The 115,343-nt window shown below is 54.9% G+C and carries 98 protein-coding genes, 1 tRNA gene and 2 pseudogenes (2 of these 101 only partly in view); 57 read left to right on the top strand and 44 right to left on the bottom strand.

The window, feature by feature from the left end:
- From nuoF to ABLU96_RS24165, 16 genes are all read left to right on the top strand, one after another.
- Positions 1-795 carry the 3' portion of an NADH-quinone oxidoreductase subunit NuoF gene (nuoF, locus tag ABLU96_RS24240; protein ID WP_064404426.1) on the top strand. It extends 543 nt beyond the left edge of the window, so 795 of the gene's 1,338 nt are visible here — the last part of the coding sequence; its start codon lies off the left edge, out of view; it ends in the stop codon at positions 793-795.
- 32 nt (positions 796-827) lie between these two features.
- Complete coding sequence (nuoG, locus tag ABLU96_RS24235; protein WP_025106677.1) at positions 828-3,554, top strand: NADH-quinone oxidoreductase subunit NuoG; 2,727 nt, start codon at positions 828-830, stop codon at positions 3,552-3,554.
- Positions 3,551-4,528, top strand: coding sequence for an NADH-quinone oxidoreductase subunit NuoH (gene nuoH / locus ABLU96_RS24230; protein WP_004104068.1), 978 nt, complete (start codon positions 3,551-3,553; stop codon positions 4,526-4,528). Before nuoG ends, nuoH begins: the two co-directional genes overlap by 4 nt.
- Before the next feature lie 14 nt (positions 4,529-4,542).
- Positions 4,543-5,085 (top strand): NADH-quinone oxidoreductase subunit NuoI, encoded by a 543-nt coding sequence (nuoI, locus tag ABLU96_RS24225; RefSeq protein ID WP_004104066.1) that lies wholly within the window; start codon positions 4,543-4,545, stop codon positions 5,083-5,085.
- A 10-nt stretch (positions 5,086-5,095) separates the two neighbouring features.
- Entirely contained in the window at positions 5,096-5,650 is a 555-nt protein-coding gene (gene nuoJ / locus ABLU96_RS24220) for an NADH-quinone oxidoreductase subunit J (RefSeq protein ID WP_014230252.1), read from the top strand.
- Positions 5,647-5,949 (top strand): NADH-quinone oxidoreductase subunit NuoK, encoded by a 303-nt coding sequence (gene nuoK, locus ABLU96_RS24215; RefSeq protein ID WP_004104062.1) that lies wholly within the window; start codon positions 5,647-5,649, stop codon positions 5,947-5,949. Before nuoJ ends, nuoK begins: the two co-directional genes overlap by 4 nt.
- Positions 5,946-7,787 carry an NADH-quinone oxidoreductase subunit L gene (gene nuoL / locus ABLU96_RS24210; RefSeq protein ID WP_014230251.1) on the top strand — a complete coding sequence of 614 codons (1,842 nt, stop codon included), beginning with the start codon at positions 5,946-5,948 and terminating at the stop codon, positions 7,785-7,787. Before nuoK ends, nuoL begins: the two co-directional genes overlap by 4 nt.
- 163 nt (positions 7,788-7,950) lie before the next feature.
- On the top strand, positions 7,951-9,480 hold the full coding sequence (gene nuoM / locus ABLU96_RS24205; RefSeq protein WP_004104059.1) for an NADH-quinone oxidoreductase subunit M: 1,530 nt from the start codon (positions 7,951-7,953) through the stop codon (positions 9,478-9,480).
- A 6-nt stretch (positions 9,481-9,486) separates the two neighbouring features.
- A complete protein-coding gene (nuoN, locus tag ABLU96_RS24200; protein ID WP_004852828.1) occupies positions 9,487-10,944 on the top strand; it encodes an NADH-quinone oxidoreductase subunit NuoN in 1,458 nt (485 codons plus the stop codon).
- A gap of 201 nt (positions 10,945-11,145) precedes the next feature.
- Positions 11,146-11,697, top strand: a complete 552-nt coding sequence (locus tag ABLU96_RS24195; protein WP_025106679.1) for a tyrosine-type DNA invertase — start codon at positions 11,146-11,148, stop codon at positions 11,695-11,697.
- A gap of 425 nt (positions 11,698-12,122) precedes the next feature.
- Positions 12,123-12,659: a fimbrial protein gene (locus tag ABLU96_RS24190; protein WP_014230249.1), complete on the top strand. Its 537-nt coding sequence runs from the start codon at positions 12,123-12,125 to the stop codon at positions 12,657-12,659.
- Between the two features lie 62 nt (positions 12,660-12,721).
- Positions 12,722-13,384 carry a molecular chaperone gene (locus ABLU96_RS24185; RefSeq protein WP_064404429.1) on the top strand — a complete coding sequence of 221 codons (663 nt, stop codon included), beginning with the start codon at positions 12,722-12,724 and terminating at the stop codon, positions 13,382-13,384.
- A gap of 30 nt (positions 13,385-13,414) precedes the next feature.
- Positions 13,415-15,964: a fimbria/pilus outer membrane usher protein gene (locus ABLU96_RS24180; RefSeq protein ID WP_064404431.1), complete on the top strand. Its 2,550-nt coding sequence runs from the start codon at positions 13,415-13,417 to the stop codon at positions 15,962-15,964.
- Positions 15,965-15,983: 19 nt separating this feature from the next.
- Positions 15,984-17,024: a fimbrial protein gene (locus tag ABLU96_RS24175; RefSeq protein ID WP_049083351.1), complete on the top strand. Its 1,041-nt coding sequence runs from the start codon at positions 15,984-15,986 to the stop codon at positions 17,022-17,024.
- Positions 17,025-17,036: 12 nt separating this feature from the next.
- Positions 17,037-17,546 carry a fimbrial protein gene (locus ABLU96_RS24170; protein WP_025106683.1) on the top strand — a complete coding sequence of 170 codons (510 nt, stop codon included), beginning with the start codon at positions 17,037-17,039 and terminating at the stop codon, positions 17,544-17,546.
- A gap of 33 nt (positions 17,547-17,579) precedes the next feature.
- Positions 17,580-18,110, top strand: coding sequence for a tyrosine-type recombinase/integrase (locus ABLU96_RS24165; RefSeq protein WP_025106684.1), 531 nt, complete (start codon positions 17,580-17,582; stop codon positions 18,108-18,110).
- Positions 18,111-18,156: 46 nt separating this feature from the next.
- Here ABLU96_RS24165 and rnz read toward each other — a convergent pair whose 3' ends face one another.
- Entirely contained in the window at positions 18,157-19,077 is a 921-nt protein-coding gene (gene rnz, locus ABLU96_RS24160) for a ribonuclease Z (RefSeq protein WP_049101585.1), read from the bottom strand.
- 184 nt (positions 19,078-19,261) lie between these two features.
- On the opposite strand from rnz, the gene ABLU96_RS24155 reads away from it, so the two are divergent.
- The 7 genes from ABLU96_RS24155 (at position 19,262) to menE (ending at position 26,844) form a co-directional block, all read left to right on the top strand.
- The gene (locus ABLU96_RS24155) at positions 19,262-19,723 is read left to right on the top strand and encodes a GNAT family N-acetyltransferase (RefSeq protein WP_004852808.1); all 462 of its coding nucleotides are present in this window, start codon (positions 19,262-19,264) and stop codon (positions 19,721-19,723) included.
- Positions 19,724-19,820: 97 nt separating this feature from the next.
- Positions 19,821-21,116 carry an isochorismate synthase MenF gene (gene menF, locus ABLU96_RS24150; protein ID WP_038423075.1) on the top strand — a complete coding sequence of 432 codons (1,296 nt, stop codon included), beginning with the start codon at positions 19,821-19,823 and terminating at the stop codon, positions 21,114-21,116.
- 77 nt (positions 21,117-21,193) lie between these two features.
- On the top strand, positions 21,194-22,864 hold the full coding sequence (menD, locus tag ABLU96_RS24145) for a 2-succinyl-5-enolpyruvyl-6-hydroxy-3-cyclohexene-1-carboxylic-acid synthase (RefSeq protein WP_025106686.1): 1,671 nt from the start codon (positions 21,194-21,196) through the stop codon (positions 22,862-22,864).
- Positions 22,861-23,619 (top strand): 2-succinyl-6-hydroxy-2,4-cyclohexadiene-1-carboxylate synthase, encoded by a 759-nt coding sequence (gene menH, locus ABLU96_RS24140; protein ID WP_032750726.1) that lies wholly within the window; start codon positions 22,861-22,863, stop codon positions 23,617-23,619. The genes menD and menH overlap by 4 nt, the downstream gene beginning before the upstream one ends.
- Before the next feature lie 14 nt (positions 23,620-23,633).
- Positions 23,634-24,491 carry a 1,4-dihydroxy-2-naphthoyl-CoA synthase gene (gene menB / locus ABLU96_RS24135; protein ID WP_004123101.1) on the top strand — a complete coding sequence of 286 codons (858 nt, stop codon included), beginning with the start codon at positions 23,634-23,636 and terminating at the stop codon, positions 24,489-24,491.
- Positions 24,491-25,456 carry an o-succinylbenzoate synthase gene (gene menC, locus ABLU96_RS24130; RefSeq protein WP_064404435.1) on the top strand — a complete coding sequence of 322 codons (966 nt, stop codon included), beginning with the start codon at positions 24,491-24,493 and terminating at the stop codon, positions 25,454-25,456. The genes menB and menC overlap by 1 nt, the downstream gene beginning before the upstream one ends.
- Positions 25,453-26,844, top strand: a complete 1,392-nt coding sequence (gene menE / locus ABLU96_RS24125; protein ID WP_064374512.1) for an o-succinylbenzoate--CoA ligase — start codon at positions 25,453-25,455, stop codon at positions 26,842-26,844. Before menC ends, menE begins: the two co-directional genes overlap by 4 nt.
- On the opposite strand, the gene ABLU96_RS24120 is transcribed toward menE, so the two are convergent.
- From ABLU96_RS24120 to ABLU96_RS24105, 4 genes are all read right to left on the bottom strand, one after another.
- Positions 26,821-27,444 carry a DUF2238 domain-containing protein gene (locus ABLU96_RS24120; protein WP_014839104.1) on the bottom strand — a complete coding sequence of 208 codons (624 nt, stop codon included), beginning with the start codon at positions 27,442-27,444 and terminating at the stop codon, positions 26,821-26,823. The two genes, menE and ABLU96_RS24120, sit on opposite strands and share 24 nt — an antisense overlap.
- Positions 27,445-27,549: 105 nt before the next feature.
- Positions 27,550-29,070: a tripartite tricarboxylate transporter permease gene (locus tag ABLU96_RS24115; RefSeq protein WP_014230236.1), complete on the bottom strand. Its 1,521-nt coding sequence runs from the start codon at positions 29,068-29,070 to the stop codon at positions 27,550-27,552.
- Between the two features lie 11 nt (positions 29,071-29,081).
- Entirely contained in the window at positions 29,082-29,513 is a 432-nt protein-coding gene (locus ABLU96_RS24110) for a tripartite tricarboxylate transporter TctB family protein (protein WP_064404437.1), read from the bottom strand.
- 15 nt (positions 29,514-29,528) lie between these two features.
- Entirely contained in the window at positions 29,529-30,503 is a 975-nt protein-coding gene (locus tag ABLU96_RS24105; protein WP_170873299.1) for a tripartite tricarboxylate transporter substrate binding protein, read from the bottom strand.
- A gap of 140 nt (positions 30,504-30,643) precedes the next feature.
- On the opposite strand from ABLU96_RS24105, the gene tctD reads away from it, so the two are divergent.
- Entirely contained in the window at positions 30,644-31,318 is a 675-nt protein-coding gene (tctD, locus tag ABLU96_RS24100) for a transcriptional regulator TctD (RefSeq protein ID WP_014230233.1), read from the top strand.
- Complete coding sequence (locus ABLU96_RS24095; protein ID WP_064404440.1) at positions 31,305-32,720, top strand: sensor histidine kinase; 1,416 nt, start codon at positions 31,305-31,307, stop codon at positions 32,718-32,720. The genes tctD and ABLU96_RS24095 overlap by 14 nt, the downstream gene beginning before the upstream one ends.
- On the opposite strand, the gene nudI is transcribed toward ABLU96_RS24095, so the two are convergent.
- Positions 32,712-33,137 carry a nucleoside triphosphatase NudI gene (gene nudI / locus ABLU96_RS24090; RefSeq protein ID WP_064404442.1) on the bottom strand — a complete coding sequence of 142 codons (426 nt, stop codon included), beginning with the start codon at positions 33,135-33,137 and terminating at the stop codon, positions 32,712-32,714. The two genes, ABLU96_RS24095 and nudI, sit on opposite strands and share 9 nt — an antisense overlap.
- Positions 33,138-33,274: 137 nt before the next feature.
- Between nudI and ABLU96_RS24085 the strand changes: the two genes are divergently transcribed.
- Positions 33,275-34,267 carry an Rpn family recombination-promoting nuclease/putative transposase gene (locus ABLU96_RS24085; RefSeq protein WP_348862868.1) on the top strand — a complete coding sequence of 331 codons (993 nt, stop codon included), beginning with the start codon at positions 33,275-33,277 and terminating at the stop codon, positions 34,265-34,267.
- Between the two features lie 48 nt (positions 34,268-34,315).
- On the opposite strand, the gene ABLU96_RS24080 is transcribed toward ABLU96_RS24085, so the two are convergent.
- Positions 34,316-35,764, bottom strand: a complete 1,449-nt coding sequence (locus ABLU96_RS24080; RefSeq protein WP_064407112.1) for a catalase — start codon at positions 35,762-35,764, stop codon at positions 34,316-34,318.
- 269 nt (positions 35,765-36,033) lie between these two features.
- On the opposite strand from ABLU96_RS24080, the gene ABLU96_RS24075 reads away from it, so the two are divergent.
- From ABLU96_RS24075 to yfaU, 6 genes are all read left to right on the top strand, one after another.
- Positions 36,034-36,576, top strand: coding sequence for a YfaZ family outer membrane protein (locus ABLU96_RS24075; RefSeq protein WP_004123076.1), 543 nt, complete (start codon positions 36,034-36,036; stop codon positions 36,574-36,576).
- 96 nt (positions 36,577-36,672) lie between these two features.
- A complete protein-coding gene (locus ABLU96_RS24070; RefSeq protein WP_348862866.1) occupies positions 36,673-37,869 on the top strand; it encodes a nicotinamide mononucleotide deamidase-related protein YfaY in 1,197 nt (398 codons plus the stop codon).
- A 204-nt stretch (positions 37,870-38,073) separates the two neighbouring features.
- Complete coding sequence (locus ABLU96_RS24065; RefSeq protein ID WP_004852774.1) at positions 38,074-38,856, top strand: IclR family transcriptional regulator; 783 nt, start codon at positions 38,074-38,076, stop codon at positions 38,854-38,856.
- A 13-nt stretch (positions 38,857-38,869) separates the two neighbouring features.
- The gene (gene rhmD, locus ABLU96_RS24060) at positions 38,870-40,075 is read left to right on the top strand and encodes an L-rhamnonate dehydratase (RefSeq protein ID WP_014839100.1); all 1,206 of its coding nucleotides are present in this window, start codon (positions 38,870-38,872) and stop codon (positions 40,073-40,075) included.
- A 52-nt stretch (positions 40,076-40,127) separates the two neighbouring features.
- Complete coding sequence (locus ABLU96_RS24055) at positions 40,128-41,417, top strand: MFS transporter (protein WP_004852770.1); 1,290 nt, start codon at positions 40,128-40,130, stop codon at positions 41,415-41,417.
- A gap of 14 nt (positions 41,418-41,431) precedes the next feature.
- Positions 41,432-42,235, top strand: coding sequence for a 2-keto-3-deoxy-L-rhamnonate aldolase (yfaU, locus tag ABLU96_RS24050; protein WP_025106698.1), 804 nt, complete (start codon positions 41,432-41,434; stop codon positions 42,233-42,235).
- Positions 42,236-42,257: 22 nt separating this feature from the next.
- Here the strand turns inward: yfaU and glpC are convergent, their stop codons facing one another.
- The 3 genes from glpC to glpA are packed head-to-tail and all read right to left on the bottom strand — an operon-like array spanning position 42,258 to position 46,304.
- On the bottom strand, positions 42,258-43,436 hold the full coding sequence (gene glpC / locus ABLU96_RS24045) for an anaerobic glycerol-3-phosphate dehydrogenase subunit GlpC (protein WP_049069292.1): 1,179 nt from the start codon (positions 43,434-43,436) through the stop codon (positions 42,258-42,260).
- On the bottom strand, positions 43,433-44,692 hold the full coding sequence (gene glpB, locus ABLU96_RS24040) for a glycerol-3-phosphate dehydrogenase subunit GlpB (RefSeq protein ID WP_064404447.1): 1,260 nt from the start codon (positions 44,690-44,692) through the stop codon (positions 43,433-43,435). The genes glpC and glpB overlap by 4 nt, the downstream gene beginning before the upstream one ends.
- On the bottom strand, positions 44,682-46,304 hold the full coding sequence (gene glpA, locus ABLU96_RS24035; protein ID WP_064404449.1) for an anaerobic glycerol-3-phosphate dehydrogenase subunit A: 1,623 nt from the start codon (positions 46,302-46,304) through the stop codon (positions 44,682-44,684). The genes glpB and glpA overlap by 11 nt, the downstream gene beginning before the upstream one ends.
- Positions 46,305-46,575: 271 nt before the next feature.
- Here glpA and glpT point away from each other — a divergent pair, with 271 nt between their 5' ends.
- Complete coding sequence (gene glpT, locus ABLU96_RS24030; RefSeq protein ID WP_004852762.1) at positions 46,576-47,922, top strand: glycerol-3-phosphate transporter; 1,347 nt, start codon at positions 46,576-46,578, stop codon at positions 47,920-47,922.
- Between the two features lie 9 nt (positions 47,923-47,931).
- Positions 47,932-49,002, top strand: coding sequence for a glycerophosphodiester phosphodiesterase (glpQ, locus tag ABLU96_RS24025; RefSeq protein ID WP_032750694.1), 1,071 nt, complete (start codon positions 47,932-47,934; stop codon positions 49,000-49,002).
- Positions 49,003-49,073: 71 nt separating this feature from the next.
- Here glpQ and yfaE read toward each other — a convergent pair whose 3' ends face one another.
- The 4 genes from yfaE to ubiG all read right to left on the bottom strand — a co-directional run bounded on the left by yfaE (position 49,074) and on the right by ubiG (position 53,920).
- Positions 49,074-49,328 carry a class I ribonucleotide reductase maintenance protein YfaE gene (gene yfaE, locus ABLU96_RS24020; RefSeq protein ID WP_004104002.1) on the bottom strand — a complete coding sequence of 85 codons (255 nt, stop codon included), beginning with the start codon at positions 49,326-49,328 and terminating at the stop codon, positions 49,074-49,076.
- Complete coding sequence (nrdB, locus tag ABLU96_RS24015) at positions 49,328-50,458, bottom strand: class Ia ribonucleoside-diphosphate reductase subunit beta (RefSeq protein WP_004852757.1); 1,131 nt, start codon at positions 50,456-50,458, stop codon at positions 49,328-49,330. Before nrdB ends, yfaE begins: the two co-directional genes overlap by 1 nt.
- A gap of 103 nt (positions 50,459-50,561) precedes the next feature.
- The gene (gene nrdA / locus ABLU96_RS24010; protein ID WP_048260699.1) at positions 50,562-52,847 is read right to left on the bottom strand and encodes a class 1a ribonucleoside-diphosphate reductase subunit alpha; all 2,286 of its coding nucleotides are present in this window, start codon (positions 52,845-52,847) and stop codon (positions 50,562-50,564) included.
- Between the two features lie 344 nt (positions 52,848-53,191).
- The gene (gene ubiG, locus ABLU96_RS24005; RefSeq protein ID WP_014230217.1) at positions 53,192-53,920 is read right to left on the bottom strand and encodes a bifunctional 2-polyprenyl-6-hydroxyphenol methylase/3-demethylubiquinol 3-O-methyltransferase UbiG; all 729 of its coding nucleotides are present in this window, start codon (positions 53,918-53,920) and stop codon (positions 53,192-53,194) included.
- Positions 53,921-54,105: 185 nt separating this feature from the next.
- On the opposite strand from ubiG, the gene gyrA reads away from it, so the two are divergent.
- Complete coding sequence (gene gyrA, locus ABLU96_RS24000) at positions 54,106-56,739, top strand: DNA topoisomerase (ATP-hydrolyzing) subunit A (RefSeq protein WP_004852752.1); 2,634 nt, start codon at positions 54,106-54,108, stop codon at positions 56,737-56,739.
- A gap of 130 nt (positions 56,740-56,869) precedes the next feature.
- Positions 56,870-59,716 (top strand): two-component system sensor histidine kinase RcsC, encoded by a 2,847-nt coding sequence (gene rcsC, locus ABLU96_RS23995; RefSeq protein ID WP_064404451.1) that lies wholly within the window; start codon positions 56,870-56,872, stop codon positions 59,714-59,716.
- 44 nt (positions 59,717-59,760) lie between these two features.
- Here rcsC and rcsB read toward each other — a convergent pair whose 3' ends face one another.
- Both rcsB and rcsD read right to left on the bottom strand, forming a co-directional pair.
- Positions 59,761-60,411, bottom strand: coding sequence for a response regulator transcription factor RcsB (gene rcsB / locus ABLU96_RS23990; protein ID WP_004103995.1), 651 nt, complete (start codon positions 60,409-60,411; stop codon positions 59,761-59,763).
- Positions 60,412-60,427: 16 nt separating this feature from the next.
- Positions 60,428-63,088, bottom strand: a complete 2,661-nt coding sequence (gene rcsD, locus ABLU96_RS23985; RefSeq protein ID WP_064391605.1) for a phosphotransferase RcsD — start codon at positions 63,086-63,088, stop codon at positions 60,428-60,430.
- A gap of 771 nt (positions 63,089-63,859) precedes the next feature.
- Between rcsD and ABLU96_RS23980 the strand changes: the two genes are divergently transcribed.
- From ABLU96_RS23980 to mgtE, 6 genes are all read left to right on the top strand, one after another.
- Positions 63,860-64,954 (top strand): porin OmpC, encoded by a 1,095-nt coding sequence (locus ABLU96_RS23980; RefSeq protein WP_064404453.1) that lies wholly within the window; start codon positions 63,860-63,862, stop codon positions 64,952-64,954.
- A gap of 102 nt (positions 64,955-65,056) precedes the next feature.
- On the top strand, positions 65,057-66,109 hold the full coding sequence (gene apbE, locus ABLU96_RS23975; RefSeq protein WP_025106709.1) for an FAD:protein FMN transferase ApbE: 1,053 nt from the start codon (positions 65,057-65,059) through the stop codon (positions 66,107-66,109).
- Between the two features lie 72 nt (positions 66,110-66,181).
- Positions 66,182-67,246, top strand: coding sequence for a bifunctional DNA-binding transcriptional regulator/O6-methylguanine-DNA methyltransferase Ada (ada, locus tag ABLU96_RS23970; RefSeq protein ID WP_064404455.1), 1,065 nt, complete (start codon positions 66,182-66,184; stop codon positions 67,244-67,246).
- Positions 67,246-67,896, top strand: a complete 651-nt coding sequence (gene alkB, locus ABLU96_RS23965) for a DNA oxidative demethylase AlkB (protein WP_064404457.1) — start codon at positions 67,246-67,248, stop codon at positions 67,894-67,896. The genes ada and alkB overlap by 1 nt, the downstream gene beginning before the upstream one ends.
- Before the next feature lie 76 nt (positions 67,897-67,972).
- Positions 67,973-69,616: a multidrug ABC transporter permease/ATP-binding protein gene (locus ABLU96_RS23960; protein WP_064404459.1), complete on the top strand. Its 1,644-nt coding sequence runs from the start codon at positions 67,973-67,975 to the stop codon at positions 69,614-69,616.
- Between the two features lie 168 nt (positions 69,617-69,784).
- Positions 69,785-71,221, top strand: a complete 1,437-nt coding sequence (gene mgtE / locus ABLU96_RS23955) for a magnesium transporter (protein WP_014230209.1) — start codon at positions 69,785-69,787, stop codon at positions 71,219-71,221.
- On the opposite strand, the gene ABLU96_RS23950 is transcribed toward mgtE, so the two are convergent.
- Positions 71,184-72,431: a SulP family inorganic anion transporter gene (locus ABLU96_RS23950; RefSeq protein WP_049101612.1), complete on the bottom strand. Its 1,248-nt coding sequence runs from the start codon at positions 72,429-72,431 to the stop codon at positions 71,184-71,186. The two genes, mgtE and ABLU96_RS23950, sit on opposite strands and share 38 nt — an antisense overlap.
- Before the next feature lie 279 nt (positions 72,432-72,710).
- Between ABLU96_RS23950 and mqo the strand changes: the two genes are divergently transcribed.
- Positions 72,711-74,345, top strand: coding sequence for a malate dehydrogenase (quinone) (gene mqo / locus ABLU96_RS23945; protein WP_064404461.1), 1,635 nt, complete (start codon positions 72,711-72,713; stop codon positions 74,343-74,345).
- 44 nt (positions 74,346-74,389) lie between these two features.
- Here the strand turns inward: mqo and eco are convergent, their stop codons facing one another.
- The 5 genes from eco to ABLU96_RS23920 all read right to left on the bottom strand — a co-directional run bounded on the left by eco (position 74,390) and on the right by ABLU96_RS23920 (position 78,599).
- On the bottom strand, positions 74,390-74,881 hold the full coding sequence (gene eco / locus ABLU96_RS23940; RefSeq protein ID WP_014230206.1) for a serine protease inhibitor ecotin: 492 nt from the start codon (positions 74,879-74,881) through the stop codon (positions 74,390-74,392).
- A 271-nt stretch (positions 74,882-75,152) separates the two neighbouring features.
- Positions 75,153-76,259, bottom strand: a complete 1,107-nt coding sequence (locus ABLU96_RS23935; RefSeq protein WP_009653963.1) for an AI-2E family transporter — start codon at positions 76,257-76,259, stop codon at positions 75,153-75,155.
- 178 nt (positions 76,260-76,437) lie between these two features.
- Positions 76,438-76,514: transfer RNA gene (locus tag ABLU96_RS23930), tRNA-Pro, on the bottom strand.
- A gap of 77 nt (positions 76,515-76,591) precedes the next feature.
- Entirely contained in the window at positions 76,592-78,352 is a 1,761-nt protein-coding gene (yejM, locus tag ABLU96_RS23925; protein ID WP_014230182.1) for an LPS biosynthesis-modulating metalloenzyme YejM, read from the bottom strand.
- A 19-nt stretch (positions 78,353-78,371) separates the two neighbouring features.
- Complete coding sequence (locus ABLU96_RS23920) at positions 78,372-78,599, bottom strand: YejL family protein (protein WP_004133900.1); 228 nt, start codon at positions 78,597-78,599, stop codon at positions 78,372-78,374.
- Positions 78,600-78,777: 178 nt separating this feature from the next.
- On the opposite strand from ABLU96_RS23920, the gene yejK reads away from it, so the two are divergent.
- A complete protein-coding gene (gene yejK, locus ABLU96_RS23915; RefSeq protein WP_348862862.1) occupies positions 78,778-79,785 on the top strand; it encodes a nucleoid-associated protein YejK in 1,008 nt (335 codons plus the stop codon).
- A gap of 49 nt (positions 79,786-79,834) precedes the next feature.
- Here yejK and ABLU96_RS23910 read toward each other — a convergent pair whose 3' ends face one another.
- Positions 79,835-80,593: a DeoR/GlpR family DNA-binding transcription regulator gene (locus ABLU96_RS23910; protein ID WP_064404463.1), complete on the bottom strand. Its 759-nt coding sequence runs from the start codon at positions 80,591-80,593 to the stop codon at positions 79,835-79,837.
- An 80-nt stretch (positions 80,594-80,673) separates the two neighbouring features.
- On the opposite strand from ABLU96_RS23910, the gene ABLU96_RS23905 reads away from it, so the two are divergent.
- The gene (locus ABLU96_RS23905; RefSeq protein WP_009654037.1) at positions 80,674-81,267 is read left to right on the top strand and encodes an NUDIX domain-containing protein; all 594 of its coding nucleotides are present in this window, start codon (positions 80,674-80,676) and stop codon (positions 81,265-81,267) included.
- A gap of 61 nt (positions 81,268-81,328) precedes the next feature.
- Here the strand turns inward: ABLU96_RS23905 and rplY are convergent, their stop codons facing one another.
- Both rplY and ABLU96_RS23895 read right to left on the bottom strand, forming a co-directional pair.
- Positions 81,329-81,613, bottom strand: a complete 285-nt coding sequence (gene rplY, locus ABLU96_RS23900; protein ID WP_004103955.1) for a 50S ribosomal protein L25 — start codon at positions 81,611-81,613, stop codon at positions 81,329-81,331.
- A 137-nt stretch (positions 81,614-81,750) separates the two neighbouring features.
- Positions 81,751-83,508 (bottom strand): DEAD/DEAH box helicase, encoded by a 1,758-nt coding sequence (locus ABLU96_RS23895; RefSeq protein WP_064391615.1) that lies wholly within the window; start codon positions 83,506-83,508, stop codon positions 81,751-81,753.
- 148 nt (positions 83,509-83,656) lie between these two features.
- On the opposite strand from ABLU96_RS23895, the gene rsuA reads away from it, so the two are divergent.
- From rsuA to ABLU96_RS23880, 3 genes are all read left to right on the top strand, one after another.
- Positions 83,657-84,376 carry a 16S rRNA pseudouridine(516) synthase RsuA gene (rsuA, locus tag ABLU96_RS23890; RefSeq protein WP_064391617.1) on the top strand — a complete coding sequence of 240 codons (720 nt, stop codon included), beginning with the start codon at positions 83,657-83,659 and terminating at the stop codon, positions 84,374-84,376.
- Positions 84,373-85,569 carry a Bcr/CflA family multidrug efflux MFS transporter gene (locus ABLU96_RS23885; RefSeq protein ID WP_014230177.1) on the top strand — a complete coding sequence of 399 codons (1,197 nt, stop codon included), beginning with the start codon at positions 84,373-84,375 and terminating at the stop codon, positions 85,567-85,569. The genes rsuA and ABLU96_RS23885 overlap by 4 nt, the downstream gene beginning before the upstream one ends.
- A gap of 330 nt (positions 85,570-85,899) precedes the next feature.
- Positions 85,900-86,244, top strand: coding sequence for a YejG family protein (locus tag ABLU96_RS23880; RefSeq protein WP_004122937.1), 345 nt, complete (start codon positions 85,900-85,902; stop codon positions 86,242-86,244).
- Positions 86,245-86,247: 3 nt separating this feature from the next.
- On the opposite strand, the gene yejF is transcribed toward ABLU96_RS23880, so the two are convergent.
- The 10 genes from yejF to yeiP all read right to left on the bottom strand — a co-directional run bounded on the left by yejF (position 86,248) and on the right by yeiP (position 98,758).
- On the bottom strand, positions 86,248-87,837 hold the full coding sequence (gene yejF / locus ABLU96_RS23875) for a microcin C ABC transporter ATP-binding protein YejF (protein ID WP_064404466.1): 1,590 nt from the start codon (positions 87,835-87,837) through the stop codon (positions 86,248-86,250).
- Position 87,838: 1 nt separating this feature from the next.
- A complete protein-coding gene (locus tag ABLU96_RS23870) occupies positions 87,839-88,864 on the bottom strand; it encodes an ABC transporter permease (RefSeq protein WP_047723213.1) in 1,026 nt (341 codons plus the stop codon).
- Positions 88,864-89,958: a microcin C ABC transporter permease YejB gene (locus tag ABLU96_RS23865; RefSeq protein WP_004122930.1), complete on the bottom strand. Its 1,095-nt coding sequence runs from the start codon at positions 89,956-89,958 to the stop codon at positions 88,864-88,866. Before ABLU96_RS23865 ends, ABLU96_RS23870 begins: the two co-directional genes overlap by 1 nt.
- A 9-nt stretch (positions 89,959-89,967) precedes the next feature.
- Complete coding sequence (locus ABLU96_RS23860; RefSeq protein ID WP_025106741.1) at positions 89,968-91,773, bottom strand: extracellular solute-binding protein; 1,806 nt, start codon at positions 91,771-91,773, stop codon at positions 89,968-89,970.
- Positions 91,774-91,843: 70 nt separating this feature from the next.
- Positions 91,844-93,406, bottom strand: a complete 1,563-nt coding sequence (locus ABLU96_RS23855; protein WP_064404469.1) for a cyclic di-GMP phosphodiesterase — start codon at positions 93,404-93,406, stop codon at positions 91,844-91,846.
- Between the two features lie 189 nt (positions 93,407-93,595).
- On the bottom strand, positions 93,596-94,165 hold the full coding sequence (mepS, locus tag ABLU96_RS23850; protein WP_004122922.1) for a bifunctional murein DD-endopeptidase/murein LD-carboxypeptidase: 570 nt from the start codon (positions 94,163-94,165) through the stop codon (positions 93,596-93,598).
- A gap of 426 nt (positions 94,166-94,591) precedes the next feature.
- Entirely contained in the window at positions 94,592-95,305 is a 714-nt protein-coding gene (locus ABLU96_RS23845; RefSeq protein ID WP_025106743.1) for a phosphatase PAP2 family protein, read from the bottom strand.
- Between the two features lie 35 nt (positions 95,306-95,340).
- Positions 95,341-96,318, bottom strand: coding sequence for a GTP-binding protein (locus ABLU96_RS23840; RefSeq protein WP_064404472.1), 978 nt, complete (start codon positions 96,316-96,318; stop codon positions 95,341-95,343).
- A 118-nt stretch (positions 96,319-96,436) separates the two neighbouring features.
- Entirely contained in the window at positions 96,437-97,903 is a 1,467-nt protein-coding gene (locus ABLU96_RS23835; protein ID WP_064404475.1) for a fructuronate reductase, read from the bottom strand.
- A 282-nt stretch (positions 97,904-98,185) separates the two neighbouring features.
- Positions 98,186-98,758 (bottom strand): elongation factor P-like protein YeiP, encoded by a 573-nt coding sequence (gene yeiP, locus ABLU96_RS23830; protein ID WP_004122911.1) that lies wholly within the window; start codon positions 98,756-98,758, stop codon positions 98,186-98,188.
- 148 nt (positions 98,759-98,906) lie between these two features.
- On the opposite strand from yeiP, the pseudogene ABLU96_RS23825 reads away from it, so the two are divergent.
- Positions 98,907-98,990 (top strand): annotated as a pseudogene (locus ABLU96_RS23825) (YkgJ family cysteine cluster protein); the annotation flags it as partial.
- 108 nt (positions 98,991-99,098) lie between these two features.
- Complete coding sequence (locus ABLU96_RS23820) at positions 99,099-99,353, top strand: YkgJ family cysteine cluster protein (protein WP_074154678.1); 255 nt, start codon at positions 99,099-99,101, stop codon at positions 99,351-99,353.
- Between the two features lie 105 nt (positions 99,354-99,458).
- Here ABLU96_RS23820 and ABLU96_RS23815 read toward each other — a convergent pair whose 3' ends face one another.
- Entirely contained in the window at positions 99,459-100,850 is a 1,392-nt protein-coding gene (locus ABLU96_RS23815) for a hypothetical protein (RefSeq protein WP_348862860.1), read from the bottom strand.
- A 758-nt stretch (positions 100,851-101,608) separates the two neighbouring features.
- On the opposite strand from ABLU96_RS23815, the gene ABLU96_RS23810 reads away from it, so the two are divergent.
- The 3 genes from ABLU96_RS23810 to ABLU96_RS23800 all read left to right on the top strand — a co-directional run bounded on the left by ABLU96_RS23810 (position 101,609) and on the right by ABLU96_RS23800 (position 104,923).
- Positions 101,609-102,295: a hypothetical protein gene (locus ABLU96_RS23810; protein ID WP_213192160.1), complete on the top strand. Its 687-nt coding sequence runs from the start codon at positions 101,609-101,611 to the stop codon at positions 102,293-102,295.
- A gap of 859 nt (positions 102,296-103,154) precedes the next feature.
- Positions 103,155-103,772 (top strand): hypothetical protein, encoded by a 618-nt coding sequence (locus ABLU96_RS23805; RefSeq protein WP_097423261.1) that lies wholly within the window; start codon positions 103,155-103,157, stop codon positions 103,770-103,772.
- A gap of 2 nt (positions 103,773-103,774) precedes the next feature.
- Positions 103,775-104,923, top strand: coding sequence for a hypothetical protein (locus tag ABLU96_RS23800; protein ID WP_213192148.1), 1,149 nt, complete (start codon positions 103,775-103,777; stop codon positions 104,921-104,923).
- A 72-nt stretch (positions 104,924-104,995) separates the two neighbouring features.
- Here ABLU96_RS23800 and ABLU96_RS23795 read toward each other — a convergent pair whose 3' ends face one another.
- From ABLU96_RS23795 to ABLU96_RS23760, 8 genes are all read right to left on the bottom strand, one after another.
- On the bottom strand, positions 104,996-105,652 hold the full coding sequence (locus tag ABLU96_RS23795) for a hypothetical protein (RefSeq protein ID WP_157919247.1): 657 nt from the start codon (positions 105,650-105,652) through the stop codon (positions 104,996-104,998).
- A complete protein-coding gene (locus tag ABLU96_RS23790; protein ID WP_097423263.1) occupies positions 105,649-105,897 on the bottom strand; it encodes a hypothetical protein in 249 nt (82 codons plus the stop codon). The genes ABLU96_RS23795 and ABLU96_RS23790 overlap by 4 nt, the downstream gene beginning before the upstream one ends.
- Positions 105,898-106,370: 473 nt before the next feature.
- Positions 106,371-106,985, bottom strand: coding sequence for a recombinase family protein (locus ABLU96_RS23785; RefSeq protein ID WP_348862857.1), 615 nt, complete (start codon positions 106,983-106,985; stop codon positions 106,371-106,373).
- A gap of 149 nt (positions 106,986-107,134) precedes the next feature.
- Positions 107,135-108,124 (bottom strand): DUF4238 domain-containing protein, encoded by a 990-nt coding sequence (locus ABLU96_RS23780; protein ID WP_213192149.1) that lies wholly within the window; start codon positions 108,122-108,124, stop codon positions 107,135-107,137.
- Between the two features lie 440 nt (positions 108,125-108,564).
- Positions 108,565-109,173, bottom strand: a complete 609-nt coding sequence (locus ABLU96_RS23775; protein WP_213192150.1) for a hypothetical protein — start codon at positions 109,171-109,173, stop codon at positions 108,565-108,567.
- A gap of 1 nt (position 109,174) precedes the next feature.
- Positions 109,175-109,525 (bottom strand): hypothetical protein, encoded by a 351-nt coding sequence (locus ABLU96_RS23770; RefSeq protein ID WP_348862856.1) that lies wholly within the window; start codon positions 109,523-109,525, stop codon positions 109,175-109,177.
- Positions 109,515-110,378 carry a lysozyme inhibitor LprI family protein gene (locus tag ABLU96_RS23765; RefSeq protein ID WP_097423578.1) on the bottom strand — a complete coding sequence of 288 codons (864 nt, stop codon included), beginning with the start codon at positions 110,376-110,378 and terminating at the stop codon, positions 109,515-109,517. Before ABLU96_RS23765 ends, ABLU96_RS23770 begins: the two co-directional genes overlap by 11 nt.
- Positions 110,379-110,706: 328 nt before the next feature.
- Entirely contained in the window at positions 110,707-112,623 is a 1,917-nt protein-coding gene (locus ABLU96_RS23760; RefSeq protein ID WP_224232414.1) for a recombinase family protein, read from the bottom strand.
- Between the two features lie 91 nt (positions 112,624-112,714).
- On the opposite strand from ABLU96_RS23760, the pseudogene ABLU96_RS23755 reads away from it, so the two are divergent.
- The 4 genes and pseudogenes from ABLU96_RS23755 to ABLU96_RS23740 all read left to right on the top strand — a co-directional run.
- Positions 112,715-112,894 (top strand): annotated as a pseudogene (locus tag ABLU96_RS23755) (YkgJ family cysteine cluster protein); the annotation flags it as partial.
- Positions 112,895-113,176: 282 nt separating this feature from the next.
- Positions 113,177-113,596, top strand: coding sequence for an inovirus-type Gp2 protein (locus tag ABLU96_RS23750; RefSeq protein ID WP_279945904.1), 420 nt, complete (start codon positions 113,177-113,179; stop codon positions 113,594-113,596).
- Positions 113,597-113,959: 363 nt separating this feature from the next.
- Positions 113,960-115,306 carry a protein kinase gene (locus ABLU96_RS23745; RefSeq protein ID WP_229295873.1) on the top strand — a complete coding sequence of 449 codons (1,347 nt, stop codon included), beginning with the start codon at positions 113,960-113,962 and terminating at the stop codon, positions 115,304-115,306.
- 11 nt (positions 115,307-115,317) lie between these two features.
- Positions 115,318-115,343, top strand: the 5' portion of a protein-coding gene (locus ABLU96_RS23740; protein WP_063940526.1) for an ATP-binding domain-containing protein. Its footprint extends 1,129 nt past the window's final position; the window shows 26 of its 1,155 coding nt (coding positions 1-26); it begins with the start codon at positions 115,318-115,320; its stop codon lies off the right edge, out of view.

Raw genomic sequence — 115,343 nt, 5'->3', positions numbered from 1 at the left:
GAAGAAACCGCACTGATTAACTCCCTCGAAGGCCGCCGCGCCAACCCACGTTCGAAGCCGCCGTTCCCGGCCAGCTCGGGCGTCTGGGGCAAACCGACCTGCGTAAACAACGTTGAAACCCTGTGCAACGTCCCGGCGATTCTGGCCAACGGCGTCGAGTGGTATCAGAACATTTCGACCAGTAAAGACGCCGGCACCAAGCTGATGGGTTTCTCCGGCCGCGTGAAGAATCCGGGCGTCTGGGAGCTGCCGTTCGGCACCACCGCGCGCGAGATCCTCGAAGAGTACGCGGGCGGCATGCGCGATGGCCTGAAGTTCAAAGCCTGGCAGCCGGGCGGCGCGGGCACCGACTTCTTGACCGAAGCGCATCTCGACCTGCCGATGGAGTTCGAAAGCATTGGTAAAGCGGGCAGCCGTCTGGGCACCGCGCTGGCGATGGCGGTTGACCATGAGATTGGCATGGTGCCGCTGGTACGCAACCTGGAAGAGTTCTTTGCCCGTGAGTCCTGCGGCTGGTGTACGCCTTGCCGTGACGGTCTGCCGTGGAGCGTGAAAATTCTGCGCGCTCTCGAGCGCGGCGAAGGCCAGCCGGGTGATATCGAGACGCTTGAGCAACTGTGTCGATTCCTCGGTCCGGGTAAAACCTTCTGCGCACACGCGCCGGGTGCGGTTGAGCCGCTACAGAGCGCGATTAAATATTTCCGCGAAGAATTCGAAGCTGGCATTAAACAGCAGTTCAGCAATACCCATGCAATCAACGGGATTCAGCCGAACCTGCTTAAGACGCGCTGGTAATCTAAAGGTTTTTTTATTTTGGAAGCACGCTAATGGCTACGATTCATGTAGACGGCAAAGAGTACGAGGTCAACGGAGCGGACAACCTGTTAGAAGCTTGTCTCTCTCTGGGTCTTGATATTCCTTACTTTTGCTGGCATCCGGCGCTGGGAAGCGTTGGTGCTTGCCGCCAGTGTGCGGTGAAGCAATATCAGAACGCGGAAGACACGCGTGGCCGCCTGGTGATGTCCTGTATGACACCGGCATCCGACGGCACTTTTATTTCCATCGACGACGCAGAAGCGAAGCAGTTCCGCGAAAGCGTAGTTGAGTGGCTGATGACCAACCACCCGCACGACTGTCCGGTGTGCGAAGAGGGCGGCAACTGCCACTTACAGGATATGACCGTAATGACCGGTCATAGCTTCCGTCGCTACCGCTTTACCAAGCGTACCCACCGCAACCAGGATCTGGGGCCGTTCATCTCTCACGAAATGAACCGCTGCATCGCCTGCTACCGCTGCGTTCGCTACTACAAAGACTATGCCGACGGTACCGACCTGGGCGTTTACGGCGCTCACGACAACGTCTACTTTGGCCGTCCGGAAGACGGTACGCTGGAAAGCGAGTTCTCCGGTAACCTGGTGGAAGTCTGTCCGACCGGCGTCTTTACCGATAAAACGCACTCCGAGCGCTATAACCGTAAGTGGGACATGCAGTTTGCGCCAAGCATCTGCCAGCAGTGTTCCATCGGCTGTAACATCAGCCCCGGCGAGCGCTACGGCGAACTGCGTCGTATCGAAAACCGTTATAACGGTACCGTTAACCGCTACTTCCTCTGCGACCGCGGTCGTTTCGGCTATGGCTATGTCAATCTGAAAGATCGTCCGCGTCAGCCGGTTCAGCGCCGCGGCGACGATCTGATCACCCTCAACGCCGAACAGGCGATGCAGGGGGCGGCAGATATCCTGCGCCAGTCGAAGAAGGTGATTGGTATCGGCTCCCCGCGCGCCAGCATTGAAAGCAACTTTGCGCTGCGCGAGCTGGTCGGCGCCGAAAACTTCTATACCGGCATCGCGAAGGGCGAACAAGCGCGCCTGCAGATGATGCTGAAAGTGCTGCGCGAAGGCGGTATTCATACCCCGGCGCTGCGCGAGATCGAATCCTACGATGCGGTGCTGATCCTCGGTGAGGACATCACCCAGACCGGCGCGCGTATCGCGCTGGCGGTGCGTCAGGCGGTGAAAGGCAAAGCGCGTGAAATGGCGGCGGCGCAGAAAGTCGCCGACTGGCAGATCGCCGCGATCCTTAACATCGGCCAGCGCGCGAAGCATCCGCTGTTCGTGACCAATATCGACGACACGCGTCTTGATGATATCGCCGCATGGACCTACCGCGCGCCGGTGGAAGATCAGGCGCGTCTAGGCTTCGCCATCGCCCACGCGCTGGACGATAGCGCGCCGGCGGTCGAAGGGCTGAGCAGCGAGCTGAAAGGCAAAATCGACGTGATCGTTCAGGCGTTAGCCGGAGCGAAAAAACCGCTGATTGTTTCCGGAACCAACGCCGGCAGCATCGAGGTGATTCAGGCCGCCGCCAACGTGGCGAAAGCCCTGAAAGGCCGCGGCGCTGACGTTGGCGTGACCATGGTCGCCCGGGCAGTGAACAGCGTAGGACTCGGGATGATCGGCGGCGGCTCGCTTGAAGAGGCGCTGAGCGAACTGGAGACCGGTAACGCCGATGCGGTTATCGTGCTGGAAAACGACCTGCACCGCCACGCTTCAGCCGCCCGCGTTGACGCGGCGCTGGCGAAAGCGCCGCTGGTCATGGTGGTTGACCATCAGCGTACCGCGATTATGGAAAAAGCGCATCTGGTGCTCTCCGCGGCAAGCTTCGCGGAAAGCGACGGTACCGTGGTCAACAACGAAGGTCGCGCCCAGCGCTTCTTCCAGGTTTACGACCCGGCCTACTACGACGCGAAAACCGTGATGCTGGAAAGCTGGCGCTGGCTGCACTCATTGCACAGCACCGTTAACAATCGCCAGGTTGACTGGACGCAGCTGGACCACGTGATTGACGCCGCCATTGCCGCGCTACCGCAGCTGGCCGGTATCAAAGACGCCGCGCCGGATGCAACCTTCCGCATTCGCGGTCAGAAGCTGGCCCGTGAACCGCACCGCTATAGCGGTCGTACGGCGATGCGCGCCAACATCAGCGTGCATGAACCCCGTCAACCGCAGGATAAAGACACCATGTTTGCCTTCTCCATGGAAGGGAACAACCAGCCGTCCGCGCCGCGCTCGCAAATTCCCTTTGCCTGGGCTCCGGGCTGGAACTCCCCGCAGGCGTGGAACAAGTTCCAGGATGAAGTGGGCGGTAAACTGCGCCACGGCGATCCGGGCGTGCGTCTGATTGAAGCCTCCGCCAGCGGTCTTGAGTACTTTACCGCGGTACCGGCAAGCTTCCAGGCTGAAGAAGGGAAATGGCGTATCGCGCCTTACTACCATCTGTTCGGCAGCGACGAGCTGTCGCAGCGTGCTCCGGTATTCCAGAGCCGCATGCCGCAGCCGTACGTTAAGCTGAACCCGGCAGATGCCGCGAAGCTTGGCGTGAACGAAGGGGCGATGGTTTCCTTCAGCGTTGATGGCCAGGCGCTTAGCCTGCCGCTGGTAATCTCGGCGGGGCTGACGGCAGGGCAGGTTGGCTTACCGATGGGCATGCCAGGGATTGCGCCGGTGCTGACCGGAGCGCGTATTGATACTCTGCAGGAGGCGAAAGCATGAGTTGGTTAACTCCCGATCTCATCGACATTCTGTTAGGCATCCTTAAAGCGGTGGTGATTCTGCTGGTGGTGGTGACCTGCGGCGCGTTTATGAGCTTTGGCGAACGTCGTCTGCTGGGCCTGTTCCAGAACCGTTACGGGCCTAACCGCGTGGGCTGGGGCGGTTCGCTGCAGCTCGTCGCCGACATGATCAAAATGTTCTTTAAAGAGGACTGGGTTCCGCGCTTCTCGGATCGCGTGATCTTTACTCTGGCGCCGGTGATTGCCTTTACTTCGCTGCTGCTGGCCTTCGCCATTGTGCCGGTCAGCCCGACGTGGGTGGTGGCCGATCTGAACATCGGGATCCTGTTCTTCCTGATGATGGCAGGTCTGGCGGTCTATGCGGTGCTGTTCGCCGGCTGGTCGAGCAACAACAAATACTCGCTGCTTGGCGCGATGCGTGCTTCTGCCCAGACCCTGAGCTACGAAGTGTTCCTCGGGCTTTCCCTGATGGGCGTGGTGGCGCAGGCCGGTTCATTCAACATGACCGATATCGTCAACAACCAGGCGCATCTGTGGAACGTCATCCCTCAGTTCTTTGGCTTCGTGACCTTTGCGATTGCGGGCGTAGCGGTATGTCACCGTCACCCGTTTGACCAACCGGAAGCGGAACAGGAGCTGGCTGACGGTTATCACATCGAATACTCCGGCATGAAGTTCGGTCTGTTCTTCGTCGGTGAATATATCGGGATTGTTACCGTATCGGCGCTGATTGTGACGCTGTTCTTCGGCGGCTGGAATGGCCCATGGTTACCTCCTTTCATCTGGTTCGCGCTGAAAACCGCGTTCTTTATGATGATGTTCATTTTGATCCGCGCATCATTACCGCGTCCGCGCTATGACCAGGTAATGTCCTTTGGCTGGAAGGTATGCCTGCCGTTAACGCTGATCAACTTGTTGGTAACGGCGGCTGTCATTCTCTGGCAGGCGCAATAAGGGGTGAATTGACCATGACCTTAAAAGAATTATTGGTAGGGTTTGGCACCCAGGTCCGCAGTATCTGCATGATCGGGATGCACGCCTTTGCCAAACGTGAAACTCGGATGTACCCGGAAGAGCCGGTATATCTGCCGCCGCGCTACCGTGGCCGCATCGTGCTGACGCGCGATCCGGACGGCGAAGAGCGCTGCGTTGCCTGTAACCTGTGTGCGGTAGCCTGTCCGGTAGGCTGTATCTCTCTGCAAAAAGCGGAGACCAAAGACGGCCGCTGGTACCCGGAGTTTTTCCGCATCAACTTCTCGCGCTGCATTTTCTGCGGCCTGTGCGAAGAAGCGTGCCCGACCACGGCGATTCAGTTGACCCCGGATTTTGAGCTGGGCGAATACAAACGTCAGGATCTGGTGTACGAAAAAGAGGATCTGCTGATTTCCGGTCCGGGTAAATACCCGGAATATAACTTCTACCGGATGGCGGGTATGGCAATCGACGGCAAAGATAAGGGCGAAGCAGAGAACGAAGCTAAGCCTATCGACGTCAAGAGCCTGTTACCGTAAGGAGAGGGCAATGGAATTCGCTTTTTATATCTGTGGCCTGATAGCCATCCTCGCAACCCTGCGGGTGATCACCCACACCAATCCGGTGCACGCGCTGCTGTACCTGATCATTTCGCTGTTGGCGATCGCCGGGGTGTTCTTCTCCTTAGGGGCTTATTTCGCCGGTGCGCTGGAAATTATCGTCTACGCCGGGGCCATCATGGTGCTGTTCGTGTTCGTGGTGATGATGCTCAACCTGGGCGGCAGCGAAATCGAGCAGGAGCGCCAGTGGCTGAAACCTGGGATCTGGATCGGTCCGGCCATTCTCGCAGCGGTACTGCTGGTGGTTATCGTTTACGCCATCCTTGGTATTAACGATCAGGGTATCGACGGCGCGGCGATTAACGCCAAAGAGGTCGGTATTGCGCTGTTTGGTCCGTACGTTCTGGCGGTGGAGCTGGCCTCCATGCTGCTGCTCGCGGGCCTGGTTGTTGCCTTCCATATCGGCCGTGAAGAGCGCGTCGGGGAAGTGCTGAGCAACCGTCCGAACGACAGCGATAAAAGAAAAACGGAGGAACACGCATGATCCCCTTAACACATGGACTGATCCTCGCCTCTGTCCTGTTTGTCCTCGGCCTGACGGGGCTGGTCATCCGCCGCAATCTGCTGTTTATGCTGATTAGCCTGGAGATCATGATCAATGCCGCGGCGCTGGCTTTCGTGGTTGCAGGGAGCTACTGGGGCCAGACCGATGGCCAGATAATGTATATCCTCGCCATCACCCTCGCCGCCGCGGAAGCGAGTATCGGCCTGGCGCTGCTGCTGCAGCTCCATCGTCGTCGCCAGAACCTGAACATCGATTCAGTAAGTGAGTTGCGCGGATGAACATGCTTGCCTTAACCATTCTTTTGCCATTGATTGGCTTTGTTTTGCTGGCCTTCTCTCGCGGCCGCTGGTCGGAAAACTTATCCGCCACCGTGGGGGTAGGCTCGGTAGGCCTGGCGGCGCTGGTCACGGCGTTTGTCGGCGTTGACTTCTTCGCCAACGGCAAACAGGCGGTCAGCGTGCCGCTGTGGACCTGGATGTCGGTGGGCGACTTCAACGTCGGCTTCAACCTGGTGCTGGACGGTCTCTCTCTGACCATGCTGTCCGTGGTGACCGGCGTCGGCTTCCTGATCCATATGTTCGCCTCCTGGTACATGCGCGGCGAAGAGGGCTACTCTCGCTTCTTCGCCTATACCAACCTGTTTATCGCCAGCATGGTGGTTCTGGTGCTCGCTGATAACCTGCTGCTGATGTATCTTGGCTGGGAAGGCGTGGGCCTGTGCTCCTATCTGCTGATCGGCTTCTACTACACCGATCCGAAGAACGGCGCGGCGGCGATGAAAGCCTTTGTGGTGACCCGCGTCGGCGACGTGTTCCTGGCGTTCGCGCTGTTCATTCTCTACAACGAGTTGGGCACCCTGAACTTCCGCGAAATGGTCGAACTGGCGCCTGCGCACTTCGAGGCCGGTAATAACATGCTGTGGTGGGCAACCCTGATGCTGCTGGGCGGCGCGGTGGGTAAATCTGCGCAGCTGCCGTTGCAGACCTGGCTTGCGGACGCGATGGCCGGTCCAACCCCGGTCTCCGCGCTGATCCACGCCGCCACCATGGTGACCGCCGGTGTCTACCTGATTGCGCGTACCCATGGCCTGTTCCTGATGACCCCGGAAATTCTGCATCTGGTGGGTATCGTCGGAGCGGTAACGCTGGTGCTGGCAGGCTTCGCCGCGCTGGTGCAGACCGATATCAAACGCGTGCTCGCGTATTCCACCATGAGCCAGATTGGCTACATGTTCCTCGCGCTCGGCGTGCAGGCGTGGGATGCGGCGATTTTCCATCTGATGACCCATGCGTTCTTTAAAGCGCTGCTGTTCCTGTCGTCCGGTTCGGTGATTCTGGCCTGCCACCACGAACAGAATATCTTCAAGATGGGCGGCCTGCGTAAGTCTATTCCGCTGGTATACGTCTGCTTCCTGGTGGGGGGCGCGGCGCTGTCCGCGCTGCCGCTGGTGACGGCAGGCTTCTTCAGTAAGGATGAGATTCTGGCGGGCGCGATGGCGAACGGTCATCTGAATCTGATGGTTGCCGGCCTGGTCGGGGCGTTTATGACTTCCCTGTACACCTTCCGTATGATTTTCATCGTGTTCCACGGCAAAGAACAAATTCACGCTCACGCAGGGAAGGGGATTACCCATCATCTGCCGCTGATTGTGCTGCTGGTGCTCTCGACCTTCGTTGGCGCGCTGATTGTGCCGCCGCTGGAAGGCGTACTGCCGCAGACCACCGAGCTTGATCACGGACGCGTCATGACGCTGGAAATTGCCTCCGGGGTGATTGCTATCGCCGGTATTCTGATTGCCGCCTGGCTGTGGCTGGGTAAACGCACGCTGGTGACGTCGATTGCCAACAGCGCGCCGGGTCGTCTGCTCGGTACCTGGTGGTACAACGCCTGGGGCTTTGACTGGCTGTATGACAAAGTGTTCGTTAAGCCGTTCCTCGGCGTGGCGTGGTTGCTGAAGAGCGACCCGCTGAATGCCCTGATGAACATTCCGGCGATCCTTTCCCGCTTCGCAGGCAAAGGCCTGGTGGTGAGCGAGAACGGCTATCTGCGCTGGTATGTGGCTTCTATGGGCATCGGCGCTGTCGTGGTGCTGGCGCTGCTGATGGTATTGCGTTGAGTTTGAGGATTGTGGGCGTTGTCGGTTAACCCGACTTACAAGCAGTAGGCCCGGCAAGCATAGCGCTGCCGGGCAATAACACCCGCAATCCGAAGTGAATTTTCTGTGAGAATTCGTTGAAAATCGGTCCTGAACGGGACTTTAACAAGGAATAAAGATCGCCATGTTATTACCCTGGCTAATATTAATTCCCTTCATCGGCGGCTTCCTGTGCTGGCAGACTGAACGCTTTGGCGTGAAGATGCCGCGCTGGATCGCGCTGATCACTATGGGATTGACGTTTCTGCTTGGCCTGCAGTTGTGGATGCAGGGCGGCTATTCTCTCACGCAATCTACCGGTATTCCGCAGTGGCAGTCGGAATTCGTGATGCCGTGGATCCCGCGATTCGGGATTAGCATTCATCTGGCTATCGACGGTCTGTCGCTGCTGATGGTGGTGCTGACCGGGCTGCTCGGCGTGCTGGCGGTGCTCTGTTCATGGCGCGAAATCGAGAAATATCAGGGGTTTTTCCATCTTAACCTGATGTGGATCCTGGGCGGCGTGATCGGCGTATTCCTGGCTATCGACCTGTTCCTGTTCTTCTTCTTCTGGGAAATGATGCTGGTGCCGATGTACTTCCTGATCGCGCTGTGGGGCCATAAGGCTTCCGACGGTAAAACGCGTATCACGGCGGCAACCAAGTTCTTCATTTATACCCAGGCGAGCGGTCTGGTGATGCTGATATCCATCCTGGCGCTGGCGTTTGTTCACTTCAACGCTACCGGCGTATGGACCTTCAACTATGAAGAGCTGCTGAAGACGCCGATGTCCCACGGCGTGGAATACCTGCTGATGCTGGGCTTCTTTATCGCTTTCGCGGTAAAAATGCCGGTGGTTCCGCTGCACGGCTGGCTGCCGGATGCGCACTCTCAGGCGCCGACCGCGGGTTCCGTTGACCTCGCGGGGATCCTGTTGAAAACCGCTGCCTACGGCCTGCTGCGCTTTGCGCTGCCGCTGTTCCCGAACGCTTCCGCCGAATTTGCCCCCATCGCGATGTGGCTGGGCGTCATCGGTATCTTCTACGGCGCGTGGATGGCCTTCAGCCAGTACGATATCAAGCGTCTGATTGCTTACACCTCCGTTTCCCACATGGGCTTCGTGCTGATTGCTATCTACACCGGCAGCCAGCTGGCTTATCAGGGCGCGGTGATTCAGATGATTGCTCACGGTCTGTCCGCTGCCGGCCTGTTTATTCTTTGCGGTCAGCTTTACGAGCGTCTGCATACGCGCGATATGCGTCAGATGGGCGGTCTGTGGAGCAAGATCAAGTGGCTGCCTGCGCTGTCGATGTTCTTTGCGGTCGCGACCCTCGGGATGCCGGGTACCGGTAACTTCGTCGGCGAATTTATGATTCTGTTCGGCAGCTATAAAACCGTGCCGGTGATTACCGTTATTTCGACCTTTGGTCTGGTGTTCGCTTCCGTGTACTCGCTGTCGATGCTGCATCGCGCGTACTTTGGTAAAGCAAAAAGCGAAATCGCCGCGAAAGCGTTGCCGGGAATGTCCCTGCGTGAACTGTCGATCATCCTGCTGCTGGTCGTTCTGCTGGTGCTGCTGGGCTTCTTCCCGCAGCCGATTCTGGACACCTCGCACTCTGCGATGAGCAACATTCAGCAGTGGTTTGTTAATTCTGTTTCTACTACAAGGCCGTAATTCGCCATGACAATAACTCCACAACAACTGATCGCACTGCTACCGCTGCTGATCGTCGGCTTGACGGTGGTGGTTGTGATGCTCTCCATTGCGTGGCGACGCAATCATTTCCTCAATGCCACGCTGTCGGTTCTCGGCCTGAACGCCGCGCTGATATCACTCTGGTTCGTGGGTCAGAACGGAGCGATGGACGTCACGCCGCTGATTCGCGTTGACGGTTACGCGATGCTCTATACCGGGCTGGTGCTGCTGGCGAGCCTCGCCACCTGTACTTTCGCCTACCCGTGGCTTGAGGGTTACAAGGACAACAAAGAAGAGTTCTATCTTCTGGTGCTGATCGCCGCGCTGGGCGGTATTCTGCTGGCGGGCGCTAACCATCTGGCAGCGCTGTTCCTCGGCATTGAGCTGATTTCGCTGCCGCTGTTCGGCCTGGTGGGCTACGCCTTCCGCCAGAAACGTTCGCTGGAAGCCAGTATCAAATATACGATTCTGTCCGCCGTTGCCTCTTCGTTTCTGCTGTTCGGTATGGCGCTGGTGTATGCCAACTCCGGTAACCTCTCCTTCCTGGCGCTCGGTAAGAGCCTGACGGATGGCATGCTGCACGAGCCGCTGCTGCTGGCTGGTCTCGGTCTGATGATTGTCGGTCTCGGCTTTAAGCTGTCGCTGGTGCCGTTCCATCTGTGGACGCCGGACGTATACCAGGGCGCGCCTGCTCCGGTTTCCACCTTCCTGGCGACCGCCAGTAAAATCGCCATCTTTGGCGTGGTCATGCGCCTGTTCCTCTATATGCCGGTGGGCGACAGCGAGGCGGTACGCGTGGTGCTGGGCCTGATCGCCTTTGCTTCGATTATCTTCGGGAACCTGATGGCCCTGAGCCAGACCAATATTAAACGTCTGCTCGGCTACTCTTCCATTTCTCATCTTGGCTATCTGCTGGTGGCGCTAATTGCTCTGCAGAGCGGTGAGATGTCGATGGAAGCGGTGGGCGTTTATCTGGCAGGGTACCTGTTCAGCAGCCTCGGCGCGTTCGGCGTGGTGAGCCTGATGTCCAGCCCGTACCGCGGCCCGGATGCCGATTCGCTCTACTCCTACCGTGGCCTGTTCTGGCATCGTCCGATTCTGTCGGCGGTAATGACGGTGATGATGCTGTCTCTTGCCGGTATTCCGATGACGCTGGGCTTTATCGGTAAGTTCTACGTGCTGGCGGTGGGTGTGCATGCGCACCTGTGGTGGCTGGTCGGCGCGGTAGTGGTGGGTTCAGCGATTGGCCTCTACTACTACCTGCGCGTGGCGGTAAGCCTCTATCTGAGCGCGCCGGAGAAACTGAATCGCGATGCGCCGTCTAACTGGCAGTACAGCGCCGGAGGCATCGTGGTGCTCATCTCCGCGCTGCTGGTGCTGGTGCTGGGCGTTTGGCCGCAGCCGCTCATCAGCATCGTACAATTGGCTACGCCGCTGATGTAATGCTATCTTTAGCCAGAGAAAAGGATCGCTTCGGCGGTCCTTTTTTTATCTACGCAAAAGCGCCAGGCGCTTTCTTTACTCTTTTTCGTATTATTCATGCTTTTTATCATATTAATCTCACTTTACGTTTCCACTCATCCTCTTATTTTCCGTACTATTATTACTACGCACGCTATTGTGTTTTGTAGATGGAGAAAGTGAATGAAAACAAGACGTAAGCATTTGACTGTCGGGGAGGTTCAGCGTTTGGTTGAAGCGGCCAGGCGGGGAGCAAACCCGGAGCGCGATGTCTGTTTACTGTGGATGTGTTTTAATCATGGTTGTCGAGTGAGCGAAATTCGTCACTGGAAGCTCTCTGATATCGATATTCAAAGCGGGGTCATTTATATTCGTCGACTGAAGAACGGCTTTTCAACCACTCATCCTATTTATAAACAAGAGGTAAAGGTACTCAACGAATGGCTGCGCGTGCGTGATAATTATCCCGGAAATAATTCTGGCTGGCTCTTTCTGTCACGAAATGGCCAGCCTTTATCCCGGCAGAGAATATACCAGATGATGAAGAACCTGAGCCTCGTCGCCCAGCTGGAAATCAACGCGCATCCGCATATGCTGCGCCACGCATGCGGTTTCGCGCTGGCTAATAAGGGGGTGGATACGCGATTAATTCAGGACTTTCTTGGACACCGGAATATTCAGCACACGGTTATCTATACAGCCAGTAACGATGCGAGGTTTAGAGAAGTTTGGTAAACGGAATAGTCATTTTGTATCAAACTGACTCCTATGCTATCCACAGGTAGTAACAATGTCAATTTATGATTAACAATATTTTTTACTATTATTTTCATATAGTTATATTAAGTATAGGTGTCATTTATTTTTTAATTGTTTTAATTGGCTTTATGTATGGTTTGTTCCGCCTCTCATTCTTTAGCTTTTTATCGTGTTTATTGGGATTTTTCCTGATAAATATGAAATCAAAAACGCCTTCCCTGGCAATTTATATTCTAATTAATTGAAGTGGTCATATTGATACATAATGACCACTTCAAAATATTATATCCATTTCATGGGTCAATGTTTTGTTGCGTTATTAATATCAAACGTAAATAAAAGGATGCGCAGGGTATTGCGCTTATAAGTTAATGCATCGACTGCATTGAAAAGGATAAATCATGAAAAAAACATTACTTGCTGCTGTTGTCGCCGGTTGCGCGGCGTTCTCTGGTGCTGCGCTGGCGGATGACGGTCAGGTGAAGTTTATCGGCGATATTATCGATGCGGGCTGCGACGTGGTGAACGACCTGTCCAACCCGCTGGAAGTTCAGATGGGGCAGATTGCCAAGACCGCGTTTAGCGGTACGGGGTCTACTGCGGCTGAACAGAATTTCGCGATTAAACTGGAAAACTGCCCGACTACCGTCACCAAAGCATCGGTACTGTTCTCCGGCGCTAACGTCAACGGTGATAATGATAAACTGCAGCTGACCGGAGCGGGTACCGATCCTGCCGTTGCCGAAGGCGTGGCCCTGCAGCTGGTTGACGCCAGCAGCAACGCGACGCTGCCGCTCTATACGCGTTCTGCCAGCCTGACCATCCCCGCTACCGGCAATATCGATCTGCCGTTCCGCGTCCGTTATATCCAGACTGAAAGCACTATCGTTGCGGGTAAAGCTGACGGTACAGCCAACTTTACCATCAGCTATAACTAATTTTCCGTCTAAATGACAGTGTTAGCGAGCCCTATGTGGCTCGCTTTTCCAGGGAGCTGGAGATGCAAAAATACCTGAAAGTGCTAATAGCTGGATGGCTGTTGGTCGGCGCTGCGGCGCATGCGGGCGTGGTGACCGGCGGTACTCGTCTGATTTATCCCGGCGGTAAAAAAGAGTCCTCACTGAGCGTAACTAATAATGATGCTACGCCTTATCTCATTCAAAGCTGGGTTGAAAGTAATAAGGGCGCAGCCCCTTTTCTGTTAACGCCGCCTTTATTTCGCCTTGAGGGCGAGCAGCAAACCCGACTGCGGGTAATTTACAGCGGCGGCTTACCGGAAAATAAAGAAAGTATGTTCTGGATGAACATCAAAGCGATTCCCTCCTCGCAGGCTAAAGCCGGCGCCAATACCCTACAGATCGCTATCAAAACGCGCATCAAATTAATTTATCGACCTAAATCCATTGAAGGAACGCCGGAGATGGTGACGGAGCAGCTTCGCTGGACGCGCAGCGGCAATACGCTACAGGTCATGAATCCCACCGCCTTTTATATGAATTTTGCCGAGGTCAAAGTGGCGGGCGCCGAAGTTAAAGAGGCCAATTGGGTGGGGCCGGGGGAAACGGCGCGCTTTCAACTGCCGGGCGTCAGCGCGGGCGCTTTGCAGTGGAAACTGATTAACGATTATGGCGGTACCGGCGCGCTGCACCACGTGAATTTGTAAAGGCTTTCAGGCCAGGGAGTTCCAGGGAAAATGAAAAATAATCATAATAAATGGCGGCTTAACCGGATAGCCGGCGCTCTGGCCGTTGCGCTGCTACCGCTGTGTGAAGATGTTCTGGCGCGGGAGGTTTTTAACCCGGCCCTGTTGGAAATGGACGGCCCGCATACGGGCGTCAGGGATTTATCCGCTTACGAGCAGGCTGGCGGACAGCTGCCGGGGACCTATCGGGTAGATATTTATCTTAATAATGTTTTTATGGACACCCGCGATGTGGTTTTTCAGCAGAGCAAAGGGCCGGGAATAACGGAATTACAGCCTTGCCTGACGGTAGACGATTTGGCCGAATGGGGCGTGCGCGTCTCCCAATTTCCAGAGCTGGGCCGCAGATCGCCCGGCTGCGCGGATATCAGCGTGATACCGCAGGCAAAATCTGATTTTCGCTTCAGCCAGCAGCGCCTGCTATTGAGCTTCCCGCAGGCGGCGGTGACCAGCGCCGCCCGCGGCTGGGTGGATCCGAAACAGTGGGATGAGGGGGTGCCGGCGATCCTGCTGAATTACTCCTTTAGCGGGGCAAATAACTGGTCACGTCAGAACGATACGCCGGACAGCGATAATCAATACGTTAACCTGCGCCCCGGTATCAACGTCGGGCCGTGGCGTTTACGTAACTACACGACCTGGTCGCGCAGCAGCAGCGGGGGAGAGTCCAGTAATAGTTGGGACACGGTTTATACCTATGCGCAGCGCAACATCAAATCGCTACAGGGGGTGATGACGCTGGGCGATAGCAGCACGGACGCCGACGTTTTTGAGGGTGTTCCCTTTCGCGGGGCGATGCTGGCTTCCGATGACGATATGCTGCCGGAAAGCCTGCGCGGCTACGCGCCCGTCGTTCGCGGGATTGCGCGCACTAATGCTCAGGTCATTATTCGCCAGAACGGCTATGAGATTTACCAGACCTACGTCGCGCCTGGCGCTTTTGAAATCACCGATATGTACCCGACCGGCGGCTCGGGTGATTTAGCCGTCACCATCAAAGAGGCGGACGGCAGCGAGCAGAACCTGATCGTACCTTACGCTTCGCTCCCTGTCCTGCAGCGCGAAGGGCGGCTGAAATATAGCATGACCTCCGGCGTGTATCGCGCCTACGACAACAGCATTGACGAAACGCCCCTCACGCAGGCGACGGCAATCTACGGCTTGCCCTGGGGGTTAACCCTGTACGGCGGCGGCCAGTTTAGCAGTAAGTACCAGTCGGTGGCGCTGGGAATGGGGAAAAACCTCGGTGAACTGGGCGCCGTATCGACCGATATCATCCAGGCCTGGTCGACCCGACAGGATAAAGATAAAGAGAGCGGGCAGTCGGTACGTCTGCGTTACAGCAAAGACCTCCCGGGCCTGGGGACTAACGTAAGCCTGGCGGGATATCGCTATGCGACCAGCGGTTACTGGGATATGCAGGAAGTGCTGGATACCTATCGGGATGACAACTACACGCCTTCTATTGAACGGAGGCGCAACCGCGGGGAGGTGACGATCAGCCAGAGCCTTGGAGAAGAAATGGGGTCGCTGTCGCTGAGCTATATTCGCGAAGATTACTGGAATACCGGCCGCACTATGGAGTCAGTGGGCGTCGGATACAACAATAGCTGGCGCGGCATCAGCTATAGCATGAACTACAGCTATAACCGCAATACGACCGACCAGAACACCGGTAAGCGTAATGATGAAGACCACCTTTTTGCCCTGAGCATCAGCGTGCCTTTGGGGGAATGGCTACCGAAGCCGGTTTATGCCAACTACTCCCTGAACAGCAGCAAAAATGGCTCCACAAGCAACAATCTGGGCCTCTCCGGCACCTTGCTGGAGCGTAATAACCTGAGCTGGAGCGTGCAGGAAGGCTACACCAGCCAGGGAAGAGGGGAGAGCGGCAGCGTCAATGCGGACTGGCGTGCAACCTATGCTGAACTTACCGGCGGCTACAGCCATGATAAATACAGCCATCGGCTGAACTACGCCCTGCGCGGCGGAGCGCTGGTACATGAAAACGGCCTGACGCTGGGGCAGCCTTTCGGCGAAACCGTCGCTCTCATCAAGGCGCCCGGCGCCGCCGGCGTCGGCGTGAATAGCCAGACAGGGGTCAGAACCGACTGGAGAGGGTATACCGTCGTGCCTTACGCCTCGCCGTATCGTAAGAATATCCTGACGCTCGATACCACAACGATGCCGGACGATGTCGACCTCGAGTTGGCGACGCAGACGGTCGTGCCTACCCGTGGGGCGGTGGTTCGCGCAAATTATGCCACCAGCGTGGGTAACCGGGTACTGATGACGGTACGCCTGGAGAACGGGCAACCCCTGCCTTTCGGGGCCATGGTCAGCGTCCCCGGGGCGGCATCCTCTGAGCAGGCGTTTATCGTTGGCGATGGCGGACAGGTCTACCTGACCGGACTGGAATCTAACGGCGTACTCAACGTGAAGTGGGGCTCCGGGACGCAAGACCGCTGCCAGATCCACTATGCGCTGCCGTCAGCAAAAGAACTTACCGGCATTATTGTGGCCCAGGCGCAATGCCGATAATCGAAAGGATGCAGAGACAATGAAACGATTTTCATGGGGAATATTAGCGGGCCTGACGGCGCTGGCGATCTCGCCGCAGGCGATGGCGGCAACCGGGTGGTGTCAGAATACCGGTAATGGCGGGGCGCCTTTTCAGGACAGCTTTTCATTTATTGAAAGCTTTACTAATCCCTCACAAAATCAGGCCGGAATGGAGTTTTCCCGTTTGTACCACTGGAGTACCGGGGGAACCTACAAGGCAAAGTGTGACTGTGATAACGCCAGCGGGGTGACGTATTTTAAAGCCACGGTGCCAGGCCTTACCGCGACGCAAAGCCGCAACGGATTAAATTATTACCAGCTAAATAAATACCTGGAAATTGCCACCGAGTTATTTATTGCAGGGGGCGTGAATAAGTATATTCCTACGCCGATTGAGGATAAGAGTAATCAGAATAATCAAGGTTTTGCCTGTAATCCCGGCGGCTCCATTTTTGACACAGGGTCACTGGGATATATTTCGCTTTATTTTACCCGGCCTTTTGTTGGCCAGGTGACGATCCCTCCGACGGTTATCCTGAGTGTTTACGGGACGCGAAAAACGGGCAGCTACAGCGGTATCCCCCTGACGCAAATTTCAATGAGCGGGTCGGTAACGGTTCCGCAGTCCTGCGAGATTAATACCGGTAAAGCGATTAATATTGATTTTGAGGATATTGCCGCCAACCATTTTAAAACCGCGGGCCAGATGCCGAAGGGCTTCTCTCCACATGTTGTTAATATGACGGTGGCCTGTACCAATATTTCCGCCGGGGTAAAAATCGCGCTGTCGTTCCAGGGAATGGCGGATACTAACGATAGCACTGCGCTGGCGACCACCAATCGCGATATTGCGGTGCGCATTGAAAATATTACCGGCGTCAAAATACCGGTCATTTCAGGTCTGCTGCCGGTCAATTTTAATTACCCGAGTCAGACCGGGGACACCACTATGAAAATTTATCCGATTAATACCACCGGGAATTTACCCAGCGGCGGAGGCTTTACCGCTACGGCAACCATTCAGGCAGAAATTGAATAGCAGGAGTAGATAATGAAAAAGACGCTATGGCTGGCATTATTGCTGCCTGTTTTTTCATCCTCGGGCGGGATCCCTTTGAATATTACCGGCAATATTTATTATCTCCCCTGTGACGTCAGTACCGACACGAAGTATCAAGAGGTTAATTTTGGCCCGCTCCTGAATATTGACTTTCAAACGGCCGGCAACGCTTCAGAGTGGAAATCCTTTTACCTGAATGTCGAAAACTGCCCGGCGGGGACAACAAAAGCAACGGTAAAATTTGACGGCGTTATCGACGTTGATGATGCCAGACATTTTGCCAATATGGCCGCCAGCGATGCGGCGCAGAATATCGCACTGCAAATCACCAGTAGCGATCACTCTACTCTTTATAAAAATCAGGACCAGATGAGTATTGCTATCGACGGCAGTACCGGGAAAGGCGTATTTCCGCTGGCTGCCCGTTTATATTCAACCCGGGGTGGAGCAACGGTGGGTAAATTTGAGTCTATTGTACAGCTGACATTTACCTATCAGTAATTTTATAGTCAAATGGATGAAAAGGAATAACGTATGCAGGTAGATACGGAATATCTTAGCGTCAAGGACGTTGAGCGTCTGGTACTTGCTGCACATTATTGTGCGCACCCGGAAAGAAATAGCTGCATGATCCAGATGTGTTTTTTGCACGGTTGTCGGATTAACGAAATTACCGCCTTGACCTTGCGGGATGTCGACCTGTCGCGAAAACGGGTTTATATTCGCCGGGCGCGTCACGGTATCTCTGGGTATCATCCCTTACAACCCAAAGAAATTATCTCATTACAGCGCTGGCTACTGGCCAGAGAGTGTTACCCGGCTCATAACGATTTGCTGTTTATCTCTTCCCGGGGCAATCAGATGACGCGCCAGCGTTTTTATCAAATTATTCGCGAGTGCTGCGAGCTGGCGAAGCTGAAGCAAAATATTCATCCCAGGATGCTGCGCCACGCGTGCGGCTATGAGCTGGGAAAAAAAGGAATTGATGACGACTCGATCCAGGATTACCTGGGCTATCGCAATTTAAAATCTATTCTGCGTTATAACAGCTATGCTGAAGAGTAATGGCTGGCGTATTCGCGGCGTCTCTCTGCCGCGGTACGCCGCTTTTTTATTCTACGCTATACGCCATGAAATCTTCCGCCAGCACGGTGGACGGAAATATCTCTCTGCACTCTGCCAGCAGACGCTGGCAGCCTTCAGCGTCATAGCGAGAGCTAAAGTGGGTGGCGATAAGCGTGCCGACGCCCGCGTCGCGCGCCAGCGCCGCCGTTTGCTGGCTGGTTGAATGCCCGCGGCTGTTCGCTTTTTCCGCCATCGCCTGTTCGAGCGTCACCTCGTGAACCATGACATCCACGCCGCAGGCCAGCTCCCGCGCCGCCTCGCAGGGGGCGGTATCGCCGAAAATAGCCATCTTCTTACCCGGCGTTGCCGGGCCGAGGTAGCGGCTGCCGTCAATCCGCCGTCCATCTTCCAGCTCAATCGTTAATCCCTGTTTTAAGCGCTGAAATAACGGACCGGGAGGCACGCCTTCGGCGATAAGCTGCGCGGCGTCAAGGGTGCCCGGCTTATCATGCTGTTCGATACGATAGCCGTAGCATTCGACCGGGTGGTTGAGCGGCCAGGCGGTGACCCGGAAGCCGGCTTCATCGAGCACCAGTCCCGGCCCGACTTCGATAATCGTCAGCGGGTAATCGGTCCAGGAACCGCTGAGGCGCAGTGCGGTTTCCACGAACGCTTTAAGTCCTTTCGGTCCGTACAGCGTCAGCGGCAGAGAATTACCCTGCATCGAGCGGCTGCACAGCAGGCCGGGGAGACCGAAGAGATGATCGCCATGTAAATGCGTAATAAAAATCTTATTCAGCTTGCCGGGATGATAAGGGGTACGCAGAAACTGATGCTGAGTTCCCTCCCCGCAGTCGAACAGCCACATCTCAGCCATTGTTGGCTGTTGCAAATTCAGCACTATCGACGTCATATTACGCGTACGGGTAGGCACGCCAGCGGATGTCCCCAAAAAGAGTAATTCCATCGTCCAGTGTCCTTAGGGCGTGAGTCAAAAAACAAAGTATACCCGTCATACTTCAAGTTGCATGTGTGTTGGCTGCACTCGTTCACCCCAGTCACTTACTCATGTAAGCTCCTGGGGATTAGCTCGCTGGCCGCCTTCATGCCACTTGAATTATTTAGGGTTAAAATTAATTAAGGAAGCGCAGATGATTACATGGCAGGATCTTCACCACGGTGAACTGACCGTCCCACAGCTCTACGCCGTGCTGAAATTACGCTGTGCGGTGTTCGTTGTCGAACAAACCTGCGCCTATCAGGACGTCGACGGCGACGATCTGGTGGGGGAGAATCGCCATCTTCTCGGCTGGCGCGGCGATGAGCTGGTAGCCTACGCGCGCATTCTCAAGAGCGATGATGAGTTTGAACCGGTGGTGATTGGTCGGGTGATTGTCAGCCAGGCGGTACGCGGCGAGAAGCTGGGCTATCAGTTGATGGAACAGGCGCTGGCCAGCTGCCGGCAACACTGGCCGCAAAAGGCTATCTATCTTGGCGCCCAGGCGCACCTGCAAAAATTCTACGCCAGCTTCGGTTTTGTGCCGGTGACCGAGGTTTACGACGAGGACGGCATCGACCATATCGGCATGGCGTTCGAAATCGCCACCCACTAACCGCCGCGCTAATTAAAAACCGCTCCCTCATCGTGGGTACTGCTATTCCTCAGTAGTACCCCGTATAATGTGGGGTTTTTACTCCGTGGAGGTTTGCGTGCTGTCTGTATCCACCGCGCTGGAAAGCCTGTATCGCTGCCTGGATGAAGCGTTCCCGCCCTTGCCCGGCACGCGAATTTTCGATGTCCCCTTCGCGCTGAATGACGCATTTGATCCCCTTCTGTGGTGCACGCATCAGCCGCAGTGGCCGCAGTTCTACTGGCAGCAGCGCAGCGGCGATGAAGAGCTGGCCGCGCTGGGGGCGGTGCAAATCTTTGCTTCCCTTGAGCAGGCGCACGCTTTTTTGCGCCAGCAGGGGCGTGAAGATTTGCGAATTTGCGGCCTTAACGCCTTTCATCCTCAGCAGGGTCTGTTGATCTTGCCGAGGCTGGAGTGGCGTCGGCTGGGCGGCAGCGCCACGCTACGCCTGGTGTTATATAGCGAGACCTCGCTCCGTGACGATGCCCGTGCGGCACGTGAATTTCTCGATTCGCTGGTGGCGAAACAGGCGCAGGCTACCGCGATGCCCTCTCTGCTGAGCGAACAGCATTTCCCGGCTTATCCGCAGTGGAGAGAGCTGATTGCGCAGGCGACGCAGGCGATAGCGGCGGGGGAGATGGATAAAGTGGTGCTGGCTCGCGCCACCGATTTGCACTTCGCCGCTCCGTTAAACGCCGGAGCGATTATGGCGGCCAGCCGCCGCAGCAACCTTAACTGCTTCCACTTCCTGATGGTCTTTAACGCGCAAGAGGCCTTTATGGGCTCTACGCCGGAACGGCTGTGGCGGCGTCGCGGAGCGCTGCTGCGTACCGAAGCGCTGGCGGGAACCGTTGCCAGTCATGCGGACGATCGCCAGGCGCAGCGTTTGGGTAACTGGCTGATGGCCGACGATAAGAACCAGCGCGAAAATATGCTGGTGGTGGAGGATATCTGTCAGCGGATGCAAGGGGAGACCCGCGCGCTGGAAGTCCTGCCGCCGCAGATTGTCCGTTTGCGGAAAGTACAGCATCTCCGGCGCTGTATTTGGGCCGAGCTGGAGAAGCCTGACGATGCCCGCTGCCTTCATCAGCTCCAGCCCACGGCGGCGGTTGCTGGTTTACCGCGCCGGGTTGCGCTGGATTTTATCACCCGTAATGAGCTTTTTACCCGCGGCTGGTATGCAGGCTCCGCCGGCTATCTGTCGCTGGCGCAAAGCGAATTTTGCGTTTCTCTGCGTTCGGCGAAAATCGAACAGCGTACGCTCAGACTCTACGCCGGTGCGGGGATCGTCAGCGGTTCCGACCCGGAGCAGGAGTGGCAGGAAATTGAAAATAAAGCCGCGGGATTGCGTTCGTTACTGCTGTCAGAAGTATAGAGAAAACGATGCATATCAAAACGGCAACAGTTTGCTTTATCTATACTTAGCCTCAATATTTGATACTGGACAAATTCATGTCTGTAAGCGCATTTAACCGACGCTGGGCGGCGGTGATCCTTGAAGCATTGACGCGCCACGGCGTGCAGCATATCTGCATTGCGCCCGGATCGCGCTCGACACCTTTAACCCTGGCGGCGGCGGAAAACCGCGCATTTATTCACCATACCCACTTTGATGAACGCGGCCTCGGCCATCTGGCGTTAGGGCTGGCGAAAGCCAGCGGTCAGCCGGTGGCGGTGATTGTGACCTCCGGTACCGCGACGGCTAACCTCTATCCGGCGCTGATTGAAGCCGGGCTGACCGGTGAAAAACTCATTTTACTGACCGCCGACCGGCCGCCGGAGCTGATTGACTGCGGCGCGAATCAGGCGATTCGCCAGCCGGGCATGTTTGCTTCGCACCCGTCGCAGACGCTATCCCTGCCGCGTCCGTCGCAGGATATCTCCGCCCGCTGGCTGGTCTCGACCCTCGACCAGGCGCTCGGCGCGCTACACTGCGGCGGCGTTCATATTAACTGTCCGTTTGCCGAACCGCTGTATGGCGATATGGACGACACCGGCGCCGAGTGGCAGCAGCAGCTCGGTGATTGGTGGCAGAGCGACAAGCCCTGGCTGCGTCACTCTCTGCATCTGGAAAGTGAAAAGCAGCGCGACTGGTTTTTCTGGCGGCAGAAACGCGGCGTGGTGGTCGCCGGACGGATGAGCGCGGAAGAGGGCGTCAAGGTGGCCGAGTGGGCGAAAACCCTCGGCTGGCCGCTGATTGGCGATGTGCTCTCGCAAACCGGGCAGCCGCTCCCCTGCGCCGACCTGTGGCTGGGCAACGGCAAGGCGGTCAGTGAACTGGCGCAGGCGCAAATCGTTGTTCAACTGGGCAGCAGCCTGACCAGCAAACGCGTTTTGCAGTGGCAGGCCACCTGCGAACCCGAAGAGTACTGGCTGGTGGATAATTTGCCGGGGCGACTGGATCCCGCCCAGCATCGCGGTCGCCGGCTGGTGTGCGCCATCGACCGCTGGCTTGAACAGCATCCGGCGGAAAAACGACAGCCGTGGCCCACCGTCATTCCCGAGCTTTCGCGCCAGGCATGGCAGGCGGCGGTCGCCAGCAGCGAGGATTTCGGCGAAGCCCAGCTGGCGCAGCGAATCCGGCGCTATCTGCCGGAACAGGGCCAGCTGTTTGTCGGCAACAGCCTGGTGGTGCGCTTAATTGACGCGCTGTCGCAGCTACCGGTAGGTTACCCGGTCTACAGCAATCGCGGGGCCAGCGGAATAGACGGCCTGCTGGCGACGGCGGCCGGGGTACAGCGCGCCAGCGCGCGTCCGACGCTGGCTATCGTCGGCGATCTTTCGGCGCTTTACGATCTCAACTCGCTGGCCCTGCTGCATCAGGCCTCCGCGCCGCTGGTGCTGATTGTCGTCAACAATAACGGCGGGCAGATTTTTTCCCTGCTGCCCACGCCGCAGGAGCAGCGCAGCCAGTTCTATCTGATGCCGCAGAATATCCATTTCGCGCACGCGGCGGCGATGTTCAATCTGACTTACCATCGCCCTGCGGACTGGAATGAGCTGGAGCAGGCGCTGGACGTTGCCTGGCGAGGACCCGGCGCGACGTTGATTGAGCTGGCGGTTAATGAAACCGACGGTACGCAAACGCTTCAGCAGCTGCTGGCGCAGGTGAGTCAGCTATGACGCTGCACGCGGTGGCTGAAAGCGGCCTGCCGGGCTATCCCTGGCTGGTCTTTTTGCACGGTTTTGCCGGGGATAGTCATGAGTGGCGCACGGTGGGGCAGGCGTTTGGCGCGTATCCGCGTCTCTATATTGACCTGCCTGGCCACGGCGGATCGGCGCATATTACCGTCAACCATTTTGCCGATGTCAGCGAGCTGATTAAGAATACGCTTAATAGTTACAACATACTTAAGTACTGGCTGGTGGGATACTCCCTCGGCGGACGGGTGGCGATGTTCTATGTCAGCCAGCCGCGCGAAGGGCTCTGCGGGCTGGTCGTCGAGGGGGGGCATCCGGGCCTGGGGGATGATAACCAGCGTAGGCTGCGCCGGCACAGCGATGCCGCCTGGGCTGAACGCTTTCGCCGCGAGCCGCTGACCCAGGTCTTTGCCGACTGGTATCAGCAGCCGGTCTTCGCTTCCCTGGACGCAGCGCAGCGGGCGTCGCTGGTTGCGCTACGCAGCCGCAATAACGGCGGAGCGTTGGCGGCGATGCTGCAGGCCAGCTCGCTGGCGGAACAACCCGATCTGCGCGCGTCGTTACGGGCGCGCGATTTCCCTTTTCATTACCTTTGCGGCGAACGCGACGGCAAGTTTCGCGCCATCGCCGATGAACTCTCCGCCACCGCGCACGTGATTAATCATGCCGGACACAACGCGCATCGGGAAAACCCCGATGCTGTCGTGGCTTGTCTGGCGCAGTTTTTAGCGAGTTAACCGAAGGACACTTTATGATCTCTCTTGATGAAGCCATGCTTTACGCCCCGATTGAATGGCAGGACTGCTCCGAAGGCTACACCGACATTCGTTACCAAAAATCGGCGGACGGGATTGCCAAAATTACCATCAACCGCCCGCAGGTACGCAACGCTTTCCGCCCGCTGACCGTCAAAGAGATGATTCAGGCGCTGGCGGATGCCCGCTATGACGACAATATTGGCGTCATCGTTCTGACCGGTGAAGGCGATAAAGCATTTTGCGCCGGCGGCGATCAGAAAGTCCGTGGCGACTACGGCGGCTACCAGGATGATTCCGGCGTTCATCACCTCAACGTTCTCGATTTTCAGCGCCAGATCCGCACCTGCCCGAAACCGGTGGTGGCGATGGTGGCGGGGTACTCCATCGGCGGCGGCCACGTCCTGCATATGATGTGCGATCTGACTATCGCGGCGGAAAACGCCATCTTCGGCCAGACCGGCCCGAAAGTCGGCTCTTTCGACGGCGGCTGGGGCGCCTCCTATATGGCGCGCATCGTCGGGCAGAAAAAAGCCCGTGAGATTTGGTTCCTGTGCCGCCAGTACGACGCGCAGCAGGCGCTGGATATGGGGCTGGTGAATACGGTGGTGCCGCTGGCGGACCTGGAAAAAGAGACCGTGCGCTGGTGCCGGGAAATGCTGCAGAACAGTCCGATGGCGCTGCGCTGCCTGAAGGCGGCGCTGAACGCCGACTGCGACGGCCAGGCGGGACTGCAGGAGCTGGCGGGTAACGCCACCATGCTGTTTTACATGACCGAAGAGGGTCAGGAAGGGCGCAACGCTTTCAATCAGAAGCGCCAGCCGGACTTCAGCAAATTTAAACGGAATCCGTAATGCGGCAGGCGCAGGTCTACCGCTGGCAGCTACCGATGGACGCGGGAGTGGTGCTGCGTGAACGGCGGTTAAAAACCCGCGATGGTTTGCTTCTGCGCCTGCGCGACGGCGAGCGCGAAGGCTGGGGGGAAATATCTCCCCTGCCCGGATTCAGCCTGGAAACGCTGGATGAGGCGCAGGCTGCGCTGCTGGCGTGGGCGAGCGCCTGGCGCGATGGCGAAGAGGGCGCGTTGCCAACGCCGCCGTCGGCGGCTTTCGGGGCGAGCTGCGCAATGGCGGAACTGTGCGGCGAGCTGCCGCAGGCTGCGGACTATCGCGCGGCGCCGCTCTGCGCCGGCGATCCGGACGAGCTGTTCGCCAGGCTTTCGCTGATGCCCGGCGAAAAAGTCGCCAAGGTCAAAGTCGGCCTGTATGAGGCGGTGCGCGACGGCATGGTGGTCAACCTGCTGCTGGAGGCGATTCCCGATCTGACGCTACGCCTCGACGCTAATCGCGCCTGGACGCCGCTGAAAGCGCAGCAGTTTGCCAAATACGTGAATCCACACTATCGCAGCCGCATCGCCTTTCTCGAAGAACCCTGTAAAAACCGCGATGATTCGCGCGCTTTTGCCCAACAAACGGGTATCGCTATCGCCTGGGATGAGAGCCTGCGCGAGGCGGACTTTACCTTTGCCGCCGAGCCGGGGCTGCGGGCGGTGGTGATTAAACCGACGTTGACCGGCAGTCTGCAAAAAGTGCGGCAGCAGGTGGCGCAGGCGCATGCCCTGGGGCTGACGGCGGTCATCAGTTCAGCCATTGAGTCGAGCCTTGGCCTGACGCAGCTGGCGCGAATCGCCGCCTGGCTGACCCCGGACACGATCCCCGGTCTGGACACGCTGAGCCTGATGCGTGCCCAGCTGGTGCGCCCTTGGCCGGAAAGCGAGCTGCCGTGTCTGAACGTTGATGAGCTGGAGCCGCTGCTGTGACCTTTAGCGACTGGCCCTGGCGCCACTGGAGGCGGCTGCGGGAAGAGGCTCAGGCGCTGCGCCTGAACGAGCGGCGGCTAAGCTGGCGGGAACTGTGCGCGCAAATTGATGCGCTGGCGGTGGAATTCCACGCCCAGGGCGTTCGCGACGGCGATGGCGTGCTGCTTCGCGCTTACAACCAGCCCGATGCTCTGCTGGCGTGGCTGGCCCTCCTGCAGTGTGGCGCGCGCGTCCTGCCGCTGAATCCGCAGCTGCCTGCTCCTCTGTTGGCGGAACTGCTGCCGTCTCTGGGACTGCGCCACGCGCTGGTGCTAAACGGCGGCGACCTTCCGGTGGCGCTTAATCCATTAGCGTTGCGCGCCGGCGACGGCGTGCACGCGGTCGCCTGGCGAGAAGATCGTATCGCGTCCATGACGCTAACCTCGGGGTCGACGGGACTACCGAAAGCGGCGGTGCACGCTTTTCGCGCCCATCTTGCCAGCGCAGAGGGCGTGCTGGCGATGATACCCTTTGCGCCGCAGGACGACTGGCTGCTGTCGCTGCCGCTGTTTCACGTTTCCGGCCAGGGGATTCTCTGGCGCTGGCTGTTAGCTGGCGCAGGCCTGACGGTACGCGACAAGCAGCCGCTGGAACAGGCGTTACGCGGCTGTACCCATGCCTCTCTGGTGCCGACCCAGCTCTGGCGCCTGCTCAGCGGCGACGCCGAGGTGTCGTTGAAAGCGGTTCTGCTCGGCGGCGCGGCGATCCCGGTGGCGCTAACCGAGCAGGCCGGTAAGCGCGGTATTCGCTGCTGGTGCGGCTACGGCCTCACCGAGTTTGCCTCCACGGTATGCGCCAAGGAGGCGGACGGCCTGGCGGATGTCGGGCAGCCGCTGCCGGGGCGCGAAGTGCGGATTGTCGATGGCGAAGTGTGGCTGCGGTCGGACAGCATCGCCGCAGGCTACTGGCGCGATGGGCAAATGGTCCCCCTCGCTAATGCCGACGGCTGGTTCGCCACTCGCGATCGGGGCCGGCTGGAGCACGGCAGGCTGACTATCCTCGGACGAGTGGACAACCTCTTTTTTAGCGGCGGAGAAGGTATTCAGCCGGAAGAAGTGGAGCGGGTGATTGGCGCTCATCCGTGGATTACGCAAGTTTTCATCGTGCCGCAGGATGATGCGGAGTTTGGCCAGCGGCCGGTGGCGGTGGTGGAGTGCGGCGAGCATGACGACCCGTCCGCGCTGGCGGGCTGGTGCGCCGATAAGCTGGCGCGCTTTCAGCAGCCGGTGCGCTGGCTGCGGCTGCCTGAATCGCTGAAAACCGGCGGAATTAAAATTTCCCGCCGGGCGCTACGTGACTGGGTCAACCAGCAGGCGATGCCCGACTCAGACGCGCTGGACGTTCAGTAGCTGCTTCGTATGCCAGCGGCCCAGCGCTAAAACGGTGGTCAGCGCGCCGAGCAGGGCGCAAAACATATCCGACTGGGTATCCCAGGGATCGCCCTGGGTGCCGAGAAACTCATCCGCGCCCTGTCCCAGCGCCAGCGCCGCCCACCATTCGATCAGTTCATAGACGGCGCTAATCGCCAGCGCAATACAGCAGACCACGAAACCGAGCATTTTACGCCCGTGAACGTAGCCGCCGCGCAGCAGAATCTCCCGCGCCGCCAGCGCCGGCACCAGCCCCTGGAAAAAGTGCCCCAGCTTGTCATAGGGGTTACGGCTCAGTCCCAACCACGCCTGGACGTCAAAGCCGATGGGCACTTTCGCGTAGGTGTACATACCCCCGACCATCAAAATGATGGCATGGAAGAAAATCAGCGTGTAAAGCAGCGGCGTCAGCGGATAGCGCGAGCGTGTGGCCAGCAAAAGCGGAACGATGATAATCACCGGCGTCACTTCCATCAGCCAGGTGAGCTTATCCCCTGCGCTGATACCGGTGTAAACAAGCATCAGGGCCAGCGCCAGCGCGGCGAATGTTAACCCCGAACGGGATGCGGCGACGGTCATAATGGATCACCAGAAAGTTAAAACGATAACTATCAGGCAGATGTGGTGGAAATTCAACGTATACCGTCATTGGCGGCGCTGAGCGACCGCCAATGACGTTGAGCATCAGGAAGAGGGCAGGTCGCCCTGCGTATTAAGCTGGCGCTTCCGCCAGTACCGCAGCAGCGGAGGGACAACAATCACCGCGATGGCCAGAAACAGAAGCGTTTTCGTTACGCCGCTTTGCCACAGAATCGCAACGTTGCCGTTGCTGATGGACAGCGCGCGGCGCAGGTTCTGCTCCAGCATCTCTCCCAGCACAAACCCTAAGATCAGCGGCGACATCGGGAAGTGCATTTTACGCATAATGTAGCCCAGCACTCCCAGCCCAACCATCAACAGCAGGTCGAAGGTGGTGCTGTGCACCGCGTAGACGCCGACCGCGGACACGGCGGCGATGGCCGGGGCCAGAAACCATAGCGGAATCGTCAGCATGCGGGTGAACAGGCCGATCAGCGGAATGTTCATAATCAGCAGCATCACGTTGGCGATGAGCAGCGCGGCAATTAACCCCCAGACGATATCCGGCTGTTCGGTAAACATCGCCGGTCCCGGCGTGATGTTGTAGAGGGTCAGGGCGCCCATCATCACCGCGGTGGTCCCGGAGCCGGGGACGCCGAGCGTGAGCATCGGAATAAACGAGCCGCAGGCGGAGGCGTTGTTCGCCGCTTCCGGCGCCGCGACGCCGCGAATATCGCCCTTGCCGAAGGTAGCGCTATTGCCGCTGAGCTTTTTCTCGGTCATATAGGTGATGGCGCTGGCAATGGTCGCCCCTGCGCCCGGCAGAATGCCGACAAAGAAACCCACCACCGATGAGCGCAGGGTCGCGCCCACGCACTGGCCCGCCTCTTTGGCGTTAAACAGCATGCGTCCGGTTTTCCGTACCAGCTTCTGCCCGCCGCTGGTGCTCTCCAGCATCAGCAAAATCTCCGAAACCGAAAAGAGCCCAATCACCACCACGATAAACTGCACGCCGTCGGAAAGATGAACGCTGTCGAACGTGAAGCGGTACACGCCGGTATTGGCATCAACGCCCACCGTCGCCAGCCCCAAGCCGATTAACGCGGCGAGAAATGACTTCAGCGGATTTTCCGCCATCATGCTGCCAAGGCAGGCGATGGCAAAAATCATCAGGGCGAAATATTCCGCCGGGCCGAACGCCAGCGACCACTGCGCCAGCACCGGGGCGAACAGGATGATCCCGCCGATAGCGATCGTTGAACCAACAAAGGAGCTCACGGCAGAGATCGACAGCGCTACGCCGCCGCGTCCCTGCTGCGCCATCGGATAACCGTCGAGAGCGGTCATAATGGCGGCGGCATCACCGGGTACGTTAAGCAGGATAGACGAAATGCGCCCGCCGTATTCACAACCAATATAGACCGTAGCCAGCAGGATTAGCGCTGATTCCGCGGGCAGGTGCAGAGCAAAGGCCAGCGGCAGTAAGATCGCGACACCGTTAATCGGACCCAGACCCGGCAGGAGACCGACGATAGTGCCAACAAAGCAGCCAATTAGCGCGATGGTCAGGTTGCCCGGCGTCATGGCAACGGCGAAGCCCTGCGATAAATAAATCCAGATATCCATAACCTTCTCCGTTAACTCAACCAGATGCCGAGCGGCAGGGTGACATCAAGCAGGGCGTCAAAGACGTACCACAGCGCGATGCCCATCGCGACGCCGGCTATCCCGGCGGCGGGCAGGGTGGCGCCAAACAGCAGGCCAAACGCGGCGGTCAGCAGCGCGGTGGCCAGAGGAAAACCCAGCCATTCAAAACCCCACGCATAGATCCCCAGCGCAACCACCATGGTTAATAGTCGTTGTAAAACCCGGCGCCCGGGCCACGTGATGGCGTCGGGCCGACGCAGAAGCAGCAAAACAGAGCACGCCAGCATCAGGCCGATAATGCCGACCGGGAAAGGGCGTGGGCCGACGGGCTCATAGGCGTATTCGCTGTGAATTTGCCAGGCGATAAACATTCCACCCGCGCAGAGCAGCAGCCACACTCCGGCAAAAATACGATCGCTCATCGCAACCTCCGTAAATTATTTGGCCAGGCCAAAGGATTTCGCCTGCAGGCGATACGCTTCCACCTGTTGTTTAACGTAGGCGTCCAGTTCCTTACCGTTCATGTTGAATTCGAACAGGCCGCGTAGCTCGCGCTGCTTTTTGAACGCGTCGGTCTGCTGCAATTTCGTGAACTCATCCACCCACCACTGATAGTCGGCGTCGCTGACTTTCGGACCCACGAAGAAGCCGCGAATAATCGGCCAGACCAGGTCATAGCCCTGCTCTTTGGCGGTCGGCACATCGGCGAGGTCACCCGGCAGCCTTTCGTTAGCGAACACCGCCAGCACGCGGATTTTATTGCCCTGGAGATAAGGCACCATTTCGCTGAGATCGCCGGAGACCGCCTGTACGTGATTGCCCAGCAGTGCGGTGACCGGTTCGCCGCCGCCCTCAAACGCCACGTAGCGCATTTTGTGCGGATCGACGTTGGCTTTTTGCGCCAGCAGCGCCGCTTTCATCCAGTCCTGGCTACCAATGGAGGCGCCGGCGCCGATGACGATACTGGCGGGATTTTTTTCCATCGCCGCCATAAACGACGGCAGGTCTTTCCACGGCGAGTCGGTGCGGACGGCGATCATGCCGTAATCGGTGCCGACGCTGGCCAGCCAGCGCACATCATCCACGCCGTAGCGGCCAAACTTGCCCTGCGCCAGGTTGAGCAGCGAGCCGCCGGAGAACGCGACTACGGTACCGGGTTCGCCGGGGCGCTGGGCGACGATCGCGTTGTAGGCCACAGCGCCTACGCCGCCGGGCATGTAGGTGACGCGCATCGGTTTTTCGATGGCGCCGGTTTCCATCAGGCTGACCTGGATCAGCTTGCAGGTGAGGTCGAAGCCGCCGCCGGGCTTGGCGGGCGCGATACATTCGGTACGGGAAGGCGCCTCGGCGGCCAGGGCAGAGGCGGTTAAAAGGCATAATGCAATGGCGCCAGCACGGCGCAGGAATGGCATATTCATAAGCTTCCTCAGTCAGATACAGGAGACGTTTTTTTAATTATGTGAACCGGCATGTGGCTATTCGGTTGCGTGATTGTTAAAACAATTACCTTTCATTTCCCTTTCAATGCGGCAGCAACTTTTCAGGATGTGATATGCGTCTCTTACTGGCAGAAGATAACCGTGAGCTGGCTCACTGGCTGGAGAAAGCGCTGGTGCAGGGCGGGTTTGCCGTGGACTGCGTATTGGATGGTCGCGCGGCCGATCATCTGCTGCAAAGCGAAAAATATGCGCTGGCGGTGCTGGATATTGGCATGCCGGGACTCGACGGTCTGGAGGTGGTGCAGCGCCTGCGAAAGCGCGGGCAGACCCTTCCCGTCTTGCTACTCACTGCCCGCAGCGCGGTGGCGGATCGGGTTAAAGGGCTGAACGTCGGCGCCGATGACTATTTGCCGAAACCTTTTGAGCTTGAAGAGCTGGATGCCAGGCTGCGCGCGCTGCTGCGGCGTAGCGAAGGCCAGGTGCATGAGGTTCAGCAGATCGGCGCGCTGGAATATCGCGATGAAGGCTATTTTTTACTCTGCGGACAAACGCTGTCGTTGACGCCGCGCGAGCAGGCGCTGCTGACGGTGCTGATGTTTCGCCGTACGCGGCCGGTGTCGCGCCAGCAGCTGTTTGAACAGGTTTTCAGCCTGAACGATGACGTCAGCCCGGAAAGCATCGAGCTGTATATCCATCGTCTGCGTAAGAAACTTCAGGAGAGCAACGTGCGTATCGTGACCCTGCGCGGCCTGGGCTACGTGCTGGAGCTCGCTCATGAGGTGGGGTAAACCGCAGTCGTTATTCGCTCAACTGTTGCTGTTTCTCGGCCTGCCGCTGGTTTTGCTATGGGGGCTGTCGGCGTTCAATAGCTACGTCAGCGCTCTGCAGGCGGCGACCCAGGCTTACGATCGCACGCTGCTTTCATCCGCCCGCACGGTGGCGGAACGCCTGGTGGTTCGCCGCGGTAGGCTGGAGGTGAATGTCCCCTGGGTGGTGCTGGACAGCTTCGAGCTGAATATGAACGATCGGCTGTACTATAAGATACTCGATCCCGAGAAGCGGGTGATTTCCGGTTTTGACGACCTGCCATCGATGCCGCCATCGACCTCTCGAACCGAGCTCTATCCGGCGCTGGCGTGGTTTTATCATACTGAATATCGCGGTCAGGCCATCCGCGTGGCGCGCCTGCTGCAGCCGGTTAACGAAGGCGGCGTTGTCGGCATGGCGGAAATCTACATCGCCGAAACGCTGCAGTCGCGGCGCTGGCTGGCGGGACAGCTACTGTTTTCATCATGGATCTCGCAGGGGCTATTAGTGCTGTTGACGCTGGTGCTCACCGGCTGGCTGCTGCGCCGCGTGCTGCGGCCGATGCGCCGGCTTTCGGCGCTCATGGTGCGGCGCGAACCCGGCCTGCTGACGCCGCTGCCGGAGCTGCTGCCGTGGTCGGAAACCCGTCTGCTGATCGTGGCCTTTAACCGCTATATCGACCGGTTACGGGTGATGATCTCCCGCCAGGAGCGCTTTAGCGCCGACGCGTCGCATCAGCTCAAAACGCCGTTAGCGGTGTTGAAAACGCAGGCCTCAGTGGCGCTGGCGAGCGGCGATCCCCGGCTGTGGCGAGAGAGCCTGGAGGCGATGAGCGGCACGCTTGACAGTACTATTCTGCTTACCGAACGCCTGCTGCAGCTGGCTACCATCAAACGGAAAGAGCAGAGCGAACACGCGTTCCCGCCGGTGGACCTGCATGAGATCGTCCACAACAGCTGTTTTTCGCGTCTTCAGCAGGCGCGGAGCAAGGCTATCGATCTCGGCTATGAGGGGGAACCCTCGACGGTGACCATTGCCGGCGATGGCGTGTTGTTGAGCGAGCTGTGCGCGAATCTGCTGGATAACGCGATTCGCTATACGCCGCAGGGCGGTATCGTCACGGTCAGCCTGCATCGTGACGGAGAGGCGGTGCTGCTGGACGTCGAAGACAGCGGGCCGGGGATCGATGATGCGCAGATTCAGCAGGCGCTCATGCCGTTCCATCGTCTGGAAAACGTGGGTGACAACCCCGGCGCCGGGCTTGGACTGGCGCTGGTCAGCGATATTGCGCGCCTGCACCGCAGCCATCCGCAGCTGCTGCGTAGCGAAACGCTGGGCGGGCTGAAGGTCAGACTGCGCTTTTTGACCGTGGGTTCAGAGTAGGCCTTTCAGGGTGAGCGTCCTGCGGGTCGCCGCGTTCAAATCATAGTGGGGAAGATCTTCTGCCTTCACCCAGGCGTAGTCCTGAAACTCCTCGTTGATCGTCACTTCGCGATTGGCGCTGATGCAGTCGAAGATCAGGTAAATCATATAAATCTCTTCCCGGCGGCCATCGGCGTAGGTTTTAACCCGGATATCGTCGCTAAAGGTCCACGGCGTAATCTGGGTCAGCTGCAGTTTTTCGCCCAGCTCCTCGCGAATTTCTCGCCGCAGCGCCTCTTCAATGCGCTCGCCTGGCTCGACGCCGCCGCCGGAGAGCGCCCACTGGCCGGGAAATACGCCGCGATCGTCGGCCATTTTGCACAGCAGATAGTGGTCTTCATGTTGAATGAGCGGGCAGACGATAGTCCTTTGACGCATGATTTCTCCTTACTGATGACAGGGATAACTAACGGGAAGGCCCAGTTTGCGAGCCGCCTCGGCAAACCGCAAGCGAAAACGCGCGGCGAACGCGTGCGGTGGTAGGGTGAGCGTAGGTTAACGGGTCAGGGGCCATCATGGAACAGATAGCAAGCCACTCACCGCACGATGCGGTGTTTAAACACCTTTTGTCCCAACGGGCAACGGCGCGCGATTTTTTGTCTATTCATTTTCCGAAGCATTTGCGGGAACAGTGCGATCTGCGAACGCTGCAGCTGGAATCCGGCAGTTTTATTGAAGAGGACCTACGCGCAAGCCATTCGGATATTCTTTATTCGCTAAAAACCCAGCACGGAGAGGGGTACATCTACATTCTTATAGAGCATCAAAGCTCTCCCGACAGGCATATGGCGTTTCGCCTGATGCGATACGCCATCGCGGCCATGCAGCGCCACCTTGATAAAGGGCATCATCAGCTGCCGCTGGTTATTCCTCTGCTATTTTATCACGGCAGGATCGCTCCTTACCCGTACTCGACGCGCTGGCTGGATGATTTCCCTCAGCCAGAGGTGGCCGAGCGGCTGTATAGCCAGCGTTTTCCACTGATAGACGTCACGGTGATTCCTGACGATCGGCTTGTGCAGCACCGCCGTGTCGCTATGCTGGAACTGCTGCAAAAACATATCCGCCAGCGGGATTTGATGGACATTTCTGAGCAACTGGTCAGGATATTATCCTTGGGATACACTACGCGTCGGCAGTTTAAAACTTTGCTGAATTATATGCTTCAGGCGGGCAACGCCGCCGATCCGGTGGCCTTTTTACGCAAGCTCGCGCAAAAGACGCCACTCAAGCCGCATAAGGAGACGCTGATGAATATTGCTCATTTTCTGGAAGAGCGTGGCCGTAAAGAGGGGGTCCTTCAGGGAATGAAGGCGGGGATAGAAAAAGGTTTACGAAAGGGTCGACAGGAAGGCCGGAATGAAGGCCGACAAGAAGGCCGGCATCAAGGACAGCAGGAGGCGACGCAACGCATTGCTCAGGCGATGCTGGATGATGGGCTTGAGCCCTCTCAGGTCGCAAAGCTAACCGGTTTGTCGCTGCGGCAGCTCGCCAAGCTTCAGCACTAAGCGCGTTTAAAAACCGTAAAATGGCAGCCGCAAGGGCTGCCATCAGCATTACTCTCCGTGCTTTAAGGCTTTCAGCGCCGCAGCCACGCCCGCGCCGTAGTCGGGGTGGGCTTCACTGAACAGGCCAATTTGTCGCTGCTGAATAAACTCAGGGACATCCCGCATATCATTGGCGATACGCTGGAACATACGCTGATGTTCATCTTCGCTTAATAGCTCAAACAGCCTGCGCGGCTGGCTGAAGTAGTCGTTATCTTCCCGATGATTCCAGTGGGCCGCCGCGCCTTCAAGGCTTAAAGGCGGCTCGCTAAAGTCCGGCTGTTCCTGAAACGCGCCAAAGCTGTTGGGTTCATAGGTGACGCCGTTGCCGCTATTGCCGTCAACGCGCATCGCGCCGTCGCGGTGGTAGTTATGGAACGGGCAGCGCGGCGCATTGACCGGAATTTGATGATGGTTGACGCCCAGACGATAGCGCTGGGTATCGCCGTAGGAGAACAGCCGTCCCTGCAGCATGCGATCCGGAGAGAAGCCGATCCCGGGCACCACGTTGGCCGGATTCATCGCGACCTGCTCAACTTCTGCGAAGTAGTTGTCCGGGTTGCGGTTGAGCTCCAGCACGCCGACTTCCATCAGCGGATAATCAGCGTGCGGCCAGATTTTGGTCAGATCGAAGGGGTTATAAGGGACCCGGCTGGCGTCCGCTTCCGGCATGATCTGCACGTAGAAGGTCCAGCGCGGGAAATCGCCTTTTTCAATCGATTCATAGAGATCGCGCTGCGAACTCTCGCGGTCCTCTGCCACCAGGCGTTTCGCTTCATCATCCATCAGGTTGGCGATCCCCTGCTGGGATTTGAAGTGGAATTTCACCCAAAAACGTTCGTTATCGGCATTAATAAAGCTGAACGCGTGGCTGCCGAAACCGTGCATATGGCGATAGGAACGCGGGAGGCCGCGGTCGCTGAAATCAATCGTTAACTGATGCAGCGTTTCCGGCAGCAGGGAGAAAAAGTCCCATTTCCAGGTGGGGTTACGCAGGTTGGTGCGCGGGTCGCGCTTCACGACGTGGTTAAGGTCGGGAAACTTCAGCGGGTCGCGAAGGTAGAAAATGGGCGTATTGTTGCCCACCAGATCCCAGTTGCCTTCTTCGGTATAAAACTTGATCGAGAAACCGCGAATATCGCGCTCGGCGTCAGCGGCGCCGCGTTCTCCGGCGACGGTTGAGAAGCGCAGGAACAGATCGGTGGTTTTACCGATTTCGGCAAACAGTTTTGCGCGGGTATAGCGGGTGATATCGCGGGTAATGGTCAGTTTACCGTAAGCGCCGGAGCCTTTAGCGTGCATTCGGCGTTCCGGGATAACCTCACGGTCGAAGTGGGCCAGTTTTTCCAGAAACCAGACATCCTGCAGCAGCATCGGGCCGCGCGGGCCTGCGGTGACGACATTATTATTATCGACAACCGGGGCGCCGGCGGCGGTGGTTAATCCTTTTTTGCTCATCTTTATCTCCTGACAAAGTTTTATGTAACTTATTCATCTCTTTGCGACGACGAAATAAGCTGGAGCCTATTTGTATAATAAAGGCTGAGTCCCAGCAATTTGACCCTGACTATTGAATTGATATCTGAGACCGTTAACAAGGCTCCCGAAGCAACTGGTTACAATCACGCGGTAAAAGCGCGCTATAACGCATTGATTCCTTAAAACGGAGCAGTACAATTTCGCGGTTTTTTGGGATTTTCTTATTATTATTTTCTGGATAGATAAAAATGAAAAAAAGCATATTTATGGCCCTGGCCGGCATGATGTTCGTCTCGACGGCGGCAAATGCGATCAGCGTCAGCGGGCAGGCCGGCGAGCACTACACTAACCTTGGCGTCGGATTCGGTACGGAATCGACCGGCCTGGCGGTAACCGGCAACTGGCTGCACAATGATGACGACGGCGATGCGGCGGGGCTAGGATTGGGCCTGAACATTCCCCTGGGGCCATTCCTGGCCACCGTGGGCGGAAAAGGCGTTTACACCAACCCGAACAATGGCGATGAAGGCTACGCGGCGGCGGTTGGCGGCGGTCTGCAGTGGAAAATCGGCGACAGCTTCCGCCTGTTCGGCGAATACTATTACTCTCCCGATTCACTCTCCAGCGGTATCGACAGCTATCAGGAAGCCAATGCCGGCGCGCGCTTTACCATTATGCGCCCTCTGAGCATCGAAGCCGGTTACCGCTACCTTAACCTGGCGGGTAAAGACGGCAACCGCGATAACGCGGTCGCGGACGGTCCGTACGTCGGCGTCAACGCCAGCTTCTAATCTCTCCGGCGCGGTATTCCGCCGCGCCTGATTTTCAGGCTTTTTCACCAGCCGCTTTGCGATATAGTATTTCTACTTATCAGGCTGGAGTTCACAATGTTAAACGTGGAAATGCTGTCCACCGGCGATGAAGTGCTGCATGGGCAAATCATCGACACCAATGCCGCGTGGCTGGCGGATTTCTTTTTTAATCAAGGATTACCCTTAAAGCGTCGCCATACCGTGGGTGACGACCTCGACTCCCTGGTGGCGATTTTACGCGAGCGCAGCGAACACGCTGACGTGCTGATCGTTAACGGCGGCCTGGGGCCGACCAGCGACGATTTGAGCGCGCTGGCCGCGGCGACGGCCAAAGGCGAAGGGTTAATTCTGCACGAAGATTGGCTGGAAACCATGACCCGTTTCTTTGCCGAGCGCGGAAGACCCATGGCCGCCAGCAATCGTAAACAGGCGGAAATTCCCCAAAGCGCCGAGATGATCAACAACCCGGTCGGGACCGCATGCGGTTTTGCCGTGCAGCTAAACCGCTGCCTGATGTTTTTTACTCCCGGCGTGCCTTCCGAATTTAAGGTGATGGTTGAACAGGAAATCTTACCGCGCCTGCGCGAACGTTTCCCGCTATCCGCTGCGCCGCTGTGTTTGCGCCTGACCACCTTCGGCCGTTCCGAAAGCGAACTGGCGCAGAACCTCGACCATCTGCAGCTGCCACCGGGCGTCGTGATGGGCTATCGCTCCTCAATGCCGATTATCGAACTGAAGCTGACCGGGCCTGCCGAACAGCGCGAGGCGATGCTGGCGCTGTGGCCGGAAGTGCAGAAGGTGGCCGGAGAGAGCATGATTTTCGAAGGTACCGAAGGCCTGCCTGCGCAGATCGCCCGTCGCCTGCAGCAGCGTCAGCTAAGCCTGACGCTGAGTGAGCAGTTTACCGGTGGTCTGCTGGCGCTACAGCTTTCTCGCGTCAACGCTCCGCTGTTGGCCAGCGAAGTCATTCCGGCGCAGGAGGAGACCCTGGCGCAGTCTGCGCGCTGGGCGGCGGAACGGCGCGAAAAACACTTTGCCGGCCTGGCGCTGGCGGTGAGTGGTCAGGAGAGCGATCACCTGAACTTTGCGCTTTCCACGCCGGACGGCACCCACGCGCTGCGGGTGAAATTCACCACCAACCGCCACAGCCTCCAGGTGCGTCAGGAAGTGTGCGCGATGATGGCCCTCAACATGCTGCGCCGCTGGCTGAACGGCCAGCCGGTGGCCGGTGAACACGGCTGGATTAACGTCGTCGAATCTCTCTCAGCGTAAACCCACCTCCGCGTCGGGAGCCCCTCCCGGCGCGCGATGAGTCCAGCCTGTTGTACTAGCTTTAAAAAATTCTGTGCCCTATCTCGCATTTTTCTCCCTCTGAACGTCCACCCGGCTGGAATAGCGTCGTCATTTGAAGTCGCTCACAATTTACACGCCCGACAACCGCAACACTGATTCCAGTATTCAGGATTGGAGTCCAGTATGTTGGAATCAAGCAAAGTCCCGGCGCTGACCCGCGCCATTGATATTCTCAATCTGATCGCCCGCATCGGCCCCTGCAGCGCGGCGACCATTATTGACGAACTGGGTATTCCGAAAAGCACCGCCTATCTGCTGCTGGGAGAGCTGAAAAAACAGCGCTTCCTCAGCATGGATAATCAGGATAACTACTGCCTGTGGACCAAGCTGGTTGAGCTGGCCGGGCAGGCGCTGAGCAAAATGGACCTGCGCGAACTGGCGCGCCCGCGCCTGACGCAGCTGATGGATCAGTGCGGGCTGCTCTGCCACCTGGGCATCATCGACAGCGGCAACGCCTACTACATTCTGAAGATTGAATCCCCGGCCACCATCAGCGTGCGTTCGCATGAAGGTAAGAGCCTGTCGTTGTATCGTTCCGGCATTGGTAAATGCCTGCTGGCCTGGCAGCCCGAGCGGGTTCAGGAGTCGATTATCAGCGAGCTGCAGTGGGAGCGGGCGACGCCAACCACCATCACCAGCGCCCAACAGCTTCGTGATGAACTGGGCCGTATTCGCGCCCGCGGCTGGAGCTTTGATAACGGCGAAGACTATCCCGACGTTCGCTGCGTGGCGGCGCCGGTTTTTAATGCCAATAACGAGCTGACCGCCGCCATTTCCGTGGTGGGTACCCGTCTGCAAATCAATGAAGACAATCGCGATTACCTCGCCGGTAGGGCGATTGCCTGCGCCAAAGATATTTCCCGTCTGCTGGGGTGGAAAAGCCCCTTCGAACAACAAGCCTCATAATAAGGAGAAGATCATGACCCTACCGAAAATTAAACACGTCCGCGCCTGGTTTATCGGCGGTGCTACCGCAGAGAAAGGCGCTGGCGGCGGCGATTATCATGACCAGGGGGCGAATCACTGGATTGACGATCATATCGCCACGCCGATGAGCAAATATAAACAGTATGAACAGTCCCGCCAGTCGTTTGGCATCAACGTTCTCGGCACGCTGATCGTTGAGGTCGAAGCCGAAAACGGGCAGACCGGCTTTGCGGTATCGACCGCGGGCGAGATGGGCTGCTTTATCGTGGAAAAACACCTCAACCGCTTTATCGAAGGCAAGTGCGTCAGCGATATCAAACTGATCCATGACCAGATGCTCAACGCCACCCTGTACTACTCCGGATCCGGCGGCCTGGTGATGAATACGATTTCCTGCGTCGACCTGGCGCTGTGGGATCTGTTCGGCAAAGTGGTGGGATTACCGGTATACAAACTGTTGGGCGGCGCGGTACGCGATGAAATTCAGTTCTACGCCACCGGGGCGCGTCCGGACCTGGCGAAAGAGATGGGCTTTATTGGCGGCAAGATGCCGACCCACTGGGGGCCGCACGATGGCGACGCGGGGATCCGCAAAGATGCCGCCATGGTGGCCGATATGCGCGAAAAGTGCGGCCCGGACTTTTGGCTGATGCTGGACTGCTGGATGAGCCAGGACGTTAACTACGCCACTAAACTGGCCCACGCCTGCGCGCCCTCTAATCTTAAGTGGATCGAAGAGTGCCTGCCGCCACAGCAGTATGAAGGCTATCGCGAGCTGAAACGCAATGCCCCGGCCGGCATGATGGTCACCAGCGGCGAGCACCACGGTACGCTGCAATCCTTCCGCACGCTGTCGGAAACCGGCATCGATATTATGCAGCCTGACGTGGGCTGGTGCGGCGGCCTGACCACGCTGGTGGAGATTGCGGCGATCGCCAAATCGCGCGGCCAGCTGGTGGTGCCGCACGGCTCGTCGGTCTATTCGCACCATGCGGTCATTACCTTTACCAACACGCCGTTCAGCGAGTTCCTGATGACCAGCCCGGACTGTTCAACGATGCGTCCGCAGTTTGACCCGATTCTGGTTGATGAGCCGGTACCGGTGAACGGGCGCATTCATAAAACCGTGCTGGACAAACCGGGCTTCGGAGTGGAGCTGAACCGCGACTGTAATCTAAAACGTCCTTATAGCCACTGATCCCGTCGTGCCGCACAGCGCAGATGTGCGGCCTATTGTTGAGGATATTACGATGAGCAACGCCTTGCTTGAGAGCGTGGTGAAGAAAAACCGCGCCCGTTTGATCCCCTTTATGCTGGCGCTGTACGTGCTGGCGTTTCTTGACCGTTCGAATATCGGCTTTGCCAAAGAGACCTATCAGCTGGATACCGGCCTGAGCAACGAAGCCTATGCGCTGGGAGCGGGGATTTTCTTTGTGGTCTACGCCTTTCTCGGGGTGCCCGCTAACCTGCTGATGCGCAAATTCGGCGCAAGAAAGTGGATCGGCTGCACCACCTTGCTGTGGGGGCTTCTCTCCGCGGCGATGGCGTGGGCGGATACCGAAGCGAAGTTTCTGCTGGTGCGCACCCTGCTGGGCGCCGCGGAAGCGGGTTTTTTCCCGGGCATGATCTACCTGACGTCCCAGTGGTTTCCGCAGCAGAACCGCGCCAGCATTATGGGGCTGTTTTATATGGGCGCGCCGCTGGCGCTGACCCTCGGGTCGCCGCTCTCCGGCGCGCTGCTGGAAATGCATGGTTTTATGGGGCATCCCGGCTGGTTCTGGATGTTTATCATTGAGGGGCTGCTGGCGGTCGGCGCGGGGTTCTTCACCTTCTTCTGGCTCGACGATACGCCGCAAAAGGCGCGCTTCCTGAGCGCTGCCGAAAAACAGGCGTTAATCAGCGAGCTGGCCAGCGAAGAGCAGAAAAAGGTGACCTCGCGTTTGTCCGATGCGCTGCGCAACGGCCGCGTCTGGCAGCTGGCGATTATCTATCTCACCATTCAGGTGGCGGTTTACGGCCTGATCTTCTTCCTGCCAACCCAGGTTGCCGCGCTGCTCGGCACCAAGGTGGGGTTCGTGGCGTCGGTGGTGACCGCGATCCCGTGGGTGGCGGCGCTGTTCGGTACCTGGCTGATTCCGCGCTACTCCGACCGCACCGGCGAGCGGCGTAATGTGGCGGCATTCACCCTGCTGGCGGCGGCAATTGGCATTGCGGTCTCCGGGCTGGTGTCGCCGGTGCTGGCGATTATCGCGCTGTGCGTTGCCGCCGTCGGCGTCATTGCCGTGCAGCCGGTCTTCTGGACCATGCCGACGCAGCTGTTGTCCGGTACGGCGCTGGCCGCTGGCATCGGCTTTGTGAACCTGTTCGGCGCTATCGGCGGGTTTCTGGCGCCCATTATCCGCGTCCAGGCTGAAACCATGTTCGCCAGTGATTCTGCCGGATTAGTGACGCTCGCCTGCGTGGCGATTGTCGGGGTGGTTATTATCTTTTCACTGCGCGTGAACCGCGCCGTGCCGCAGGCTGGCAGCGTACAGCATTAATGTAAGGGAGAACTATGAACGCAATTTTATCGAACCCATTTAAAGCGGGATTATTACAAGGGGAAGCGCAAATTGGCCTGTGGCTGAGCTCGACCTCTTCTTATATGGCTGAGATTGCCGCCACCTCGGGTTACGACTGGCTGCTGATTGACGGCGAACATGCGCCCAATACCATCCAGGATCTTTATCATCAGCTGCAGGCCATTGCGCCCTACGCCAGCCAGCCGGTCATTCGCCCGGTAGAGGGCAATCGCAGCCTGATTAAACAGGTGCTGGATATCGGCGCCAGAACGCTGCTGATCCCCATGGTCGATACCGCCGAACAGGCGCGGGAGATTGTCTCGGCTACCCGCTACCCGCCGCTAGGTACCCGCGGGGTGGGGGCCGGAGTGGCCCGCGCCGCGCGCTGGGGACGGGTCGAAAACTATATGGCGCAGGCCAACGATGAGCTGTGCCTGTTGATTCAGGTAGAGAGTAAAACGGCCCTCGATAATCTGGATGCGATCCTTGAAGTGGAGGGCATTGACGGCGTGTTTATCGGCCCGGCGGACCTGTCAGCCTCGCTGGGCTACCCGGATAACGCCGGTCATCCTGAAGTGCAGCGGGTTATTGAACAGAGCATCCGCCGCATTCGCGCGGCGGGTAAGGCGGCCGGATTCCTTGCCGTCGATCCGGAGATGGCGCACAAAGCGCTGGCGTGGGGGGCGAATTTTGTTGCCGTTGGCGTCGATACCAACCTTTACACCAGCGCGCTGGATAAACGGCTGGCGATGTTCAAGCCGATAGCCGAACAGGCGGAGGGAAAGGGGAGCTACTAGCCCCCCGGTGCTGGCGCTGGCGTCAGGCCAGTGCCTGTGCCAGCAGGGTGATGGGGTGTTCGCAGCGTTTGCTGGTGGACATCTCTATCTGCCATTTGCAGGTTTCACAGTCGGTCACCACCAGATCCGCGCCGCTCTCCTCAATTTGCCGGAACAGCGGCGCGCCCATCGCCTGCGATGAGTCGTAGTTCTCCGCCTTGAAACCGTATGTGCCGGCAATACCGCAGCATTGCGAGTCGAGTACCTCCAGCTGCAAGCCGGGGATCAGCCGCAATAGCTCAAGGGTATACAGCGACCAGCCCATTTTTTCCATATGGCAGGGCGTGTGATAGACCACCTTCAGCGGCAGCGTTTTTAGCTTCAGAGGTCGCCCATTATCCAGCTGACGCCAGAGCCAGCGAGTCGCCAGCTCAATCCGGTCGCGGATATCGTGATTATCGATATCAAGGAGATGCGGATATTCATCGCGCAGCGTAAAGGTGCAGGTCGATGAAGTCGCAATAATGGGCAGACTATTTTCCCGCATCGCGATGACGTTGCTCAGCGCCTGCTTGCGCGCTTTCGCAAAAAAACCGTTGGCAATCAGCGGTACGCCGCAGCATTTCTCTTTGCTCAATAACTGCACCCCGATGCCCATGGCGTTGAACACGCGGATAAGATCTTTGCCCAGCTGCGGATTGTTGTAGTTCACATAGCAGCCGTGAAAAAACGCCACCTGCTCGGCGTACTGCCCCTGCCGGGCGGCCAGCTGACGATATGCGCGGCGAAAGGTACCAAAGCCATATTTCGGCAGCGTGCGGCGGTGGTCGATTTTAAGCGCGGCATCCAGTACCCGGCGTACCGGCCTCAGCCCGGTGGTGGCGTTCACCAGCGGGGCAAAGGGCGTGGAGAGGGTGCCCATCAGGTCGGTATGGCTGAGGATCGCATCGCGCAGCGTGGGCTTTTGCCGACCGTACTCCATGCGCGCTCGCTGGATTATATCGCCAATTTTGACGTCCGAAGGGCAGGCAACTTCGCAGCGTTTACAGTTGATGCAATATTTCAATGCCTCGTCGTAGAGCGCGCCGTCTTTCAGGCGCAGGCGTTCGCCGTCCGGCCCGGCCTGTTTTGGCCCCGGATAGCGCGGATTAACCCGGCTAACCGGGCAGGCGGTGGTGCAAACGGTGCATTTTATACAGTGTTCAAAGCGCGTGTCGTTCATGATTCACCTCCGGCAAGCTCGCCGATTAACCCAGCGGCATGCAGCGCGGTCACCGCGCAAACGCCGCCGCCGCATCCCAGCGCGATGGCGTCAAAACCGCCGAGGATCGCGCCTACGGCGAACAGATTCTCCAGCGTCTGCCCCTGAAGCTGCGGGCGCAGATCCGCATCGGTTTTCAGGCCGAAACGCTGCCAGGGCTGAGAGGCAAAAAAGTCCTGCTGATACCAGCGCTCGCGCGGCAGCGTCTGCTGCAGGTCAAGGCCGAGGATCGGCTCGCGCACGCCGCTGCGCTCGGCGACCAGCCCGTTGCTGAAAAAGCTGCCGCTGGCCAGCACCGCGAAGCGCGGGCGCAGCGGGATATCGCCGTGATTGCGCGTCCAGATCGCGTTAACGCTACCGTTGCGGTGGCTGATATCGATGACTTCATCCCCGGTCAGCCAGGTCCCGCCGCTGCGGATAAATTGCCGCTGCAGCTGGGCGTGCAGGCGCATCCCCGGCACTGACGGCGGCAGCGTAGGCAGCAGGCGCAGCGGGCAGGGCAGGCGCTGCTGCAGCCACTGGTACAGGCGATCGTCGGCGAGGCCAAAGCAGGCGGGCATAATCAGTAAATTATGCTGCTGCGCCAGCGGGCGCAGCGCCGCCAGCAGGGCCGGCCAGTGCGCTTCATCGTCCAGCCGGCGGGCAATATTGGCGGCACGAAATTCGGATGGGCTATCGCGCAGCACATCGAGGAGAGGTAAATCTATCTCATGGGCTTCGGCGGTCACGCCGTGCTGGTTCAAAGAGGCGGCGGCAAGATGCGGCTGGAAGTCGCCGAATCCGCTGATGCCGACTACGCCGACGCCGCTGGCGGGCAGCGGCGCGGTGGCGATTTCCTGCGGAGATAGCCAGGCCGCGCGTAAGGTTCCCAGCGGCGTCACGCGCAGATGCGGCTGGCTGGCGTCGCCCTGCATGGCGATACCGCAGTCGGCAAACAGCGCCTGACTCTGGCGGGCGTAATCCATCACCCGTTCGGCGCCGAGCCTGGCATAGAGATGTTCGGGAAGCTGGCGGGCCAGCTGGCCGATGCCGTGAGCGACATCGGTGACGGTGTCGCCATTCGGCAGCGTGGTAAGCAAATCCAGCGAGGCGGAAGAGAAGTGCAGGGCGCTTTGGCCGCGGCTGATAATCACGCTGCGCAGGCCGCGCTGGTTGAGCGCCAGCCCGCAGAGCAGTCCGGCGAGGCCGCCGCCGATGATGGCGCAATCAAACTTCATCCTGATGCTCCTTTTGTAATCCGCACAGGCCGAGATAGACCCAGCGGGTGAACTCGCTTTCGCGCAGCGCGTCCCCCCAGGCCACCGGCTGGACGCCTTTCCAGCGTTCGTTCAAAAATTGAGACAGCTGGGTAAGGGATCGAGCGGAAGTGGTGACGTTAAAACGCGCGAGCAGCCCGGCGGCGCGGCAGGCGCACAGTTCGCCCTGACAGGTTCCCATGCCGACGCGGGTGCGGCGGCGCAGGTCGAGCAGGTTTTTCACCGCCAGGTTTTCGACCGCGTACTGAACCTCGCCGGCGGTCACCGCCTCGCATTCGCAGACCAGGCTGCGGTGCTGGCGGCTATCGCCAAGCCAGGCCGGGGTGCGATCGCCGTGGCGATAGATGGCCGACCCGCGCAGCGACGCAGGTAAAGAGATGATTTTGCGTAGCGTGGCTTCCGCCGGCTCCTGCGAGCCCGGCAGCGGCGTATCGGCGGTCGTACAGGGGACGGTATTTCCGAGCTTGCGGCAGAGCGCATCCGTGGCCCACTCCGCCATCAGACGATAGGTCATCAGCTTACCGCCGGTGATGGTGATAAAGCCCTCCAGTCCGTCGCGCCGGGCGTGGTCGAGCAGCACAATACCGCGACTGACGCTGCGCCCGCTGGGATCGTCATCGCTGGCGACCAGCGGACGTATGCCGGAGTAGGCGCGCAGTACCCGCGTCCGCCCCATGATCGGCGCCAGCTTTTCCCCTTCGCGCAGCAGCGTTTCGACCTCCTCGGCCGTTACCCGGTTGTCGTCAATTTCGTCATAGGGAATATGCATCGAAGTGGTGCCAATCAGCGAAATAGTATCGCCGGGCACCAGGATATCGGCGTCAGCCGGTTTGCGGCAGCGGTTGATAACCTGACGGTTAATGCGGTGGTCGAGGATTAACAGCGATCCTTTTGCCGGAAACATCGAGATGCGCAGGTCGGCATACTCTGCGATGTGCTGCCCCCAGATCCCGGCGGCGTTGACCACCACCTGCGCGCGCAGCGTGCGCGATTCACGGAGCTGATGGTTGTAGATCGTGACGCCATGGACGCGATCGCCCTGACGCAGCAGGCCGGTGACTTCGCAGCCGGTGAGGATAGCGGCGCCATGTTCGCGGGCATCGAGCATATTTGCGGCGGTGAGGCGGAAAGGATCGACGGTGCCGTCGGGGACCTGCACCGCGCCGAGCAGCGCCGGGTTAACCGCAGGCTCAATGCGCAGCGCCTCGGCGGGCGTCAGAGGCTGGGCCTCAATACCCGCCTGCTGGCAGGCGGTGATAAAGGTGTGCTGATACGCCGGATCGTCTTCCGGCAAGGTAATAAAGAGGCCGCTGGTGGGCTCAATGCAGTGCCGGGCGATGCGGCGTAAGATGCGGTTTTCGCTGATACACTCCCGCGCCGATTCGCTATCGGTTACCGCATAGCGCGCGCCGCTGTGCAGCAGGCCGTGGTTGCGGCCGGTCGCCCCGGTGGCGATATCGTAGCGCTCAACCAGCGCCGCCTTCAGCCCGCGCAGCGCGCAGTCGCGCGCGATCCCGGCGCCGGTGGCGCCGCCGCCAATAATAATGACGTCATATTCACGACTATCGGCCATCTCCCTGTCCTCTGTGTTCGTTTTACATCATTTAGCCATATCGACCGCGTTTAATGTTTGATTTCGAGCATATTTGCGCGTAATTCGAGCGTTTGTTGTGACTTTATGCGCATATTGGAAAGTTCTGTCATATTTCTGTAACAAAGTGTGCGACATTTCACAGTATTAGATTTACGCTTTGCCTACTATCGCGACCAAATCAGAAGTCATTGAATAAATTACGTTTTTTTGCGACGACGTCAGAAGAACAGCAATGGCCACGGAGGCTGATATGTTAAGTATATTTAAACCCGCAGCGCATAAAGCGCGTTTGCCAACGGCGGAAATCGATCCGCTATATCGTCGATTACGCTGGCAGATCTTTATCGGTATCTTCTTCGGATATGCCGCTTACTATTTGGTTCGTAAGAACTTTGCTTTGGCGATGCCCTATCTTATCGAGCAGGGGTTCTCCCGCGGCGATCTCGGCTTTGCGCTTTCCGGTATCTCTATCGCCTACGGATTTTCGAAATTCATCATGGGCTCGGTTTCTGACCGTTCGAATCCGCGCATTTTTTTACCGGCAGGCCTGATCCTTGCCGCGCTGGTGATGCTGGTGATGGGCTTCGTCCCCTGGGCGACCTCCAGCATTATGGTGATGTTCGTCCTGTTGTTCCTGTGCGGCTGGTTCCAGGGGATGGGCTGGCCGCCGTGCGGACGTACGATGGTGCACTGGTGGTCGCAGAAAGAGCGCGGCGGTATTGTTTCGGTATGGAACTGCGCGCACAACGTCGGCGGCGGGATCCCGCCGCTGCTGTTTCTGCTGGGGATGGCGTGGTTTAACGACTGGCACGCGGCGCTGTATATGCCGGCTTTCGGCGCGATCCTGCTGGCGATTTTCGCCTTCGCGATGATGCGCGATACTCCGCAGTCCTGCGGCCTGCCGCCGATCGAAGAGTACAAAAACGATTATCCTGACGACTACAGCGAGAAGCACGAAGAAGAGCTGACCGCAAAGCAGATTTTTATGCAGTACATCCTGCCGAACAAGCTGCTGTGGTACATCGCCGTCGCCAACGTGTTTGTTTATCTGCTGCGCTACGGCATTCTTGACTGGTCGCCGACCTACCTGAAAGAGGTTAAGCACTTCGCGCTGGATAAATCGTCCTGGGCCTACTTTCTTTATGAATACGCGGGGATCCCGGGCACCCTGCTGTGCGGCTGGATGTCGGATAAAGTGTTTAAAGGCAACCGCGGCGCGACCGGCGTCTTCTTTATGACCCTGGTCACCATCGCCACCGTCGTCTACTGGCTGAACCCGCCGGGTAACCCGGGCGTGGATATGGCCTGTATGATCATCATCGGCTTCCTGATTTACGGTCCGGTGATGTTGATTGGCCTGCATGCGCTGGAGCTGGCGCCGAAAAAAGCCGCCGGCACCGCCGCGGGCTTCACCGGCCTGTTTGGCTATCTCGGCGGCTCCGTGGCCGCGAGCGCCATCGTTGGCTATACCGTCGATTTCTTCGGCTGGGACGGCGGCTTTATGGTGATGATCGGCGGCAGCGTGCTGGCGGTTCTGCTGCTGATTATCGTGATGCTGGGTGAACGACGCCATCACCAACAGATGAAACAAGCTTAAGGAGCGGCGATGAAAAGCACATTAACCACCCTGATGAGCGGAATGCTGCTAGCCGCGACGGCGCTCTCTTTCAGCGCCGTCGCGGGGGAAAAAATCGTTATCGCCCACCGCGGCGCCAGCGGCTATCTGCCGGAACATACCCTGCCGGCGAAAGCGATGGCCTACGCGCAGGGGGCGGACTACCTCGAGCAAGACCTGGTGATGACGAAAGACGACCGGCTGGTGGTGCTGCATGACCACTATCTGGATCGGGTGACCGACGTGGCCCAGCGTTTCCCGCAGCGGGCGCGTCAAGATGGCCGCTTCTACGCCATCGACTTTACCCTCGCCGAGATAAAGTCGCTGAAGTTTACCGAAGGGTTTGAGCCGAAAGATGGCAAGAACGTGCAAACTTATCCGGGCCGTTTCCCGATGGGTAAATCTGATTTCCGTATTCATACCTTTGAAGAGGAGATTGAGTTTGTGCAGGGGCTGAACCATTCGACCGGCAAAAACATCGGCATCTATCCGGAGATCAAAGCGCCGTGGTTCCACCATCAGGAAGGCAAGGATATTGCCGCCAGCACGCTGAACGTGCTGAAGAAATATGGCTATACCGGCAAGCAGGATAAGGTTTATCTGCAGTGCTTTGACGCCAACGAGCTCAAGCGCATCAAACAGGAGCTGGAGCCGAAAATGGGGATGGATCTCAATCTGGTGCAGCTTATCGCCTATACCGACTGGAATGAGACCCAGCAGAGGCAGGCCGACGGCAAGTGGGTGAACTACAGCTATGACTGGATGTTCAAACCGGGGGCGATGGCGCAGATCGCGCAGTACGCTGACGGCATTGGCCCGGACTACCATATGCTGGTGGCGGAAGGCTCGACGCCGGGTCACGTGAAGCTGACGGCGATGGTGAAAGAAGCCCATGCCAGCAAGCTGCAAGTGCATCCGTATACGGTCCGCGCGGATCAGCTGCCAGCGTATGCAGCGGACGTGAATCAGCTTTACGACGTTCTGTATAACCAGGCGGACGTGGACGGGTTGTTTACGGATTTCCCGGATAAGGCCGTGCAGTTTCTGCACGCTAAGCAGTAAAAAGCCGGGTTTACCCGGCCTGTGAACGGCAGTTTTGTCGGGCGCATAAGCGTTACGCCGCCCGACAAAACTTACATCTCAATTTCGATATCGCCTTTTGCCCGGCAGCAGCAGGGCAGAATCTCTCCCGGCTGGACAAACGCCAGCGGTTCGGTGAGCCAGTCAACCTGCCCCGAAACCAGCCGTAGACGGCAGGAGCCGCAGTAGCCTTCGCGGCACTGATACTCCACGTCGATATTGTGCGATTCCAGAGCCGCCAGCAGGGAGGGATGTTCATCCTGACACTCAAGGCGAGTGTCAGAAATCTTCAAAAAAATGCGTTTCATCAGAGCTGGAAGTTGCTCAGATCGTCGGCGTCGACTTCGGAATCGATCTGTCCGACGAGGTAAGAACTGACTTCCACTTCCTGCGGCGCGACCTGCACGTTATCGGACACCAGCCAGGTGTTGATCCACGGGATCGGGTTGGAGCGGGTCTGGAACGGCAGATCGAGACCTACCGCCTGCATGCGGATGTTGGTAATGTACTCAACGTACTGGCAGAGAATATCTTTGTTCAGGCCGATCATCGAACCGTCGCGGAACAGATAATCCGCCCACTCTTTTTCCTGCTGCGCCGCCTGCACGAACAGGTCGTAGCACGCCTGTTTGCACTCTTCGGCGATTGAAGCCATCTCCGGATCGTCGACGCCGGAACGCAGCAGGTTCAGCATGTGCTGAGTGCCGGTCAGGTGCAGCGCTTCGTCGCGAGCGATCAGACGGATAATCTTGGCGTTACCTTCCATCAGCTTGCGCTCGGCAAAGGCGAAAGAGCAGGCGAAGCTGACGTAAAAACGGATGGCTTCCAGCGCGTTCACGCTCATCAGGCACAGGTAGAGTTTCTTTTTCAGCTCGCGCAGGTTCACGGTAATGGTTTTACCGTTCACGCTGTGGGTGCCTTCGCCCAGCAGATGCCAGTAGCTGGTCAGCTCAATCAATTCATCGTAATAGCTGGAAATGCCTTCCGCGCGTTTCTGAATCTGCTCGTTGGTGACGATATCGTCAAACACCATCGCCGGATCGTTAACGATATTGCGGATGATATGGGTGTAGGAGCGCGAATGTATGGTCTCCGAGAACGCCCAGGTTTCCACCCAGGTTTCCAGCTCCGGAATTGAAATCAGCGGCAGCAGGGCGACGTTCGGGCTGCGGCCCTGGATGGAGTCCAGCAGCGTCTGATATTTCAGGTTACTGATAAAAATGTGTTTTTCGTGTTCCGGCAGCGCCTGATAGTCGATACGGTCGCGGGAAACGTCAACTTCTTCCGGACGCCAGAAGAAGGAGAGCTGTTTTTCAATCAGCTTTTCGAAGATGTCATATTTTTGCTGATCGTAGCGGGCGACGTTCACCGGCTGACCGAAGAACATCGGCTCTTTGAGCTGGTCATTTTTCGTCTGTGAAAAGGTGGTGTATGCCATGAGTGGGGATCCTGTCCTGGAATTATACGCCGGGCGGCGCTTCGCTAGCCCGACCTACATTAGACCGTAGGCCCGGCAGGCAACGCGCCGCCGGGCAATATTATCAAATCTTACATGCGCCGCTTTCGCAGCCGTCGTCCTGGATGGACGGCGCCAGGTCATCCTGGGCATCTTCCGCGCCATCGCGCGTGTTGTGATAGTACAGCGTTTTGACGCCGAACTTATAGGCATTGAGCAAGTCTTTCAGCAGCTGCTGCATCGGCACTTTGCCAGACGGGAAGCGCGTCGGATCGTAGTTGGTGTTAGCGGAAATCGACTGGTCGATAAACTTCTGCATAATACCGACCAACTGCAAGTAACCGTCGTTGTTCGGCATTTCCCACAGCAGCTCGTAGCCGTTCTGCAGTTTTTCGTAATCCGGCACCACCTGGCGCAGGATACCGTCTTTCGACGCTTTGATGCTGACGTGACCGCGCGGCGGCTCAATGCCGTTGGTGGCGTTGGAGATCTGCGAAGAGGTCTCGGACGGCATCAGCGCGGAGAGCGTGGAGTTACGCAGACCGTGCTTTTTGATCGACTCGCGAAGCTGCTCCCAGTCGTAATGCAGGGATTCGCTGACGATAGCGTCCAGGTCTTTTTTGTAGGTATCGATCGGCAGAATGCCTTTCGCATAGGTGGTTTCGTTAAACCACGGGCACGCGCCTTGCTCGATCGCCAGCTCGTTAGAGGCTTTCAGCAGGTAATACTGAATCGCTTCGAACGTTTTATGCGTCAGGTTGTTAGCGCTGCCGTCAGAGTAGCGTTTACCGTGCTTCGCCAGATAGTAGGCAAAGTTAATCACCCCAATACCCAGCGTACGACGGCCCATCGCGCCGCGTTTGGCCGCCGGGATCGGGTAGTCCTGGTAATCCAGCAGGGCATCCAGCGCGCGAACGGCCAGCACCGCCAGCTCTTCCAGCTCATCAAGGCTATCGATAACGCCGAGGTTGAAAGCGGACAGGGTACACAGCGCAATTTCACCGTTTTCGTCGTTTACATCTTCCAGCGGCTTGGTTGGCAGGGCGATTTCCAGGCACAGGTTGGACTGGCGCACCGGCGCGACAACCGGGTCAAACGGGCTGTGGGTGTTGCAGTGGTCCACGTTCTGGATGTAGATACGGCCGGTGGAGGCGCGCTCCTGCATCATCAGCGAGAACAGTTCTACCGCTTTAATGCGCTGCTTGCGGATGCTGTCGTCCTGCTCGTATTGGGTGTACAGGCGCTCAAACTCGTCCTGGTCGGCGAAGAACGCATCGTACAGGCCCGGGACGTCGGACGGGCTGAACAGGGTGATATCGCCGCCTTTCAGCAGACGGGTGTACATCAGCTTGTTGATCTGTACGCCGTAGTCCATGTGACGAACGCGGTTGGCGTCGGTACCGCGGTTGTTTTTCAGCACCAGCAGGCTTTCGACTTCCAGATGCCACATCGGGTAGAAGAGGGTCGCCGCACCGCCGCGGACGCCGCCCTGGGAGCAGGATTTCACCGCCGTCTGGAAGTGCTTATAGAACGGGATACAGCCGGTATGGAAAGCTTCACCGCCGCGAATCGGGCTACCCAGCGCGCGGATGCGGCCGGCGTTGATGCCGATACCGGCGCGCTGAGAGACGTATTTCACAATGGCGCTGGAGGTGGCGTTAATAGAGTCCAGGCTGTCGCCGCACTCGATCAGCACGCAGGAGCTGAACTGACGGGTCGGGGTACGCACGCCGGACATAATCGGCGTCGGCAGCGAGATTTTGAACGTCGACACCGCGTCATAGAAACGCTTGATGTAGTCCAGACGCGTCTCGCGCGGGTAGTTGGAGAACAGGCAGGCGGCAACCAGAATGTACAGGAACTGGGCGCTTTCATAGATCTCACCGGTGACGCGGTTCTGCACCAGATATTTGCCTTCGAGCTGCTTAACCGCAGCGTAGGAGAAGGTCATATCGCGATCGTGCTCGATGAACGAGTCCATCTGCTTGAACTCTTCTTCCGTGTAGTCTTCCAGCAGATGAGTATCGTATTTGCCGTTTTTCACCATTTTCGACACGTGGTCGAACAGCGCTGGCGGCTCAAACTGGCCGTAGGCTTTTTTACGCAGGTGGAAAATCGCCAGACGGGCGGCGAGATACTGGTAATCCGGCGCCTCGCGGGAGATAAGGTCCGCGGCGGCTTTGATAATGGTTTCGTGAATGTCGGCGGTTTTGATGCCGTCATAGAACTGAATGTGGGAACGCAGTTCTACCTGGGAGATGGATACGTTATTCAGCCCTTCTGCCGCCCAATCCAGCACGCGGTGGATTTTATCGAGATTGATGCGCTCGGTGCTACCGTCACGCTTTGTCACCAGCAGACTCTGATTCATGTGGATTATACCTGTCCGTGAAAGAAAATATCCCCCACTTATCCACAGAACGCCGTTGTGACTAACTCTGTGGATAAATACTATATGTAGGGGGTGGTCGATAAAAGAAACGCTATATGGTGAGTATTCTAGTAAGGATTCTTTTGAGTACAAGAGTTGATTTTGACGTTAAATTGAGGTTGCGGAAGGGTAATAATCGCCAAGTCCACGCCACATAAGGCCTGGAGAAGATGTCAATAAATCAGAAAAAAAAATGAAAATTTGATCGAGTGCTGATTTCTTCATCGGAAGAAAAAATCACGCGGCTTGATGCCGCGCAATCATCATAGGAAATACAGCTGACGTTATGCTTTTTTTGCCGTTGTATGCAACATATAGTTAACATCCACCCCTGGCGCCAGCTTGAAGGTATTGGTCAACGGATTGTAATGAAGACCGGTAATATGCTGCTCTTTCAGAATTGTCTCATCTACCCAGCCGATCAGCTCCGCGGGCTTGATGAATTTCTTCACGTCGTGGGTTCCCTTCGGCACCATTTTCATGATGTATTCGGCGCCGACGACCGCCATCAGCCACGCTTTACCGTTGCGGTTAATGGTTGAGAAGAACACCTGACCGCCAGGTTTGACCAGCCGCGCGCAGGCGTGGACGACCGACTGCGGATCCGGAACGTGCTCCAGCATCTCCATGCAGGTAACGACGTCGTACTCTCCGGCGTGCTTCGCCGCGTGCTCTTCAACGGTTTCCTGGACATATTCGACCTGAATGCCGCTCTCCAGGGCGTGCAGTTTCGCCACCTGTAGCGGTTCGAAGCCCATATCCAGACCGGTCACCGCTGCGCCTTCCCGGGCCATGCTTTCCGCCAGGATGCCGCCGCCGCAGCCGACATCAAGTACTTTTTTGCCAAACAGGCCGCCGGAGCGCTCCGCGATATAGCCGAGGCGTAGAGGATTGATGCGATGTAACGGCTTGAATTCGCCCTCTAAATCCCACCAGCGCGAGGCGACGGCTTCAAATTTAGCGATTTCATTATGATCAACATTGTGGGCCACCGACGGTTTTTCGGCATTCATGGGCGCTTTTACTCCTGTTCAGTTCAGACCCGCGAGTATATCAGGCCTCAGGGATGAATAAACCGTCTATCCCTGTCGCCTTTCGCCGCGCGAAAATCATTGGGTATAGGTTTACCCGTATCACCGCGGCTGTGTTATAATTTGCGACCTTTGAATCCGGGATACAGTAGAGGGATAGCGGTTAGATGAGCGACCTTGCGAGAGAAATTACACCGGTCAACATTGAGGAAGAGCTGAAGAGCTCCTATCTGGATTATGCGATGTCGGTCATTGTTGGCCGTGCGCTGCCGGATGTCCGAGATGGCCTGAAGCCGGTACACCGTCGCGTACTATACGCCATGAACGTATTGGGCAATGACTGGAACAAAGCCTATAAAAAATCTGCCCGTGTCGTTGGTGACGTAATCGGTAAATACCACCCTCATGGTGATACTGCCGTGTATGACACCATTGTACGTATGGCGCAGCCATTCTCCCTGCGCTATATGCTGGTAGATGGCCAGGGTAACTTTGGTTCGGTCGACGGCGACTCCGCCGCAGCGATGCGTTATACGGAAATCCGTATGTCGAAGATCGCCCATGAGCTGATGGCCGACCTCGAAAAAGAGACGGTGGATTTCGTCGATAACTATGACGGCACGGAAAAGATCCCTGACGTTATGCCGACCAAAATCCCGAACCTGTTAGTCAACGGTTCGTCAGGTATCGCGGTAGGTATGGCGACGAATATTCCGCCGCACAACCTCACCGAAGTGATCAACGGCTGTCTGGCCTACGTTGAAAATGAAGACATCAGCATTGAAGGGCTGATGGAACACATCCCAGGTCCGGACTTCCCGACCGCCGCGATCATCAACGGTCGCCGCGGCATTGAAGAGGCCTATCGTACCGGTCGCGGTAAAGTGTACATTCGCGCGCGCGCGGAAGTGGAAGCTGACGCGAAAACCGGCCGCGAAACCATCATCGTGCATGAAATTCCGTATCAGGTGAACAAAGCGCGCCTGATTGAGAAAATCGCTGAGCTGGTCAAAGACAAACGCGTCGAAGGCATCAGCGCGCTGCGCGACGAGTCCGATAAAGACGGTATGCGCATCGTGATTGAAGTGAAGCGCGATGCGGTGGGTGAGGTGGTGCTGAACAACCTCTATTCGCAGACCCAGCTCCAGGTCTCCTTCGGTATCAACATGGTTGCCCTGCACCATGGTCAGCCGAAGATCATGAACCTGAAAGAAATTATTGCCGCGTTCGTGCGCCATCGCCGCGAAGTGGTGACCCGTCGTACGATTTTTGAACTGCGTAAAGCCCGCGATCGCGCGCACATCCTCGAAGCGCTGGCGATTGCCCTGGCCAACATCGATCCGATTATCGAACTGATTCGCCGCGCGCCGACCCCGGCGGAAGCGAAGGCCGCCTTAATCGCCCGTTCATGGGATCTGGGCAACGTTTCCGCGATGCTGGAACGCGCAGGCGATGACGCCGCCCGTCCGGAATGGCTGGAGCCCGAGTTCGGCGTACGCGACGGCCAGTACTACCTGACCGAACAGCAGGCGCAGGCGATTCTGGATCTGCGTTTGCAGAAGCTGACCGGCCTTGAGCATGAAAAACTGCTCGATGAATACAAAGAGCTGCTGGAACAGATCGCGGAACTGCTGCACATTCTGGGCAGCGCCGATCGCCTGATGGAAGTTATCCGCGAAGAGCTGGAGCTGGTCCGTGAACAGTTCGGCGACGCGCGTCGTACCGAGATCACCGCGAACAGCGCGGATATCAACATTGAAGACCTGATCAACCAGGAAGATGTTGTCGTGACCCTTTCGCATCAGGGCTACGTGAAGTATCAGCCGTTGACCGACTACGAAGCCCAGCGTCGTGGCGGTAAAGGTAAATCTGCGGCGCGTATCAAAGAAGAAGACTTTATCGACCGCCTGCTGGTGGCCAACACCCACGATACGATCCTCTGCTTCTCCAGCCGCGGTCGTCTCTACTGGATGAAGGTTTATCAGCTGCCGGAAGCCAGCCGCGGCGCGCGCGGCCGTCCGATCGTCAACCTGCTGCCGCTGGAAGCCAACGAGCGTATTACCGCGATCCTGCCGGTCCGCGAATACGAAGAGGGCGTGAACGTCTTTATGGCGACCGCCAGCGGTACCGTGAAGAAAACGGCGCTGACTGAATTCAGCCGTCCGCGTTCCGCCGGTATTATCGCGGTTAACCTCAACGAAGGCGACGAGCTGATTGGCGTCGATCTGACCTCCGGTCAGGACGAAGTCATGCTGTTCTCCGCCGCCGGTAAAGTGGTGCGCTTTAAAGAGGACGCCGTCCGCGCGATGGGCCGTACCGCCACAGGCGTGCGCGGCATCAAGCTGGCCGGCGAGGACAAAGTGGTTTCTCTGATCGTTCCGCGCGGTGAAGGCGCCATCCTGACCGTCACGCAGAATGGCTACGGTAAACGTACCGCAGCTGAAGAGTATCCCACTAAGTCGCGTGCGACCCAGGGCGTTATCTCAATCAAAGTGACCGAACGCAACGGTTCCGTTGTGGGCGCGGTGCAGGTTGATGACTGCGACCAGATTATGATGATCACCGACGCGGGCACGCTGGTACGAACCCGCGTATCTGAGGTGAGCATTGTCGGTCGTAACACTCAGGGCGTGATCCTGATTCGTACTGCGGAAGATGAAAACGTGGTCGGCCTGCAGCGCGTGGCTGAGCCGGTTGATGACGAAGAGCTGGATGCCATCGACGGCAGCGCGGCGGAAGGCGACGAAGATATCGCGCCGGAAGCGGATACTGACGATGACATCGCCGAAGACGAAGAGTAATTCTCTGCGGTAATTGTCTGAAAGGGTCGGGGTTCTCCCCGGCCCTTTTTGTTTTCCCGTTGCGGGACCGTTGTTTTATCGTTACCTTAACGCCATTCTGTTGAGCCCCTGACGGCCGAGCATCGCCACATTGAAATATCTAGCTTCTTTCCATAACACGTTAAAGGTTTCACGCTATCTGTTCAGAGCGCTGGCGATACTGCTGTGGGTGCTGGTCGCTTTTGTTTCGGTGTTTTACATCGTCAATGCGTTGCACGATCGCGAATCGGAAATTCGCCAGGAATTTAACCTCAATGCCGATCAGGCGCAGCGCTACATACAGCGTACGGCCGATGTGATCAAAGAGCTGAAATACGTTGCCGGCAACCGGCCGATGGACGGTAGCGAAGGCGGCGATACGCCGGTGCAGCGCGGCGATATTACGATCCCTAATTTTGAACCGCTCTACCCGGATTCCGACTGCGCGCTGATGAGTACGACCTGGCGTAACTCGCTGCAGTCACTGGCGTGGTTTATGCGCTACTGGCGCGACAATTTCTCAACGGCCTACGACCTCAATCGTATTTTTATGATTGGCAGCGACAATCTGTGTATGGCCAACTTCGGCCTGCGCGATATTCCGCTGGAGCGGGACCAGGCGTTAAAAGTGCTGCATCAGCGTATTGAGCAGTATCGCGACGCGCCGCAAAACGAGCGCGGTAACAATCTGTTCTGGATAAGCCAGGGCGTGCGTCCGGGCGTTGGCTATTTTTATGCGCTGACCCCAATCTATGTGGCGAACCGCCTGCAGGCCATGCTCGGCGTAGAGCAAACCATCCGCATGGAAAGCTTCTTTACCCCAGGCAGTCTGCCGATGAACGTGACGATTCTCGACGATAACGGACAGACGCTGATCTCGCTTGCCGGGTCGGACAGCAATATTAAACCGGATGCGAAGTGGATGCAGGAGCGTCTGTGGTTCGGCTATACCGCCGGTTTTCGCGAGCTGGCGATGAAAAAAAGCCTGCCGCCGTCATCGTTGAGCATTGTCTATTCGGTGCCGGTGGATCAGGTGCTGGAACGCATCCGGATGCTGATACTGAACGCCGTGGTGCTCAATCTGCTTACCGGCGGGCTCCTTTTTGCGCTTGCCCGCATGTATGAACGGCGGATTTTTATTCCGGCTGAAAACGACGCCCAGCGCCTCGAAGAGCACGAGCAGTTCAACCGAAAAATCGTTGCCTCCGCGCCGGTGGGGATCTGTATTTTACGTACGATCGACGGCACCAATATCCTGAGTAACGAGCTGGCGCATAACTATCTCAATATGCTAACCCATGAGGATCGGCAGCGGCTGACGCAAATTATCTGCGGCCAGCAGGTGAACTTTGTCGATGTGCTGACCAGCAACAATACCAATCTGCAAATCAGCTTTGTCCACTCGCGCTACCGTAACGAGAACGTGGCGATTTGCGTGCTGGTGGATGTCTCGACGCGCGTCAAAATGGAGGAGTCGCTGCAGGAGATGGCCCAGGCCGCCGAGCAGGCCAGCCAGTCGAAATCGATGTTCCTTGCCACCGTCAGCCACGAACTGCGAACGCCGCTGTACGGGATTATCGGTAACCTCGATTTATTGCAGACCAAAGAGCTACCGAAGGGCGTCGATCGTCTGGTGACGGCGATGAACAACTCTTCCAGCCTGCTGCTGAAAATTATTAGCGACATCCTCGATTTCTCGAAAATTGAGTCCGAACAGCTCAAAATTGAGCCGCGGGAGTTTTCGCCGCGCGAGGTCATGAACCATATTTCCGCCAACTATCTGCCGCTGGTGGTGCGGAAACATCTCGGGCTGTACTGCTTTATTGAACCTGACGTACCGCAGCTGATGTCCGGCGATCCGATGCGCCTGCAGCAGGTTATTTCAAACCTGCTGAGTAACGCGATTAAGTTTACCGATACCGGCTGCATTATCCTGCACGTAGAGCGGGCGGAGGATTATCTGCGCATCAGCGTGCGCGATACCGGGGAAGGGATCCCGGCGAAAGAGGTCGTACGCCTGTTTGACCCGTTCTTCCAGGTGGGGACCGGCGTGCAGCGCAATTTCCAGGGGACCGGACTCGGTCTGGCGATTTGTGAAAAGCTTATCAGCATGATGGATGGCGATATTGCCGTTGAAACCGAGCCAGGTATGGGCAGCCGCTTCACTATTCGTATCCCGCTTTATGGCGTACAAAATACGCCGTCGCCGAATATTGATGGCCTGGCGGAAAAATGCTGTTGGCTGGCGATTGATAACAGCTCGCTGGCGCTTTTCGTCGAGCAGTTGCTGAAATATCACGGTATTCCGGTCCGTCATTTTGACGGGCAAGCGCCGGGCGCGGAGGATATTCTGTTGACCGATAGCGAGACGCATGACGCCTGGGACGGCGGCGCGATGGTGATCTTCTCTCGTCGGCATATCGGTATTCCACAGGAGCGGGCGCCCGGCGAGTGGCTGCATAGCGTGGCCACGCCGCACGAGCTGCTGCCGCTGCTGGCCCGCATCTTCCATATTGCCATGGCCAGTACGGAAAACGGCCCTGCGCTATCCGCGGCGGATGCGCAAACCGCCAGCAATGATGACATGATGATTCTGGTGGTGGACGATCATCCGATTAACCGACGTCTGCTGGCCGATCAGCTGGGATCGCTGGGCTATCAGTGCGTGACGGCAAATGACGGGGTCGATGCGCTGAATGTCCTGAGCAAGCAGCATATTGATATCGTGCTCAGCGACGTCAACATGCCGAATATGGATGGTTATCGCCTGACCCAGCGCATTCGCCAGCTAGGGCTTACGCTGCCGGTTATTGGGGTGACCGCCAACGCGCTGGCGGAGGAGAAGCAGCGCTGCCTGGAGTCCGGTATGGACAGCTGCCTTTCAAAACCGGTCACTCTGGATATTATCAAGCAGACGCTGACGGTCTACGCCGCGCGGGTACGTAAGGGCAGGGAATAAAAGACGTTTCCCGGATAGCGCCGCGCTATCCGGGAAGAGAGACGTTAGTCTTTGTCCGTTGAGCTCAGGGAAACGGAAGAGAGGTAGTTGAGCAGGGCGATATCGTTTTCCACGCCGAGCTTCATCATCGCCGATTTTTTCTGGCTACTGATGGTTTTGATACTGCGGTTGAGCTTTTTGGCTATCTCGGTGACCAGGAAGCCTTCGGCGAACAGACGCAGCACTTCACTCTCCTTGGGCGACAAACGTTTGTCACCGTAACCGCCGGCGCTGATTTTTTCCAGCAGGCGCGACACGCTTTCCGGGGTGAATTTTTTGCCTTTTTGCAGCGCGGCGAGCGCCTTAGGCAGATCGGTCGGCGCACCCTGTTTCAGGACGATCCCTTCGATGTCCAGATCCAGAACCGCGCTCAGGATCGCCGGGTTGTTGTTCATTGTCAGTACAATGATTGACAGGTCCGGGAAATGACGCTTGATGTATTTAATAAGCGTAATGCCATCGCCGTATTTATCACCGGGCATCGATAAATCGGTAATCAGGACGTGTGCGTCCAGTTTAGGCAGATTGTTGATTAATGCGGTGGAGTCTTCAAACTCGCCAACAACGTTCACCCACTCAATTTGTTCAAGTGACTTACGAATACCGAACAGTACGATCGGATGGTCATCGGCAATAATTACGTTCATATTGTTCATGTATTAGGCTACCTTGCTACAGCAAGCTCTTGACGTAAACGTCAATGTCGCTGATATATTTTTCTATGCCTTGCGCATCTTTTTCACGAATCAGATGCTCAAGCGTTTCACATAACTGCTTGCCGGGTACCAGATTTAGCATAGCAAATGCCCCTTTGAGGCGGTGGGCGGTTTGCGCCAGCGCGGCGAAATCGCCCGTCGCCAGTTCATTATACAGCCTCTTAACATCATCTGGTACCGTGTCAGCAAACAGCGTGTAATAGCCGCTGGCATGCAGTTCGGCGTTACTTTCGTTCCCGGGAGAGGATGGCTGCTCCTCTTCCTCAGCAAGCTGCTGCTCAATCAATTGCAGGATAGCTTCCTGCAGCGCAGCGCTGATATTAAAGTTTACGCGGAGCTGACCAGGACCAATCTTATGAACCCGGGCTTCATCATCGCTTAAAAGCAAGCCCGAAGCAGTAAGATTAGACGGATTATCCGTTAAAAAGAGATCATATTGTTGACTTGTGATTCTGTCATCCGGGGTGATGCAGGTAGCTCCCCAACTCTCCAGCTGACGGGTCACGATACGGCGGACTTCATTGGCGGTCACATCAAGCATAATCACCACTTCATCCAGCAGATGTTCACCCGAATCACTCTCCTCCGCGCTGGCGGCCATTTTTAGATGCAGGGAGTAGCGGGTACCCAGCGATTCGCGCGCTTTGATATTGAGCTGTCCGCCGAGCTTGCGCGTCAGGCGATCGCAGAGCCAGAAGGTGAGGGCGTTGGCTTTGCCGTAAAGGTCTGCCTGCGTATCGTTGAGGAACGGGAAGTGCATATTGTCGATTTCGTTCGCCGAAACGCCGTTGCCGGTATCCAGAATACGGAAGGTCAGACGATCGTCCGCGGATTCATCTTTACTGACTTCCAGGGTTATTTTGCCAATAGACGTGGTGGTCACCGAGTACTGAATCAGCAGTAAAAGGGTGCGGCGCAGGGCGTCGCGATCGCCGTAGCGCTGCTCATTGGCCGGTAGCGAGTTGTTAATCAGCAGCTGCAGACCTTTGCGTTTGATGATGGGCAGGACTTCAGGTACCACTTCATCGATCAATTCCTGAATTGAGAACAGGTCCTGAACGCTCTTCCAGCTATCGCTCTCCAGCAGATTTGCCAGCTCTATTTCATCAACCAGCTGTACCAGTTCATCGGCATGCTGGGCCAGCCTGCGGCTTTCGGCCATGCCGAGCGCCGCAGCTTCTTCCGCCAGCGTTTGCGCCGGCTGTTTCAGCGCCGCGCCGATATGCTGCATAAACGCCGTACGGCCCTGCTGGTTTTTCTCATACAGGCGCTGGGCCTGCTTGAGTTTCTTATTCACCAGCACCTCGCGGTCCTGATCGCGAATAATAAAGATTTGCGTGCGCGGCGACACCTGGCTGCGGAACTGACGGATTTCATACAGTTCATTGTTCACCGTCGCCTGAATCACGCCCTGGTGCTGATCGGCCATGTTGATGATGTTTTGCAGATTCAGATGCGGCAGCAGATGATCGGCAATCGGATTGCTGATCACCGTCCGGTTAGCTTCCTGATCGTGCACCAGCAGCCCCAGCGGCAGCAGAGAAACAATCTCTTCATGAATGGCGCGCTGGGCGCGTAATTCACTATTGGCGGCCGAGGAAACGGCCGTCCCTACGATGCTTTTGCGGCCGCTGTAGTGACGGAAGGTGGTAAATCCGAACAGCGCCAGCGCCAGCAGGCCAATGTTCAGCAGCAGCGGCAGTAAAATACTCTGCAAGGACTCCAGAATCAGCTCGCTAAAGGGCACCATCCAGACCAGGCGCATACCGGTGGTATTAATTGTGGTAATAATTTCAATCTGCGGGCCGTTAAAGTTAATGCTGACGATGTCGGCGGTTTCTTTATCCGGATTGGCGCTGACGTTCTGCGACGGATCGGGCTCCAGGCGGAAACTCTCCAGCGACATACTGGGAGGGATGAGATCGTTAATGGGCAGATCGAAGGCCACAACGGTCGCCAGGTGGCCGGGCTGGTTAAAGGTGGTGCGTAAGGTGAAGTAGTAGCCGTTTTGCCAGGCGAGGTGGCGCAGCGACGAAAACGTCTCGCGTTCATCTAACGTGTTGGCCTGCAGCAGCATTTCTGCCCGCCGTGATTCAACGACGCTGCTGATGGTCGACTCTTTGAAGCTGGAGGAGAGATCTTTTAACGGCAGCGTTGAAACCAGAATCAGGCTGTTATCCAGGCCGTTAAGGTAATACATCGACCAGGGAATGGTCTCGGCGCCCCACAGGATATCGAGATAGTTGGAGATTTTTTGCGTCATTTCCAGCGTTGAGCTGTCATGAGAGCCAAAAATCAGCGCTTCAGTTTTGCGCCGGGGTTTCTCAAGGTAGTAAACGTCCTGCTTTAAACGCGTCTCTTGTAACCCTGTTTCTGCGGCTGAACTGGACGAGGTCGCGGCAATGTTGTCATAGATTTGCCAGGTGGCGTAGCGCCAGGTATCAATGCGTTTATGTAAGTCGTAGCTGACATCGACAACCTGGTAGCTTTTATCTTTTAGCCAGGTGTTAACGGCGCTTTGGATCATGACCCCCATCGTCGCCAGCAGGACGATGACCATGAGAATAAAGAAGCGGGTAATGTTACCGGGTATCAGGGAAAATTTTTTCGGGGTCATCGTGTGAGAGTACGACTCATCAGTATGTGTAAACGGACTGTTGCACCAAGTTAACCGGGGGCAGCGCAGATGCTATGAACAGTATAAAGGTTAACGCCCAAAATCCATACATCTGAATACCATACAACGACTTTTTTGCCTTGAGATTTATCCCAAACCCGCGCGGTGAGCAAAGATGTACAGCACGATTGATTTTGTACAATTGTTTACGGATTGACTAACGGAAATAGCACTAAATAACAAGAAATTATATAAACAGCCTTGAGTTTATTCGCAAGCTGTTTGATTAATAACCGTTATTTTTTTCGCCGGTAGCATGGAATAATTAAAGATGTGTAAAGAAGGGTAAAAAAAACCGGATGCGAGGCATCCGGTTGAAATAGGGGTAAACAGACATTCAGAACTGAATGACGGTAATAAATAAAGTTAATGATGATAGCGAGGGTAATTTTAGTCGCAGACGAGAATTTTGTTTTACCATTCAGTGCTATAGATATGTAACCCTGTAACTCATTGACAGGGATTAAAAATTTTTATTTTTTGATTATTAGTGCTTATTCCGATACCCATTTAGGGCCGAAAAAAAGTTCCCTCACATTTACAAATTGAAACATCTTGTGGGTATTTTGAAACATCTTAGAAGTTTTAGTATCATATTCTTGTTGGATTATTCCGCGTTTTGCAGCACAATGAAATAGCCGACTGATTAGAAGGGTAATCAGTAAGCAGTGGCAATAATAAAAGGCATATAACAAACAGAGGGTTAATAACATGAAAGTTAAAGTACTGTCCCTCCTGGTACCGGCACTGCTGGTAGCAGGCGCAGCGAATGCGGCTGAAGTCTATAACAAAGATGGCAACAAATTAGACCTGTACGGTAAAATCGACGGTCTGCACTATTTCTCTGACGACAAATCTTCCGATGGCGACCAGACCTACATGCGTCTGGGCATCAAAGGCGAAACTCAGATCAACGACCAACTGACCGGTTACGGCCAGTGGGAATACAACGTTCAGGCAAACAACACCGAGAGCTCCAGCGATCAGGCGTGGACTCGTCTGGCATTTGCTGGTCTGAAATTCGGCGACGCGGGTTCTTTCGACTACGGTCGTAACTACGGCGTTGTCTACGACGTAACTTCCTGGACTGACGTTCTGCCGGAATTCGGCGGCGACACCTACGGTTCTGACAACTTCCTGCAGTCTCGCGCTAACGGCGTGGCAACCTACCGTAACTCTGACTTCTTCGGTCTGGTTGACGGCCTGAACTTTGCTCTGCAGTATCAGGGTAAAAACGGCAGCGTAAGCGGTGAAGGTTCGACTAACAACGGTCGTGGTTGGAGCAAACAGAACGGCGACGGTTACGGTACCGCTTTGACTTATGATATCTGGGAAGGTATCAGCGCTGGTTTCGCGTACTCTCACTCTAAACGTACCAGCGATCAGAACACAGTTCCTGCTCTGGGCCGCGGCGACAACGCTGAAACCTACACCGGTGGTCTGAAATATGACGCCAACAACATCTACCTGGCGACTCAGTACACCCAGACCTACAACGCAACTCGCGCTGGCAACCAGGGTTTTGCTAACAAAGCGCAGAACTTCGAAGTGGTTGCTCAGTACCAGTTCGACTTCGGTCTGCGTCCGTCCGTGGCTTACCTGCAGTCCAAAGGTAAGGATCTGGAAGGCTACGGCGACCAGGATATCCTGAAATATGTTGATGTAGGCGCTACCTACTACTTCAACAAAAACATGTCCACCTACGTTGACTACAAAATCAACCTGCTGGACGACAACAGCTTCACTCGTAACGCCGGTGTTTCTACCGACGACATCGTTGCTCTGGGCCTGGTTTACCAGTTCTAAGCACGCTGAAGTTTGAAAAAAGGCGCCGATGGCGCCTTTTTTTATGCCCGGTTTAACCTTGCTGGTGTACTCTTTGCGCCTTAGCCAGAGGAAGCCAATTTTATGGATATCACTTTTTTCCGCGCCGCCCTGTTCGGCGCCTGCGTATTACTTTCAGGCTGTGATTCAGCCACCACTCCCCAGACGCCAAAATCCGCCGCCACCGTGCTGGAAGGTAAAACCATGGGCACATTCTGGCGGGTTAGCGTCATCAACGTTGATGAGGCGAAGGCCGAGGCGCTGCGCCAGAAAGTTCAGGCTCAGCTGGATGCCGACGATCGTCTGCTTTCCACCTGGAAGAACGATTCAGCGTTGATGCGCTTTAACCATTCGCCGGGTACCTCGCCGTGGCCGGTCAGCGAGGCGATGGCGGATATCGTGACGATGTCGCTGCGCATTGGCGCAAAAACCCATGGCGCCATGGATATCACCGTCGGGCCGCTGGTCAATTTATGGGGTTTTGGCCCGGATAAACAGCCGGTCAAAACGCCGGATGCGCAGCAGATTGCCGCGGCGAAAGCGCGCAGCGGATTACAGCATCTGACGGTGATCAACCAGGCCGGCAAGCAGTTTCTGCAAAAAGATATTCCGGATCTGTTTGTCGATCTCTCTACCGTGGGTGAAGGCTACGCCGCCGATCATCTGGCGCGCCTGATGGAGCAGGAGGGGATCTCGCGCTACCTGGTCTCGGTGGGCGGCGCGCTGGCGAGCCGGGGAATGAATGCGGAAGGGCAGCCGTGGCGGGTGGCGATCCAGAAGCCAACCGATCGCGAAAACGCGGTACAGGCGATCGTTGATATCAACGGCCACGGCATCAGCACCTCCGGCAGCTATCGCAACTACTATGAGCTGGACGGTAAGCGCATCTCGCACGTTATCGATCCGCAAACCGGGCGGCCTATCGATCATAAACTGGTTTCGGTGACCGTTATCGCCCCGACGGCGCTGGAAGCCGACGGCTGGGACACCGGGCTGATGGTGCTGGGGCCGGAAAAAGCGCGGGACGTGGTACGCGAACAGGGGCTGGCGGTCTATATGATTATCAAAGAGGGGGACGGGTTTAAAACCTGGATGTCGCCGCAGTTCCGCACTTTCCTCGTTGGCGAGAAAAATTAAAGCGCAAGATTTCGGGTTTTTGATGACGGACTTCGGCCCACACTGAAGATACACTTACAGCAGGAGTCCGTGATGAAAACGATAATGATTGATACCGATGAGCGCCGCTGGCAGGCGGTATGCGAACGCGATGCCAGCGCCGATGGTCAGTTTGTCTTTGCCGTGCTGACCACCGGCGTCTGCTGCCGCCCCTCCTGCCGCTCGCGCCGCGCGCTGCGGGAAAATGTTCGCTTTTATCCTGATGTGGCAAGCGCGCAGGCGGCAGGCTTTCGTCCGTGCAAACGCTGCCAGCCGGAAAAAACCGATCCGCAGCAGCAGAAGGTAGAGAAAGTAGCTGCCGCGTGCCGTCTGCTGGAGCAGGAGACGCCGATAACGCTGGAAGCGCTGGCACGCCAGCTTGCGGTCAGCCCCTTTCATTTTCACCGCCTCTTTAAATCCGTCACCGGAATGACCCCTAAAGCCTGGCAACAGGCGTGGCGCGCTCGCCGTTTACGCGAAGCGCTGGGACAGGGGGCGAAAATTACCGATGCGGCGCTCTCTGCCGGTTTTCCGGATAGTAGCAGCTACTACCAGCAGGCTGACGCCGCGCTGGGAATGACCGGCCGCCAGTTTCGCCGCGGCGGGGGGGATATCGATATTACCTGGGTATGCGGCGACGGTCCGCTGGGACGCTGTCTGGTGGCTGAGAGTGAGCGGGGCGTGTGCGCCGTGCTGCCCGGAGAGGACGACGCCTTGCTCTATGCGGAATTAGCCAGCCTGTTCCCCAATGCGCGGCTGCATCCGGGCGACGAGATTTTTCGTCAGCGGGTGGTGCAGGTATTTTCCCATCTTGATGACCACCGGCAGCCGTTTTCCCTGCCGTTGGATCTGCGCGGCACGGCGTTTCAGCTTCAGGTCTGGCAGGCGCTGCGTCAGATCCCGGCGGGGGAGACCCGCAGCTATCGCCAGGTGGCGCAAAGTATTGGTCGCCCCCGCGCGGTGAGGGCGGTGGCAAGCGCCTGCGCTGCGAATAAACTGGCGCTGGTTATTCCCTGTCATCGGGTCGTTCGCGAGGATGGGGCGCTATCCGGCTATCGTTGGGGGACGGCGCGCAAGGCGCTGCTGCTGGCGCGAGAAGCGTCATCCGAGGAGAAATAATGCTCGATCTTTTTGCCGATACGCCGCCCTGGCAGGAGCCGCTGGCTCCGGGGGCGATAATTTTGCGCCGCTACGCCCGAGAGCGCGCGCCGGCGCTTTTGCAGGCAATCAGCGAGATTGCCTGTCGTTCGCCTTTTCGCCAGATGGTTACCCCCGGCGGCTATACGATGTCGGTGGCGATGACCAACTGCGGCGAGCTGGGCTGGACCACCAACCAGCACGGCTATCTTTATGCTGCCGACGATCCGCTGACGGGCAAGCGCTGGCCGCAGATGCCGCCGCTTTTCCGCGAACTGGCCGCAGAAGCGGCGGCGGCGAGCGGCTATGCGCGCTTTACCCCGGATGCGTGTCTTATCAACCGCTATCAGCCGGGAACGAAGCTGTCGCTGCATCAGGATAAAGACGAGCAAAACCTGCGAGCGCCGATTGTTTCCGTCTCTCTGGGGCTTCCGGCGATATTTCAGTTTGGCGGCCTGCGGCGTAACGATCCGCTGCAGCGGGTGCTGCTGGAGCACGGCGACGTGGTGGTCTGGGGCGGCGAATCGCGGCTGTTTTACCACGGTATTCAACCGCTGAAAGCGGGCATCCATCCGGCTACCGGCGGCTGTCGTTACAATCTCACTTTCCGCCTGGCGGGTAATAAAGAATAAAAATAAGAATTATTCTTGCTGTCATCGTCGAGCAGTTTAAACTGCTGGCTGTTTTTGCTTGCCCGGATTACGCGTTATGGAACTTCTTCTTCTTGTCTGGCGCCAGTATCGCTGGCCGTTTATCTCCGTCATTGCCCTGAGCCTGCTGAGCGCGGCGCTGGGTATTGGGCTTATCGCCTTCATTAACCTGCGCCTGATAACCCTTGTCGATACCTCCCTGACGGTCCTGCCGGAGTTTCTCGGGCTGCTATTGCTGTTGATGGCGGTCACCCTCGGCTCGCAGCTGGCGCTGACCACGCTCGGCCACCATTTCGTTTACCGCCTGCGCGGCGAATTTATTAAGCGCATTCTGGATACGCAAATCGAGAAGATCGAGAAAATCGGCAGCGCGTCGCTGCTGGCCGGGCTAACCAGCGATATCCGCAATATCACCATTGCCTTCGTACGCCTGCCGGAGCTGGTGCAGGGGATTATTCTGACCTTTGGCTCCGCCGCTTATCTGGCCTGGCTGTCAGGAAAAATGATGCTGGTTACCGCCCTGTGGCTGGCGTTGACCATCTGGGGCGGATTTATGCTGGTATCGCGGGTTTATAAGCATATGGCGTCGCTGCGCGAAAGCGAAGATAAGCTGTATCACGACTACCAGACGGTGCTCGAAGGTCGCAAAGAGCTCACTCTCAACCGCGAGCGCGCCGAATATGTGTTTAATCAGCTCTATCTGCCGGATGCGCGAGAATACCGGCACCATATTGTTCGCGCCGATACCTTTCATCTGAGCGCGGTCAACTGGTCGAATATTATGATGCTGGGCGCGATTGGCCTGGTCTTCTGGATGGCCAACAGCCTGGGCTGGGCCGATACGGCGGTGGCGGCGACCTACTCGTTGACCCTATTATTCCTGCGCACGCCGCTGCTCTCGGCAGTAGGCGCGCTGCCCACTCTGCTCAGCGCGCAGGTGGCATTCAACAAGCTAAATAAGTTTTCGCTCGCACCGTACCGCGCTGAGTTCCCGCAGCCGCAGGCGCATCCCCACTGGCAGACGCTCGAGCTGCGCGACATCACCTTCCATTATCCTGACAACAGCTTTGCGGTCGGGCCGATCAACATGACCCTCAAGCGCGGCGAACTGGTCTTTCTCATCGGCGGTAACGGTAGCGGGAAATCGACGCTGGCTATGCTGTTGACCGGTTTGTACCAGCCCCTTTCCGGGCAGATCCTGGTCGACGAGCAGCCGATGGCGGCGGATAAGCCGGAAGATTATCGCAAGCTGTTCTCGGCGGTGTTTACCGACGTCTGGCTGTTTGACAGACTGCTGGGGCCGGAAGGGAAGGCGGCTGACCCGGCGCTGGTGGAGAAGTGGCTGGGTTATCTGCAGATGAACCATAAGCTACGGCTCGACGATGGCAAAATCCTCGACCTGAAGCTGTCAAAAGGGCAGAAAAAGCGCGTGGCGCTGCTGCTGGCGTTAGCGGAAGATAGAGATATCATCATGCTGGATGAATGGGCGGCGGATCAGGACCCCCATTTCCGCCGTGAGTTCTATCAGGTGCTGCTGCCGCTGATGAAGGAGATGGGTAAAACCCTCTTTGCTATAAGCCATGACGATCACTACTTTCAGCACGCCGACAGGCTGCTGGAAATGCGCGGCGGCCAGCTGTCTGAGCTGACCGGAAATGAGCGCGAGCTGGCGACCCGCGACGCGGTCGCCCGTACCGCCTGATCGCTTTACGCCGTCCCGGAGGCGCCAGCCGACCTCCGGGCTTCCCGCAGGCTGCTGTTTTTTCCGTCGACTGAATTCATAGCGGTTATTATTTCCGCCTCCTCGCGCTATGCTTAAGGCTTCCGGCCTGCTGGTCTGACAGATATTTTTACAAGGATTGCCTGACCGATGTCCGTTTTGCATAAAAAAAGCGCCAGATTGCGTGACGAAGAGCGCGCCCGCCTCATTTGGCTCCTGAGCACCGATAAAGCCGTCACATCCTCGCTGCTGGGTAAATTAACCCTCGCTGAACGTTACGATGACAGCACGCTTGCCGACGATCTGGCGGAAGTGGAGATGCTGGTTTCCCACCTGCCGCCTCCGGACCTTGCCGATGCGCTCGAAGCGCTGCCTTACGATGCGCGCAACGCGCTCTGGCGGCTGGTCGCTGACGATAAGCGCGGTGAAGTGCTGCTGGAGGCATCGGAAAGCGTCTGGGGCGACCTCATCGAGGAGATGAGCGATCACGACCTGCTGTTCGCGCTGCAAAATCTCGATATTGATGAACAGGTCTACCTGCTGCAGCACCTGCCGCGCGATCTGACCGGACGTTTGCTGGCCACGCTGCCCGCGGATAAGCGCGCGCGTATCCGCCAGATGATGCGCTACGCCGACAATACCGTCGGCGCGATCATGGAGTTCGAGGTCATTACCGTTCGTCCGGAAGCCACTCTCGCGGCGGTACAGCGCTATCTGCGGCGACTAGGGAAAATGCCGGAGAACACCGACAAACTGTTTGTGACCACCCGCAATAAGCTGCTGCTCGGCGAACTCGAGCTGCAAACCATTCTGCTCAACGATGCGCAGAAGCGGGTGGGGGAAGTGATGGAAGGCGATCCGGTGACCTTCCAGCCGCACGAGGACGCGGAAAAAGTCGCGCGTACCTTTGAACGTGATGACTTACTCAGCGCGGCGGTGATTGATGCCGACGGCAAGCTGATGGGGCGTTTAACCATCGATGAGATCGTTGACGTGGTCTACGAGGAGACGGATAACGATCTACGCCGGATGGGCGGCCTGAGCAACGATGACGATGTGTTTGCCCCGGTGAGCAAAGCGGTGAAGACCCGCTGGGCCTGGCTGGCGGTCAATCTGTGCACCGCCTTTATCGCCTCCCGCGTTATCGATGGTTTCGAGCACACCATTTCCCAACTGGTGGCGCTGGCCTCGCTGATGCCGATTGTCGCCGGAATCGGCGGTAACACCGGCAACCAGACGATCACCATGATCGTGCGGGCGATGGCGTTACAGCATATTCAGCCGGGAAGCTTTTCGTTCCTGATCCTGCGTGAGATGGGCGTCGCGCTGATCAATGGGATCGTCTGGGGCGGGATTATGGGGGCGATCACCTGGTGGCTGTACGACGATCCGCAGCTGGGCGGCGTAATGACGCTGGCGATGATGCTCAACCTGTTGATGGCGGCGATGATGGGGGTGATTATCCCGATGGTGATGGTCAAGCTGGGACGCGACCCGGCGGTCGGCTCCAGCGTGATGATTACCGCTATTACCGACACCGGGGGATTCTTTATTTTTCTTGGGCTGGCGACGCTTTTTTTGATGTAGCCTGCGCTTGAGTGCGCAGACGGCGAGGGATCAGGGCCATTGAGAGCAGGCCTGCCAGAACGCCGATTGCCAGATTGCTGGTGCCGACGGTCGCGCCGACGGTCACCAGCATCACCAGCGTTTCCGGCCACGGATTGCGCGCCAGCTCCGCCGGACGAATGCTGTGCCAGCTAAAGGTTTTTACCGCCACTATCACCATCACGCCGGCGAGCACGGCCATCGGGATTCTCGCCATCACTTCGCTTAACGCGGTTACCAGCAATAGCAGTACCAGGCCTGCGGCAACGGTCGAGACGCGGCTGCGCGCTTTGCCCATTTCAACGTTAACGATGGTCTGACCGATCATCGCACACCCGGCGATGCCGCCGTAAAACCCGGCGAGAATGTTGGCGACGCCCAGACCGGCGCTCTCGCGCGCCTTACTGGAAGGAGTGTGGGTCAAATCATCGACCAGCTTCGCCGTCAGAAGCGACTCCATCAGGCCGACAAAAGCGATGCTCAGCGCGCAGGGCCAGATGATGCGCAGCGTGGTTAAGTCGAGGGGCACCATCAGGCTGGTTAACCCCGGCAGTCCGCCGCTCATGGAGCCCTCATCGCCGACGGTCGGCAGCAGCTGGCCGCTGAAAACGGTAAACAGCGTCAGCAGAACGATAGCAATCAGCGGAGAAGGGATCGCTTTAATAAAGCGCGGCGCCCACAGGACAATCAGCAGCGTCAATACGAACAGACCGATAATCAGCGGCTGCTTGCTCCAGAAATGGGGTACCTGAGCAAAAAAGATGAGAATACCCAGCGCGTTAACAAAACCGGTCATCACCGGCTGTGGGATAAAGCGCATCAGGCGCGCCATGCCGCATAGGCCAAACAAAATTTGAATAACGCCTGCCAGCACGACCGCCGGCAGAATGTAGCCGACGCCGTATTGGTGCACCATGGGCCCGATAACCAGCGCCACCGAGCCGGCGGCCGCGGTGACCATCGCCGGCCGACCGCCGAGGACCGACATCGCCAGGCACAATACCACGGAGGCAATCAGGCTAACTTTCGGGTCAACGCCAGCGATGACGGAGAAGGAGATGACTTCGGGGATCAGGGCCAGCGCGGTGAGCACGCCTGCCAGCGTTTCACGCGTCAGCAGCGCGGGCGAGCGCAGTATCTGGCCTAATGCGCCAGCGTGACCAGAGGTAGCGGAATCGGAAACTGGGGGCATAAAAAAAGTTCGCAGAATTTAAAAAATTTTGGCCAGGAACGGTCGCTGCTTACGTGCGGTCGGTCACAAAACCGAGGATAATAGCGCGGATGCATCGCTGACACCAGTACAAAATGTGATTTGTGATACACATTTATTAAACATTTTTATAACAGATCTCAAAACTCAACTTAAAATTTAAACAATATTTAAATTTTTTTTCTTCAGTGTTACCTTTGAAGCCGAGAATCGTTTCACCTGCGCTAAATAAAAAAGCGAGTAAAGTAAGGCTCAAATCCGATGAAGAAAAAGATGGCCGTACCCAGCTCACAGGCGGTTGGTTCCAATAACACTCGGACCAACACCCGCCATGAGCAAGAGACGGATGTATTGTTGATTGGCGGCGGCATCATGAGCGCCACGTTGGGAACCTGGCTGCAGGAACTGGAGCCGGACTGGTCTATTACCATGGTCGAGCAGATGTCCAGCGTCGCGGAAGAGAGCTCGAACGGATGGAACAACGCGGGCACCGGCCACGCGGCGCTGATGGAATTGAACTATACGCCGCAAACCGCTAACGGTATCAATATCGATAAAGCGGTTGATATCAACGAATCTTTCCAGATTTCTCGTCAGTTTTGGGCCCACCAGGTGACCCGCGGCATTCTGAAAAAGCCTAAATCCTTTATTAACAGCGTGCCGCACATGAGCTTCGTGTGGGGCGAAGACAACGTGAACTTCCTGCGCGCCCGCTATGCGGCGTTACAACAAAGCGAGCTGTTCCGCGGTATCCGCTACTCTGAAGATCATCAACAAATTAAAGAGTGGGCTCCGCTGGTGATGGAAGGGCGCGATCCGCAGCAGAAGGTGGCCGCGACCCGCTCAGAAGTCGGCACCGACGTGAACTACGGTGAAATTACCCGTCAGCTGATCGCCGGACTGCAAACCCATGATAATTTCTCGCTTCAGCTGGGTACCGTGGTCCGTCGCTTTAAGCGCAACGCCGACAAGAGCTGGAGCGTAACGCTGGCGGATGCGAACAATCGCCACCAGAAACGGGTTATCAGAGCTAAATTTATCTTTATTGGCGCCGGCGGCGCCGCGCTGACCCTGCTGCAGGAAACCGGTATTCCGCAGGCGAAGGAGTACGCGGGCTTCCCGGTCGGCGGTCAGTTCCTGGTTTGTGAGAACCCGGAAGTGGTGACTCACCATCTGGCTAAAGTCTACGGCCAGGCGGAAGTGGGCGCGCCGCCGATGTCGGTTCCGCACATCGACACCCGTATTATCGACGGCAAACGCGTGGTGCTGTTTGGGCCGTTCGCGACCTTCTCAACCCGCTTCCTGAAAAACGGTTCGCTTTGGGATCTGCTGGCCTCCACCAATACGTCGAATATCATGCCGATGCTCAACGTCGGGCTGGATAACTTCGATCTGGTAAAATACCTGATTAGCCAGGTGCTGCAAAAGGACAAAGATCGTCACGCGGCGCTGTGCGAGTACTATCCGGAAGCGCGCAAAGAAGACTGGCGCTTATGGCAGGCCGGCCAGCGCGTGCAGATTATCAAGCGCGACGCGAATAAGGGCGGCGTTCTGCGCCTGGGAACCGAAGTTGTCAGCGATGATGAAGGCACGGTAGCCGCGCTGTTGGGCGCCTCGCCGGGTGCTTCCACCGCGGCACCAATCATGCTGCAGCTGATGGAGAAAGTGTTCAAAGAGAAGATCAACTCAGCGGAGTGGCAGGCGAAACTGAAAGCGATTATCCCGAGCTACGGTACGCGTCTGGATGGCAACGCAGCGGAAATTGAAAAGGCGCTGGCGTGGACCAGCGAAGTGCTGGAACTGCGCTATGAGCCGCTTACTGAGGCTGATAACGTTCCGCAGGCGACGCTAAAGCCGCTGCCGGAAGGGAAACCTATCGCTGACATCGCGCTGTAAGCGCTTCTCCGGCGGCGCAGGCCGCCGGATTCACTCTTCAGGCATTAACGCTCAACGGCTACGCCGATGGTTTCGTCCGCTCTCCAGATACGATATTTCACGTCGATATTCGCCGGGGTATAAACCACGATCGGCAGCTTGCTGTTATAGCGCAGCATGCCCGCATCGCCCAGGCCAGCCATCACAAACTGCTTCTCTTTTTTACCATCCGGGCAGGCCATCATGGTTGAGACGGGTGACGTCACTTTATCAAATACGTAGTAGTCGTAGCCCCAGCCTTCCAGGGTTTTGCTTTCCAGCTGGCCGCCAAGGCGGTGGCGGTTGCAGTCGACTTCCAGCGTCTGGCCAATCATCAGCTCGACTTTCAATGCGGATTCATCCTGCTGCTGCGGCAGCTGAATCACCTGACGCTTCATCCCTTGTTCCGCCTTTGGAAACGGGGCGATCTTCTCCAGCGGCTGCTCAGCTGCAGCGGCGCTGGTGGACATGCAGGCAACGGCCAGCAGGGAGGCAGCAAACGTAGTGATTTTTTTCACGTGGGTAATCCTTTGTTATCAATCATAAACAGCATAATGTTAGCATTTGTTACGTTGATGGGCAGTGGCGTTTACCAAAATTTTCACAGATACCAGTTATAAATTCTGCTTATTGGTGCGGGGGTAGGGGATTTCATCGCGGTTGAGCAAGGGGTATCCCCCTGACCTCGCTGCCCCCGCGATGTTTTACTAATTACAGAGCCGCTAAGGTGCCGGTCATTGCCTGACAGGAATGCCGCTCTATGCCTGTAAAGTTGTGCAATACCGGCCGCTACTCCTCGTGATTTTTACCCTCTTCTAAGAAATCCTCATCAAGCTCATCGATGTTTCCGGCGTGATCGCGTCCGGACAGCAGGTTCCAGCAGGCGATAAACAGGGCGGCGATCAGCGGGCCGATAACAAAGCCGTTGATGCCGTAGATTTCCATTCCGCCGATCGTGGTGATCAGGATCAGGTAGTCCGGCATTTTGGTATCTTTACCCACCAGTAAAGGTCGCAGAATGTTATCAACCAGGCCTACGATGATTACAAAGAAACCGACGATAAACGCGCCCTGCCAGAGCTGACCGGTCGCGAAGAGATAGATCGCCGCAGGAACCCAGATAATCGCCGAGCCCACCGCCGGGATCAGCGACAGAAACGCCATCAGCGCGCCCCACAGGATGCTGCCATCAATGCCCACGATCCAGAACGCCAGTCCCCCAAGTGCGCCCTGGGCGAGCGCGACCGCCACGGTGCCTTTGACCGTCGCCCTGGCGACGGCGGCAAATTTGGCGAAAAGATGCTGCTTCACGTGATTTGATAGCGGCAGGGATTCCAGAATCAGCCTGACCAGGTACGGACCATCTTTTAGCAGGAAAAACAGCAGATAAAGCATGATGCCGAAGCTGATGGTAAAACCGAACGTGCCTTTACCAATCAGGAATGCGCTACCGGCAAGGTACTGGCCTCCTTTAAGCGCAACGTCCGAAAGCTGCCGCTGAATCTGTTCCGCGCTATCAAGATTATGCTCTGAGAGGAAGCTCCTTGCCCATTCCGGCAGGTGAGCAAACAGGCTGGCTACCACGGTCGGGAACTGGGTATCGTTATGCTGCAGTTTGGTGTAAACCACGTTGAGCTCGAAGGCCAGCGACGAGAGGATGATCGCCAGCGGGGTAAACACGATCAGACAGATAATCACTATTGTCAGAAACGCCGCCAGGCCGTTACGCTCGCCGAGCCGATCGCGCAGTTTGTTCTTCACCGGGTGGAAGATCACCGCCAGAATTGCCGCCCATAAAATGGCTGAATAATAGGGGGAGAGAACGTCGAAAAAAGCAAGGGTGACGATCAGCACGATCAGGATGAAAAATCCTTTCGTAAGTCCATTAACTCTCATGTAAATCCTTCAGAAAAATGACGTGTACAGTCAAATAATAGAGGTTTTTCCGGGATTTACAATCAGAGTCGCGGTAGCGTTTCGCTTAGAACAGGGTGGAAATATGACATTAAAAAACCCGCAAACTCTGTGAGAGTGCGGGTTCTTAAGGGGTTACCGATTTAATCGGTGAATAATTTGGTCGGCACGAGAGGATTTGAACCTCCGACCCCCGACACCCCATGACGGTGCGCTACCAGGCTGCGCTACGTGCCGATTCGTGGGGAACAATATTACCCGTTCCCCAAGCGAATGCAAGCCGGGAAATGACTGATTGATTTATAAATAATCAATCAGTTAGCGATAAAGCGTTTTTCATCGGTCAGCACCTGCAGCAGCAAGCTGAGCTGCGGTTTTTGATCGTTAATTTTCTCGCCGTCGCTGTTCCACGTTCTGTAAGTGCCGTTGTGATTAAGCACAACCGTGAATTTCGGCGTGGTAATGGCCAGCGTATCGCTATTGGCCGCGGTGACCCAGGCACGACGGCGGGCGGCGCTAAACAGATCCTCACCTTGCGAATACTCGTTGGCCGGGGTAGAGACGTGGAGCAAACGCTGCATCAGCGTTGTCATCACGTCTTTATTATCGGTCAGCGTCGCGATCTCCTGAGCCGGCGTGCCCGGCCAATGGATCACTAAGGGAACCTGCAGCTGCTCGCGCGACCAGCCAAACTGCTCATGCTGCGGGTTCAGCGGCATTCCACGGCCCGCGGTCACGATAACCACCGTGTTGTCCAGCTTGCCCGCTTCCCGCAGCGCGTTCAGCACGCGGCCAATTTGCGTATCGACCGCGCCCGCGGCGTTACCGTAGCGGCGGACGAAGTTTTGCTGCTGCCCGTCGTCAAAGGTAGTGCCGTTGAGCGAAACCCACGAGAACCAGCGGTTTTCATCCTGGGCGTAGCGGTCCAGCCAGTTAATCCACTGGTTTGCCGTCTGCTCGTCGCTTTGCGCTTTCGCGACGGGCAGTGAGAAATCGGACAGCAGCGCCTGACGGTAGAGCGGGCTGCTAAAGCCATCTGATGAGAACAGGCCCAGCTGATAGCCCTGCTGATTCAGCGACGTAATCAGCGCCGCGGGGATACGCGCAGACAGAACGCCGTCCATATAGCTCGGGGAAATACCGTAGAACAGGCCAAACATGCCGCTGTCAGCGGTGTTGCCGGAGCTCATGTGCTGGGTAAAGTTCACGTTGTCTTTCGCGAACCCGGCCAGCGCCGGCATGTTTTTCTCAAAGCGCGAATAATTAAGGTTATCAACGGTAATCAGCAGCACGTTATAACCGGTACCGAGATCGCGATAACGCAGATCGCTCAGCGGATATTGCACCGAGACGGCTTCTGGCGCGCCTTGTTCCACCAGACGGCGCTGGTAGTCCTGCGCGTCGAGCAGGCCATGTTTTTCCAGGAAACGGCGCGCCGTCATCGGATAGGAGAGCGGCAGGTTGGCCCGCTGCATGGTGATCGGACGATAGAAGTTGGCATCCGCCCAGATATAGACCAGATGGCTACTGATAAAGGAGATAAAGAAGAACCAGGCAACGGGTCGGGCGTAGTGGCGGCGACGCGTCAGGCTGCGCAGCTTCTGCCAGCTCCAGGTCGCGAAGAGCATTTCCAGCAGGAAAATGATCGGTACGCTGATAAACATCAGCTGCCAGTCGCGCGCCATCTCGTTCTGGTCGGGGTTGATAACCAGTTCCCAGACAAAGGGATTAAGATGCAGGTGGAAACGGGTGAAAACTTCGCTGTCGATTAGCAGCAGCGTCATGCCCACGGTCGCCAGAATAACCGAGATAAAGCGCATTAAGCGCTGAGAGACGACGATAAAAGTCAGCGGGAAAAGAATCAGCACGTAGCTGGTAAAGACCAGGAAGCTGAAGTGACCAACGAGGCTGACGTACGAAAAGAGGCGTCCGGCAAGCGTCGTTGGCCAGTCGGCGACAAACAGATAGCGACTGCCGAGCACCATAGCCAACAACATGTTGAAAAGGGCGAACCAGTGCCCCCAGCTGACCATCTGGGAGACTTTTTCTCGGTAGGGCTGACGAAGAGTCACCATATACTGTTGTTCGTTATCCTTAGTGCGCTGGATCGTCGTTGATAGATGACTGCAGCGCCTGGGCAAAAGAACGGGCGATGGCCTGACGCTGCGCCGGCGCGACGCTACTGTTGATCAGGTTAGTCACCATATTGCCCAGAACCATCAGTGAAAGGTCAACGGGCGCTTTATGTGTTTCCAGAACGCTCGTCAGCTCGCTGAGCAGCTGTTCGACGTGTTCATCGCTATAGCGGGATAATTGCGGCATAAACTCAAAATCTGTTTGTTCGTGAAAGGGCAACATATTACCGTAGCAGCAGCTTTTTTTCCGCATTTTTTCGCCACGACGCAAAAGCGCGCGGCTTCGCTCGCAAAGAGTCACGCGGCGGTTGCGTCGTTGCCCCCGCGGTGGTTGAATACCGCCCGGTCTAAAAGGAGAGTTTAACATGAGTCTGGATATCGACCAGATTGCCCTGCATCAGTTAATCAAACGTGATGAACAAAATCTGGAGCTGGTGCTGCGCGAATCGTTGCTGGAGCCGACGGAGACGGTTGTCGAGATGATGGCCGAACTGCATCGTGTCTACAGCGCAAAAAATAAAGCCTACGGCCTGTTTAATGAAGAGAGCGAGCTGGCGCAGGCGCTGCGCGGGCAGCGTAAGGGCGAAGAAGCGTTCCTGCCGTTTAGCCGCGCCGCTACCGGGCGCCTGCGCGACGAACTGGCAAAATATCCCTTTGCAGAAGGCGGTATTGTGCTGTTTTGCCAGTATCGTTATCTGGCGGTGGAATATCTGATGGTGGCGGTGCTGAACAACCTAAGCAGCATGCGCGTCAACGAAGAGCTGGATATCAGCTCCACCCATTATCTGGACATCAATCACGCGGATATCGTCGCGCGTATTGATTTAACCGAGTGGGAAACCAACCCGGAGTCAACGCGCTATCTGACCTTCCTGAAGGGGCGGGTAGGGCGCAAGGTGGCGGATTTCTTTATGGATTTCCTCGGCGCCAGCGAAGGGCTGAACGCCAAAGCGCAGAACCGCGGCCTGCTGCAGGCGCTTGATGATTTCGCCGCCGATGCGCAGCTGGATAAATCTGAACGTCAAAACGTGCGCCAGCAGGTATACAGCTACTGCAACGAGCAGCTGCAGGCCGGTGAGGAAATCGAGCTGGAGTCGCTGTCGAAAGAGCTGGCGGGCGTCAGCGAGAAAACCTTTCAGGAATTTACCGCCGAACAAGGCTACGAGCTGGAAGAGAGCTTCCCGGCGGATCGCAGCACGCTGCGTCAGTTAACCAAGTTTGCCGGCAGCGGCGGCGGGTTAACCATTAATTTTGACGCTATGCTGCTGGGCGAGCGGGTGTTCTGGGATCCGGCTACGGATACCTTAACCATTAAAGGCACGCCGCCGAACCTGCGCGACCAGCTACAGCGCCGTACTTCTGGCGGAAATTAATGCACAAAATCCCGACGTCGAGTCGGGATTTTTTTTGCCTGAACCCGTATTACAGGGCGTAGAGGATTTCTACACCCGCCAGGGTTAGCTGCTGTCGCAGCGCCTCGTCCAGGGTCGTATCCACGATCAGCGTACTGGCTGCCCCCAGCTCGCCGATGGCAAAGGCCGACGCGGAGTTAAGCTTTTCTTGTGACGCCATCACCACCGTTTCGGCAGCCCGCGCCGCCAGCGCGCGTTTAATGCCCGCTTCTTCATAGTCACCGGTGGTGAATCCCGCCCGGGGGTGAACGCCGGTGACGCCCATAAAAAACAGATCGGCGTTGATACGGGAAATACTCTCGAGGGCCGCAGACCCGACGCTGACGACGGAATGTTTAAACAACCGGCCGCCGATCAAAATCACCTCGATGAGCGGTTTTTGCACCAGCGCGACGGCAATCCCCGGGCTATGGGTGACCACGGTACACGCGAGGTTATCCGGCAGCAGGCGCATCATCTCCCCGGTGGTGGTGCCGCCGTCAACAATCACCACCTGACCGGGCTGAATGAGCTCAACCGCGCGCTGGGCAATGCTCTGCTTTGAGGCGATTTGCACGTTCTTTCTTGTTTCAATAGGCGCGATGGCTTCGGAAACCGGCAGCGCGCCGCCGTGGACGCGCTGCAGCTTGCCTTCCGCGGCCAGCTCCCGCAGATCCCGGCGAATGGAGTCCTCTGATACGCTAAAGCGCTGGCTGAGATCTCCGGACATCACCTGTTTTTCCTCGGCGAGGATCTGCAAAATCTGCTGTTTTCTCTGGCTGGCGAGCATCAAAATACCTTCATGAGTGATCTTGTTTGTGCACGATTATGCATGTTATGTTGCTCGCTGTCACCTAAAAGGGGAAAAACATGCACGCTGACGCACCGCGCGTTCGCCATATCCGCGAAACGCTATTATCGGACAACTGGTACACGCTCAAGAAATATACCTTTGAACTACTGCGCCGTGACGGGCGCTGGCAGGAGCAGAGCCGGGAAGCTTACGATCGCGGCAACGGCGCGGTGATCCTGCTCTACAATCGTGAAAAGCAAACGGTAGTGCTGGTTCGCCAGTTTCGCTTTCCGGTGTGGATTAACGGCCATGATGGATTTTTGATCGAAGCTGCCGCCGGACTGCTGGATAACGCTTCTCCTGAGGCGCGCATCGTTGCCGAAGCCGAAGAGGAGACCGGTTTTCGCGTCACGCGCATAGAGCCGGTATTCACCGCTTACATGAGCCCCGGTTCGGTGACGGAGAAGCTTTACTTTTTCATTGCCGAATACTCTGCCGACGATCGGCGCGGCGACGGTGGCGGCCTGGCGACGGAAGGGGAAGATATTGAGGTGCTGGAGTGGCCGCTGGAAAAAGCGTTGCAGGCTATTCGCGAAGGGGAAATCGTCGATGCGAAAACGATTATGCTGTTGCAGCATCTGGCGCTGAACAGGTCAACGCTACTCGGCTGATAAACAAAACGCCCCGAACCTTGCGGAGCGGGGCGCTTGCCATACAACTTTCAGCGAGCGATTAAGCGCGAACGAAGTCGATGTGGGACAGCTTCGGCTTGAACGGGTGACGCTGAACAGCCTGAGCTTTAACTTTCTCTTCTTTGCCATCAACAACGATGGTCAGAACTTCGTTGTAGAACTCAGCGTTGGTCTGCATGTTCCACACTTTGTCGTGATCCAGTTCGATTGCTACTGGCGCAGCTTCGCCGCCATAGATGATGGCCGGGAATTTGTTAGCTGCACGCAGGCGGCGGCTCGCACCCTTACCCTGCTCTTTACGTACTTCTGCGTTGATAGTAAACATTGATGTCTCTCTATATATAAATCCTGCTACAGGCGACCCAGCAGCAGGCAGATTATCTGCTTTGCGAATGCAAAAGCGGGCGGCATTATAGCCGCCATAGGTGTTTGCAGCAACCAAAACCTCAGACGTGAGGACGATTAGCGTAGTTCGTTGGCCCGGCGGAATCGGCCCTGATAATCAAATACTTTCTCCCGCACCTGCCAGTATTGCCCCTTCATGCGCGCCACGACAAAGTCCGGATGGCGCAGAAGCGCCTGCTGGGCGAGGATATCGGCGGGCGTTATCCAGCGCAGCGGTACGCCCGGCGTTCGGGTATGCGGGCGGATAAAGAGCTGCTCAAAGGCGGTGCGCTGGGCGGGCGTATGCAGTCGGAAGCGCTCACTAACATCCGCGCCATCTTCATCGTAATAGGTGATTTTTAGCCAGGCGCCTTTATCATCCGCGCCGTGCTGCAGATCCATACCGCTACAGCGCAGCACCAGCGCATCTTTAAGCTTCAGCGCGGCTTTCAGCATGTCGTCGGGGTCGACCAGAATGGTATCGCACTCGCGGCAGCGGCGGGCGGCGATATCGTTTTCCGCGTTACACTGCGGGCAGTTTTTAAAGCGAAAACGAAAATCACACTGCTCGCGATGGCCTTCATCATCCTCAAACCAGCCCTGGCAGCGGCGGCCAAAGTGTTCAATCAGCGTGCCGTCGGCGGTGGTTTTCCCCCAGAACGTATTGGCGAAACCGCATGCCGGGCAAAAAACCTGGACCGGCACGTTGTCGCTTTTACCCTTCGGCGTTCCCACTTCAGGCGCGTAAAGGTCGTGCGGATTACCGGCGTAATCGAGAATCAGGCAGTCCGTTTTACCCGGCGCCAGGCGCAGGCCGCGGCCGACGATCTGTTGGTAAAGGCTCACCGACTCGGTCGGGCGCAGGATGGCGATCAGATCGACATGCGGCGCATCAAAGCCGGTCGTCAGTACCGCGACGTTAACCAGATAGCGGTACTGCTGAGCTTTAAACGCGTCGATGATGCGATCGCGCTCCGGCCCCGGCGTTTCACCGGTGATTAAGGCCGCTTCGCCCTGCGGAAGCAACCCGGTCACTTCGCGGGCGTGTTCAACGGTGGCGGCGAAAATCATCGCCCCTTTGCGCGTTTGGGCGAATTCAACGATTTGGCTGACGATATGCGGCGTGACGCGCTGCTGTTTTTTCAGTTCGTGGTTTAAATCAGCCTCGCTGAACAGGCCGTTACTTTGCGACTGCAGGCGGCTGAAGTCATATTGAACCACCGGCATATCCAGCCGCTCCGGCGGTGTCAGGTAGCCGTTCTTAATCATATAGCGCAGCGGCAGCTCGTAGATGCAGTCGCGAAATAGCGCGTTTTCATCGCCGCGCACCATGCCGTGGTAGTGGAACTGGTAAATCCACCCCTTACCGAGGCGAAAAGGCGTCGCGGTCAGCCCCAGCAGGCGCAGGTGTGGATTGACCTGCTGAAGGTGGCTGATAATCTGCTGATACTGGCTGTCATCATCGTCGCTGATGCGGTGGCACTCGTCGACGATCAGCAGCGAAAACTCGCCCTGAAACTGGTCGAGGTTGCGGGCGACCGACTGCACGCTGCCAAAGACCACTTTACCGTGGCTCTCTTTACGCTTGAGGCCCGCGGCGAAAATATCCGCTTCCAGGCCGAGCGCGCAATACTTGGCCTGGTTCTGCGCCACCAGCTCTTTAACGTGCGCCAGCACCAGCACGCGACCGCGCGCCAGGCGCGCAAGTTCGGCGATAACCAGGCTTTTACCTGCGCCTGTCGGCAGCACAATCGCAGCAGGTTCATGATGGCGGCGAAACCAGGCGAGCGTCGCGTCGACCGCCTCTTTTTGGTAGGGACGTAATGTAAATGTCATGAATTTATGGCGGTTAATTAACTCGCGAATAGTATGCCACGAATCTTTTCCCTTGAGTGGTGTTAATAGCCCGTTATACTACCCCATGAAATTCTTCTTTTTCGGGCGCGTTGCCCGCTCCAGCACTTGTACAGGCTAAAAAAATCTCATGCGACTTGATAAGTTTATCGCTCAGCAACTTGGCGTTAGCCGGGCTATTGCCGGGCGTGAAATCCGCGGCAGCCGCGTTACCGTGGACGGCGACATTGTAAAAGACTCCTCCTTCAAGCTTCTGCCGGAGCATGACGTCGAGTATGACGGCAATACGCTGGTTCAGCAGACCGGCCCGCGCTACTTTATGCTCAACAAGCCGCAGGGTTACGTTTGTTCCACCGAGGATCCGGATCATCCGACGGTCCTTTATTTCCTCGACGAGCCGGTGGCGCACAAGCTGCATGCCGCGGGGCGTCTGGATATCGACACCACCGGACTGGTATTGATGACCGACGATGGCCAGTGGTCGCACCGCATTACTTCCCCACGCCACCATTGCGAAAAAACCTATCTGGTGACGCTGGAAAATCCGCTGGATGAGTCCACCGCCGAGCAGTTTGCCAAAGGCGTTCAGCTGCATAATGAGAAAGACCTGACCAAACCGGCGGTGCTGGAAGTGGTGACGCCGACCGAAGTCCGCCTGACCATTAGCGAAGGGCGCTACCATCAGGTGAAGCGGATGTTTGCCGCGGTGGGGAATCATGTGATTGGCCTGCATCGCGAACGTATTGGCGATATCGCGCTTGATGCGTCGCTGGCGCCGGGTGAATATCGTCCGCTGACGGCAGAAGAAATTGCCAGCGTTGGCGGCCAACATGCGCGGAGTAAAACGTGACGGCAAAGCAGAATTCTTCATTAGGGATTGTGTTTATTCTTGGCCTGCTGGCCATGTTAATGCCGCTGTCGATTGATATGTATCTTCCGGCGCTGCCGGTGATTGCGGCGCAGTTTAATGTGCCGGACGGCAGCGCGCAGATGACGCTCAGTACCTATATTCTGGGCTTTGCCCTGGGCCAGCTTTTATATGGCCCAATGGCGGACAGCATGGGGCGTAAACCGGTGATACTGGGCGGTACGTTGGTTTTTGCCGCGGCGGCGGTGGCCTGCGCGCTGTCGCAGACTATCGATATGCTGATCACCATGCGCTTTTTCCACGGCCTGGCGGCCGCGGCGGCGAGCGTGGTGATTAACGCCCTGATGCGCGATATCTATCCCAAGGAAGAGTTCTCGCGGATGATGTCGTTCGTCATGCTGGTGACCACCGTCGCGCCGCTGGTGGCGCCGATGGTCGGCGGAGCGGTGCTGGTGTGGTTTAGCTGGCATGCGATCTTCTGGATCCTCGCGGTGGCGGCGCTATTAGCCTCGGCGATGATCGCCTTCTTTATTAGCGAGACCCTGCCGCCGGAACGCCGGCAGAAATTTCATATTCGCACTACGCTCGGCAACTTCGCGACGCTGTTTCGCCACAAGCGGGTGCTGAGCTATATGCTGGCAAGCGGTTTCAGCTTCGCCGGGATGTTCTCGTTTCTGAGCGCCGGCCCGTTTGTCTATATCAATATCAACCACGTTTCACCGCAGCACTTTGGCTACTATTTTGCGCTGAACGTCGTCTTCCTGTTTGTCATGACCATGATCAACAGCCGTTTTGTGCGGCGGGTTGGGGCGCTGAACATGTTCCGCGCCGGGCTATGGATCCAGTTTGCGATGGCGGCGTGGATGGTCGTGTGCGCGCTGTTTGGCGTGGGGTTCTGGGCGCTGGTGTTTGGCGTGGCGGCGTTCATCGGCTGCGTTTCGATGGTCTCCTCTAACGCGATGGCGGTGATTCTCGATGAGTTTCCGCATATGGCCGGGACCGCTTCCTCGCTGGCAGGGACGTTCCGTTTCGGGATTGGCGCCATTGTCGGCGCGCTGCTGTCGATGGCGACGTTTACCACCGCCTGGCCAATGCTGATTTCTATCGCCTTCTGCGCCAGCAGCTCCATCCTCTTTTACCTCTACGCCAGCCGACGGCGCAAAGCCGCGCGCTAAGCGACTTTCAGGGGGCGATATCGCCCCTTTTTTTGATGCATGTCAACCAAATCTGGCTTCTCTGTTCAGCGATTTGTTTATTTTATGTAAAATCAAATCGTTCAAAAAGTCGCATGATTGCGATAAAAAAGTTGTTTTAGATCACAGAAACGGGTACATATAGCCCGAAGATGTTCCATCTGCACAATTATAAACTTTTACATTACAAACCAATAACACGGCTATGCCACTGGTGTAAGCGTTTTCTGTGCAGGAAGAGGACTGGTTGTCAATAATGTGTTAGTATTGATGTAAAATTATTGTGAAGTATTTTGCTTCCGGGGTAAACACGTGAATACACTGCAACTCTCTATCGTACACCGTCTGCCGCAGAGCTATCGCTGGCTGGCCGGTTTTGCAGGTTCAAGAGTTGAACCGATTCCGCAAAACGGCGCCCAGAGCGAAAACAGCCTCGTGGCGTTGAAATTACTCAGCCCCGATGGCGAAAGCGCGTGGCCGGTCATGCATAAGCTCAGCCAGGCGCTTAGCGACATCGAGGTCGACAGCTCTGTCGTTGAATGCGAAGGGGAACCGTGCCTGTTTGTTAACCGTCAGGACGAATTCGCTGCAACCTGCCGCCTGAAAAATTTCGGCGTGGCGATTGCGGAACCTTTCTCCGGCAACAATCCCTTCTGACCGTCAGCTTAACGCCAGCAGCTGACGGGTATACTCCTGCTGCGGAGCGGTAAATACGCGCTCGCACTCACCCTGCTCGACGACTTCTCCCTGCCGCAGCACCATCACCTGATGACACAACGCCCGCACGACGCGTAAATCATGGCTGATAAAAATATAGGCCAGCTGATGCTTTTGCTGTAACGCCTTCAGCAGCGCGAGGATTTGCGCTTGCACGGTTTTATCCAGCGATGAGGTGGGCTCATCCAGCACGATAAGCTGCGGTTTGACGACCAGCGCCCTGGCGATCGCGATGCGCTGACGCTGGCCGCCGGAGAAGGCGGCAGGGTAGCGATGCCGTGAGTATGGATCGAGGCCGACCTCCTGCATCACCTGAATCACCGCCTGCTCCCGTTCGGCCGGCGCGAGCGTCGGTTGATGGACGCGCAATCCCTCTTCGATAATTTGCAGCACGTTGAGCCGCGGGTTTAGCGATGAGTTAGGATCCTGAAAGACCACCTGCATGCGACGACGCAGCGGCAGCATCTGCCGGCGATTACGTCCCTGAAGCGCCTCACCGTCAAAGGCGATCGCGCCATCGGAATGAATCAGACGCAGAAGCGCCAGCCCGGTGGTGCTTTTGCCCGATCCGGACTCGCCGACCAGCCCCAGCGTTTCTCCCGCGCGCAAATGAAAGCTGAGGGCGTTAACGACCCGGTTATGATCGACAACTCGCCGCAGCAGACCTTTACGTATCGGGAAAGCGATAGTCAAATTTTCCGCCCGCAGCAACACCGGGGCATCGGGTGCGAGCGGGACGGGATCGCCCGACGGCTCGCTATCCAGCAGGCGGCGGGTATAAGGGTGTTCGGGGGCGGAAAACAGCGCCCGGCAGCCGTTTTGTTCCACGCAGCGGCCGTTCTGCATCACCGCGACGCGGTCGGCGAGCTGACGAACGATGCTCAGATTATGGGTGATAAACAGCAGCCCCATATTCAACTCTTGCTTCAGCTCCCGCAGCAGCGTGAGGATTTGCGCCTGCACCGACACGTCCAGCGCGGTGGTGGGTTCGTCGGCGATAAGCAGCTCCGGGCGGGTTAACAGCGCCATGGCGATCATCACCCGCTGGCGCTCGCCGCCGGAAAGCTGATGGGGATAGTCGGCCAGCCGCCGGGGCGCGTTGCGGATGCCGACGCGATCGAGGCAGTCGAGGATTTCCCCGCGCGCCGCTTCTTTGCGCATCCCGCGATGCAAAGAGAGCACTTCGTACAGCTGTTTTTCCAGAGTATGCAGTGGATTAAGCGAAACCATCGGCTCCTGAAAGATCATCGCAATGCGGTTACCGCGCACGCCGCGCAGGGTGCGTTCATCCGCGTGCAGCAGCGACTGGCCGTGAAAACGGATGTCGCCGGCAGGATAGCTGACCGGCGGCGACGGGAGTAGCCGCAGCACCGATAGCGCGGTCACGCTCTTCCCGGAGCCGGACTCGCCGACCAGCGCCAGGGTCTCGCCGACGGCAATCTGCAGCGACAGTTCGCTGACGACGGGGGTAGTTTCACCCTGCTGGCGAAAGGCGATGGAGAGGTTATCGATATCTAACAAAGGTTGCGTCATGCTACACCGCCTTGCTTGGGTCAAAGGCGTCGCGAACCGCTTCACCAATAAAAATCAATAACGTCAGCAGGACCGCCACCGACAGAAAAGCGGCGATGCCCAGCCAGGGCGCCTGCAGGTTGTTTTTACCCTGCAACAGCAGTTCGCCCAGCGAAGGGGAGCCCAGCGGCAGGCCAAAACCGAGGAAATCGAGCGAGGTCAGGGTGGTTATCGAACTGCACAGAATGAACGGCAGGAAGGTCAGGGTGGCGACCATGGCGTTAGGCAGCATATGGCGCAGAATAATGGCGCGATCGCTGACGCCGAGCGCCTGCGCGGCGCGGATATAATCATAGTTACGGGTGCGCAGGAACTCAGCCCGGACCACGCCGACCAGCGTCATCCAGCCGAACAGCACGGTAATGGCCAGCAGCCACCAGAAGTTGGCCTGTACAACGCTTGAGAGCAGGATAATCAGAAACAGCGTCGGCATTCCCGACCAGACTTCGATAAACCGCTGCCCCCAGAGGTCAATCTTCCCGCCGTAATACCCCTGAACGGCACCGGCCATCACCCCCAGTACGCTGGAGAAGAAGGTCAGCAGCAGTCCAAAGAGAATGGAAATGCGCGTGCCGTACAGAATACGCGCCAGCACGTCCCCGCCGTTGGCATCGGTGCCCAGCCAGTTCTGTCCTGACGGCGGCGAAGGGAAGGGCGCGTCGGTGGCGAAATTAATGGTCGTCGCGCCGAAACGAACCGGCGCCCACAGGGCCCAGCCGTTATCCGCCAGCCGTTTTTGCAGCCACGGGTCCTGATAGTCGGCGGCGGTGGCAAAGCTGCCGCCGAAGGTGGTCTCACTGTAGTTTTTCAGGAGCGGAACGTAGAAGCTGCCGCGGTACTGGACCAGCAGCGGCTTATCGTTAGCAATAAGCTCTGCGCACAGGCTACAGGCGAAAAGCGCTAAAAAGAGCCATAGCGACCAGTAGCCGCGGCGGTTGTGGCGAAAACGCGCCCAGCGGGCCTGATTGACGGGACTAAAAAATGTCATTAGCGGCCCTCAAAATCGATTCGCGGATCGACCAGCGTATAGCTGATATCGCTGATGATATTCAGCAGCAGGCCAATCAGGGTAAAAATATACAGCGTGCCGAACATGACCGGGTAATCGCGAGATACGGTGGCCTCATAGCCCAGCAGCCCCAGTCCGTTTAGCGAGAACATCACCTCAATCAGCAGCGAGCCGGTAAAAAACATACTGATAAAGGTGGCCGGGAAACCGGCAATCACCAGCAGCATCGCGTTGCGAAACACGTGGCCCCAAAGGATCTGCTTTTCGCTGACGCCCTTGGCGCGTGCGGTAACCACGTACTGCTTGCGGATTTCATCAAGAAAGCTGTTTTTGGTCAGCATCGTGAGGGCGGCAAAACCGCCGATCACCGTTGCCAGCACCGGTAGGGTGATATGCCAGAGATAGTCGAGGATTTTTTGGTACCAGGGCAGGCTGTCGAAGTTGGCTGACACCAGCCCGCGCAGCGGAAAGAGATCGAAATAGCTGCCGCCGGCAAAGATAACGATCAGCAAAATGGCAAACAGGAACGCCGGGATGGCATAGCCGATAATAATCAGCGTACTGCTCCAGACGTCAAAATGGCTGCCGTTGCTGACCGCTTTACGGATCCCCAACGGAATCGACACCAGGTAGATGATGAGCGTACTCCACAGGCCCAGGGTGATTGAGACCGGCAGGCTGTCTTTAATCAGCTGCAGTACCGATGAGCTGCGAAACAGGCTATCGCCAAAATCAAAGCGCAGATAATCACCGAGCATTTTAAAATAACGCTCGTGCAGCGGCTTATCAAAGCCGTAGCGGTGGGTTATCTCAGCAATCACCTCCGGGTCCAGCCCGCGCCCGCCGCGATAGTGCCCATCGCTGATGTTGCTGACCCCGGTACGCGCATGGCTGGCGGCCATGCCGCCATCTCCGGCGCCGGGCAAGCCGCCGCGGTCGCCGAACTCAATCGCCGCGATCGCCTGATCGACCGGACCGCCGGGCGCGATCTGCACAATAAAAAAGTTAATGGTGATAATCGCCCACAGGGTGGGGATGATGAGCAGTAGTCGGCGGAGCAGATATGCACCCATCTTAATTCCTTAGCGTCTGTCCGCGGGGAGTCTGGCCGCTTTGCTTGCGTCGTACCACCAGTTTTCGAAACCGGAGGAGTAGACCGCGCGGGTCTGCGGGAAGGAGAATTTGTCCCAGTATGCGGTTCGGTCCTGCGCCATATACCACATCGGCAGCATGTAATAGTTCCAGGTCAGCACGCGGTCGAGAGCCCGGCCCAGCGGCAGCAGCTTTTCTTTATTACCCTGCCAGCGAATAATCTGCGCGATGAGCCGGTCGACGGCCGGGCTTTGTACCCCTGAGGCGTTATAGCTGGAGTTAATATATTCGGAGTCCCAGGAGACTTGCAGGTCGGTGCCGGGCCAGGGCGTGGCGCGCCAGACGTTGGGCATCATGTCGTAATCCCGGCTGCGCTTGCGGTTACTATACTGGGAGTTGTCGACCTGGCGAATATCCATGACGATGCCGAGCCGCTGGAGGTTGTGCTGGAAGGGCAGGACCCAGCGATCGCTGCTGCCGGAAGGAAGCAGCAGCTCAAAGCGTAACGGTTTGCCGCTCTTCGCATTAACCCGCCGCTGGTTTTTCACTATCCATCCCGCCTGGTTAAGGATGGCATCCGCCTTCAGCAAGTTTGCGCGTTCGAAACCATCGCCGCTGGAAACCGGGGGGCGGTATATCTGCGTGAAAACTTCGGCCGGGATCTCTTTTTTCAGCGGCGTTAACAGCGCCAGCTCGTCGGCATCCGGATAATCGCGCGCCGCGTATTCGGTATTCTGAAAGAAGCTGTTGGCGCGGCTGTAGGAGTGATAAAACAGCGCCTTATTCATCCATTCAAAATCAAAGGCGAGGGTAATGGCTTCGCGTACCCGGCGGTCGGAAAATACCGGGCGCTGAATGTTAAAGGCCAGCCACTGCGTATTCTGCGCCGAGGTGTTGGTGTATTCATCTTTAACGATATAGCCGTGGGTAAAATTGCGCCCGACGTAGCGGGTAGCCCAGTTCTTGGCAACGTTCTCTTCGCGACGGTCGACGGCGCCGGCCTTAAAGGCTTCGAAAGCGACGTTGTCGTCCAGGTAATAGTCGTAGCGCAGCGTATCGAAATTCCAGCGCCCGCGGTTGACCGGTAAGTCGGCGGCCCAGTAGTCCTTAACCCGCGAGTAGGTAATGTACTGGCCCATGCGCCAGGCGGTGATGCGATACGGGCCGCTGGCCAGCGGTGGGGCGGATAGCGGGTCGCTGAGTTTATGGTTTTTCCAGAATTTTTCCGGCATCACCGGTAGCGTCATCAGGCTAAGCATGTTCTCTTTGCCCGGTTTGGCTAAATCAATGCGTACGGTGAGCGGAGCGATGGCTTTTACGGTGGTGCCTTTATAATAGAGGCGAAACTGCGGCACCCCTTCGGTCATAAACTTCTGGAAGGTAAACGCGACATCGCTGGCGGTGACGGGGCTGCCATCGTGATAGCGGGCGCGGGGATTGAGCGCGATCTCCATCCATGAAAAATCATCGGCATAGCGCGTATGCTCGGCGATCAGCGGATAGTAGCTGCCGGGCTCATCATCAGAGGTGGTGAATAGCGTGTCGTATAAGCTTTCGGTACGGATACCGGGGTTGCCGCGCATGGCGTAGCGATTGAAATTATCAAAAGTACCGATGGCCGCGAGGGTAATCGCCCCGCCTTTAGGCGCGGCGGGGTTGGCATAATCGTAATGGTCAAAGCCCGCGGCGTATTTCGGTTCGCCGATAATAGCGAACCTGTCGCTCTCTTTAATCGTTTGCGCCTGGCTCTGCAGGCTAAATAAGGTCAGCAGGATCAGGCTGATGCGTGCAAAAATAACCAGGATGTCGCCCTCCAATGTCAGACCTGAAGCGGCCTGACCTTTGATAGCAAATAATAAAGGACCCTTAGCGGCTTGTGAAATATTTCGCCGGTTCATCATGGGCGGCGATCAGCGCGTCCAGCGTCAGCGGCCGGCTTAACCAGTAGCCCTGTAAATAGTTTACCCCGTGGTCGCGCAGCCATTCCGCTTGTTCCTGCGTTTCCACCCCTTCAGCGACCGTGGTGAGCTTCAGGCGGCGGCTCAGGGTGATAACGGCATCAAGCACCGGTGAGGTGACGGTCTCAGTGCCGATAGCCTGCACGAAGCCGCGGTCTATCTTCAGGTAATCAAAGTTATAGCGCTCCAGATAGATTAGCGCGCTATGGCCGGTACCAAAATCATCAATCGCAATTTCAAAGCCCTGTTCGTGCAGCCAGTCGAAGTTCCCTAAGGAGCGATTCTTATCGATCATCGCGCGCTCGGTGATCTCCAGCACCACGCTAAAATGGCCGGCCGGCATGGCGGCGGCGAAGTGCTGAAGGTCCTGCTGAAAGCTGCCTGCGTGCAGATGAAGGGGGGAGATATTTATCCCCAGCTTGCTCCCTGCGGGCAGGATCGTTTGCAGAACAGGCGCATCCTGCGCAATCAGTTTTAACAGATGGCGGGTGAGCGGAATAATGATCTGCTGGGTTTCAGCAAGGTTGATAAACACATCGGGAGGGATCTCGCCGGCCACGGGATGTCGCCAGCGCATGAGCACCTCAACGCCGCTGATGCGCAGCGTCTCTGACCTCACCACCGGTTGATAAACCACATAGAACTGATCGTTTTTGATCGCCAGCAGCAGCTCTTTGCGCGGGTCCGATTTAATCGTCAGGATGTAGTAGCTTAAAAGCCCGGCCAGCAGCCCGCACACGACGCCCAGCAGCAGAGCAAACTGCGTATTCTCCGCCAGCCAGCTGTTCGCGTAGAGATAAACCTTCAGCGGCAGGCCGTCGATTTGCGTCTGGCGAATGGGCGGCGAGAGCAGCGTCTGCGGGTCGATAAGTTGGTTGCTGAAGGTGGAAATGGCGGTGTCCTTAATGGCCAGCGCCAGGCCGCTGAAATCATTCTGTCGGGCTGAGTAGAGAATATAGGGCGTCAGGTTGGCATTAATCGAGACAAAAATACCGTCTTTCCCGCCGTGTGGGCTGCGGACCCACAGCGCCAGCGCGGCGCTTTTCGGCATCATTGGCGTCCCGGGCAGAATCGCCATATCGACCGCTTGAGTAAGATTAAGCTGCGGAATGAGCTGGGTTAAGGGCGTGTTCATAGCGCCTGTGGCGGAGGAGCAAAACGCAAGGCCATTTTTGACCAGCAGGATGGCGCGGACGTTCGGGCTGAATGCCGCATGGGCGGTTAAGCCTGAGGCAACGTTTTCACAGGGTTGATCGACCAGCGGCTGCATGCCCTGAATCGTCTGATTCAAATCGTGAAAGTAGTCCTGCAGATACGTATGAACGTTGTGAATAATGGCGTCGAAACGCTCCGCACGGTTGTGATAAATCACCATAAACTGGATGCTACCGGCCAGCAGGGCGACGGCTATTCCAACACATATGCTGGTCAGCCAGATTTTTCGCCGGGGAGCGAGATGACGGGTAGGCATAGGCTATATAGTCAGTCCGTATTGTTGATTTGCGCCAGGGGGCTGATAGAAATCGCTTTTTCTATCCCTGCTTAAAGACATCGCTTATTTTACGAAGTTTCCTGGCTGGCGAGCAAAAAAAAACACCGCCTCGGCAGTGTTTTTTTATTTCTTTCGTTGGCCAAGGGATTAACCAACGGCAGAAGACGATTACGAACGGCTCAGAACGCGTCGCGCTTCGTTATAGCGCTTTTTCCAGTACGGCTCATCCATGCTTGAAATCGTCACACCGCTGCTGGTGGAAGCATGAACAAACTGATTGTTGCCGATGTAGATCCCTACATGGCGGCCCGTGGAACCTGCACGGAACAGAACTAAATCACCGGTGCGCAGCTGCGCGCGGCTGATCGATTTTCCGGAATCCTGCTGCTCTGAAGTCGAGCGCGGCAGTTCCAGGCCAAACTGTTCACGGAAAGTCCGTTGCACAAAGGCGGAACAATCGATGCCTTTACGGGTGCTGCCGCCGAGGCGGTAACGCACGCCCTTCCAGCTGGCATATTGATCCATCAAGCGGGACTTAACGTCCAGGTTGCGGACCATCGTTTCAAATTCATCCTGAGAGGCTTGCAGTGATGATAAATCGCCACTACCCACAGCAAGCGTCTCAGAATGCATATTCCTGGCGGTACTATTTGAACTACACGCGGAAAGCAGAACCGCAACTGCAATCGCGGGGGCGACCCGCAAGATATATCTCAAAATCGGCTGAGATTTGACCATGCTGTGTGTTATCCCTTGTTGTCCTTAACGACAATGTCGTTATAAAAAATGCCAAACGTGTTAGAGCCTAATTACCTGGTCGCAATGAGACAATTCCGTAAGCATAAAACTGTGGACTGACGCACAAATTTATTCATTCTCTGAATTGATGTCGCTGACGAGGCAAAACGAGATTGAGGTTACCCGATCAACCGGGGGATGGCGAGCGGTTTTACGCATTTTCTTATAAGTATTTTTGCGACAAAAAGTGAATCATCGGCAAAGGGCAAAATAGCGACAGCAATGGGTAAAAAATACGCAATTTACTCATTTCTAACATGATTACTATGACGGGAAGATGATGCCGGATGAGAAAAAACGCGCGGACAAAAAAAGGGACCCAGAACGATCCCTTATGAATGATATTAATTAATTGTAAAGATAGATTTAATTTTTAGTTTTTCTACCCGGAAGATAACGCTCAAATAACGCAATGACATTATCACTCAGCGGGGTCATCAATACCCAGGGGGCGCCAATGAGTACCGCCGTTAATGAGCCGACGGCAATATCGGTAAACCAGTGAGCGCCAATCATTACGCGTGGAAAAGCGAACACTACGAATATGACCAGCGCGATGGCAAACGCCCGGCGACCGAAATAGCGCCACATAAATGATGCAAAAATCAGCAGCATCATACCGTGATCGCCTGGAAAGCTATCTTTAGACGCATCTTTAGTGGGGAAGGAGATCACATCGCTCACTTTGGTGATATCGGTAAAAGAGAGCGAAGGGCTGGCGCGCTTAACCGGCATCAGGTGCTGGGCAAGCTGATTGATGATGACGGCGGCCAGCAGCATCGCCAGGCCGATGATAATCACCCGGCGGCGTCCGGCGCTCTGCTCTTTAAACCAGAAGCTTAGCATCAGGCTGCCCATCGCCAGTAGCGAGCAGGCATCAAATGCGCGGTTGTTGATAATCGCCAGCAGCCAGGTGTAAGCGGTGCTCACGCCAACCAGGTGGTTAAAGAAATAGAAGATCGCCGAGTCCAGCGGATTCCAGAAACCATGGTTAACGGGAAGGTACCATGAACAAAAAAGCGCAACACCCGCCGCGTTCAGCAGCAGGATTAGGGGAATTCGATTTTTAATCATAACTATCGTGTGTTGGGTAAACGACGGCAACCATAGCCGTCTTAACTTAAACGAATCCTCAACAAGGAGGCCTGCAGTGCGTTCCAGTCCGTCTCGGTATCGGCAATCAGCTCGATACGGCTATCGGGGGGAGAAACGTTCTGCGTCTCAATATGCAGATCGCGCTGCTGGCGGTTGATGCGTACCACTCCTTCCGCGATGCGCATCACGCCTTTCACGCGCCCGACCGGCGCCAGACGCGCCCATTCGAGCAGGGCCACGGTGGCGAAAACGGTTTCGGCGTCAAAAATCCAGCCGCAGGCGTGATAGCCCTGGCCGCTATTGAGGCTGCGACGCCAGCGCTGATGGGCAGGGAGGCTCAGTGCCGCAAGGCCCTGTTTCCGCCCGTGGCCGTGCGCGTGTTCGGGGCTGGCGGGAAGCGGCGCAAGATTGCGGCGCGGCAAATCAAGCAGTGCCGGGTCGATATTCCCCCGCGTGGCGCTGACGAACCGCCGATCGCCGGCATAGGTCTGCCACCAGGCGGCGAATGCGCGTTGGCTTTCCTCCGTTGCGCGGTCGGCTTTATTACTGATAATGACGTCAGCGGCGGCCAGCTGGTCGCGAAAGTTGTCATTGGTCACTATTTTTTCGTCCAGCAGCTGGCGCGGATCCAGCACGCATAAGGTGGCGCGCAGGTCGATCCACGGCTCGTATATTGCGGCGGTCAGCATATCGAGGATCTGTTTAGGATGGCCAAGCCCGGTGGGTTCTATCAGCAGGCGATCGGGTTTGCCCTGGCGCAGCAGGGTGTTGAGCCCGACCTGCATCGGCAGACCGTTCACGCAGCACATGCAGCCGCCGGGGATCTCTTTGAGCAGCGCGCCGCTTTCCGCCAGCAGCGCGCCGTCAATGCCCACTTCACCAAACTCGTTGACCAGCACGGCCCATTTTTCATCCGCGGGCTTATGGGCCAGCAGATGCAGAATCGACGTCGTCTTGCCGCTGCCGAGAAACCCCGTGATCAAATTGGTTTTGGTCACTTTTTCTCCAGGATAAATGTAATGTTGTAACAGTTACGCTATCCTGACGAAAAAAAGGGGAAAAGAGAAGTCTTACCGCGGACAGAAGGGGGATCTGTCCGCTAAAAGGCAGAAATTGTTAAGCGTTCAGCGTGCCGGCAATCGCCTGACGCGCGCCAAAAGCGGCGAGCTGATGCCATGCGGCGGTGATATGAGCGACAAACTGCGGGTTCTGCGGCAGGTCGCGGCCGAAGATCTCTTCAAGCGTAAGCAGGGCCGCCACGCGCTGGTGTTCATCGCTGGCAGAAACCCGTTTCTGCATCTTATCGGCCAGCGGATCGCGAATATCAATCGCATTTCCGGCATCGTCAATACCGCTGACGTAGCGCATCCAGCCGGCCACGCCGAGCGCCAGCAGCGGCCAGCGGCTGCCCCGAGCGAGATGGACGCGAATACCCTCAAGCATACGTTGCGGCAGCTTCTGGCTACCGTCCATGGCGATTTGCCAGGTGCGATGCTTCAGCGCCGGGTTGCTGAAGCGCTCGATCAGGCTGTCAGCGTACGCGGTCAGGTCAACGTCCTGAATGGATAAGGTCGGCGCCTGTTCGTCAAGCATCAGGTGGTAGGCGGCGCTGCGGAAAATCGGATCCTGCATGCAGTCGCTAATGTGCGCATGGCCAGCCAGATAGCCAAGCCAGGCGAGAAACGAGTGGCTACCGTTGAGCATCCGTAGCTTCATTTGTTCCCACGGTAAAACGTCATCGGTCATCTGGACGCCCGCGGTTTCCCAGTCCGGGCGACCGGCAACAAAGTTATCTTCAATGACCCACTGGATAAAGGGTTCGCAGCTGATTGCGCAGGGGTCTTCCACGCCTAGCGTCGCGCTAATTTCTGCCAGCGACTCATCGGTGGCGGCGGGCACGATGCGGTCAACCATGGTACCGGGAAAGCTGACGTGTTCGGCGATCCACTGCGCCAGCTCGGGGTCCCGTTTTTCGGCCATTCCCAGCACGGCGTTTTTTACCACATGTCCATTATCGGGAATATTATCGCAGGAGAGGACGGTAAACGGCGGTAGCCCCCGCTGTCGCCGGCGCGCCAGCGCTTCCACCAGAATGCCGGGAACCGATTGCGGCAGCGTCGGATTTTGCAGATCGTGAATAATGCGCGGCTGCGTCATATCCAGCTGGCCGCTGGCCGGATCGATGCAGTAGCCCTTCTCGGTGATGGTCAGAGAGACAATGGCGACCTGCGGTTCGCAAAATTTCTCAATAATGGCGGCCAGCGAATCCAGTTTCGCATTCAGACACTCATGAACGGCGCCGACAATAATCGGCTGATTGCCCTCGGCGCCTTTTTCCAGCACGGTAAACAGGTGGTCCTGCTGGCGAAGCTGGCTCATCAGCCGATCGCCGCTGAACAGGCTAATCTCACAAATCCCCCAGTCTCCGCCGCTGGCGTTGAGCACCCGATCGGTGAGAAGGGCCTGGTGCGCGCGATGAAACGCGCCAAAACCGAAATGCACAATACGCGAACGCAGCTGACTGCGATCGTATCGAGGAAGCTGTACGCCTTCCGGCAGCGTGGCTGTCGCAATGGTTGTCATTCTTAACACACCTGATTAACCAATAATTAACATGGTCAGTGTAAAGATATATGACAACAAATTAAATTGGTGAGCCTTATTTATCCGCTTAATGTGAGCTTGATCATGCAATTCTGTCGCGGTAAACGGTCAGGCCGCAAAGTATGCGCAGAGAGCCGGTGAGATTAGCGGTAACTTCGCTATTTTTGGTATAACAGCTTTTGGCGGAGGGGAGATTGCGGATAAGGGGCTAATAAAAAGGACAGCCGCTGGCTGCCCTCCTGGATATTGCAAACGCGGAGTTTAGTCCGCGCGGCCCATGTAGCGGCTCTCTTCGATATGGATGCGGATACGCTCTCCCGCGCTCAGGTATTCAGGCACCTGAACAACAAGGCCGGTGCTCAGCGTCGCCGGTTTGTTACGCGCGCTTGCGGATGCGCCTTTGATACCCGGCGCCGTCTCAACGATTTCGAGATCCACGGTCTGCGGCAGTTCCAGCGCCAGCAGCTGGCCGTCCCAGGTCAGAACCTGCATATCCGGCATGCCGCCTTCCGGCATAAACAGCAGCTCTTCTTCGATCTGCTCTTTGGTGAAGATATACGGGGTGTAATCTTCTTTATCCATAAAGACGTATTCGTTGCCATCGATATAGGAGAAGTCAACGAAGCGGCGGGTCAGGGTGACGGTATCGACGATGTCGTCGCCTTTGAAGCGTTCTTCCACTTTCAGGCCGGTGCGTACATCGGAGAAACGCATTTTGTACAGCGTCGCTGCGCCGCGGGCGCTGGGTGACTGAATATCAATATTTTTAACAATCAGCAGTTTGCCGTTGTAATTCAGCACCATACCTTTTTTAATTTCATTCGCTCTTGGCATTGCAGTAATCCTGTCACTTAAAGGGTCGAAAATATCGCGTAAAACTACTCGCGCCGGGCCTTTCAGGCAAGTGGAATTCGTCTGTTTTGCTATCTTCAGGTAAAACGTTTAGGCTGGGCTGCTAAAAGCGTTATCGGAAGAGTCGATTATGGAATGCCGCCCTGAATGCGGAGCTTGCTGTATCGCTCCTTCTATCTCCAGCCCTATCCCGGGCATGCCGCAAGGCAAGCCTAATTGTCAATTATTCATAGTATGCAACTGGCAAGTAAGGTCAGACTATCTGATCGTGAGGTCTTCTGTTAATGTCATGGGAAGTATAAGGTAGCGTGAGGCATGTCTAATGCAGTGTCGTATTGATTGTGGGGCTTGTTGTATTGCACCTTCTATATCAAGCCCAATTCCTGGCATGCCTGAGGGGAAACCCGCAAATGTAAGGTGTGTTCAATTATCTAATGACAACTTATGTAACATTTTCGGTTCGGAACTACGACCAAAAGTGTGCGGGAATCTTCAACCTTCGCTAGATATGTGTTCAACGGATCGTGATGCCGCTATGACTTATCTGCTTCACCTGGAATCCAGTACAACACCATAAGTATTTGTAGAACATCGCTTGCTAGCACATAACCTTTGGTGATGTATATTTGGTTTTTATATCAACAGTATAGGGGGGAACCCCTATTCTCTTATAGGATAGCTATCACGCAGCCATTTCATCTTCAAAAATGTCTTCCAGGTCTTGTTGTTGAAATCTATCAGTGGCATCGACATTGAGGTCTAGTTTCAGTTGCTCAATATCAAATTGAACACGATAGCCTGTTTTCTCTGCGATATAGTCACTGAGTTCATCTGTATCTACAGGATTGGGGCATGTGACACCATCATGCTGAAGCAAGACAACATTATCACCAAGAAAGCTAATCATGTGCTGAAGTATCAGTGATTCTGCACCGTGGAGAAGATGAGCTAATAATTTTGATTTCTTAACCGATTCTCCGTTTTCTGTTATGGTCTTAACAATCATCCCAGCGTCGTTTTTGATTTTGTAACAGCCTCTAGTCCGCGCTGTATAATCCTCAATCACATAACGTCTCACATTGGTGACTTCCTCATCTAGTTTGCTAATCCAGGTATCTTTGAGAGCCTCGTCACTGGTATCAATGTCCAGCTTTTTTAGTACCCCACGAGGCCCTAGATTGGTGCCATAAATAAGGGCAATCAAAACTACCTTCGCTTGTTCTTCTGTGCATTGTAACGTAGTGGCTACTTCTTTACGGACCTGTTTTTTGTTACGGACATAATGGCTAATACGCGGCGTTTTTATACCGATCCGAGCGCACATCTGTTCCAGTAAGTTGTAGTGACAATTCTCGATATCCACATCAAACATGCCAGCCAATGAAGCTTTACGAATCTCTCTCTTACAATTTTGAAGATTTACAGAGCCTTCTGCATATAAACGTCCCCCATTACTTTGCACGTATGTTATCGGTAATAAACCACTTTTACTCGCTTTCGCAAGCGTTAACAGGTATTCAATTTGACTAATCATATTTCTATGGTTGTCACTCTGTTGGAGGCTCTTCAGGTATCGCCTGAGAGATAACTCATTAAGAAGAATTTCTTTAGGGACCTTGACTTCTATACTACATTTATTGCTATTTTTTAATTGGGAGCGGATGCCATTCCGAGGTGGGTTGTATGGTTTTCCTTCGTTATAGAGACCGCATTTACTAGGAACTGCCTTGCAACATGCCGAAAAAATGTTATATCCAGCACTAGTTACTCTATAGCCGTTAGGCCAATTATCTGCCCAGTAATTACAACTTTTTTTGATTAAAGGAATATCTTTTATCATGTCATCAAATCTCGAAGCTCTCGGTATATGTTTTCGTCTCTCAGAGGAATAAAGTAAGAAAGCGTACTCATCTTTGGGATGCTTTCTCCTGTTGGTGGCTCCGATCAGAAACTGATTAAAGTAATAAGATTTCTCTTTTTTTGAATATTTATTCAATATATCAGAGGTGCAAACACCTTTATCAACTAATACATTTTCAATGACTTCATCAAAGTTGCGTGGTTTAAGGTTCATATCATATTCTCGTTTTACAAAACCGTGAAGTGGGCTGGAGGCCTTGCTGCACACGGGTTTGCGGTAATTTGTTAGTAGTATTTATGCAACATATTATTGATTGATTGATGTCCTTGTCTTCTTTCTCCTTCCCCCTTTTCGGGAAGAAAAAAAACGAAAAGACGTAACAAATCCTTCAGATCAGTGATCAGAATAAAATCTTGTTGTAAAGATCATTCATTCGATGATTTCAAGACGGAATAAGGGCAAAGGGTTTACCGTTAAGGTCAAGAAAACCGATCTGGAAAGGGATCAATAGAAGGGAGTTGCGGACAAACAGTAGTACATCGTGTACTACAAGAAGCAATAGGTTTGCTCCCTTGGACCAGGTCATCACTTCCTGGCATCACGGTCCAGTCTGGAGAGGTTGCTGCGCCCCGTGAAAATTACGTTGTTGGCATATAGGATATGAGCGCTAAGAACCATTGTCAAATCTGAAAGTCAAGATTTATTATTGACTTAGATTTGAAATCCTATCGAAAACATGTTAACCACACACATGATTTTGAAGAGATATCTGAACGTGACACAGTGGAGTGTGTGAATTTTTGTATGGCTTACAAATTGTCAATCGACAGCTGAGAGTATAACTTATATCCCATTAATCAAGTGATAGGTGTTTTGATATGGATATTAATGAGTTCCCACCGGGAGTAATCGAACATCTTGGTTGGTATGTATATCGCCTGATTGATCCACGAGATGGAAGTACTTTTTATGTGGGTAAGGGGAAAGGTAATCGCGTTTTTGCTCACATGCGCGGTGAAGTGGCTGCCGCTGATGATGATGAGCTTCTCAGTAACAAACTCAAGCAACTTCGTGAGATTAGATTAGCTGGTCTGGAGGTCATCCATGTTATCCATCGGCATGGTATTGCCGATGAAAAGACTGCTTACGAGGTGGAGGCTGCTCTAATCGATGCTTACCCAGGTTTGACCAACATCATGAATGGTGCGGGCAGTAACGAGTATGGCGCTGCACATATCAAAGAATTAATCGCAACCTACCAGCCTGAGACAATAGAGTTTAAGCATAAGGCTTTGATGATATCTGTTAACAGAAGTTCAAAGGACGTTGATCTTTATGATGCAGTACGCTTCAGTTGGCGTGTAAGTCTCGAACGTGCAAGTAAAGCTGAAGTTATCCTAGCTACCGTAAAAGGAATTGTCAGGGGGGTATATGTAGCTGATGAGTGGTTAAAATCTACCCGTGATAACTTTCCTGAAATGCGCCAATGGGATGAAGATGATGAGTTTGAAGCTACTCAAAATGCACGCTTTGGCTTCCGTGGACGTGTGGCATCCGCTGAAGTTACACAGCTTTATCTCGGTAAAAAACTCCCTGATGACCTTAGAAAGAAAGGGGCAATATCTCCTGTGAAGTATTCTCCGAATTTTGATTCCTAAACGGTAATGAGGTTCGTACTTAACAACTGATAAGGCGGAAGGAGGGGAGATTAATTCCACCAACATGGCGCGACTGATATCCTATCCGGCAACAGAGAGAAGTAAGGTTCAGACAGGGAAGGGAACACGAAACTACTCAACATCGAAGCTGGGTTACAAAACGCATCATTCGTAAATATCGCGTAGGAAGCTCGTAGAGCGACTTTGTGTATTCAGCAGTAGAGTTTGGTTGTGTGATAAAAATCGCTGAGAATCGCTCTCAGGGCTTCTTGTGGTGTATTTGAGATGTGGTTTCTGCTAACCTCTGATACAATTTACTCAGCTAGATTTTAAAGCCCAAGAGATTTTCCTGATCGATACAATGCACGAAGTATGTGCAAAAGAAGCCTCCCGGTTCAGTGAGGATTTATGATATTGATTAGAAAAGAGTAAAATGCATTAGCTCAGATTTCAACATACATAGCTTTGGCACCGAACCGTGAGTTCACCGGGTAGATACAACGCTATTTTTTTATCAATAGAGAGTAGATCCAAATAGCTTCCGCTATCTCTTCCATAAGCAGAAAAAGCGGAAACAGTCATATCGTTGGAGCATTTCAATCTTCGTTACTATGAGTACGAAGTTGACATTGCACTTAATGCCGCTTTTATGCTTTTTTGAATCCAAAAAACGATAACATTACAGGTGAAAAATACAGTATATTGTGGGGTGTTCTTTCCAATGGCACCATATGTAGTTTATGTGAGGCTGTTTTTGTAATTTGTACTTTGATTGTTTTGCCAGTTTTTATGGTTCTGCTGGTTTAGTCTTTTCACGTTTAACCCTCACTAGTAGGTGGTAGCTGATGGATAGAGTTGAATGAAGAGTCATGAGTATATTGTTATATGTGGCCTAAATCGTAGTCAGGTTGGCAGGCTGCTTGCTATTGTTTCTTCGATTTTGTCTGCTTTTATGATCTTTGCAATGTTGAAGGCGGCTGAGATGCTTAAGCATTTCAACTTCGACAGCCATATTCCTCCATCCCTACTATCTCTTGGTGGGGCTGGGACAATTTACTTGGTTCTCTATAAATTACTGGACAAATCACTATGGAGAGTACCGCTAATCGGGAGAGCTCTGCGTGTTCCTGATCTATCAGGTAAGTGGCAAGTTCATGGCCTGACGAAGACGGAGGGGGGGCAGGCCTGGGAAGGTGTTCTAACGATCGTACAGTCATGGGATAAGGTCCGAATCGTTCTCAAAACTGCTCAGTCGCAATCTGATAGTGTTACTGCATCGATAATTTATGATGAAAGCATTGGTTATCAGTTGCTATATCACTACAAAAACCAACCGAAAATGGGCGAAGAGAATCTTCATGCGCATATAGGATTCGCGGAGTTCTGGTTTAATGAAGATTTATTAACGGCTGAAGGCCATTATTTTAACGCTCAAGGCCGCGCTACCTATGGCACCATGACAATTGAGAGGATTTGATAATGTCTAGTTCAACTTTCAGTGACCGCATTCAGCGGATGAAAAAACGCCGCAAGGGCTCTCCGGAACAAGTTAAGGTTGCAATGGAGTCTTACCGCGGTATGGCAATGGATGGTCTTGAGAGTTATGACGTTTTAAAGAGTGTACTTTCCTCCCAAGAAGAATGGGAACGTCGTGGTAAGGGGGATAATGCGACACGTTACGTCATAGGCGCTATGCAACCTGTTGAATCCCAATATACTGAGGTATCAGTTAAGACAGCGAAACGTATTGAAAACCAGCTTGAAAAAAGACTGAGTGAACACCAGCTTGATTTTCGTCTGCAAGGCTCTGTTGCTTTAGATATCCACATTAAAGGTTTCAGTGATGTTGATTTGCTTGTTATTGATAAGCAAATGCTAATGTATGATCGTGGTGGGGTTAGACAGCATCTATATACACCAACAACGAAGAATGAAGATGATGTGATACTCATATTACGCAATATGGCTCGCGATGAACTCAAAAAGGCATTTCCGGAAGCCGATGTTGATGATGAGAATAATAAATCCTTAAGAATTACTGGTGGGTCATTACAACGGGAAGTAGATGTGGTACCTGCAATCTGGTGGGATAGCAGTGACTATCAGGTGACTCAGGAAGAGAGTGATCGCGGGGTAATGATTCTTCACAGAGAGAAACGTGAACGAATCTATAACTCCCCGTTTGTACATATCAAGCGAATTGAGAGTAAATGTAACCGTTCTAATGGCGGTTTGCGTAAAAGTATACGTTTATTAAAGACAGTAAAGGCTGACTGTAAAGATGAAGGTACAGAAATTGGCCTTAACAGTTATGATATAACATCAATTATGTATCACGCCGATGAAAACAATCTCCGTCATAGTGCATATTATGAACTAGCAGTTTTGGTGGAAACTCATCGATGGTTAAACTATCTTTGTGCGCATCCTGATGAAGCAAAAAAAATGGATGTTCCTAACGGAACTAGAAAAATATTCGAAGATGATGCTTCATTAAATGAGTTGTTCAAACTGACTGACGTGATTAATAATCTGGTTGCTGAAGTGATGAACGAACTCTCTGGCGATTTTGGACGCCGATTGACAGTCAACGAAAGTGAATTGCTTAAAAGCCATCGAGTGCTGTAGCTAGAAGTAAGAAGGAGGCAGTTAGCCTCCTTCCTTCAATTAGAGAAAACCTTAAAATGACAATATTCGATCTTACAGCAAGGTTATATCGCGTTTTTTGGCATCTTGGTACGATGATATACCTTCACAGTCTCGAGTGATGAGCCTCAAAGTTATCTCTCCATGTGTTGGTGTGTTTGTCCAATATGTACCATTCAAAGATAATTGATCTCCGGCCAACTTTAATTCACCTGCACCGCTTGTTATTGAATGTGCTCCTGAAAAAATTTTCCTTAATTCAAATACATAGCAAAGTCTTGTAACGTCTGTTTTTGAACTTCTTAAAAGAGCTTCAAGACGGGATTCTCCTTCCTGCCGCTCTGTAAAAGATTGAATAGATAGAGTTAGGTATGTCTGCCGTATTACGAAGAAGATAGGAACGACCAATGGGTTTCCATCAACAGCACCGTAATCAGACCTTAACTCTCCCACCCAAACTCCATGGACGAGTGGTCGATTCATCCACTTGGCAAGATGCCGACAGCGCCAGGCCACTTTTGTGAATATACCGAAGAATAAAACACAAAACCCAAGAGATGAGCAGAATGCCTTCCATGCGGCGGAAGGTATTGGTTGTTGGAAGAAATGCCACTGGATCAGAAAAATTAGCAAACCCAATATCCCTAGTAGCCAGCCAAATACTTTTAGTAGGCGTTCAAATTCGGCAGTAGTCAGGCTAAGGTTATTCATTGGAGTTCACCAATTTTGTTTTCAAAACCATTGTTATAAATGTGTATATATCCTTCCGCGGATATGACAGCAGCAGCTTCCACTTGCGGTAAGGTAGATATGAGTTGAGCGGTCATTTGACGGGCGCCTTGCGGCCAAACTGCAAATGGGTTGGCTAGCGCAACATCTAGAGGAGGAGATACAAATTGCGCAACATGAGTGAGATCTCCACTTTTTGCCTCAATGAGGTGAAAACCATCATGCATAATGTTTCCGCGAGTTGCCAATATAGTAAGAGCCTTTAAGACGTGATCTGTACCCGAAATGGGTAATTCTGGGTCTGCACTAAGGCGTGTCCCTAAAGGAACTACAGGTAAGCTCTCAATAGTTCGATAAGCAATAATCCCTATTCCTACAAAATCGGCAGACCTTTGTGTTGCCAGCCTAGTCAGAAGTTGTTGAAGCCATAATTTGTTTATAAGTCTACCCTCGCCATTTACGCATGTTCTTCAGATGTTCAAGATCCTACCACCAAACAATTTTTTGATGAAAGGGGTTTACTGGTACGAGGGCTTTGAGGTATCAAGAGTTTCATGCTTGGATTTAACATTTTAGTCATTATACAAAATGAATGGTCAACTCTTCGTTAGACTCGCTGCTCAGAACCGATTGTCAGATTAGATTTAATTCTGTCTGCGGAAACTGCCAGTGCGAGTCTGAGCCAATACAGTTATTTGAACTAACTTACCAATTCCTTCTTGATTCGGTAAAACGTGGCGCGACTGATACCCGCCGCTTTCATTATGTGAGCTGGTTTAACGTTCTGCACCAGCATTTCGCGAACTGTCTCACGGGCTTCCAGGTCTTTTTCTTTCCCCGTGTACAAACCTGCCTGTTTTGCTTTCGCGATCCCCTGCGCCTGACGTTTACGCCGGGTCTCATAATCTTGTCGTGCCATTGTCGCGAGGATATCGATCAGCATTGCATTGACTGCACGCAGAATGCCACTGGTAAGGTCATTCCCGGATATTTCAACCATCTGCCAACTGGTTGGCAAATCCATTGATACAATAACCAGCCCTTTACTATTCAGCGTAGCTTTGAGTTCAGCCCATTCTTCATGTTTAAGACGGCTGAGACGGTCAATCGCTTCAATAAGAAGCAGATCACCCGGTTGAGCTTCTGCAAGGAGGCGCATTAGCTCTACGCGATCCAGCTTCGCACCGCTGGCATTCTCAATGTACTCTTCGGCAATCTGCCAGTTCTTGCTTTGCGCAAATTCGCGCAGGCTAATCAGTGCACGATCGGCATGTTGGCCTTCTGTAGATGCGCGGCAATAGATACGGACATTCATGGGTTTTCTCATTAGAGTATTTAACCAATATTCATATGATACATTACCTGTATTTGTAGTCAATAGAGTTTATTTAAACCCTATTGAGACATTGTTTCATGGTCTATATCAGGTATACCCAAAAGAGACTGGGCGACAGAGATACTTCTTCAAGAGACACTTTGGTTCCTTGCATAGCGGAGACCAATATGTTTCTTGAGAGGAGCAAGAACACTATCGGTATTACCAATAATGTGCACCATTGCTTGGGTTGCGATTTTAGTATTGAATTCAGTCACCGTATCGTTGCTTACACTATGTTTACCAGGCGTAAATCGTTTTGAATCGCAGATAATGTAAGCAATATTTGGTGAGATAGGGTAATAAAAATCTGCATGTTCAGGTACAGAAAATACACTTTCTGAGACACACGGGTGTACATTAACGACAGGATGATCTGATGTTATAAAAGGGATATCAGTATCATTCACCAGTAACGCATGGTTTGAGTCATGGCGGGATGAATATAGGCTGAATCCAATATTCATCCCGAACATATAGCTTAAAAACCACCATGAATGCGCTATCGCGTCAGCTACTTCACGCTCTAAGTTACTATGACGACGTAATCTTTTTAATACTTCGTCCCGGTAAGCCTTTGTTCTGGCGATCTGTTGACCGAAGAACATCATAAACTCGATCATGTTCTGGTTATCTTGCAAAATTTCGAGTTTCTGGCCCGCAAGCGCGGTAAGCACCTTTAAAGCAGCATCTTCATGCGATGAATGAAGATTCTCCATAATGTTACATTTTGTTGCGTGTAAGAGTGTCTCAGCCTCTTGATTCGAAATGCCAGATCTTCGGTAGATGGCTTCCAATTGCTGTACTTTCAGAAAATCATTTAGGTATGACATATGTTGTTTTTGGAGATGTTCTGGACTTAAGTGTGAAAAGCCTTTGATCACTTGAACATGCTTTTGTGCCAGTGTAGTCGTTTTGTAAAAGTAGTCATCAGCAGCTATGGCTCGAACGCTGTCATGGGCAATCTTTCCAGTTTTCGTAGTGTAGAAAACATTTTTCGTCCCATTTCCCCACCGAGTGAGGTAACTAGCCCAGACATAATGGTGTCGCTTCTTCGCTTGGAGATTTTTAGGTTGCATGGATATCTCTTCAGTAAGAATGTGATCTTAGAATTTCTTTGTTTATGAGCTACGAGCATTTCAGGGTACATCAAAAAATTTCGCTTGGGGGAATCAAGCCGTTTATCAACTGATATGGCGATGGTTGGACCGTGTAGTTGGGATGACGCGGCCGATGAGATTTGCAGATCACTAGTTGCAAATCATCCAAGTATCTGGAATCCCCCTAACACTTTACAGCAAGACATTTGATACAGCTTTTAGGACGTGAGAATTTTTATATTTTTTCTGCGCTACAAAATGGGGTACAGACTGCGGAACATCACAATCTCTGTGTCGTAGATGCCTGACATATTGTTGAACAAAGGCGACTATCGGTTGTAGGGTAAGCCCTTAACTATATTGAATGATAAAATTAATCCGCCGGAGAGCGGTGCAGGGGAAGCCCCTGCATTTGAACGTTACTTACGACAAATCACTCTGTCATAGAATCCGTCAGTGGGAACTAGAATTTGTCGTTGTTTATGTGGTTCCTTGGAGATCATATCTGACATTAGTATGGAGTCATCGAGAAATACTCCACCAAAGGATCCTTTTTCTGCATTTATCCCGGCGATCACAATCGATTTTCCGATATCCAGTGCAGCCACTTCGTCGTTATTGGAGTCCGTATTGTCGAATATGAATTTAAGCCCCTCATCAGAATCGGGAATACTTAATGTCACCAGAGGTTTCTTGCTGAAAGTAACAGTGCCAATTTTTTTTATTTTTCCTGTAACCATCAATCGGCAATTTTTGAAGTCATTTTTTGCCCGGAATTCATGTTCTTGAAAACGTGCATACACTTCCCTGGTAGTGTACATCCTAGGGAATATGTCTATTGGCAGCGGTTTTGATGGTTCCGTTGGTTGATGTGAGGGGGTTGTATTCGTATTTTCCACGATCTTTGTTTCAGGTGTGTTAGATGGATCTGGAGTAGTTGATAACCCGTACAAGATGTTACCGATGCCGTAGATTATAGCAACGGCTATAACTGCTTTTTTTATATAGCTTTCATATGGTGATTTCACTTTATTCTTCCATGATTTCTATGTTAGTTACTTGATCTCCGTTACGATATAATCTCATGTTGGATGGTGGGGATTTAACCTCTTTACGGATCTCGTTCATAGTGTCATTCGATAACATATCACTGCATTCCATATACATAACCTTGCGGGTGTCGATATCTGATATGTCAGTGAAAATATTACTAACCAATGAATCTGGTATATCGATTTCATGTACCAGCATCATATATTTTACGATGAGCACATCTGTTAGATGAAATCGTCCAACCGTATATTTCCCGTGGTAGAAGTTACTACAAGGTGATTCCAGCCAGTCGTTTTTCAATACTCTAACCAGCTCATTAGTTTGCATTTTCAGCTTCCAGTTCAATAGTACGTTTGTTCGTTATATCAGTGAGACATACCCAATTACCATTGCAAATAGATTTTGACTTTATCCATTCTCTCTGTGCTGGTAGTAATTTCTTACGTATATCTTTACTCAGCTTATTCCATGTTTCGTTTAATTTTTGATCGCTGATGTTGTATGCTTTTTGACTGACATCGGAGTTATCTTCGTTTTTGATATTTGAAGGCGGATTGTTGTCCTTTCTTTCTTGCGTGGATTTTTTTTCACTCTTTTTAAGATATGATTTTTCTGAACAGGCTTTTTGCCAATTTTTTGCCGCAGCATTAGTCACATCATCTATGAACATTTCACGGAATGTAGTCCCATTTAATTTTGCAGCCTCCTCCATAAGAAGGCGTCCTTCATAAGGCATTGCTCTTAGTTGTTCATCAATTTCGTTCGATTCTTTTATAAGAACCTTGAGTTCATCTTTAGTTGGCGCACCAGCTTTGCACATTTCCTCTTCATTACGAAGCATTGCCCTTGTAAGTTTTCGAGTGGAAACATTCTCTTTGGTTGAACATTTTTGTTTAATCTTGGCATTGATATTTTGGGATTGTTCATTGATAAGCATGCGGGCCGCATTTGGATCATTTTGATACATAGGTAGAGCTAGTGGCCCGTTAAGGAGTATTTGATGGATTTCATTTCGCGATGGCCCACCGTTCGAACAAAGCTCCTCTCGTGGAAGTGCCATTAGCTCATCTATAGAACCAATATTGCGGAAACCATTGAAGTCGCCTGGTGCCGCAAGTGTTGTGCCTGAAAGAATCAACGATTGTAAGATAATGATTTTATATGATTTTAACAGTTTCATGTTTTAGAGCATCCCTGTTTTAGTCGTTACTAAGATCTCGTTGTAATGGGGTACATAAGTTCTTTTAGCTGTGTAATTCTCATCTTATATTGATCTGTATAAGCTATCAAGATTCTAAAATCGATCGTTTTTATCGATCGATGTTGTGGTGTAGAAATGAACAAATGATGACGGAAATCATAATCAATATATTGATTTAAATGGTTTTATTTGCTATATGATGGGCGCTGTGCTGGCGTTTTGCCTGACCCGGCGGCAACGTTATGCGGTGTAATGTGTCTTTACGTTATTGGGGGCTTCCCCTTGTCTGGTAGGCAAGGGGGGGAGCTTAGTGTGAAAGTTTTTCTAAGTCTTCCAACGAGTTAATCTCGTACTTAGTACCGTTGACAGTTGCATAAGTTTTGCTTGTAGATCCATCCACTATGATAGCCATTCCATTGCCTTTGTCTCGGCTTGTGCTATTTTCCAACTCGGTGATATACGTCGGGTTAAGAAGACTGGCTTCGTGTTTTTCCTTAATATGCTGCGCAAATTTGTCAGGCGAAATCAGTTCATCAATGAAGGAGTGCAACACAAGTCCTTGCATTTTTAGTAAGTCATGATCGTTGACAGTTTGTGCTTCTACATACGAAACGCCAGGAGATCGGTTGCGATTGAACTTAATCACTATTCTTTGCTTTGTCTCGTCGGCGAAGGTTACTTCGAAATGACCATGCCGCCCATCAATGTCATAACAATCAATGCGTTTGATGGCTTGCTTTACCTTCAGTCTAATCTGCTTACGGTTAGGATTCTTTGTGTCATGAACATCGAAATGTTGGAATTGCTCCCAGCCAGTAGTTTGAATTTCTGAACGGTTGATTTTGTACTGATGAAATTCTCTCTCAAGCGTCACTTTTTTATGTTTGTTCGAATTAATCTGTTCTGCTAGCTCTTCGAGGCTGTCCGTTAGGGTTGCCAGTTTCAGAAGCTTATCAATAGATTCTGAGGCCTTTGTAATCTCAGATTCGTACCAGGCTGTTTTATCTTCTTGATGGTTGTTCCAGACGTGATCAGCGATTAGTTGCAAAATAGTGTGTTCAAGTTGATATGACGTAAAACCTTTTTTACCGCAAGGCTTACCCTGAACAATTTTTGAGCCACAGATATAACGGTATTTGTTTTTGTTTGAACCTGATTTGAACATAAAAGACCCACACTTCCCGCAGAAAAGAATTCCAAGACCTGATAGTAACGGGATTTCGGGCTCAGGGTTGCCCTCTGGGTATTTTGAGGAGCTTCGAGTAACCGCTCGGTGTCGATCCAGTTTTGAAAGTGTCAGATAGTCTATTTCTGACATCAATACCGGGTAGTAATCAGGAATAGTGAACGTTTCCTTCAATGGCTTTTCTGAATCCGGATCGTATATAACAATACCTGATTCATCGCGCTTATCCAGCGTAAAGACTTTTTGCCCATGAACAGTAGGATTCAAGAAGGTTCGAATTAAATGCTTGCCCCATTGTTCCGTTTTGGACGTCAGTGCTTGGCCTGCCTGGTCTTTATAAACCCTCTTTTTAGGGGCAGGATAGTGTTCGTTAAGATATCGTTGGATTCCAAGAAGAGTTTCACCGCCTTGTTTTAGTTCTATAATTTTCTGCGCTGCCGCAAAATACGTTGGGTGTGGGGTAACATATCCAGATTTTGTGTCTACCCACCAGACATTTTGACCCACAGATTCTATTGCTCTTGCTGGCGTTCCAGGTTCTCTTGTTAGGTTATGTCTTATCAGAGAGCGGGCTTGGGATTCAACCCGATTCTTTTTTGTTAACGATTCATCGTGTGCACGGGTGAACATTAGCAATGAGATGATTAGGTCGGTTGGATTATTCTTTACATCCGCATACTTATAAACCTTTTCATCCATGCCAGTAACAACGACTATTCCCTTACTCAGTATGCTTTTGAAAATATCCAACGCGCTCCAGGCATCATCACGGCTTATACGGTCAAGATTTTCGACTACCAACCACGATCCAACAGGAACTTTGACCCCAATCTGCTTAATGAACTCTGATAGCTTCCCTTCATGCGCGTTTTTACCTTTGAACGCCGACATACCGAGATCGTGGAAAGCTGTTGTATCAAGTTCGAGGTCATAGCGGGATGCAATTCTTAGCGCAGTATCTTGCTGACGCTCCAGCGAGTTACCCTCCCGTTGTTTCACAGATGAAAAACGCACATACGAATACAACTTTGGCTTCATTGAGTGTGACGTCCTTTGTAGAGCAATGATAAGACGGCTGTGATGCTAACAGTAATGATGTTAACTTTAAACAATGAGTAATCGTATATTAGGCAAGCCAGCAAAAGTAAGATATGTGCAGTTATCGGAAGATAATTTATGCAACATCTTTGGGGCAATCCAGCGCCCCAAGGTGTGTAGCAGTCTGCGGCCTTCACTCGATATGTGCCATACAAATCGCGAAGAGGCTATGGCTTACTTGATTCATCTTGAAAAACTGACCTCACCATAAAGATGGTGTCATAAATAATTTTGTGGTGTATAACTACAAAGAGATTACTGCGGAAACTTTTCAGAACCTCTGTTTATTAACTAACACCGCATTTATGTCAGTGGCTGTAGGGCTTGGTCCTCCTTGGGAGTCTTTCTCCCATACTGGTGAATTATGATTCGATGAAGAAAGGTTATCATCCGATCAGAAAAGAAATCATTGATGCATTCATTAAACATATCCATGCAATCCAACTACAGAAAGGTTTTTGCTTTCCGGTTCGACTTGTCAGTACCGGAGGGAATGTCTATCTCGGAAAGTAATGTATTAGTGAGTGATCTTTTTGAACGATTGAGAGGGCGCTTTAAAAAGAAGGCGTGGAATGGACAACCAATCAAAAAATTTGCTTACGGTTGGGGTCGAGAGAAGGAAAAAGCTAAGCAGGTTCACTATCACTGTTGGATTTTACTACCTCGCTTTCAGGTTCAAAGCGCTGGTTTTGGTAGCAGTGGTATGGTTGGGTTGATAGGTGAGCTCTGGGATGAGTTGACAGATAATAACGGTCGAGTGCAGCTAGCCAAGAATGGCCAATACGACATCGTAAGAGACGATCACGCTACTGTTGTAGATTTGTGGAACGCATTTCATACCTCGCCAAAAACAGAGGCAAGTTTTCGTCTGGAGAGGGTCACAGGATCTTTTCAACATCTAAACTCAGAATGAAACAACCAGATTGATTATGAAAATGCTAAATCTTTCGTATAGCTCGTTTTAACGGCTTTTTAAGTTAAGTGATACCCCTGAATGGAATATGTCCTCTGAGTGGCTTAGAAGCGTGCTCATGGCGTTTAAATGGATAGCAAGGCTAACTGAGAGAATAGGATACGAATCAAATCTCTAGCTACTCCCCGGTATGAGCAATTTTTGCTCTATGTACCTTCCAGCTATGCCAGTTCGAAGACCTAATTTTTCCTTTAAAAACACACCATTTCTAGTCTAGGATTGCAAGTCCAGTCAGTTCTTAGTTTGATACTAAAAATTCGAGGCATCTACGGACGTTGGTCGTATCACTTTTGGGAGATATATGTGGATAAAGCTAAAGCACGGCAAATGGCAGAAGGTCTAAAAGGTCGCGAGGTTGGCGGTTGGCTGGTTGGAAAATACCTCGGTAGTGGAGGTTCTGCTCTGGTCGTGGAAGGTAAGCGTGAGAATCAGGAAATAGCGCTCAAAATTATTGATCCTGATTTAGAAGCAAAATTTGGGCCAGAAAAACAAGAAATTAGAATAGGTTATGAACAGAAACTTGTTGGAAGGTCTCACCCCCACTTAGTCAAGATTTATGATGGAGGGAGATGTAATGTGACGAAGTTATTGTTCGTTGCAATGGAATACCTACCATTTAAAAATCTTGACGAACTTGATGAACCTTTTCCTCGGGATAAGTTGATAAAAATTATTGATCAAATTGCGCAAGCTGCACGTTTTCTAGAGGAATTGGACATTTGTCATAGGGATATTAAACCTGAAAATATTGTAATTACGCCTGATTATGAACGAGCAATACTTCTTGACTTAGGGATTTTGATGCCGATAAACCCTTCTGAAGCTCAAGATGCCGGAACCGGAGAGAACTTCATAGGTACGATCCGCTATAGCCCGCCTGAATTTGTATGGCGTCGTGAACAAGACACGAAAGAGGGGTACCGTGCGATTACTTTTTATCAGATAGGTGCGGTTCTACATGATTTAATAATGGGTAGGCGCATATTTGATAATGTATCTGGGCCGATGGCTAAATTAATTGATAGTGTTACTAATCAACAAGTAATTATCGACTCCAAGGATGTCGATCAGCGGTTGATAAATCTTGCTCGTGATTGTCTCCAAAAAGATTGGCAAACCCGCTTACGCCTCGTGGACTGGAATTCATTTGGTATAAATGTAACACATAAACATGATCCACGTGAACGTATTAGAGCTTTGTTGAAGAGTGGTGATCCAACTACGGTCGGTCAATCAAATCCTGGAAAAATGTCTCATCAAAAACTAAAAGAGATTGCTCTAATAATAAGGGATAAATTACGTAGTTTATGTGTAGAAAATGAAGAGTTACCTAGGGCTACGGTAGACTTTAGTATTTTTGCTGATAAAGTATTCGTTTGGGCTGAGTTTGAAGCCTCAACTCAACATCAGTTACATAAAGGTGCACGGCTAACGGTCTCAGCAAATCCAGTTGAGCCAGAGACGATCATCGTAGAAGCAACTGGGACTTGGGGCGAATTAGATTCGACTGCTCAGTGGAATCGGATAGGTACTCTTCGCTCACGCATTGAAGATATTACTGACAATTTAGAACAAGCATTATACGAGCTTGTTGCTAACGCTATGTCACATCCAGAACCAAAAATTGGCACATCAATACAAATTATGTGAGAAAGGCAGCTATGCAAACATGGTGGCGCAGTGCGAA

Source organism: Klebsiella sp. CN_Kp106, assembly GCF_040064575.1.
Classification (GTDB): Bacteria; Pseudomonadota; Gammaproteobacteria; order Enterobacterales; family Enterobacteriaceae; genus Klebsiella; species Klebsiella michiganensis.
This window is presented reverse-complemented; position numbering and strand designations above follow the sequence as displayed.

Coding starts and splice junctions, on each gene's coding strand:
- nuoG (WP_025106677.1), top strand. CDS start 828: ATGGCTACGATTCATGTAGACGGCAAAGAGTACGAGGTCAACGGAGCG.
- nuoH (WP_004104068.1), top strand. CDS start 3,551: ATGAGTTGGTTAACTCCCGATCTCATCGACATTCTGTTAGGCATCCTT.
- nuoI (WP_004104066.1), top strand. CDS start 4,543: ATGACCTTAAAAGAATTATTGGTAGGGTTTGGCACCCAGGTCCGCAGT.
- nuoJ (WP_014230252.1), top strand. CDS start 5,096: ATGGAATTCGCTTTTTATATCTGTGGCCTGATAGCCATCCTCGCAACC.
- nuoK (WP_004104062.1), top strand. CDS start 5,647: ATGATCCCCTTAACACATGGACTGATCCTCGCCTCTGTCCTGTTTGTC.
- nuoL (WP_014230251.1), top strand. CDS start 5,946: ATGAACATGCTTGCCTTAACCATTCTTTTGCCATTGATTGGCTTTGTT.
- nuoM (WP_004104059.1), top strand. CDS start 7,951: ATGTTATTACCCTGGCTAATATTAATTCCCTTCATCGGCGGCTTCCTG.
- nuoN (WP_004852828.1), top strand. CDS start 9,487: ATGACAATAACTCCACAACAACTGATCGCACTGCTACCGCTGCTGATC.
- ABLU96_RS24195 (WP_025106679.1), top strand. CDS start 11,146: ATGAAAACAAGACGTAAGCATTTGACTGTCGGGGAGGTTCAGCGTTTG.
- ABLU96_RS24190 (WP_014230249.1), top strand. CDS start 12,123: ATGAAAAAAACATTACTTGCTGCTGTTGTCGCCGGTTGCGCGGCGTTC.
- ABLU96_RS24185 (WP_064404429.1), top strand. CDS start 12,722: ATGCAAAAATACCTGAAAGTGCTAATAGCTGGATGGCTGTTGGTCGGC.
- ABLU96_RS24180 (WP_064404431.1), top strand. CDS start 13,415: ATGAAAAATAATCATAATAAATGGCGGCTTAACCGGATAGCCGGCGCT.
- ABLU96_RS24175 (WP_049083351.1), top strand. CDS start 15,984: ATGAAACGATTTTCATGGGGAATATTAGCGGGCCTGACGGCGCTGGCG.
- ABLU96_RS24170 (WP_025106683.1), top strand. CDS start 17,037: ATGAAAAAGACGCTATGGCTGGCATTATTGCTGCCTGTTTTTTCATCC.
- ABLU96_RS24165 (WP_025106684.1), top strand. CDS start 17,580: ATGCAGGTAGATACGGAATATCTTAGCGTCAAGGACGTTGAGCGTCTG.
- rnz (WP_049101585.1), bottom strand. CDS start 19,077: ATGGAATTACTCTTTTTGGGGACATCCGCTGGCGTGCCTACCCGTACG.
- ABLU96_RS24155 (WP_004852808.1), top strand. CDS start 19,262: ATGATTACATGGCAGGATCTTCACCACGGTGAACTGACCGTCCCACAG.
- menD (WP_025106686.1), top strand. CDS start 21,194: ATGTCTGTAAGCGCATTTAACCGACGCTGGGCGGCGGTGATCCTTGAA.
- menH (WP_032750726.1), top strand. CDS start 22,861: ATGACGCTGCACGCGGTGGCTGAAAGCGGCCTGCCGGGCTATCCCTGG.
- menB (WP_004123101.1), top strand. CDS start 23,634: ATGATCTCTCTTGATGAAGCCATGCTTTACGCCCCGATTGAATGGCAG.
- menC (WP_064404435.1), top strand. CDS start 24,491: ATGCGGCAGGCGCAGGTCTACCGCTGGCAGCTACCGATGGACGCGGGA.
- ABLU96_RS24120 (WP_014839104.1), bottom strand. CDS start 27,444: ATGACCGTCGCCGCATCCCGTTCGGGGTTAACATTCGCCGCGCTGGCG.
- ABLU96_RS24115 (WP_014230236.1), bottom strand. CDS start 29,070: ATGGATATCTGGATTTATTTATCGCAGGGCTTCGCCGTTGCCATGACG.
- ABLU96_RS24110 (WP_064404437.1), bottom strand. CDS start 29,513: ATGAGCGATCGTATTTTTGCCGGAGTGTGGCTGCTGCTCTGCGCGGGT.
- ABLU96_RS24105 (WP_170873299.1), bottom strand. CDS start 30,503: ATGCCATTCCTGCGCCGTGCTGGCGCCATTGCATTATGCCTTTTAACC.
- tctD (WP_014230233.1), top strand. CDS start 30,644: ATGCGTCTCTTACTGGCAGAAGATAACCGTGAGCTGGCTCACTGGCTG.
- ABLU96_RS24095 (WP_064404440.1), top strand. CDS start 31,305: ATGAGGTGGGGTAAACCGCAGTCGTTATTCGCTCAACTGTTGCTGTTT.
- nudI (WP_064404442.1), bottom strand. CDS start 33,137: ATGCGTCAAAGGACTATCGTCTGCCCGCTCATTCAACATGAAGACCAC.
- ABLU96_RS24085 (WP_348862868.1), top strand. CDS start 33,275: ATGGAACAGATAGCAAGCCACTCACCGCACGATGCGGTGTTTAAACAC.
- ABLU96_RS24080 (WP_064407112.1), bottom strand. CDS start 35,764: ATGAGCAAAAAAGGATTAACCACCGCCGCCGGCGCCCCGGTTGTCGAT.
- ABLU96_RS24075 (WP_004123076.1), top strand. CDS start 36,034: ATGAAAAAAAGCATATTTATGGCCCTGGCCGGCATGATGTTCGTCTCG.
- ABLU96_RS24070 (WP_348862866.1), top strand. CDS start 36,673: ATGTTAAACGTGGAAATGCTGTCCACCGGCGATGAAGTGCTGCATGGG.
- ABLU96_RS24065 (WP_004852774.1), top strand. CDS start 38,074: ATGTTGGAATCAAGCAAAGTCCCGGCGCTGACCCGCGCCATTGATATT.
- rhmD (WP_014839100.1), top strand. CDS start 38,870: ATGACCCTACCGAAAATTAAACACGTCCGCGCCTGGTTTATCGGCGGT.
- ABLU96_RS24055 (WP_004852770.1), top strand. CDS start 40,128: ATGAGCAACGCCTTGCTTGAGAGCGTGGTGAAGAAAAACCGCGCCCGT.
- yfaU (WP_025106698.1), top strand. CDS start 41,432: ATGAACGCAATTTTATCGAACCCATTTAAAGCGGGATTATTACAAGGG.
- glpC (WP_049069292.1), bottom strand. CDS start 43,436: ATGAACGACACGCGCTTTGAACACTGTATAAAATGCACCGTTTGCACC.
- glpB (WP_064404447.1), bottom strand. CDS start 44,692: ATGAAGTTTGATTGCGCCATCATCGGCGGCGGCCTCGCCGGACTGCTC.
- glpA (WP_064404449.1), bottom strand. CDS start 46,304: ATGGCCGATAGTCGTGAATATGACGTCATTATTATTGGCGGCGGCGCC.
- glpT (WP_004852762.1), top strand. CDS start 46,576: ATGTTAAGTATATTTAAACCCGCAGCGCATAAAGCGCGTTTGCCAACG.
- glpQ (WP_032750694.1), top strand. CDS start 47,932: ATGAAAAGCACATTAACCACCCTGATGAGCGGAATGCTGCTAGCCGCG.
- yfaE (WP_004104002.1), bottom strand. CDS start 49,328: ATGAAACGCATTTTTTTGAAGATTTCTGACACTCGCCTTGAGTGTCAG.
- nrdB (WP_004852757.1), bottom strand. CDS start 50,458: ATGGCATACACCACCTTTTCACAGACGAAAAATGACCAGCTCAAAGAG.
- nrdA (WP_048260699.1), bottom strand. CDS start 52,847: ATGAATCAGAGTCTGCTGGTGACAAAGCGTGACGGTAGCACCGAGCGC.
- ubiG (WP_014230217.1), bottom strand. CDS start 53,920: ATGAATGCCGAAAAACCGTCGGTGGCCCACAATGTTGATCATAATGAA.
- gyrA (WP_004852752.1), top strand. CDS start 54,106: ATGAGCGACCTTGCGAGAGAAATTACACCGGTCAACATTGAGGAAGAG.
- rcsB (WP_004103995.1), bottom strand. CDS start 60,411: ATGAACAATATGAACGTAATTATTGCCGATGACCATCCGATCGTACTG.
- rcsD (WP_064391605.1), bottom strand. CDS start 63,088: ATGACCCCGAAAAAATTTTCCCTGATACCCGGTAACATTACCCGCTTC.
- ABLU96_RS23980 (WP_064404453.1), top strand. CDS start 63,860: ATGAAAGTTAAAGTACTGTCCCTCCTGGTACCGGCACTGCTGGTAGCA.
- apbE (WP_025106709.1), top strand. CDS start 65,057: ATGGATATCACTTTTTTCCGCGCCGCCCTGTTCGGCGCCTGCGTATTA.
- ada (WP_064404455.1), top strand. CDS start 66,182: ATGAAAACGATAATGATTGATACCGATGAGCGCCGCTGGCAGGCGGTA.
- alkB (WP_064404457.1), top strand. CDS start 67,246: ATGCTCGATCTTTTTGCCGATACGCCGCCCTGGCAGGAGCCGCTGGCT.
- ABLU96_RS23960 (WP_064404459.1), top strand. CDS start 67,973: ATGGAACTTCTTCTTCTTGTCTGGCGCCAGTATCGCTGGCCGTTTATC.
- mgtE (WP_014230209.1), top strand. CDS start 69,785: ATGTCCGTTTTGCATAAAAAAAGCGCCAGATTGCGTGACGAAGAGCGC.
- ABLU96_RS23950 (WP_049101612.1), bottom strand. CDS start 72,431: ATGCCCCCAGTTTCCGATTCCGCTACCTCTGGTCACGCTGGCGCATTA.
- mqo (WP_064404461.1), top strand. CDS start 72,711: ATGAAGAAAAAGATGGCCGTACCCAGCTCACAGGCGGTTGGTTCCAAT.
- ABLU96_RS23935 (WP_009653963.1), bottom strand. CDS start 76,259: ATGAGAGTTAATGGACTTACGAAAGGATTTTTCATCCTGATCGTGCTG.
- yejM (WP_014230182.1), bottom strand. CDS start 78,352: ATGGTGACTCTTCGTCAGCCCTACCGAGAAAAAGTCTCCCAGATGGTC.
- ABLU96_RS23920 (WP_004133900.1), bottom strand. CDS start 78,599: ATGCCGCAATTATCCCGCTATAGCGATGAACACGTCGAACAGCTGCTC.
- yejK (WP_348862862.1), top strand. CDS start 78,778: ATGAGTCTGGATATCGACCAGATTGCCCTGCATCAGTTAATCAAACGT.
- ABLU96_RS23910 (WP_064404463.1), bottom strand. CDS start 80,593: ATGCTCGCCAGCCAGAGAAAACAGCAGATTTTGCAGATCCTCGCCGAG.
- ABLU96_RS23905 (WP_009654037.1), top strand. CDS start 80,674: ATGCACGCTGACGCACCGCGCGTTCGCCATATCCGCGAAACGCTATTA.
- rplY (WP_004103955.1), bottom strand. CDS start 81,613: ATGTTTACTATCAACGCAGAAGTACGTAAAGAGCAGGGTAAGGGTGCG.
- ABLU96_RS23895 (WP_064391615.1), bottom strand. CDS start 83,508: ATGACATTTACATTACGTCCCTACCAAAAAGAGGCGGTCGACGCGACG.
- rsuA (WP_064391617.1), top strand. CDS start 83,657: ATGCGACTTGATAAGTTTATCGCTCAGCAACTTGGCGTTAGCCGGGCT.
- yejF (WP_064404466.1), bottom strand. CDS start 87,837: ATGACGCAACCTTTGTTAGATATCGATAACCTCTCCATCGCCTTTCGC.
- ABLU96_RS23870 (WP_047723213.1), bottom strand. CDS start 88,864: ATGACATTTTTTAGTCCCGTCAATCAGGCCCGCTGGGCGCGTTTTCGC.
- ABLU96_RS23865 (WP_004122930.1), bottom strand. CDS start 89,958: ATGGGTGCATATCTGCTCCGCCGACTACTGCTCATCATCCCCACCCTG.
- ABLU96_RS23855 (WP_064404469.1), bottom strand. CDS start 93,406: ATGCCTACCCGTCATCTCGCTCCCCGGCGAAAAATCTGGCTGACCAGC.
- mepS (WP_004122922.1), bottom strand. CDS start 94,165: ATGGTCAAATCTCAGCCGATTTTGAGATATATCTTGCGGGTCGCCCCC.
- ABLU96_RS23835 (WP_064404475.1), bottom strand. CDS start 97,903: ATGACAACCATTGCGACAGCCACGCTGCCGGAAGGCGTACAGCTTCCT.
- yeiP (WP_004122911.1), bottom strand. CDS start 98,758: ATGCCAAGAGCGAATGAAATTAAAAAAGGTATGGTGCTGAATTACAAC.
- ABLU96_RS23820 (WP_074154678.1), top strand. CDS start 99,099: ATGCAGTGTCGTATTGATTGTGGGGCTTGTTGTATTGCACCTTCTATA.
- ABLU96_RS23815 (WP_348862860.1), bottom strand. CDS start 100,850: ATGAACCTTAAACCACGCAACTTTGATGAAGTCATTGAAAATGTATTA.
- ABLU96_RS23805 (WP_097423261.1), top strand. CDS start 103,155: ATGAAGAGTCATGAGTATATTGTTATATGTGGCCTAAATCGTAGTCAG.
- ABLU96_RS23800 (WP_213192148.1), top strand. CDS start 103,775: ATGTCTAGTTCAACTTTCAGTGACCGCATTCAGCGGATGAAAAAACGC.
- ABLU96_RS23795 (WP_157919247.1), bottom strand. CDS start 105,652: ATGAATAACCTTAGCCTGACTACTGCCGAATTTGAACGCCTACTAAAA.
- ABLU96_RS23790 (WP_097423263.1), bottom strand. CDS start 105,897: ATGCATGATGGTTTTCACCTCATTGAGGCAAAAAGTGGAGATCTCACT.
- ABLU96_RS23785 (WP_348862857.1), bottom strand. CDS start 106,985: ATGAATGTCCGTATCTATTGCCGCGCATCTACAGAAGGCCAACATGCC.
- ABLU96_RS23780 (WP_213192149.1), bottom strand. CDS start 108,124: ATGCAACCTAAAAATCTCCAAGCGAAGAAGCGACACCATTATGTCTGG.
- ABLU96_RS23770 (WP_348862856.1), bottom strand. CDS start 109,525: ATGCAAACTAATGAGCTGGTTAGAGTATTGAAAAACGACTGGCTGGAA.
- ABLU96_RS23765 (WP_097423578.1), bottom strand. CDS start 110,378: ATGAAACTGTTAAAATCATATAAAATCATTATCTTACAATCGTTGATT.
- ABLU96_RS23760 (WP_224232414.1), bottom strand. CDS start 112,623: ATGAAGCCAAAGTTGTATTCGTATGTGCGTTTTTCATCTGTGAAACAA.
- ABLU96_RS23750 (WP_279945904.1), top strand. CDS start 113,177: ATGTCTATCTCGGAAAGTAATGTATTAGTGAGTGATCTTTTTGAACGA.